102 protein-coding genes, 1 tRNA gene, 5 pseudogenes and 1 riboswitch (2 of these 109 running past the window's edge) are annotated in these 115,343 nt (G+C 53.5%); of the genes and pseudogenes, 78 read left to right on the forward strand and 30 right to left on the reverse strand.

The window, feature by feature from the left end; translation table 11 throughout:
• The 10 genes and pseudogenes from D3H35_RS24055 to D3H35_RS24100 all read left to right on the forward strand — a co-directional run.
• On the forward strand, positions 1-391 hold the final stretch of the coding sequence (locus D3H35_RS24055) for a YidC/Oxa1 family membrane protein insertase (protein ID WP_119151690.1). The gene continues 407 nt to the left of window position 1, outside the view; 391 of the gene's 798 nt are visible here — the last part of the coding sequence; the start codon falls outside the window, past its left edge; the stop codon is at positions 389-391.
• Positions 388-1,011: an RNA-binding cell elongation regulator Jag/EloR gene (jag, locus tag D3H35_RS24060; protein ID WP_119151691.1), complete on the forward strand. Its 624-nt coding sequence runs from the start codon at positions 388-390 to the stop codon at positions 1,009-1,011. Before D3H35_RS24055 ends, jag begins: the two co-directional genes overlap by 4 nt.
• A gap of 84 nt (positions 1,012-1,095) precedes the next feature.
• The gene (gene mnmE / locus D3H35_RS24065; RefSeq protein ID WP_119151692.1) at positions 1,096-2,472 is read left to right on the forward strand and encodes a tRNA uridine-5-carboxymethylaminomethyl(34) synthesis GTPase MnmE; all 1,377 of its coding nucleotides are present in this window, start codon (positions 1,096-1,098) and stop codon (positions 2,470-2,472) included.
• 29 nt (positions 2,473-2,501) lie between these two features.
• The gene (gene mnmG, locus D3H35_RS24070) at positions 2,502-4,400 is read left to right on the forward strand and encodes a tRNA uridine-5-carboxymethylaminomethyl(34) synthesis enzyme MnmG (protein ID WP_119151693.1); all 1,899 of its coding nucleotides are present in this window, start codon (positions 2,502-2,504) and stop codon (positions 4,398-4,400) included.
• A gap of 4 nt (positions 4,401-4,404) precedes the next feature.
• A pseudogene (gene rsmG / locus D3H35_RS24075) lies at positions 4,405-5,144 on the forward strand (16S rRNA (guanine(527)-N(7))-methyltransferase RsmG).
• A 355-nt stretch (positions 5,145-5,499) separates the two neighbouring features.
• Positions 5,500-6,312 carry a nucleoid occlusion protein gene (gene noc / locus D3H35_RS24080; RefSeq protein ID WP_119151694.1) on the forward strand — a complete coding sequence of 271 codons (813 nt, stop codon included), beginning with the start codon at positions 5,500-5,502 and terminating at the stop codon, positions 6,310-6,312.
• 70 nt (positions 6,313-6,382) lie between these two features.
• Positions 6,383-7,156: a ParA family protein gene (locus D3H35_RS24085; protein WP_119151695.1), complete on the forward strand. Its 774-nt coding sequence runs from the start codon at positions 6,383-6,385 to the stop codon at positions 7,154-7,156.
• Positions 7,137-7,984, forward strand: a pseudogene (locus D3H35_RS24090) (ParB/RepB/Spo0J family partition protein). Before D3H35_RS24085 ends, D3H35_RS24090 begins: the two are co-directional and overlap by 20 nt.
• Positions 7,985-8,184: 200 nt before the next feature.
• Positions 8,185-9,350: pseudogene (locus D3H35_RS24095) on the forward strand (aminotransferase class V-fold PLP-dependent enzyme).
• Between the two features lie 48 nt (positions 9,351-9,398).
• Entirely contained in the window at positions 9,399-9,890 is a 492-nt protein-coding gene (locus tag D3H35_RS24100) for a DUF4446 family protein (protein ID WP_119151696.1), read from the forward strand.
• Here the strand turns inward: D3H35_RS24100 and yyaC are convergent.
• Entirely contained in the window at positions 9,865-10,488 is a 624-nt protein-coding gene (yyaC, locus tag D3H35_RS24105) for a spore protease YyaC (protein WP_119151697.1), read from the reverse strand. The genes D3H35_RS24100 and yyaC overlap by 26 nt on opposite strands.
• 86 nt (positions 10,489-10,574) lie before the next feature.
• Between yyaC and D3H35_RS24110 the strand changes: the two genes are divergently transcribed.
• The 5 genes from D3H35_RS24110 to D3H35_RS24125 all read left to right on the forward strand — a co-directional run bounded on the left by D3H35_RS24110 (position 10,575) and on the right by D3H35_RS24125 (position 12,129).
• On the forward strand, positions 10,575-10,820 hold the full coding sequence (locus tag D3H35_RS24110) for a DUF3343 domain-containing protein (protein ID WP_119151698.1): 246 nt from the start codon (positions 10,575-10,577) through the stop codon (positions 10,818-10,820).
• 25 nt (positions 10,821-10,845) lie between these two features.
• Positions 10,846-11,196, forward strand: coding sequence for a hypothetical protein (locus tag D3H35_RS32865; RefSeq protein WP_233568120.1), 351 nt, complete (start codon positions 10,846-10,848; stop codon positions 11,194-11,196).
• Positions 11,178-11,750: a mechanosensitive ion channel family protein gene (locus D3H35_RS32870; protein ID WP_325050153.1), complete on the forward strand. Its 573-nt coding sequence runs from the start codon at positions 11,178-11,180 to the stop codon at positions 11,748-11,750. The genes D3H35_RS32865 and D3H35_RS32870 overlap by 19 nt, the downstream gene beginning before the upstream one ends.
• Positions 11,751-11,969, forward strand: coding sequence for a DUF951 domain-containing protein (locus D3H35_RS24120; RefSeq protein ID WP_119151699.1), 219 nt, complete (start codon positions 11,751-11,753; stop codon positions 11,967-11,969).
• Between the two features lie 69 nt (positions 11,970-12,038).
• Positions 12,039-12,129, forward strand: a tRNA-Ser gene (locus D3H35_RS24125).
• A 135-nt stretch (positions 12,130-12,264) separates the two neighbouring features.
• On the opposite strand, the gene D3H35_RS24130 is transcribed toward D3H35_RS24125, so the two are convergent.
• Complete coding sequence (locus tag D3H35_RS24130; RefSeq protein WP_119151700.1) at positions 12,265-13,479, reverse strand: MFS transporter; 1,215 nt, start codon at positions 13,477-13,479, stop codon at positions 12,265-12,267.
• A gap of 130 nt (positions 13,480-13,609) precedes the next feature.
• Positions 13,610-14,206 (reverse strand): TetR/AcrR family transcriptional regulator, encoded by a 597-nt coding sequence (locus D3H35_RS24135; protein ID WP_119151936.1) that lies wholly within the window; start codon positions 14,204-14,206, stop codon positions 13,610-13,612.
• A 270-nt stretch (positions 14,207-14,476) separates the two neighbouring features.
• Between D3H35_RS24135 and biuH the strand changes: the two genes are divergently transcribed.
• The 9 genes from biuH (at position 14,477) to D3H35_RS24180 (ending at position 25,685) form a co-directional block, all read left to right on the forward strand.
• Complete coding sequence (gene biuH, locus D3H35_RS24140; protein ID WP_119151701.1) at positions 14,477-15,163, forward strand: biuret amidohydrolase; 687 nt, start codon at positions 14,477-14,479, stop codon at positions 15,161-15,163.
• A gap of 25 nt (positions 15,164-15,188) precedes the next feature.
• Positions 15,189-16,943, forward strand: coding sequence for an allophanate hydrolase (atzF, locus tag D3H35_RS24145; protein ID WP_119151702.1), 1,755 nt, complete (start codon positions 15,189-15,191; stop codon positions 16,941-16,943).
• A 1,107-nt stretch (positions 16,944-18,050) separates the two neighbouring features.
• A complete protein-coding gene (locus D3H35_RS24150; RefSeq protein WP_119151703.1) occupies positions 18,051-19,583 on the forward strand; it encodes an ABC transporter ATP-binding protein in 1,533 nt (510 codons plus the stop codon).
• The gene (locus D3H35_RS24155) at positions 19,580-20,641 is read left to right on the forward strand and encodes an ABC transporter permease (RefSeq protein WP_233568122.1); all 1,062 of its coding nucleotides are present in this window, start codon (positions 19,580-19,582) and stop codon (positions 20,639-20,641) included. The genes D3H35_RS24150 and D3H35_RS24155 overlap by 4 nt, the downstream gene beginning before the upstream one ends.
• A complete protein-coding gene (locus tag D3H35_RS24160; RefSeq protein WP_119151704.1) occupies positions 20,638-21,549 on the forward strand; it encodes an ABC transporter permease in 912 nt (303 codons plus the stop codon). Before D3H35_RS24155 ends, D3H35_RS24160 begins: the two co-directional genes overlap by 4 nt.
• A gap of 68 nt (positions 21,550-21,617) precedes the next feature.
• Positions 21,618-22,790: a BMP family ABC transporter substrate-binding protein gene (locus D3H35_RS24165; protein WP_233568123.1), complete on the forward strand. Its 1,173-nt coding sequence runs from the start codon at positions 21,618-21,620 to the stop codon at positions 22,788-22,790.
• A gap of 110 nt (positions 22,791-22,900) precedes the next feature.
• Positions 22,901-23,338, forward strand: coding sequence for a cupin domain-containing protein (locus D3H35_RS24170; RefSeq protein ID WP_119151705.1), 438 nt, complete (start codon positions 22,901-22,903; stop codon positions 23,336-23,338).
• 21 nt (positions 23,339-23,359) lie between these two features.
• Positions 23,360-24,031 (forward strand): cysteine hydrolase family protein, encoded by a 672-nt coding sequence (locus tag D3H35_RS24175; protein WP_119151939.1) that lies wholly within the window; start codon positions 23,360-23,362, stop codon positions 24,029-24,031.
• 34 nt (positions 24,032-24,065) lie between these two features.
• A complete protein-coding gene (locus tag D3H35_RS24180; protein ID WP_119151706.1) occupies positions 24,066-25,685 on the forward strand; it encodes a PucR family transcriptional regulator in 1,620 nt (539 codons plus the stop codon).
• A 336-nt stretch (positions 25,686-26,021) separates the two neighbouring features.
• Here the strand turns inward: D3H35_RS24180 and D3H35_RS24185 are convergent, their stop codons facing one another.
• Complete coding sequence (locus D3H35_RS24185) at positions 26,022-26,204, reverse strand: YjzC family protein (protein ID WP_119151707.1); 183 nt, start codon at positions 26,202-26,204, stop codon at positions 26,022-26,024.
• Positions 26,205-26,346: 142 nt separating this feature from the next.
• Between D3H35_RS24185 and D3H35_RS24190 the strand changes: the two genes are divergently transcribed.
• The 11 genes and pseudogenes from D3H35_RS24190 to pflA all read left to right on the forward strand — a co-directional run bounded on the left by D3H35_RS24190 (position 26,347) and on the right by pflA (position 37,813).
• Entirely contained in the window at positions 26,347-28,818 is a 2,472-nt protein-coding gene (locus tag D3H35_RS24190; RefSeq protein WP_119151708.1) for a DsrE/DsrF/DrsH-like family protein, read from the forward strand.
• Positions 28,819-28,838: 20 nt separating this feature from the next.
• Entirely contained in the window at positions 28,839-29,099 is a 261-nt protein-coding gene (locus tag D3H35_RS24195) for a metal-sensitive transcriptional regulator (protein WP_119151709.1), read from the forward strand.
• 240 nt (positions 29,100-29,339) lie between these two features.
• Positions 29,340-29,630, forward strand: coding sequence for a 30S ribosomal protein S6 (gene rpsF, locus D3H35_RS24200; protein WP_119151710.1), 291 nt, complete (start codon positions 29,340-29,342; stop codon positions 29,628-29,630).
• A 63-nt stretch (positions 29,631-29,693) separates the two neighbouring features.
• Entirely contained in the window at positions 29,694-30,200 is a 507-nt protein-coding gene (gene ssb / locus D3H35_RS24205; RefSeq protein ID WP_119151711.1) for a single-stranded DNA-binding protein, read from the forward strand.
• A gap of 21 nt (positions 30,201-30,221) precedes the next feature.
• Positions 30,222-30,560 (forward strand): 30S ribosomal protein S18, encoded by a 339-nt coding sequence (rpsR, locus tag D3H35_RS24210; RefSeq protein WP_119151712.1) that lies wholly within the window; start codon positions 30,222-30,224, stop codon positions 30,558-30,560.
• A 146-nt stretch (positions 30,561-30,706) separates the two neighbouring features.
• The gene (locus D3H35_RS24215; RefSeq protein WP_119151940.1) at positions 30,707-30,895 is read left to right on the forward strand and encodes a hypothetical protein; all 189 of its coding nucleotides are present in this window, start codon (positions 30,707-30,709) and stop codon (positions 30,893-30,895) included.
• 188 nt (positions 30,896-31,083) lie between these two features.
• Positions 31,084-31,629, forward strand: coding sequence for a ribosome hibernation-promoting factor, HPF/YfiA family (gene hpf / locus D3H35_RS24220; RefSeq protein ID WP_119151713.1), 546 nt, complete (start codon positions 31,084-31,086; stop codon positions 31,627-31,629).
• A 58-nt stretch (positions 31,630-31,687) separates the two neighbouring features.
• Entirely contained in the window at positions 31,688-32,113 is a 426-nt protein-coding gene (locus tag D3H35_RS24225; protein WP_119151714.1) for a universal stress protein, read from the forward strand.
• Between the two features lie 25 nt (positions 32,114-32,138).
• The gene (gene adhE / locus D3H35_RS24230; protein WP_119151715.1) at positions 32,139-34,748 is read left to right on the forward strand and encodes a bifunctional acetaldehyde-CoA/alcohol dehydrogenase; all 2,610 of its coding nucleotides are present in this window, start codon (positions 32,139-32,141) and stop codon (positions 34,746-34,748) included.
• 124 nt (positions 34,749-34,872) lie between these two features.
• Positions 34,873-37,050, forward strand: coding sequence for a formate C-acetyltransferase (pflB, locus tag D3H35_RS24235; protein ID WP_325050146.1), 2,178 nt, complete (start codon positions 34,873-34,875; stop codon positions 37,048-37,050).
• 47 nt (positions 37,051-37,097) lie between these two features.
• Positions 37,098-37,813, forward strand: a pseudogene (gene pflA, locus D3H35_RS24240) (pyruvate formate-lyase-activating protein).
• A 1,035-nt stretch (positions 37,814-38,848) separates the two neighbouring features.
• Here pflA and D3H35_RS24245 read toward each other — a convergent pair.
• Complete coding sequence (locus D3H35_RS24245) at positions 38,849-40,129, reverse strand: ArsB/NhaD family transporter (RefSeq protein ID WP_119151717.1); 1,281 nt, start codon at positions 40,127-40,129, stop codon at positions 38,849-38,851.
• A gap of 417 nt (positions 40,130-40,546) precedes the next feature.
• Here D3H35_RS24245 and D3H35_RS24250 point away from each other — a divergent pair, with 417 nt between their 5' ends.
• The 18 genes from D3H35_RS24250 (at position 40,547) to D3H35_RS24335 (ending at position 64,900) form a co-directional block, all read left to right on the forward strand.
• Positions 40,547-41,464: an LCP family protein gene (locus tag D3H35_RS24250; protein ID WP_119151718.1), complete on the forward strand. Its 918-nt coding sequence runs from the start codon at positions 40,547-40,549 to the stop codon at positions 41,462-41,464.
• A gap of 110 nt (positions 41,465-41,574) precedes the next feature.
• The gene (locus D3H35_RS24255; RefSeq protein WP_119151941.1) at positions 41,575-42,024 is read left to right on the forward strand and encodes a CBS domain-containing protein; all 450 of its coding nucleotides are present in this window, start codon (positions 41,575-41,577) and stop codon (positions 42,022-42,024) included.
• 63 nt (positions 42,025-42,087) lie between these two features.
• Positions 42,088-44,100, forward strand: a complete 2,013-nt coding sequence (locus D3H35_RS24260) for an amidohydrolase family protein (protein ID WP_119151719.1) — start codon at positions 42,088-42,090, stop codon at positions 44,098-44,100.
• Positions 44,101-44,397: 297 nt separating this feature from the next.
• Positions 44,398-44,700 (forward strand): MazG-like family protein, encoded by a 303-nt coding sequence (locus D3H35_RS24265; protein WP_119151720.1) that lies wholly within the window; start codon positions 44,398-44,400, stop codon positions 44,698-44,700.
• Positions 44,701-44,705: 5 nt separating this feature from the next.
• The gene (locus tag D3H35_RS24270; protein WP_158594246.1) at positions 44,706-45,602 is read left to right on the forward strand and encodes a DUF2232 domain-containing protein; all 897 of its coding nucleotides are present in this window, start codon (positions 44,706-44,708) and stop codon (positions 45,600-45,602) included.
• Positions 45,603-45,650: 48 nt separating this feature from the next.
• Positions 45,651-47,633, forward strand: a complete 1,983-nt coding sequence (locus D3H35_RS24275) for a DHH family phosphoesterase (RefSeq protein WP_119151722.1) — start codon at positions 45,651-45,653, stop codon at positions 47,631-47,633.
• Positions 47,630-48,073: a 50S ribosomal protein L9 gene (gene rplI / locus D3H35_RS24280; RefSeq protein WP_119151723.1), complete on the forward strand. Its 444-nt coding sequence runs from the start codon at positions 47,630-47,632 to the stop codon at positions 48,071-48,073. The genes D3H35_RS24275 and rplI overlap by 4 nt, the downstream gene beginning before the upstream one ends.
• 4 nt (positions 48,074-48,077) lie before the next feature.
• Positions 48,078-49,439, forward strand: coding sequence for a replicative DNA helicase (dnaB, locus tag D3H35_RS24285; protein ID WP_119151724.1), 1,362 nt, complete (start codon positions 48,078-48,080; stop codon positions 49,437-49,439).
• A gap of 241 nt (positions 49,440-49,680) precedes the next feature.
• Positions 49,681-50,967: an adenylosuccinate synthase gene (locus tag D3H35_RS24290; protein WP_119151725.1), complete on the forward strand. Its 1,287-nt coding sequence runs from the start codon at positions 49,681-49,683 to the stop codon at positions 50,965-50,967.
• A 1,099-nt stretch (positions 50,968-52,066) separates the two neighbouring features.
• Complete coding sequence (locus D3H35_RS24295) at positions 52,067-55,105, forward strand: efflux RND transporter permease subunit (protein ID WP_119151942.1); 3,039 nt, start codon at positions 52,067-52,069, stop codon at positions 55,103-55,105.
• Between the two features lie 249 nt (positions 55,106-55,354).
• Complete coding sequence (locus D3H35_RS24300) at positions 55,355-56,188, forward strand: stalk domain-containing protein (RefSeq protein WP_119151726.1); 834 nt, start codon at positions 55,355-55,357, stop codon at positions 56,186-56,188.
• Between the two features lie 84 nt (positions 56,189-56,272).
• A complete protein-coding gene (locus D3H35_RS24305; RefSeq protein WP_119151727.1) occupies positions 56,273-56,947 on the forward strand; it encodes a hypothetical protein in 675 nt (224 codons plus the stop codon).
• Positions 56,948-57,150: 203 nt separating this feature from the next.
• Positions 57,151-58,635, forward strand: coding sequence for a M23 family metallopeptidase (locus D3H35_RS24310; protein WP_158594247.1), 1,485 nt, complete (start codon positions 57,151-57,153; stop codon positions 58,633-58,635).
• A gap of 660 nt (positions 58,636-59,295) precedes the next feature.
• On the forward strand, positions 59,296-60,036 hold the full coding sequence (gene yycF / locus D3H35_RS24315) for a response regulator YycF (RefSeq protein WP_119151729.1): 741 nt from the start codon (positions 59,296-59,298) through the stop codon (positions 60,034-60,036).
• Complete coding sequence (gene walK, locus D3H35_RS24320) at positions 60,033-61,862, forward strand: cell wall metabolism sensor histidine kinase WalK (RefSeq protein ID WP_119151730.1); 1,830 nt, start codon at positions 60,033-60,035, stop codon at positions 61,860-61,862. Before yycF ends, walK begins: the two co-directional genes overlap by 4 nt.
• Positions 61,859-63,199 (forward strand): YycH family regulatory protein, encoded by a 1,341-nt coding sequence (locus D3H35_RS24325; protein WP_119151731.1) that lies wholly within the window; start codon positions 61,859-61,861, stop codon positions 63,197-63,199. The genes walK and D3H35_RS24325 overlap by 4 nt, the downstream gene beginning before the upstream one ends.
• Positions 63,200-63,217: 18 nt before the next feature.
• On the forward strand, positions 63,218-63,985 hold the full coding sequence (gene yycI, locus D3H35_RS24330) for a two-component system regulatory protein YycI (RefSeq protein WP_119151732.1): 768 nt from the start codon (positions 63,218-63,220) through the stop codon (positions 63,983-63,985).
• 105 nt (positions 63,986-64,090) lie between these two features.
• On the forward strand, positions 64,091-64,900 hold the full coding sequence (locus tag D3H35_RS24335) for an MBL fold metallo-hydrolase (RefSeq protein WP_119151733.1): 810 nt from the start codon (positions 64,091-64,093) through the stop codon (positions 64,898-64,900).
• 42 nt (positions 64,901-64,942) lie between these two features.
• Here D3H35_RS24335 and D3H35_RS24340 read toward each other — a convergent pair whose 3' ends face one another.
• On the reverse strand, positions 64,943-65,143 hold the full coding sequence (locus D3H35_RS24340) for a hypothetical protein (RefSeq protein ID WP_119151734.1): 201 nt from the start codon (positions 65,141-65,143) through the stop codon (positions 64,943-64,945).
• 147 nt (positions 65,144-65,290) lie between these two features.
• Here D3H35_RS24340 and D3H35_RS24345 point away from each other — a divergent pair, with 147 nt between their 5' ends.
• The 9 genes from D3H35_RS24345 (at position 65,291) to D3H35_RS24390 (ending at position 77,298) form a co-directional block, all read left to right on the forward strand.
• Positions 65,291-66,559, forward strand: a complete 1,269-nt coding sequence (locus D3H35_RS24345) for a S1C family serine protease (protein ID WP_325050149.1) — start codon at positions 65,291-65,293, stop codon at positions 66,557-66,559.
• A gap of 133 nt (positions 66,560-66,692) precedes the next feature.
• On the forward strand, positions 66,693-66,860 hold the full coding sequence (locus D3H35_RS24350) for a CxxH/CxxC protein (protein WP_119151735.1): 168 nt from the start codon (positions 66,693-66,695) through the stop codon (positions 66,858-66,860).
• A gap of 464 nt (positions 66,861-67,324) precedes the next feature.
• On the forward strand, positions 67,325-69,076 hold the full coding sequence (locus D3H35_RS24355) for an ABC transporter ATP-binding protein (RefSeq protein WP_119151736.1): 1,752 nt from the start codon (positions 67,325-67,327) through the stop codon (positions 69,074-69,076).
• Positions 69,077-69,119: 43 nt separating this feature from the next.
• The gene (locus D3H35_RS24360) at positions 69,120-71,144 is read left to right on the forward strand and encodes an ABC transporter ATP-binding protein (RefSeq protein WP_119151737.1); all 2,025 of its coding nucleotides are present in this window, start codon (positions 69,120-69,122) and stop codon (positions 71,142-71,144) included.
• 819 nt (positions 71,145-71,963) lie between these two features.
• A complete protein-coding gene (locus tag D3H35_RS24370) occupies positions 71,964-73,070 on the forward strand; it encodes a GerAB/ArcD/ProY family transporter (protein WP_158594249.1) in 1,107 nt (368 codons plus the stop codon).
• Positions 73,067-74,698 carry a spore germination protein gene (locus D3H35_RS24375; RefSeq protein ID WP_119151740.1) on the forward strand — a complete coding sequence of 544 codons (1,632 nt, stop codon included), beginning with the start codon at positions 73,067-73,069 and terminating at the stop codon, positions 74,696-74,698. Before D3H35_RS24370 ends, D3H35_RS24375 begins: the two co-directional genes overlap by 4 nt.
• Before the next feature lie 26 nt (positions 74,699-74,724).
• Entirely contained in the window at positions 74,725-75,843 is a 1,119-nt protein-coding gene (locus D3H35_RS24380) for a GerAB/ArcD/ProY family transporter (RefSeq protein WP_119151741.1), read from the forward strand.
• Positions 75,824-77,050, forward strand: a complete 1,227-nt coding sequence (locus D3H35_RS24385; RefSeq protein WP_147355928.1) for a Ger(x)C family spore germination protein — start codon at positions 75,824-75,826, stop codon at positions 77,048-77,050. Before D3H35_RS24380 ends, D3H35_RS24385 begins: the two co-directional genes overlap by 20 nt.
• Positions 77,050-77,298 (forward strand): hypothetical protein, encoded by a 249-nt coding sequence (locus D3H35_RS24390; protein ID WP_119151743.1) that lies wholly within the window; start codon positions 77,050-77,052, stop codon positions 77,296-77,298. Before D3H35_RS24385 ends, D3H35_RS24390 begins: the two co-directional genes overlap by 1 nt.
• 58 nt (positions 77,299-77,356) lie before the next feature.
• Here the strand turns inward: D3H35_RS24390 and D3H35_RS24395 are convergent, their stop codons facing one another.
• Genes D3H35_RS24395 through D3H35_RS24405 form a run of 3 tightly spaced genes read right to left on the reverse strand, consistent with a single transcriptional unit; the run spans position 77,357 to position 80,171 of the window.
• Entirely contained in the window at positions 77,357-78,013 is a 657-nt protein-coding gene (locus D3H35_RS24395) for a response regulator transcription factor (RefSeq protein ID WP_119151744.1), read from the reverse strand.
• On the reverse strand, positions 78,010-79,068 hold the full coding sequence (locus tag D3H35_RS24400; protein ID WP_147355929.1) for a GAF domain-containing sensor histidine kinase: 1,059 nt from the start codon (positions 79,066-79,068) through the stop codon (positions 78,010-78,012). The genes D3H35_RS24395 and D3H35_RS24400 overlap by 4 nt, the downstream gene beginning before the upstream one ends.
• Positions 79,026-80,171 carry a hypothetical protein gene (locus D3H35_RS24405; RefSeq protein WP_119151746.1) on the reverse strand — a complete coding sequence of 382 codons (1,146 nt, stop codon included), beginning with the start codon at positions 80,169-80,171 and terminating at the stop codon, positions 79,026-79,028. The genes D3H35_RS24400 and D3H35_RS24405 overlap by 43 nt, the downstream gene beginning before the upstream one ends.
• Before the next feature lie 207 nt (positions 80,172-80,378).
• Between D3H35_RS24405 and D3H35_RS24410 the strand changes: the two genes are divergently transcribed.
• Positions 80,379-81,074 (forward strand): hypothetical protein, encoded by a 696-nt coding sequence (locus D3H35_RS24410; RefSeq protein WP_119151747.1) that lies wholly within the window; start codon positions 80,379-80,381, stop codon positions 81,072-81,074.
• A 138-nt stretch (positions 81,075-81,212) separates the two neighbouring features.
• Here D3H35_RS24410 and D3H35_RS24415 read toward each other — a convergent pair whose 3' ends face one another.
• Positions 81,213-81,368: a DUF1540 domain-containing protein gene (locus D3H35_RS24415; protein WP_119151748.1), complete on the reverse strand. Its 156-nt coding sequence runs from the start codon at positions 81,366-81,368 to the stop codon at positions 81,213-81,215.
• Between the two features lie 216 nt (positions 81,369-81,584).
• Here D3H35_RS24415 and D3H35_RS24420 point away from each other — a divergent pair, with 216 nt between their 5' ends.
• Genes D3H35_RS24420 through D3H35_RS24435 form a run of 4 tightly spaced genes read left to right on the forward strand, consistent with a single transcriptional unit; the run spans position 81,585 to position 84,580 of the window.
• A complete protein-coding gene (locus D3H35_RS24420) occupies positions 81,585-83,222 on the forward strand; it encodes a DEAD/DEAH box helicase (RefSeq protein WP_119151749.1) in 1,638 nt (545 codons plus the stop codon).
• 53 nt (positions 83,223-83,275) lie between these two features.
• Positions 83,276-83,986 carry a pirin family protein gene (locus D3H35_RS24425; RefSeq protein WP_119151750.1) on the forward strand — a complete coding sequence of 237 codons (711 nt, stop codon included), beginning with the start codon at positions 83,276-83,278 and terminating at the stop codon, positions 83,984-83,986.
• A 13-nt stretch (positions 83,987-83,999) separates the two neighbouring features.
• Positions 84,000-84,326 carry a hypothetical protein gene (locus D3H35_RS24430; RefSeq protein WP_119151751.1) on the forward strand — a complete coding sequence of 109 codons (327 nt, stop codon included), beginning with the start codon at positions 84,000-84,002 and terminating at the stop codon, positions 84,324-84,326.
• A gap of 32 nt (positions 84,327-84,358) precedes the next feature.
• Entirely contained in the window at positions 84,359-84,580 is a 222-nt protein-coding gene (locus D3H35_RS24435) for a YwbE family protein (protein ID WP_119151752.1), read from the forward strand.
• A 1,249-nt stretch (positions 84,581-85,829) separates the two neighbouring features.
• On the opposite strand, the gene thrC is transcribed toward D3H35_RS24435, so the two are convergent.
• The gene (thrC, locus tag D3H35_RS24440; RefSeq protein WP_119151753.1) at positions 85,830-87,218 is read right to left on the reverse strand and encodes a threonine synthase; all 1,389 of its coding nucleotides are present in this window, start codon (positions 87,216-87,218) and stop codon (positions 85,830-85,832) included.
• An 82-nt stretch (positions 87,219-87,300) separates the two neighbouring features.
• The gene (locus D3H35_RS24445; RefSeq protein WP_119151754.1) at positions 87,301-87,909 is read right to left on the reverse strand and encodes a TetR/AcrR family transcriptional regulator; all 609 of its coding nucleotides are present in this window, start codon (positions 87,907-87,909) and stop codon (positions 87,301-87,303) included.
• Between the two features lie 188 nt (positions 87,910-88,097).
• Here D3H35_RS24445 and D3H35_RS24450 point away from each other — a divergent pair, with 188 nt between their 5' ends.
• From D3H35_RS24450 to D3H35_RS24475, 6 genes are all read left to right on the forward strand, one after another.
• Complete coding sequence (locus D3H35_RS24450) at positions 88,098-89,297, forward strand: YhgE/Pip domain-containing protein (protein WP_119151755.1); 1,200 nt, start codon at positions 88,098-88,100, stop codon at positions 89,295-89,297.
• Positions 89,298-89,448: 151 nt separating this feature from the next.
• A riboswitch (PreQ1 riboswitch) is annotated at positions 89,449-89,494 on the forward strand.
• 56 nt (positions 89,495-89,550) lie between these two features.
• Complete coding sequence (gene queC / locus D3H35_RS24455) at positions 89,551-90,222, forward strand: 7-cyano-7-deazaguanine synthase QueC (protein WP_119151756.1); 672 nt, start codon at positions 89,551-89,553, stop codon at positions 90,220-90,222.
• Positions 90,219-90,698, forward strand: coding sequence for a 6-pyruvoyl trahydropterin synthase family protein (locus D3H35_RS24460; protein WP_119151757.1), 480 nt, complete (start codon positions 90,219-90,221; stop codon positions 90,696-90,698). The genes queC and D3H35_RS24460 overlap by 4 nt, the downstream gene beginning before the upstream one ends.
• Positions 90,688-91,422: a 7-carboxy-7-deazaguanine synthase QueE gene (gene queE, locus D3H35_RS24465; RefSeq protein ID WP_199728592.1), complete on the forward strand. Its 735-nt coding sequence runs from the start codon at positions 90,688-90,690 to the stop codon at positions 91,420-91,422. Before D3H35_RS24460 ends, queE begins: the two co-directional genes overlap by 11 nt.
• 333 nt (positions 91,423-91,755) lie before the next feature.
• Entirely contained in the window at positions 91,756-92,235 is a 480-nt protein-coding gene (gene rlmH, locus D3H35_RS24470) for a 23S rRNA (pseudouridine(1915)-N(3))-methyltransferase RlmH (protein ID WP_119151759.1), read from the forward strand.
• Positions 92,236-92,408: 173 nt separating this feature from the next.
• The gene (locus tag D3H35_RS24475; protein ID WP_147355930.1) at positions 92,409-93,017 is read left to right on the forward strand and encodes an AbiU2 domain-containing protein; all 609 of its coding nucleotides are present in this window, start codon (positions 92,409-92,411) and stop codon (positions 93,015-93,017) included.
• Positions 93,018-93,050: 33 nt separating this feature from the next.
• Here the strand turns inward: D3H35_RS24475 and D3H35_RS24480 are convergent, their stop codons facing one another.
• From D3H35_RS24480 to D3H35_RS24545, 13 genes and pseudogenes are all read right to left on the reverse strand, one after another.
• Positions 93,051-94,727 (reverse strand): recombinase family protein, encoded by a 1,677-nt coding sequence (locus tag D3H35_RS24480; protein ID WP_119151761.1) that lies wholly within the window; start codon positions 94,725-94,727, stop codon positions 93,051-93,053.
• 2 nt (positions 94,728-94,729) lie between these two features.
• A complete protein-coding gene (locus D3H35_RS24485; protein WP_119151762.1) occupies positions 94,730-95,143 on the reverse strand; it encodes a recombinase family protein in 414 nt (137 codons plus the stop codon).
• On the reverse strand, positions 95,140-96,336 hold the full coding sequence (locus D3H35_RS24490; protein ID WP_411675171.1) for a recombinase family protein: 1,197 nt from the start codon (positions 96,334-96,336) through the stop codon (positions 95,140-95,142). The genes D3H35_RS24485 and D3H35_RS24490 overlap by 4 nt, the downstream gene beginning before the upstream one ends.
• Positions 96,310-96,716, reverse strand: a pseudogene (locus tag D3H35_RS35005) (recombinase family protein); the annotation flags it as partial. The gene D3H35_RS24490 and the pseudogene D3H35_RS35005, both read right to left, overlap by 27 nt.
• Positions 96,717-97,171: 455 nt before the next feature.
• Positions 97,172-97,486, reverse strand: coding sequence for a DUF960 family protein (locus D3H35_RS24505; RefSeq protein ID WP_119151766.1), 315 nt, complete (start codon positions 97,484-97,486; stop codon positions 97,172-97,174).
• Entirely contained in the window at positions 97,487-97,945 is a 459-nt protein-coding gene (radC, locus tag D3H35_RS24510; protein WP_233568124.1) for a RadC family protein, read from the reverse strand.
• Complete coding sequence (locus tag D3H35_RS24515) at positions 97,942-98,277, reverse strand: hypothetical protein (protein WP_147355932.1); 336 nt, start codon at positions 98,275-98,277, stop codon at positions 97,942-97,944. Before D3H35_RS24515 ends, radC begins: the two co-directional genes overlap by 4 nt.
• 360 nt (positions 98,278-98,637) lie before the next feature.
• Positions 98,638-101,577: a bifunctional DNA primase/polymerase gene (locus tag D3H35_RS24520; protein ID WP_119151768.1), complete on the reverse strand. Its 2,940-nt coding sequence runs from the start codon at positions 101,575-101,577 to the stop codon at positions 98,638-98,640.
• Between the two features lie 73 nt (positions 101,578-101,650).
• Entirely contained in the window at positions 101,651-102,130 is a 480-nt protein-coding gene (locus D3H35_RS24525) for a hypothetical protein (protein WP_119151769.1), read from the reverse strand.
• A gap of 141 nt (positions 102,131-102,271) precedes the next feature.
• Complete coding sequence (locus tag D3H35_RS24530) at positions 102,272-102,790, reverse strand: hypothetical protein (protein ID WP_119151770.1); 519 nt, start codon at positions 102,788-102,790, stop codon at positions 102,272-102,274.
• 521 nt (positions 102,791-103,311) lie between these two features.
• Entirely contained in the window at positions 103,312-104,070 is a 759-nt protein-coding gene (locus D3H35_RS24535; protein WP_119151771.1) for a hypothetical protein, read from the reverse strand.
• A 196-nt stretch (positions 104,071-104,266) separates the two neighbouring features.
• Complete coding sequence (locus tag D3H35_RS24540; RefSeq protein WP_119151772.1) at positions 104,267-105,562, reverse strand: copper amine oxidase N-terminal domain-containing protein; 1,296 nt, start codon at positions 105,560-105,562, stop codon at positions 104,267-104,269.
• Positions 105,563-105,655: 93 nt separating this feature from the next.
• Positions 105,656-106,219 (reverse strand): EcsC family protein, encoded by a 564-nt coding sequence (locus D3H35_RS24545; protein WP_233568125.1) that lies wholly within the window; start codon positions 106,217-106,219, stop codon positions 105,656-105,658.
• Positions 106,220-106,453: 234 nt separating this feature from the next.
• Here D3H35_RS24545 and D3H35_RS24550 point away from each other — a divergent pair, with 234 nt between their 5' ends.
• Positions 106,454-106,834, forward strand: coding sequence for a helix-turn-helix domain-containing protein (locus D3H35_RS24550; protein ID WP_119151773.1), 381 nt, complete (start codon positions 106,454-106,456; stop codon positions 106,832-106,834).
• Positions 106,835-106,870: 36 nt separating this feature from the next.
• On the opposite strand, the gene D3H35_RS24555 is transcribed toward D3H35_RS24550, so the two are convergent.
• Genes D3H35_RS24555 through D3H35_RS24570 form a run of 4 tightly spaced genes read right to left on the reverse strand, consistent with a single transcriptional unit; the run spans position 106,871 to position 109,248 of the window.
• A complete protein-coding gene (locus D3H35_RS24555) occupies positions 106,871-107,527 on the reverse strand; it encodes a hypothetical protein (RefSeq protein WP_119151774.1) in 657 nt (218 codons plus the stop codon).
• A 1-nt stretch (position 107,528) separates the two neighbouring features.
• Positions 107,529-107,804 (reverse strand): hypothetical protein, encoded by a 276-nt coding sequence (locus D3H35_RS24560; RefSeq protein WP_119151775.1) that lies wholly within the window; start codon positions 107,802-107,804, stop codon positions 107,529-107,531.
• 4 nt (positions 107,805-107,808) lie between these two features.
• On the reverse strand, positions 107,809-108,843 hold the full coding sequence (locus D3H35_RS24565; RefSeq protein ID WP_119151776.1) for a hypothetical protein: 1,035 nt from the start codon (positions 108,841-108,843) through the stop codon (positions 107,809-107,811).
• A gap of 30 nt (positions 108,844-108,873) precedes the next feature.
• Entirely contained in the window at positions 108,874-109,248 is a 375-nt protein-coding gene (locus D3H35_RS24570) for a hypothetical protein (RefSeq protein ID WP_119151777.1), read from the reverse strand.
• 339 nt (positions 109,249-109,587) lie between these two features.
• Between D3H35_RS24570 and D3H35_RS24575 the strand changes: the two genes are divergently transcribed.
• From D3H35_RS24575 to D3H35_RS24590, 4 genes are read left to right on the forward strand one after another with little or no spacing between them, the layout of a single operon-like run.
• Positions 109,588-110,229: a hypothetical protein gene (locus D3H35_RS24575; protein WP_119151778.1), complete on the forward strand. Its 642-nt coding sequence runs from the start codon at positions 109,588-109,590 to the stop codon at positions 110,227-110,229.
• 24 nt (positions 110,230-110,253) lie between these two features.
• Positions 110,254-111,486 carry a ParB/RepB/Spo0J family partition protein gene (locus tag D3H35_RS24580; RefSeq protein ID WP_119151779.1) on the forward strand — a complete coding sequence of 411 codons (1,233 nt, stop codon included), beginning with the start codon at positions 110,254-110,256 and terminating at the stop codon, positions 111,484-111,486.
• 33 nt (positions 111,487-111,519) lie between these two features.
• On the forward strand, positions 111,520-113,397 hold the full coding sequence (locus tag D3H35_RS24585; RefSeq protein ID WP_119151780.1) for a DEAD/DEAH box helicase: 1,878 nt from the start codon (positions 111,520-111,522) through the stop codon (positions 113,395-113,397).
• Positions 113,390-114,391: a protein NO VEIN domain-containing protein gene (locus tag D3H35_RS24590; protein WP_119151781.1), complete on the forward strand. Its 1,002-nt coding sequence runs from the start codon at positions 113,390-113,392 to the stop codon at positions 114,389-114,391. The genes D3H35_RS24585 and D3H35_RS24590 overlap by 8 nt, the downstream gene beginning before the upstream one ends.
• Positions 114,392-114,423: 32 nt before the next feature.
• On the opposite strand, the gene D3H35_RS24595 is transcribed toward D3H35_RS24590, so the two are convergent.
• Positions 114,424-115,343, reverse strand: partial view of a cysteine desulfurase family protein gene (locus D3H35_RS24595; protein ID WP_119151782.1) — the 3' portion only. 214 nt of this gene lie beyond the right edge of the window; only the last 920 of its 1,134 coding nucleotides appear in the window; the start codon falls outside the window, past its right edge — the gene reads right to left on this strand; the stop codon is at positions 114,424-114,426.

Genomic DNA, 115,343 nt, shown 5'->3' on the forward strand with positions numbered 1-115,343 from the left:
AAACTCCGAAATCAGGGACCATACGTTCCTCGGATTCCAATTGGGCTTGTCGCCGAACGAAGCGGGTCACTGGTACTATTACATCATTCCGGTAGTCGCGGCTTTGACGACCTTCATCCAATCGAAGATGATGTCGGCGCAGCAGACTCAGCAGATGGGCGCAATGAAGGGGCTTCTGTATATTTTCCCCGTGCTTATCTTCGTCATGGCGCTGTCGTTCCCGGTTGCACTGCCGTTGTACTGGATTTTCAGCAACACTTACACGATCGTTCAAAACTATTTCATGTATGTGCGTCGCCAGCCCGAGCCTGTGAAAGAGCCTGAACAGAAGCCTAAGGGCGGCAAAGGCAAACCGCAGGGCAAAGGCAAGAAGGGGGCCCATGCCAAATGACAAAGCTCGTCGCATCCGGGAAATCGGTTGAAGACGCGGTACGTAACGGCCTCGCCCAGCTGGGAGTTCTAGAGGACCGGGTGAAAGTTGCGGTGTTGGAGCAGCCAAGCAAAGGGCTGTTCGGACTTATAGGAGCCAAGGAAGCGCGAGTGGAGCTGGAATTGCTCCCGGAGCCGGACGGCGTGATCGAAGCGATCGCGTTTCTGTCCGAAGTTTCGTCGGCGATGGGCTTGTCCGTTACTGTGGAACGGTTGGACGAGCTGGAATCGGTGCGCCTTAATGTAATGGGATCCGATCTGGGTCTTCTGATCGGCAGACGCGGTCAGACATTGGATTCGCTTCAATATCTCGTCAACATCGTAGCAAATCGCCATTCGAACCGTCATCTTCGTATCGTTCTGGATGCCGAGCAATTCCGCGAACGACGGCGGCATACGCTGGAGTCGCTCGCGGAACGGATGGCCAGTCGGGTCATCCGGTCAAGGAAGGAAATCGTCCTCGAGCCGATGACTTCGCAGGAGAGAAAGATCATTCACGCCCGATTGCAAGGTCACTCCGAGGTGAAGACTTACAGTCAAGGCGACGAACCGAACCGGCGAATCGTTATCGCGCCCAGGTAATCGGCGAGAGCACGCAATGGCAACCGCATTGTTTTTTGCGGGTCATTGCGTTTTTGCTTTTTCGCGTTGAAAAGAGGGAAGGTTATGGTTGAGGATACGATAGCGGCAATTGCAACGGCTCTCGGCGAGGGAAGCATTGCCGTTGTCCGGGTTAGCGGCCCGCAAGCGGTCGAATGCATAGCGCCGCTGTTTCGCTCGAAATCGGATTTGCGCGAGGTAGCGTCGCATACGGTACATTATGGCCGAATTGTCGATCCCGCTAACGATACCGTGCTCGATGAAGTGCTTGTAACGGTGATGAGAGGGCCGAGGTCGTTCACGGCGGAGGACGTCGTGGAGATCAGCACGCATGGCGGTATTGTCGCCGTTAAGTCGGTGCTGGAGCTTGTTCTGCGTCACGGAGTAAGGATGGCCGAGCCGGGAGAGTTCACGAAGCGCGCTTTTTTGAACGGTCGCATCGATCTGGCTCAGGCAGAGGCGGTTATCGACTTGATCCGCTCCAAGTCGGAGCGGGCGTTCCAGGTAGCGAGGAAGCAAGTCGAAGGGGATCTGTCGAAGCAAATCGTTCCCTTGCGAGCCCAGTTGATCGAGCTATTGGCGCATGTGGAAGTTAATATTGACTATCCGGAGCATGATGTAGCTGAAGTGACAGCCGGTGTCATTCGCGATACGTGCGGAGAAGCGCTTAAGAAGGTACGACAGCTTCTGGATCGTGCAAATGAAGGCAAGATATTGAGGGAGGGTATCGTGACCGCGATCATCGGACGCCCAAATGCTGGAAAATCATCCCTTTTAAATGCTCTTGCCAGAGACAATAAGGCGATTGTAACGGATATTCCGGGTACGACTCGGGACATTGTCGAAGAGTCGGTATCCGTCGGCGGCATACCGCTAAGGCTTCTTGATACGGCCGGCATTCGCGAGACGACGGATGTCGTGGAGCAAATCGGCGTAGAGAGATCGCTTGGAGCTCTTAACGACGCGGATCTAATCTTGCTTGTCCTGAATCATCACGAGCCGCTGCATGAAGACGAACGCAAGCTGCTGGAGCAGGTGAAGGATCGCTCTACTCTGGTTGTAGTCAATAAGATCGATTTGTCGGGCTCTCTCGACCTCGACGAGGTTATTGCGCTTGTCGGTCAAGACCGAATCGTCCGGCTGTCGGCCAAAGAGGGAACAGGCCTTGAGGAGCTGGAACAGGCGGTAGCTCGGCTGTTCTTCAGCGGAACGGTGGAGACCGGCGACCTGACGTATGTCAGTAACGCCCGGCATATCGCTCTGCTTCATCGAACGCAAATTTCGTTGACGGATGCGATCGATGCGGCTGATGAAGGCATTCCGATCGATCTCATTCAAATAGATATCGCAGCTTCATGGGAATCGCTCGGGGAAATTCTGGGGGATTCCGCAGGAGAATCGCTTTTGGATCAAATATTCTCCCAGTTCTGTCTGGGCAAATAATACGAAACAGAAGAAGGAGGGAATAACAGATGAGTTATCAAGCCGGAAATTACGACGTAATCGTAATCGGTGCCGGTCATGCGGGGTGCGAGGCAGCCTTGGCTGCTGCTCGTATGGGCTGCGAGACGCTGCTGCTCACCATTAATCTGGACATGGTAGCCTTCATGCCGTGCAATCCTTCCGTAGGCGGTCCGGCCAAAGGACACGTCGTGCGGGAAATAGATGCTCTTGGCGGCGAAATGGGTCGAAATATAGATAAAACATTTATCCAAATGAGGATGCTGAATACGGGCAAAGGCCCGGCTGTTCATGCTCTGCGGGCGCAGGCGGATAAGTTCTCGTATCAGCACGTGATGAAGGAAACGATCGAGAAGACGGATAAGCTGACGCTTCGCCAAGGAATGGCCGAGGATCTCATCGTCGAGGACGGCGCTTGCGTCGGAGTTGTTACGAAGACGGGGGCGGAATATCGGGCTAAGACGGTAGTATTGACGACAGGAACGTATTTGCGCGGTAAAGTCATTATGGGCGAGCTTATGTATGAAAGCGGCCCGAACAATCAACAGCCTTCCATTAAGCTGTCTGAATCGTTAAAGAATTTGGGCTTGCAGCTCGTTCGTTTCAAAACAGGAACGCCTCCGCGCGTTCATGGGGAAACGATCGATTTCAGCAAGACGGAAATTCAGCCGGGAGACGCGAATCCGAAGTATTTCTCTTACGAGACCGAATATATGCTTCATTCGCAAACACAGCTTCCTTGCTGGCTAACGTATACTTCCGAAGAGACGCACCGAATTATTAACGACAACTTGCATCGCGCGCCTATGTTCTCCGGAGCGATCGAAGGAACGGGTCCGCGTTACTGCCCGTCGATCGAGGACAAAATCGTTCGTTTCGCCGACAAGCCGAAGCATCAGATTTTCCTTGAGCCGGAGGGCCGGAATACGAAGGAATACTACGTCCAAGGGCTTTCTACGAGCATGCCTGAGGATGTGCAGTTGGACATCCTTCGTTCGATTCCGGGTCTTGAAAGAGTAGAAATGATGCGTACCGGCTATGCGATCGAGTATGATGCGGTCGTACCGACACAGCTGTGGCCTTCTTTGGAGACCAAAATCGTTCCCGGACTGTTCACAGCCGGACAAATCAATGGAACATCGGGTTATGAGGAAGCGGCAGGACAGGGCGTTATGGCGGGCATTAATGCGGCTCGTAAAGCGCAAGGGCTCGATCCTGTCGTCATTGACCGCTCCAAAGGATATATTGGCGTTATGATCGATGATCTGGTAACGAAGGGAACGAATGAGCCTTATCGTCTTTTAACATCGCGGGCCGAGTATCGGTTGTTGCTCCGTCACGACAATGCGGATCTTCGTTTGACTCCTCTCGGCTATGAAATCGGATTGATCACGGAAGAGCGCCACAAGAAGTTTTTGGACAAAAAGGATCGTGTGGAAAAAGAAATCGAGCGATTGAAGGAGACGAAGTTCCGCCCGGACGAAGCTGTTCAGGCTATGCTAGCCGAGTGCGGTTCGGCTCCTTTGCAGAATACGGTAGATGGGGTAACCTTGCTGCGTCGTCCGGAAGTATCTTACGCCAATTTGGAGAGCTTGTATCCTTCGTCAATTGATTTAACTGATGAAATGAAGGAGCAAGTCGAAATCCAGATCAAATACACCGGATATATCGAAAAGCAACTCTTGCAAGTTGAGCGGCTTGAAAAAATGGAAAAAAAGAAAATTCCGGAAACGATCGATTACGACATTGTTCACGGTCTTGCGACGGAAGCGAAGCAGAAGCTGAACAAAATCCGTCCGTTGTCGATCGGGCAAGCTTCGCGTATATCTGGCGTAACGCCAGCCGACTTATCGATTCTTCTCGTTCACTTGGAGCATTACAACCGGGTAACGGCGGCACGGGGGTCTTAATCGGATGGATGTCGTGCAGCAGCGTTTTGCGGAGTGGGTTTACAAGCTTGGAATCACGTTGACAGAACGGCAGGCGGAGCAATTTGAGACGTATTTCCGACTGTTGGTGGAATGGAACGAGAAAATGAATTTAACGGGCATTACCGAGCGTGAGCCTGTGTATGAGAAACATTTTTACGATTCGCTGACGATAGCGGAGGCAGTTGATTTCAATAAAACGTCTTCCATAGCGGATATCGGTTCGGGCGCTGGCTTTCCTTCTTTGCCGCTAAAAATTGCGTTTCCTCATCTGAAAGTAACGATTGTCGATGCTTTGGCTAAGCGCATTCGATTTTTGGATGAAGTTATTGCGGCGCTTGGTCTCGACAACGTTACTGCGCTTCATGGGAGGGCGGAGGAGGTTGCAAGAGACGCCATACACCGTGACCACTATGATGTTGTTACGGCCAGGGCGGTGGCTAGGCTCTCGGTACTCAATGAATTCTGCCTTCCTTTCACGAAGTCCGGCGGGTGTTCATCGCTATGAAAGGAACCGATGTGGAAGAGGAGTTGCGAGACAGCGGCTATTCGGCCCACGTATTGAAAGGCGAAGCCAGAGAAGTTTTGAAGCTCAAGTTGCCTCTTGAACAATCCGAACGTCATTTGGTCATCATCGACAAAAAAGGTTCTACACCGAAGGCCTATCCTCGTAAAGCAGGAACGCCTTTGAAATCGCCACTGGTCGACCCTGCAGCCTCTCAGTAAGACAAAAGGCGCAGTGAAAATTCTTCATGTTCCACGTGAAACATTTGAACCGCGACCTTTGTCGGTTTATGTTCCACGTGGAACTTTTTTATGGTGGTAATCGTCGTTGCGAAATGCTATCCTTATAAGGTAGAAGTAAGATGCTCGGCAGGAAATTAGGCTTTGATGGCGAATTATATAGAGTATGAATGACGTGTGCCGCATTTGCGCCCGACGGCGTGAACTGGCGGCGCTTTTTCGTCGCTGTCGGAGTTTGCCATTCTAGCGATGGGTGGCAATATGGTTTGAATTGTCGTATGTTCGTGAGCTGTTTCCGTTCTATCCTATCATACATAACCGTGGTGATTTGAGAGACATGAAAGAACCGTTTTCGCGATTACTCGGTCTGTCGGATCGTAGCAATCACGAGGAAGTCAAGCAACTTCCCGTGCGCGACATCGTACCGAGCCCTTATCAGCCTCGTACCGTATTTGATGATGATCGTATTGACGAGCTTTGCCAGACGATTAAGACACATGGCATTATTCAGCCGATCGTTGTCCGGCTTCGCGGCGGGAAGCACGAGATTATTGCCGGGGAAAGACGTTTTCGTGCCGTTTCGAAGCTTGGAATGGATACGATTCCCGCTATCGTTCGTGAAATTAATGATTCCCAGGCTGCATCGATGGCATTGATTGAAAATCTTCAACGCGAAAATTTGACGGCTCTCGAAGAAGCGATTGCGTATCAGAAGCTAATGGATTTGCATCAATTGACCCAGGAAAGTCTTGCTCAGAGGCTGGGCAAGAGTCAATCGACCATCGCGAATAAGATTCGTCTTCTGCAGTTAGGGGAGCAAGCCAAGAGTGCTCTGCTAGAGCGTAAAATCACCGAAAGACATGGCCGTGCCCTTCTAGGATTGCCTACTGAGGAGCTTCAAAACAAGCTGTTGACGGAAATCATCGAGAAAGAGCTGAACGTAAAGCAGACGGAGATGCGGGTCGCTTTTTATTTGGAAGTGGCCAAGCCTGTTAAAAAGCGTGTTTCTTTTACTAAGGATGTCCGTCTTGCCTTAAACACGATCCGCCAATCCGTTGATATGGTGAACGGATCAGGGATTCCGATCAAGGCTAGCGAACGCGACTGCGAAGATCATATTGAAATTGTGATTCGAATTCCAAAGCGATAACGAATGTTGAACGAACCGAAACCGAGTAACCAGAGGTACTTGAGGCAATTAACATTAGAGGTGAACCAGGTTGTCTAAAATTATTGCGATTTCCAACCAAAAAGGTGGTGTCGGGAAGACAACGACCGCAGTCAATTTGGGTGCTTGTCTTGCAACGTTGGGCCGCCGGGTGCTCATTGTTGACATCGATCCGCAGGGCAACACGACGAGTGGAATCGGAATCAATAAAGCGGACGTCGAATATTGCATCTACGATGTTCTTATTAATGAAGTTCATCCGAAACAAGCAATAGCGGATACAGGCATCGAGAATTTGAAAATCATTCCCGCAACGATTCAACTCGCCGGCGCGGAAATCGAGCTTGTACCAACGATGTCGAGAGAAATTCGACTTAAAAAATCATTGGCATTAGTTCGTCATATGTTTGATTATATTCTAATCGATTGCCCTCCGTCGCTCGGAATATTGACGATCAACTCGCTTACGGCTGCAGACTCCGTCATCATTCCGATTCAATGCGAATATTACGCGCTAGAAGGTTTAAGCCAGCTTCTCAATTCGATTCGCCTCGTTCAGAAACATCTGAACACTTCGCTCCAAATCGAAGGAGTGTTGCTTACGATGTTCGATGCGCGGACCAATTTAGGTATTCAAGTTATCGAAGAGGTTAAAAAGTACTTTCAACAAAAGGTGTATCAAACGGTCATTCCGCGTAACGTTCGGTTGAGCGAAGCGCCTTCTCACGGTCAATCCATCATCACGTACGATCCGAAGTCGAAAGGTGCCGAGGTGTACCTCGAACTGGCGAAGGAAGTGATCACGTATGAGCAAGCGGCTCGGTAAAGGATTAGATGCACTAATCACGTCATTGTCTATCAAGGAAGACGATAAGATCGTCGAGATTCCATTGTCGCAGCTGCGTGCGAATCCGTACCAGCCTCGCAAAACGTTTGATGAAGCTGCCATCAAGGAATTGGCCGAATCGATACGCGAGCATGGAATTATCCAACCGATTGTCGTACGGCAAGCTCTTCGAGGCTATGAGATTATAGCGGGGGAAAGAAGGTTCAGAGCTTCCCAATTGCTTGGGAATGCAACGATTCCGGCAGTTGTTCGGCAATATAACGATCAACAGGTCATGGAAATCGCCCTGATCGAGAATGTTCAGAGGGAAGACTTGAATGCGATTGAGGTGGCTATTGCTTATCAAGCCATCATGAATCAGTTCACGCTTACTCAAGAAGAGCTTTCTCTCAAGGTTGGAAAATCGCGTTCTCATATTGCGAATTTTCTCCGTCTTCTGTCGTTGCCGGATGAAATCAAGGATCATGTTTCACGTGGAACATTGTCGATGGGGCACGCAAGGGCGCTTGCCGGAATTAAAGAGGATTCAAAAAGACGGGAGCTCGCGAAGCAAACCGTCACGAACGAATGGAGCGTCCGAGAGCTGGAAGAAGCGGTTCAGCAGTTGGACGTGAAAGGGAAAGAAAAGACGAAAGCAAAGACTAAAAAAAGAGATCCTTTTTGGAGGAAATCGAAGAGTCTTTGCGAGAGAAGTTTCAAACGACCGTTCGCATTAAACCAAATAAAGACAAAGGTCGGATCGAGCTGTCTTATTTCGGAAAAAACGATCTGGAACGGTTGTTAGAGTTGTTAAAGGCGCTCGCTTAAAAACGAAGGTGATAGATAGCATGCCGAAGTTGCAATTTTCCTCGACGGTTCAGATCGGGCGGGATTCGTTCCCTGCTAAGAATCGTCTCCGACGCTCCTGCATTTTCCGTCCTGCAAGGATGAGGAAATGAGTTGCGGACGATCGGGGAAGATTAAGCCGAGGTGTGCTATCCTTGCGTTAGGACGGTGACGAAGGAACGATGGACTCTCGCAACTTGATTTACTTGGACAATGCGGCAACGTCCTGGCCAAAGCCGGCGGCTGTCATGGAAGCGATGGAAATCTGCATGAGGGAGGCCGCAGCCAATCCCGGAAGAGGCAGCCATGCAATGGCTGTTAAAGCTAGCCGCGTTCTATTCGAAACGCGTAAACGTCTAGCCCGATTGTTCCGGATTTCGAATCCGAATGACATCGCTTTTACTTTGAACACGACACATGCTCTTAATTTGGCGATTCTAGGATATCTACAGCCTGGGGATCATGTCGTGTCTACATCGACCGAGCACAATTCGGTGCGTAGACCGCTGGAGGCTTTGAAACGCAGATTAGGTATTGAAGTTACTTACGTAGCGACGGACGAGCAGGGGCGATTGGATTCGAATCAAGTCGAGGCGGCCCTCATCCCAGGGAAGACCAAGCTTATAGCGGCCACGCATAGCTCAAATCTGTTGGGTACGATTACTCCGATCGCGGAGCTCGGGGCAATCGCGAAAAAGAATCAAGTGAAACTGCTTGTAGATGCCGCTCAAAGTGCAGGAACACTTCCAATTGACGTTGAGAAGATGGGGATCGATCTTCTTGCTTTTCCCGGCCACAAAGGGTTGTTGGGGCCGCAAGGCACAGGAGGGCTGTACATCCATCCCGAGCTTCATCTGGAGCCGCTTATGTACGGGGGAACCGGAAGCCGATCCGACGACCCTGAGCAACCTGCCGTTCGACCGGATCGTTACGAAGCGGGCACGCCGAATACGGTAGGCATTGCCGGGCTCGGCGAAGGAGTATCGTTCGTACTAAAGGAGACGGTGGAAGCTATTCATGCCAAAGAGCGGGAGCTTACCACCCAGCTAATGAAGGGTCTTCTCGATGTTCCTGGAGTACATCTGTTAGGGCCGGAAATCGAGGAGGAACGAACCGCTATTGTTGCTTTCGTGATGGAAGGCGTCGATCCGTCGGAACTGTCGTTTTTGCTGGACCAACAGTTCGGTATCGCGGTTCGTTCAGGCTTTCATTGCACACCGCTCGGACATGAGAGTGCGGGGACGACGCAGACAGGCGCGGTTCGGGCAAGCCCGGATATTTTACGCAGCAATCGGAAATCGTAAGCTTGATAGAGGCGGTTAGGGAGATCGGCCGCGTCGTTCGTTGAAAAAAGAAAGCTACTTGCTATGCGCGTATAACGGGGGAGACAGAAAAGATGAACGGTTGGAGCGATCAGATCGCCATTGCGGTAGCGGCTGGCGAAGGCGTTGTACTTGTCGTGTTGTTGGTATGGATTATGGCATTGACATCGAAGCTAGGAAAGTTAAATAGGGCTCATCAAAAGCTGATGGGCGAGACCGGCGTTGCCAATCTCGAAGACGCGATGGGAGCGCTGCACGACCGGATGTCTCAGGTTGGCGCCAGGCAGTCGGAGCAGCAAGAGCGGCTGGATCATCAAGAAAGACGCCTCACGACCATGAAAGGTCGAATCGGCGTCCATCGGTTCAACGCATTTTCGGATTCGGGCAGCGATTTAAGCTTCTCTGTCGCTTTCGTTAACGATGAGCAGGACGGAGTCGTGATTACAGGAATACACGGCAGAGAACAAACGTTCCTGTACGCCAAGCCGATCGATAAAGGCCAGTCCGCTTACATGCTAACCCCGGAAGAGAAAATCGCTATCAGTCAGGCATCGCATAAGGGATGACGGACTCGGCGTTTCGAACGTTCTGAATGGCCCGCATCAAGCTCTGAGCGATGATGTCGGCCATTTTCATCACAAGATTGAGCCGTGTGTTCTGAAGAACGAAATATTCCATGAAGCCGCCTACGTTAACGATGCCGGTCATATGGATATCGCCGACGGGCGGGAGCTCCTTGTTGACGCCGGCACCCGGACGTACCGGACCGGAGCCCAATTGGATGCAGCCGACGCTGGATACTTGTCCAAGACACGCATCGATGGCAATGACATAGGGATGCTTGGACGTCCGCATGATTTTGAGCAGCGTATCGCCCAGATTCATTGCGTGAACGGGTTCATCCAACGTTCCGTACAAATCAAAGAGAGTGCTGTTCTCCCGATGCAAAAACGTACCGACGATCGGCCCGAGCGAATCTCCGGTAGATCGGTCGGTGCCGACGCAGACGACGACTATCCGGCGATCTTGCGGCAAAGGTTCCAAATAATGCTCGATTCTCTGAGATAGCCGATGCAAGACGGTAGGTTCGTTAAAAGGAATTTTCAAAGAAAGCGCCGCAGCTTCGGCTGCGGAGCCCTGCCGTTTATCCCAAGCGCCGTTCATGCGTCCGCTTCGCCTCCTCCCAATACCTGTTACTAGTATATGGACACAAGGGCGCATTTATACTTGCACGACCGGAGGAATGACGTATAGAACCGTTATTAATCGCTTTTGATTCCACTCAACAGGCGCTTCGAGCGGAAATGCTGTTGGAGTATGCCGATATCGAGATCGATATTCGGCCGACGCCTAAGGAAATTACGGCAGGCTGCGCGCTATCGATCGAATTTCCCGGAGAGAGCTTGAATAGCGTGCAAGAAATAATCGCAAACGAGCAGGTGGAGATAAGAGGACTGTTCCGCAAGTCCGATCAGGGCTACGAACAGATCATCTGAAAAATTGAAGGAGAGGGGACCGGTTATGCGAGGACTCTCTAGGCTAGCGGAAAAACCGTTATGGGAAACTTATTTGGACGATATGTGGGCAAAAGTAAGCGATACGCAGATGTGGATAGACGCATCTATCGTGGCCGGTCGAATCATCCTTATTATCGTGCTTAGCAGGCTCGGCCTGTGGCTTCTGGGACGGGTTATAGACCATGTGATGGTAGAAAGGGACACCGTTCGCCTGAAGCTCCGTACGCGCCGCGTACAGACCGTAGGACGCCTGCTGAAGAACGCTGCGTCTTACACGGTTCATTTTATCGCGCTTCTCCTTATTCTGGGGAATTCCATATTGATCTGGGACCGCTTATCGCCGGGGCGGGAGTGATCGGGCTGGCTATCGGCTTCGGCGCTCAGAGCCTCGTGAAGGATGTCATAACCGGCTTCTTCATTATTCTGGAGGACCAGTTCGCGGTCGGCGACGTTATCCAGACCGGCAATTTCCGGGGCACCGTCGAAATGATCGGGCTAAGAGCAACCCGGATCCGCAGTTGGACGGGGGAGGTTCATATTATTCCGAACGGCTCGATCAACGAAGTGACCAACTATTCGATTAACAACGCCATTGCGGTTATCGATATCCCGATTGCCCATGAGGAGCGACTCGAGCAGGCGACGGAGGTCATTCGGGCAGTTCTGAGCAAGCTGGATGATCCGAATATGACCGCACCAGCCGAGTTTCTCGGCGTACAAGCGGTAGGCACGACGGAAGTGACGCTGCGAGTGACCGTGGAATGCAAGCCGAATTCGCAAGCGGCAGTCGCAAGGAAGGTCAATGCCGATTTGAAAAAGGCGTTCGAGGAGCAAGGGATCGAAGCGCCGTACCCTCGCATGGTGACAGTTCACCGGGGCGAAGGGCGGGAACGGACGGGGGGGACGTAGATGGAGCCGAAGGTGTTTAATTTGCATGATGTCGTGCAGATGAAGAAGCAGCATCCTTGCGGTGCGAACGAGATGGAGATTATTCGGATGGGAATGGACATCCGGATCAAATGCGTGAAGTGCAAGCACAGCATCTTGCTGCCGAGAGCCAAGTTCGAGAAAAGCATGAAAAAGGTGCTTAGAGCGGGCGAAGGAACGGCAGTGGAAGAGGCGGAATAACCGGACCGAAATTGGGTAAAAAATCCAGTTGCATTGCTTGTCCAAATGTGATAAAGTTTATTTTGCTGCGGAGAGGTACCCAAGTGGCCCAAGGGGGTTGACTCGAAATCAACTAGGCGTCGCGAGGCGTGCGTGGGTTCGAATCCCACCCTCTCCGCCATCCATACGAAATCAGCAGGCGACTCCGAAGGGAGCGCTTTTTTTATTTTTTCGGCAAGGAAGATATTTCTCCAAGATCTCTAACAAGAAGGCTGTCTCTTAGGTCGTGACAAGACCGTCGGAGACAGCCTTCTTGTTAGGCGCGGACGGATTTTCGAACGCCGCGATTGGCACCAATCGATAGCAAGAAGCTGACCAGCAAGATGAATGACGCAAGTAAATACGGATAATTAATGTTCGCGTCCAGCAATGCCCCCGCAATGACAGGTCCGACGATGTTTCCAAGACTCATGAACGCTGAATTCAACCCGGCGACGTACCCCTGTTGATTTTCGGCCAGCAACGACATTTGCGTGCCGACGGCCGGACGCAGAATGTCGACGGACAAGAACACGATAAAGGAGACGGCGAATATCATCCAAAAGCTACTCACGAAAAGCGTCAAAAAGACGAACAGGCTGGCCGAGAGCAGACAGGCGGCGATCACTCTGCGCTCGCCGAATCGGCCTATGATCCGTCCGAATAGCGTAACTTGAACGACGGCGCCCGAGATGGAGCCGAATGTAATAATAAATGCGATATCCTTCGGCGTAAAGCCGAATTTATGATCCACGAACAAGCTGAAGATGGTCTCGTAACTGGCTAGGCCGAACGACATGACGAATACGATAACCAAGCTTAAGAAGTAAGGCTCTCGATAAGATCGTGCCAACTGGCGGAGCAGATTAGGATGTTCATCTCGCTTCTTCGTTCGTTCGCCGCTCATTCCCGAGCGATCGCTCGACGACACCACGGATTCGGGCAAAAAAAGAGCGGTCATAACCGCCGCGACGACTCCGGCCACCGCCGCCGCATAGAAAGGAACGCGAATGCCGAACTCGGCGATATATCCGCCGATGCCGGGACCGATAATAAACCCCGTCGTAATGGCCGCATTCATGAATCCCATTCCTTTGGCCCGCTCTTCATTGGACGTCACGTCCGCCGCATAAGCCATGACCGCCGGCATAATGAGCGCGGCGCCGATCCCTCCCGCCAGCCTGGACGCAAACAGAACGAACGGCGAATCGGCAACGCCGAAGAGCCATTCGGAGAAAGCGAAGACGATCATGCCGAGCAGAATAATTCTTTTCCGTCCTAACGAATCCGACAGTCTTCCGGCCAAAGGCGAGAATAGCAGCTGGGTCAACGAGAACGCGGCAACGAGCAATCCCACGACGCTTCCGCTAATCTCAAGCTCCGTCATGAATTTAGGCATAACCGGAATGACCAAGCCGATCCCCGTAAAGGCTAGAAACAGGTTAAACATAAGGAGCAGCAAGGCTGCCCGGTTTTTCAACAACAATGACATGATGAATCCTCCAAGCTTCTAAGTTGAAAATCTGCGATGATAGTTTGAATATTTATACTGAACATTCATTCTATATTAATGCATGAAAAACGTCTTGCTCCCGGACGTAAAACAATGGATCAGAAGCAATCTATCGATTCCGGCCGATTCCGAGGATGAACACGTCAATCGCCGATTTATACAAAGCGAGCGCATCTTCCCGTTTCAATTTGCGAGAATGCTGGCTCAGACCGATGAGCAGGCTGTCCAGTATAATGGCCAAGCTCTCCACGTTATTTTCCGCGAATTCCCCGTTCTCGATCCCTTGCCGCAGCAATTTTTGATTGAACCTCAAGTATCCGGCCATCATCTCGGATATCTTTTCTTCCGCGTCGCTTGCTTTTTCCGCGTTATTGAAAAATTCGTCGGCCGCTTTCGTAAGCGGATGATTGAGATTTTCAAGCACCAGATGCTCGGCCAGCCCGTAGAGCTTGTCTACGGACGTACTGTACAGCGGCTCTTTGACCTGCCATTTCTCTTCCCATTCCCGATCCCACTCGCCGATCAAATAAAGAAACAAGCCTTCCTTGCTCTTAAAATGATAGTAAATGTTTCCTGCGCTGCTGCCCGTTGCGTTCACAATATCCTCGATGGAAGTCGCCTTGTATCCCTTCTGGACGAAGAGCGATTTGGCCGCTTCCGCTACTCGTTTCTTGGTCTGCTCGCTTTGGATTTTCTTTTTGTTCAACTTCTCCACTCCCGATTCGAAGAATGAAACCTGACTCGCGAAAGCGATGCCGAAAATTACTGAACATTTATTCAGTATCTTATCGGAAACCGCCGATTTGCGCAAGTGCAGCGCAGATAGTTCTTCTTCCAGCGAATATGTGAGCCTCGAATAACAAAAGCGCAACCAGTATGTATATCGATTACAATGACTCATGAATATTGATGTTATATAATATAACAAGAAATGATGAACGCTTAACAATAACATGACACAAAGGGAGTGGGGCTAATGTATATTGAAGCGAATCCTTACATGTACCCTTACAATGGCGAGTTAAGAGCCGACAATACCGCCCTGATCGTTATCGATATGCAAATCGACTTTTGTGGTAAGGGAGGTTATGTCGATCGGATGGGCTACGATCTCTCGTTGACTCGCCGCGCGATCGAACCGATCGGACGCCTTCTGGAAATTACGCGTGCGATACCGGGTTTTACGATTATCCATACAAGAGAAGGACATCGTCCGGATCTATCCGACTTGCCTGCGAACAAGAGATGGCGGAGCAAGCAGATCGGAGCCGAGATCGGATCGGCCGGTCCCACGGGTCGAATTCTCGTTCGCGGTGAGCCGGGCTGGCATATTATCGAGGAGCTGGCTCCGCTTCCGGGCGAGATCGTCATCGATAAGCCGGGCAAGGGCAGCTTTTATGCGACGGATTTGGATCTCATTCTTCGAACAAAGGGCATCCAGAACATCATTCTGACGGGCATTACGACCGACGTGTGCGTGCATACGACGATGCGGGAAGCGAACGACCGCGGATACGAATGCTTGATTCTGGAAGATTGCACGGGCGCGACGGACCACGGCAACCATGAAGCTGCTTTGAAAATGGTGACGATGCAAGGAGGCGTATTCGGCAGCGTATCCGACTCGATCAAAGCGTCCGAGACGCTCGGACGGCTGGCCTGAAGCGGGAGAGAAAGGCGGATGATGAATGTTGAGGCGGAAGCAACAAGAGAATAAGCTGTCTATCGAGCAATTGCGTCAAGCCTACGCGAACGGCGAGACGATGCCTGAAGAAGTCGTAAGAAACATTATCCAGCGAGCGGAAGAAGATGCCGGAATGAACATATGGATTACGCCCCCGCGGATGGAGCGGATACGGCCTTACTTGGATCGGCTGTCTGCGTTGGATTCGTCGGCGATGCCGTTATGGGGTATTCCATTCGCGATCAAAGACAATATCGATTGGGCGGGCGTGCCGACGACGGCCGCTTGTCCGGATTATCAATACGTCCCGAACGAGCATGCGACGGTCGTCGCCAGGCTGCTTGCAGCAGGGGCCGTTCCTGTAGGCAAAACGAATCTGGATCAATTCGCAACGGGGTTAGTCGGCGTTAGAAGTCCTTATGGCGAGACGCATAACGCGCTTAATCCGGAGCTGATCAGCGGGGGCTCCAGTTCCGGCTCGGCCGTCGCCGTTGCACGCGGTCATGCCGCATTCTCGCTGGGGACGGATACGGCAGGCTCCGGTCGCGTTCCTGCCGCCTTGAACGGAATCGTAGGCTTCAAGCCAAGTCTTGGCGCATGGCCGACTACGGGGGTCGTGCCCGCGTGCGCGAGCCTTGATTGCGTAACGGTATTCGCGACGTGTCTGGAAGACGCGTTTGACGTCGATAAGGTTGTGCGCGGCTTTGACGAAGCGGATCCTTGGTCGCGGAGTGTACCGTCGCCTTCGCCGGCGCTTCCAAGCCGATTGCTGCTGCCGAAGGAAACGCTTCGGTTCTACGGTCCCTATGCGAAGGAATACGAGCGTGCCTGGCAGACAACGGTCGAGCGGCTTGGAGAGCTAGGCATTCCGATTCAATATGTGGAGACGAATCTATTCGAGCAAGCAGCCGACTTGTTATATGGGGGGCCGTTCGTAGAAGAAAGATGGGCCGGTCTCGGCGCCTTCATCGAGGCTCACCCGGGAAGCGTTCTACCCGTAACGAAGCATGTGCTGAGGCCGGAAGAGAAGTCGCCGTACGACGGGGTGTCGGTGTTTAAGGCGATCCACTCGCTTCAGGCGATCAAGCGAGAGACGGGCAAGCTATTGAAGGATGCGGTTCTCATCATGCCAACAAGTGGAGGAACGTGGACGCGAGAGCAAGTTCGCAACGACCCCGTTCGGACGAATACGGAGATGGGACGGTATACGAATCATTGCAACCTGCTGGATTTGAGCGGAGTCGCCGTTCCGTCAATGGAAGCTGCCGGGAACGTGCCGTTCGGCATTACGATGTTCGCTCTTGCGCGCAACGAAGGCTATGCCATCGGTGCGGCCGAGCGGTTCGGAGGCTCGCCGCCCGGGAGGCTGCAGACGCCGTCTCCTAACCATACGCTTGTGGCGGTATGCGGCTTGCATATGAGAGGGCTGCCGTTGGAGAAGCAAATGCTGGAGTGCAAAGCGAGGTTCTTGCGAGAGGATAAGACCGCGTCGAAGTATGCGCTGTATAAGCTCTCTACCGTTCCATCCAAGCCGGGATTGGTTAAACAGGAGCAAGGCGGCAGCTCGATCGACCTGGAGGTGTGGGAGATGCCGTTGGAATCGTTCGGAGCGTTCGCAGCCTCCATTCCTGCGCCTCTGGGCATTGGCAGGGTCGAGCTGCAGGACGGAACGGAAGTGCCGGGATTCGTGTGCGAAGCGTATGCGGCAGCCGATGCTGTGGATGTCACCTCTCTTGGAGGGTGGAGAGCTCTCCATTAATCGAATGGATGAACAAAGACCGTCCGCGAGGGCGGTCTTTGTTTCGCGACGTCAGAAAGTCACCACCCTATTTCAGCGTCCACACCCCAGCTCACCAATCGCCGAAAGTATGGTACCTCGTCCCACTGATGAGCGTCCTAGCTCACTAATCGCCGAAAGTATGGTACGTCGTCCCACTGATGAACGTCCTAGCCCACCAATCGCTGAAAGTATGGTATGTCGTCCCACTGATGAGCGTCCCAGCTCGCCAATCGCCGAAAGTATGGTACCTCGTCCCACTGATGAACGTCCCAGCTCACCAATCGCCGAAAGTATGGTACCTCGTCACACTGATGAGCGTCCGAACACACCAATCGCCGAAAGTATGGTACCTCGTCCCACTGATGAACGTCCCAGCTCACCAATCGCTGAAAGTATGGTATGTCGTCCCACTGATGAGAGTCCCAGCTCACCAATCGCCGAAAGTATGGTACGTCGTCCTACTGATGAGCGTCCCAACTCACCAATCGCCGAAAGTGTGGTACGTCGTCCCACTGATGAGCGTCCCAGCTCACCAATCGCCGAAAGTGTGGTACGTCGTCCCACTGATGAGCGTCCGAACACTTCAATCGCCGAAAGTATGGTACGTCGCCCCACTGATGAGAGTCGCAGCTCACCAATCGCCGAAAGTATGGTACGTCGTCCCACTGATGAGCTTTCCAGCTCACCAATCGCCGAAAGTATGGTACGTCGTCCCACTGATGAGCGCACTAGCTCACCAATCGCCGAAAGTATGGTACGTCGTCCCACTGATGAGAGTCCCAGCTCACCAATCGCCGAAAGTATGGTACCTCGTCCCACTGACGAGCGTCCACACCCCAAATTCTCGAAAAGAGAGGTAGCGCGTCCCAATGCTGTGCGACCCTAAAGGGCAGCCTGTCTACTTTATATATCAAATGAATATAACGTTATATATATGTAATGTTTATTAACGAACAATAAAAATATGTCCATTATTTTATATGCATCGTATAAAGATAAACGGATTTTCGTGTTATATAATCTAATTAACAAGAGGAAACGAACATATGCGTAATAATACCTAACATAAAAAGGAGATGGTATACGATGGCAAAGGACAACGGTCCAATTCCCTATCTCCTACGAACCAATGGACTAACGAAGCGCTTCGGATCTCTGATCGCCAACCGAAGCATCGACCTGGAGGTGAGCCCTGGCAGCATTCATGCGATTCTAGGCGAAAACGGAGCGGGCAAAAGCACCCTCATGAAAATGCTGTACGGCGTATATGAGCCGGATGAGGGCGACATTTTCATGGATGGCGAACGGGTAGCTCTTCATCCGCCGACAAAGGCGCGGGCTCGGGGCATCGGAATGGTGTTTCAGGATTTTCGGGTCGTTCCCGCCCTGACGGTGCTGGACAACATCGCGCTGGCAGTCGAGTCCGGTTGGCGCTTCAACCGGAAGAAGCTGCGGCAACGAATCGTCGACACCTCGACCAAGTACGGACTGGCGGTCGATCCCGACGCCTACGTCTGGCAGCTCGATCTCGGGCAGCGGCAACGGCTCGAAATCGTGAAAGTGCTGCTGGCGCCGGGGACGCGGATTATCATTTTCGACGAACCGACCAGCGTACTCGTTCCTCAGGAAGTAGAGTCGTTCCTGAAGATGCTAGATCTGCTCCGCAAAGACGGATACGGCATCCTGCTCATCACGCACAAAATCAACGAAGTTCTCGCTTGCGCAGATCAGGTGAGCGTCTTGCGCAGCGGTCAAATCACGTATACGGCGGCTCGGGAGGACGGACTGGAAGGCGACACGCTAATCTCCGCCATGATGGGAGACAAGTCGCTGAAGCCGGTTATGAAGCCGGGAGCAGACACAGCGCGCGATACGGAAGCGGCTTTGCAAATCTCGGGAGGCAAGATCGTCGGGGACCATGGGGAGTCGGTGCTGACCGACCTTCAACTGACGTTGCCGAAAGGCCAAATCGTCGGCGTAGCAGGCATATCGGGGAGCGGGCAGCGGGAGCTTGCCGAGGTGCTGTTCGGATTAAGAAAGCTTACGGCAGGCACGTTGACGATCGGCGGAACGGAGATGAAAGAAGGGACGAAAGCGTTCATGGAGGCGGGGGTCAGCTTCGTCTCGGAGGACCCGATTAAGGAATCGGTCATTCCAGGGTTCAGCATCATGGAGCATATGGTGCTTGACGGCATCCCGCTGAAGCCTAAAGGAGCGGGTATCGACTGGAAGCATATCCGGAGCGAGCTCGACAGCAGCGTTGAGGCAGAGGCACTAGCTCTTGCGGACGGCAGCCGGAGAGCGGATACGTTATCCGGGGGGAACGTGCAGCGGATGGTTCTTACCCGGGCTCTCATCCGAAAACCGGAAATATTGATCATCAGCTACCCGAGCCGGGGGCTTGATATCGGCACGACGCGAACGATTCAGCAGCATTTGATCGAGCTGGCCGAGCAGGGAACCGCCATACTGTTATTTTCCGAAGATTTGGATGAATTGTTCAAGCTGTCCGACCAACTGGTCGTTCTGTCCGGGAAGCGGCTCATCGGCCCGTATCTCCCCTCCGAAACCGATGCGGCTCAAATCGGTTATCGCATGCTGAAAGGAGAATCTGCGTGAAACAACAAGCGAGCACGATCGCGTTGTCCGCCGGAAATCTATCCTTTCTCTCCCGCATTAAGCCATGGAGCATACAAGCTTTGATCATGCTTTCTCCGTTCGTCGTGTACGGCTTGTTCCTGCTCTGTTACGGAGTAAATCCGGTCGACCTCTACGTATCGATGGTGAAGTCCACGTTCGGCGATTTGTACGGCTTGGGAGAAGTGCTGTTAAAAGCGACTCCGTTCGTGCTGACGGGGCTGGCCGCGGCGCTTCCCGCCAAAGCGGGTCTCGTGAACGTCGGAGGCGAAGGGCAGCTGGCTATCGGCGCTTTGTTCGCCACCTGGTTCGGCGTGTTCTACTTGGGCGAATTTCCGGCATGGCTCGGCATTCCGCTCATGATGATTGCCGGAGCGTTGGGAGGAGCGGTATGGGCCGGGCTTGTAGCCGTATTGAAGGTCAAAGGCCGGCTGAACGAGACGATTACGAGCGTGCTTCTCAACTACGTCGCTACGTTCACGGTCGGTTTTTTCGTACATGGCTTGCTGAAGGACCCGGAATCGTTCAACTGGCCGTTTTCGCCGGAAATATCGTCATCGCTCCGGCTGCCTATCGTTGACGGTACGCGGCTGCATATCGGATTTGTCGTTGCGCTGGCGCTGGCGGCAATCGTCTGGTTCGTTCTATCGAAAACCCGGCTCGGCTTTCGCATTAGAGTGCTGGGAAGCAATCGGTTAGCGGCGCAGCGCGCAGGCTTCAACATTAACAAAATGTACTTCTGGGTTCTCATAGCCGCAGGGATGTTGGCAGGCATCGCGGGGATGATCGAAATTGCCGGCATCGAGGGACGTCTTCGGGCATCGACCGGGGTCAACTTCGGCTATCTCGGATTTCTGGCGGCGATGATGGCATGGAACAATCCGCTCAGGCTGATTGTCACGGCATTTTTGCTGGGGATGATCAGCGTTGCGGGCAATACGCTCGAAATCGGCTCGGGCTTGCCGTCTTCGTCGGTTAACATTCTGATGGCGCTCGTTCTGTTCTTCATTCTTGGCAGCGGAAGGTGGGCGAAGCGATGATTGCGGATATATTGACCGGAGCGATCCGGTCCGGAACGTCGGTTATGCTGGCCAGTCAAGGGGAGCTCGTGTCGGAGCGGGCGGGGGTTATTAACCTTGGAACGGAAGGGTCGATGCTGGGAGGAGCGTTGGGAGGCTTCGCGGTGACGGTCTGGACCGGCAGTCCGTGGCTCGGCGCATTGGCGGGAGGCTTGTGCGGCGTATTGATCGCTTTGATCCATGCCTTTCTCGTCTTAAGCTGCGGCGCCAATCAACTGGCGACCGGTCTGACGATTATGTTCTTCGGAATGGGAGTGACGGCTTTCTTCGGCCGGGATTTCGTCAGCGAGCAAATTGTCGGCTTCAATCCCGTCGCTATTCCGCTTCTCTCGGATATTCCTTTTCTAGGGCCGATCTTGTTCGATCACGATCCGCTCACCTACTTGTCCATTCTGCTCGTCCCCCTCTTATGGTTCATCATCTTCCGGACGAGGGTCGGCATTATGCTTCGGACGGCCGGGGAGAGGGAGGAAGTGCTGTTCGCCAGCGGCATCAATCCGAAGCTTGTCCGTTACTTGGCCGTGTTGGTTGGAGGTTTTCTGGCGGGGCTGGGCGGCGCGCAATTGTCGGTGGCTTATACGCACAGCTGGGTCGAGAACATGACCGCAGGACGCGGCGTCGTCGCTGTCGCCCTCGTCATCTTCGCCTCGTGGAAGCCGGCAAGAGCGATGCTTGGAGCGTACTTGTTCGGAGCGGCGCAGGCGCTTCAACTGACCGTTCAGCAGCAAGGGCTCGCGATTTCTCCGTTCTTCCTGTTCATGGTGCCGTATCTGTTGACGCTGCTGGCTCTGCTCATTGTCGAGCGCAGACAGAAGAGCCAGACGCCGGAGGCGCTGGGCAAGGTGTTCGCGGGAGAAGCCGGCGGATAGCGGCCGTCTGCCTTAACGAAGGTTTGACGCAACAAGCGATAGATATAAAAAAAGTGGAGGGAACCATCATGAAAAAAAGAATCAAGAGAACGACAAGCAGTCTTGTATTCGGATTTTTGGCGCTCGTTCTGCTCATCACCGGCTGCAGCCAGCCCGGCAACGATTCGAAAGACGCAAGCGGCATGGCCTCGCCGTCGGCAAGCGCGGAGCAAAGCGCGATGGGTACCGGAGGAAGCGCGGTCGGCTTTATCTTCGTCGGTACAAAGGACGATTACGGTTACAACCAAGCCGCTTACCTGGGAAGCGTGGCGGTGGAGAAGGCTTACCCGGATTTGAAGGTGCTTCGCGCGGAGAACGTGCCGGAGACGGCCGAAGCGGAACGCGTCATGGAGCAAATGATCAAGGACGGCGCGAAAATCATTTTCCCGACCTCTTACGGTCACTTGGAGCCCGCGCTTAACGTGGCGAAGCGTCATCCCGACGTCGTGTTCTTCCACCAAGGCGGATTGAAAACGTCAAGCAACCTCGGAACGTACTTCGGCACCATCTGGGAGCCGGTATACCTCGCCGGAATCGCGGCAGGCAAAATGTCCAAAACCGGCAAGCTCGGCTACATCGTATCCGTTCCGATTCCGCAAGTGCTGCTCAACGTTAACGCTTTTACCCTCGGCGCTCAATCGGTCAATCCGGATGCGAAGACGTCCGTCGTATTCACGGGAAGCTGGTGCGATCCGGGCCAGCAAGCGAATGCGACGAACTCGCTCATCGACAGCGGCGTTGACGTTCTCAGCTTGCATCAGGATTGCATGAAGACCGTTATTGAAACGGCGGAACGCAGAGGAGTCATGACGGTAGGCTACCATGCCGACGCATCGTCCCTCGCTCCGAAAGGCTGGATCACCGGCTCGGCGTGGAACTGGTCCGACTTGTTCGTCGACATGGTCAAAACCGCTCAAGAAGGCAAATTCAAGGGCAGCAAATACGATGGCAAATACCGAGGAACCCTTGCCGACAACGTCGTGCAGCTCGGCTCGTTCGGAGCGAACGTCCCCGCCGATGTCGTGCAATTCGTCGAAGGCAAGAAAGACGAGCTATTGAAAGGAACGCTGAAGCCGTTCGTCGGCCCTGTGAAGGATCAGTCGGGAGCCGTCCGCATTAAAGAAGGCGAGACGCCGACCGTGGAGCAGCTTGAAGGCTCGGACTACTTTGTCGAGGGCGTGATCGGCAGCATTCCTAAGTGAGAATGAAGCGCAGCATCTAGTGAACGGACGGTATCGATTGCCGTGAAGGACGGAGCTTCGGAAGGCTATGCCAAGCCGGTGCGAAAAAAGACAGGGAGGGTAACCGAATCATGACCGTTTCGCAAACAACAGTGAAAACAGCGGAAGCAATGGAATGGTCGCTCATGCCGGACCATGTCGCCCTCTATCATCGCGAAATCGTGTCGGCGGCCGAGGCCGACGCTATGGGCGTCAGGGCAAGCTCGGTACTGTGGGAGAAGATCGGCGTCGGCGGCGCCGTTCTTCCGCACTACCATAACGTGGCGGAAATCATTCATATTACGGTTGGCAAAGTTCGTCTGCTCTGCAACGGCGAATGGAAGTCCTACCAAGCCGGGGATACGTTCCATGTGCCGGCGGGAGTCGTTCATTCGGTCGTCAACGACGATACGGCTCCGACGGAGCAGATCAGCATCTTCCTACCGGTGGAAGAGCAAGTGCCGCCGAATCGGTTCTTCGAAACGACGCAGGTGGCGATTCCGACCGAACGGCCGCTTCAAGGGCAATAGAAGGAGGGGGGCGCGTTGGCGATGAACGAAGTGAAGGACGCTCTGCCTTACGAGTTTGCATTCGATCCGAACCGGACGGCGCTCGTCGTTATCGATATGCAGAACGACTTTTGCTCGCCCGGCGGCTTCGGCGAAAAGCTCGGCAACGACATTGCGCCAGCGCGAGCAATCATACCGGTCATTCGGAAGCTGCTTCAGTCGGCGCGAGAGGCCGGATTGCTGATCGTTCATACGCGGGAAGGCCATCTGCCGGACTTGTCCGACTGTCCGCTCGCCAAGCTGGAACGAAGCCGGAGGCAAGGAGCGGGCATCGGCGACGAAGGTCCGATGGGGCGCATTCTCGTTCGCGGCGAGCCGGGACATGCGATCGTTCCCGAGCTTGCCCCGCTGGAGGGAGAGCTCGTCATCGACAAGCCGGGCAAAGGCGCGTTCTACAAGACGAATCTGGAGCCGCTGCTGGAGCGGAACGATATTCAATCGCTTCTGCTATGCGGAGTTACGACTCATGTGTGCGTGCATACGACGCTGCGCGAGGCGAACGATCGCGGATACCGGTGTCTCGTGCTCGAAGACGCGACGGCGGCGTTCGATCCGGCGGACCAGCAAGCGGCTCTTCATATGGTGCGGCAGCAGGGCGGCATTTTCGGGTGGACGTCCTTTGCACAGCCGCTTATGGAAGCTTTGGAGCGATAGCGGCAATGGCCGTTGCAGGAAAGGAAGAGCAGCTATGGACGACGCGATAAGAGAAGGGTTTTCGGTTAAAGCCTTGTTCGATGTTCCCCACTTCAAGGACGCCGTTCTGCTCGGCGGCAGCGCGGGCTTGGATAGCCTCATTAGCCGAATTAACGTGATGGAGGTGCCCGACGTCATCGATTGGGTTCGGCCCGGCGAGCTGCTGATGACGACGGGGTATCCGTTCAAGCACGATCCCGGTTTGCTGGTGCCGCTCATCGAGCAATTGGCGCAAAAAGGCGTCGCCGCTCTCGGCGTGAAAACCAAACGGTTTTTCGACCAAATACCGGAGGCGGCTATCGAGGCGGCCAACCGTCACGGGATGCCTCTCATCGAGCTGCCGCCGGGAACGACGTTCTCCGATGTCGTCCGCGAAGTGATGGAGCGGGTGCTCATCTCGGAATCGAAAGACTTATCGATCCTGCAAGGGCGGGTACAAGGCCTGTCTCACGTGCTGTTGCACGGAGACGGGCTGCCCGCTTTTCTTACCCATTTGCAGGCGATGATTCGCAATCCGGTCATCCTGCTCGATCCGCACAACCAGCGAACAGCCTCTCCCGATGCGGAGCCGCTATGCCGGCTCGTCGAAGAGTCGGAATGGAACAAGTTCCGCACCGATCAGATGCTTGAGACGAACGTACTGCAGATCGGCGAGCGTAGTGTCCGCGTCCACGTGGCGGCGGTTCCGGACGGGCAGTTTCGCTCTTACCTGCTGCTGATTCTGGAAGACACGACCGATTATGGCACCGTCGATTCGCTCACCGTCAATTGGGCGGGACGGCTGCTCGGGTTTGAAATAAGCAACATGCAGGCCAGAAAAAACATCGAGGTCAAATATTTCGATCAGTTTCTTCAGGATTGGCTGGCCGGACGAATCGTGTCGGTCGTCGATTTGCGGCTGCGGGCCGAGGCTTGCGGGTGGCCTCTTGCCGACGATGCGTCCTACATGGCGGGCATCGTATCATTCCGGGAGCGAAAGCCGGACGTCAAAGCGCTTCAGGAGCTGGCGAAGCGGCTCAATTGGGAGAGCGTCACTCGCCGGTGCGAAGTGAAGTGGACCGTTCTGGAAGGCGAGCTCGTCGCGTTGTTTACCCTGCGGGGTGAGGATAGCGGCGACGAAGCGCGTCGTCAGCTGACGGGCAGCGTTTGGAATTTCATGAGGCCGATGCTTCAGGAGAAGCGGGCATCGCTATGCTTGGGCAGAGAAGCGAAAAGTCAAGGCGAAGTGGCCGGAAGCTACCGGGACGCGAAGCGAACCACGGATATTAGGCGCGTCTGCCAGTTGAAGGAGGAGACGGTACGCTACGGCGAGCTGGGCATCTACATGCTGCTGTACCGGCTGCAAGGAACCGAGGAATTGGAGGAATTTAAGAGGCTTTACCTGCACCCTCTGCTTGAGTTGGACCGCAAGCAGCAAGGAGCGCTATTAAACACGCTGCGGACGTACTTCGAGTGCAACTGCAACGCGAAGGAGACGGCGGAGCAGATGTTTCTTCACTACAATACGATCAATTACCGATTGGATCGGATCAAGAACGAGCTTGGCCTTCGGCTGGACGATCCGGAGACGAAGCTTTTGCTTCAGCTCGCGATTCGATCGAACGATATTCAGTAGCCGCTGCACAGGACGTTAGAATTTTAGAATCATGGGCGAAATGGCGAAAATAGCGAAAATGACGAAGAACCCTTCGCAGGGTCCTCCGGGCGACGATTGTTGAGTTCGTGAGACGTTACCAACGTTGCTGATGCAACTCAGCGCTTCGGTTTGTGGAGCACTTTCGTGCGTGTGTTACAGACAAGTGTCTTTGGCACAACCCCTCCAGTTTCCTACTACGTGTGGAAAACTATACTCCGTTGTTGCTCCAACTTGTTCAATGGAACCACACCTCTCGTTCCGTCGCCGATAATTAGAATGCCCATATCGGTCCGTCTTATACTTCCCGATTTTGAATCAGGTTTTGAATCTTTTCCATTTCCGATTATGATTCGATGTTTCCGGGAACCGCTCGCCCGCCCGAAGCCGCACGTGCTTCGGGTTATTAACGTTCGTGTGAAAGGCGGCTTCGCCTATTTCGGCATATTCGCCGTCGTTAGGTACGCGGTCGCCGGGATTGAATTCGGACTGTTCGCCCATTCTGATCACCTCCGACCTATAGTGTTACGGAAATGACATGGGCCTATTCCGTCAGCGAAAGATCATGTTGACTATATACCCCTAAGGTATACAATACCCCATAGGTATAAAGAAAGTAAGACATCCTAGGGGGAATGATTTCATGACAAGCAGAACAATCGTGATCGTGGGCGGAGTAGCGGGAGGAGCCTCGGCAGCGGCGCGCTTGCGTCGTTTGAACGAGAATGACAGGATCATTATGTACGAGAGAGGCGAGCATATTTCCTTCGCAAATTGCGGGCTGCCTTATTATATCGGGGAGACGATTACGTCGCGGGAGAAGCTGCTTATCCAATCTCCCGCCGCTATGAAGAATCGGTTCGAGATCGATGTGCGCACAAGAACGGAGGTCATTCGAATCGACCGCGAGCGGAAGCAAGTTCACGTCCGCAGCGCGGAGACGGGAATGGAAGCCGCCCAGCCTTACGACTTGCTGCTGCTGTCGCCGGGAGCGAGACCGATTATGCCTGATATTGAAGGCTTGCGGGAGGCGAACAACGTTTTCACTCTTCGCAACATACCGGATACCGATCGCATTAAGCGGTATGTGGACGAGCGAAAACCAGGCCATGCCACAATCGTCGGCGGCGGCTTTATCGGAATCGAGATGGCGGAAAGCTTAAGGGAACGAGGAATGGACGTTGCCTTGCTGGAGAGGAACGCTCAGGTGCTTGGCCCGCTTGACTTCGAAATGGCCAAAGCAGTCGAGCGGCATGTGGCGCAGAAAGGCGTAAAAGTCGTTCTTAATACCGCAATTGCCGCTGTCGAGCGCGCAGGAACTCGAATTCGGCTCGATTCCGGAAAGATAATGGATACGGATATGATCATTATGGCGATCGGCGTTGAGCCGGAAAATATTCTTGCGAAGGAAGCGGGACTGGAGCTCGGCGTTCGCGGAGCCATTAAGGTGAACGAGCATTTGCAGACGAGCGATCCTGCGATTTATGCGGTAGGCGATGCTATTGAGGTAAAGGATCGGATAAACGGCTTTGACACGGTCGTTCCTCTGGCATGGGGAGCCAACCGGCAAGGGCGATTGGCGGCCGATCATATGAACGGCAGAGAAGCGGTCTATCGCGGCGCTTACGGCACGGCTATCGTCAAAGTATTCGATTTGACGGCGGCGGTGACCGGCAGCAATGAGAAGACGTTGCGTAAGCTCGGCATCCCGTTCGAGACGATTCATATTCATCCGAATTCCCACGCCGGTTATTATCCGGGAGCCGCTTCGATAGCGCTCAAGCTTCTTTTTGACCCGTCGACCGGCGCTATCCTCGGAGCTCAAGCTGTCGGGTCGGAGGGTGTGGACAAGCGGCTCGATGTAATCGCGACGGCTATAAGGGCGGGGTTGCGCGCCCAGGACTTGGCTGATCTGGAGCTGTCCTATGCGCCTCCATATTCGTCGGCCAAGGATCCGGTGAACATGGCCGGTTATGTCGCTTCCAATGTTATGGAGGGGCTCGTTCGGACGATGCAATGGCACGAGGTCGACGGTTTCGTCGCCGAAGGCGGTCTGTTGATCGACGTGAGGGACGCGGTAGAAAGGGATTTCGGTTACATTCCCGGCTCCGTCAATATCCCGGTCAACGATTTGCGGGAACGATTAGGCGAGCTGCCCAAAGACAAGGAGCTCGTCGTATCCTGTCAGGTAGGACTTCGCGGATACATCGCCGCCCGGATGCTTGCGCAGCACGGGTTCCGCGTACGGAACGTCGACGGAGGCTACAAAACGTATTCGGCGGCGATGTGGAAGGACGAGGAATCGGCCTCGTTTCCGTCGAATGATTCCAAGAGGGAATCGGCGCCAGTGCAGGTGCAGCCGGAGACGCAACGGCCGACGAAGTCGGTTCTCGTGGATGCTTGCGGCATGCAATGCCCGGGTCCGATCATGAAAGTATACGAGGCGATGGCGGAGCTCGGCGAAGGGGATTTGCTTGAGGTGAAGGCAACCGACTTCGGCTTTTCCAGCGACATTAAGAAGTGGGCGGAAAAATCGGGGCATTCGCTGGAATCGCTGGATACGTCCTCCGGAGTCGTCCATGCGACGATTCGAAAAGCGAAAGCGGCAGAACGACGGATGACGACGGGACGGCAGTCGGAAACCCGCGACGGGACGACCATGGTCGTCTTCAGCGGAGATTTGGACAAGGCGATCGCTTCGTTCATTATAGCCTCCGGCGCGGCTGCGATGGGGAAGAGCGTGACGATGTTTTTTACCTTCTGGGGATTGAACGTTCTGCGCAAGCCGGACGCGCCGTCCGTGCGCAAATCCGGTCTGGAGAGGATGCTCGGCTTCATGATGCCGAACAGCAGCAAGAGCTTGCCGATGTCCAAGATGAATATGGCCGGAATGGGGCCCCGCATGATCCGTCACGTCATGAAGAAGAAGAACGTCGATTCTCTTGAGCAATTAATGGACGGGGCGATCCGTGCGGGCGTGAAGCTGGTCGCTTGTACGATGAGCATGGACATTATGGGGATCAAACGGGAAGAGCTGATGGACGGCATTGAGTACGGCGGGGTGGCGACTTTTCTCGGCGATGCGGAAGATGCCGGGGTGAACTTGTTTATCTGACGAAAAGGGGCGATGGGAAAATGGAGTATAACAGCCAGATCCAGAACAGGCTTAAGAGGATAGAAGGGCAGATTCGCGGCGTTCTCGGCATGATGGAGGAAGGCAAGGACTGCCGAGACATCGTTACGCAGCTGACGGCGATCCGGACGGCTGTCGACCGGTCGATCGGCCTGGTCATCGGTTCGAACCTGGAGCATTGCATCCAAGACGAGCTGAAGAACGGGAACTCCCCGGATAAGGTTATCCAAGAAGCGGTGGAGCTGCTGGTCAAAAGCCGTTGATGCATGGTTGGAATCGGTTGATCGGACAGAGGAACTATCGGCAAAGCATTGATTTTATCGGGCAGCGACGGCGAGGATAGGCAAAGTGCTGCCAAAGATGTTGTCATTGACCGGGACCGTCTGACTGTGTTAAATTATTTAAGTATGCGATTAGACGCATATCCTTGCTCTCCCGCCGAATGGCCTGTCCATGCGGTATCAGAAGGGGAGGGCCAAAGACCAAAAGGAGGTATACGGAAGATGCGCAACTACGAGTTGATGTACATTATCCGTCCAGACGTGGAATCCGAATCCGTTCAAGCTGTCGTGGAAAAATTCCAGGGCATCATCGCGAACGGCGGAGAGATCGTAAAGCATGATCTGCTTGGCAAAAAGCGGCTTGCTTACGAAATCAACAAACACCGCGAAGGGACTTATGTACTGGTTCATTTCAAGGGAACGTCCGCAATCGTGACGGAACTTGAACGCGTATTGAAGATTACGGATGAAGTTATCCGTCATATGGTCGTTCGCGACGTCGTCAGCGCGTAAGAACAGTACGGAAGCCCGGCGGGTTACCGCCGCATCCGTCATGAACGGGGAGGGAAATGTTCCATGTTGAACCGGGTCATTCTGATCGGACGCTTAACCAAAGATCCTGAGCTTCGCTACACGCCGGCCGGAGTAGCTGTCGCCCAATTTACGCTGGCGGTGGATCGCCCATTCTCGCGCGAGCAATCGTCCGAGAGGGAAGCGGATTTCATCCCTATCGTCGTATGGCGTCAACTGGCCGAGACGTGCGCCAACTACCTTCGCAAAGGCCGCTTGGCCGCCGTGGAAGGCCGCATGCAAGTGCGGAACTACGAGAACAACGAAGGCCGTCGCGTTTACGTGACGGAAGTGGTAGCCGACAATGTGCGCTTCCTGGAGTCGCCGAACCGCGAGGGCGGGGCTTCGCAAGGAAGAGACGAGTTCGCCGGCAATAGCGGGAACTCGGGCGGAGGCGGATACGGAGGAAGCAGCCGCAGCAGCGGACCTCGGAATAGCGGGAACAACAATCAAGATCCCTTCGCCGATGACGGCAAACCGATAGATATTTCGGACGATGATTTGCCATTTTAACTGGAAAGGACGACTGAACTCATGAGCGAACAACAAGCAGCAGCTCCAGCAGCCCGTGAAGAGCGCACTTATACGCCACGCGAAAATCGTGGTCCGGGAGGCGGCGGCGATCGCGAGCAACGCGAGCCCCGCAAATTCCGTCGCGGACGCAACAAGCGCCGCAAAGTGTGCTATTTCACGGTTAATAAAATCAAGCACGTCGATTACAAAGACCTGGACCTTCTTCGCAAGTTCATCAGCGAGCGCGGCAAAATCTTGCCACGCCGCGTAACGGGAACGAAAGCGAAGTATCAGCGCATGCTGACGGTAGCGGTCAAACGCTCCCGCCAAATGGCTTTGCTTCCTTACACGACCGAGTAGTCGGCGAATAAAAATCCTCCTAGCTTACAGGAAACTGTCGGCTAGGGGGATTTTTTTATTTTTGTTCACATTGTGATTTTTATCACAAACACCGCCGACAGAACATGTTACGCTGAAATCAACAAAAGACGGGAGTGATGATCGCCATGAAAACGATGGAGACGCGGATTACCGAAAATTTATTGAGGTTTTGCTATCCTTGTCCGCACGCCGACGAATGCACGACGGAGGAGGATTGCCGGGCATGCTGGGCGGAGAGAGCGGCTATCGAGGACGAGGAAGAAGAAGGCCCCGCGCTCACAAGACGCCTGTTAAGAGAGTGCGAGGAGATATAGTCGGCGGGGCTCGATCGGCTCCGGCAGTGTCACGAGATCGACTTAGATCTTGTGACAAAGATCACATCCAAAGCCATACAAAAGTTGGATACTGAAGGTGCGCGGAAGACGAGAGTTCATGGAGTCTCCTGCACGACTACGAACTAACCGATCTCTAATCTCATTGACTAGTTGGGAGCGTGAGCGGAATGAAAACGATAGTTCACGGCACGAATTTGCAGCCGACGGAGGCTCTTCGCTATTACACGGAGCAAAGAATGGCCCGGCTGGAATCTTACCGGCTGGAAGGGGCGGAGGCGCACGTCCAGATGACGGTCGTCGGTCACAAGGGTCTTCATAAAGCGGAAATTACGCTTCATGGACACGAGGCCACTTTTCGGGCGGAGGAAGTAACGGAGGATATGTACGCTTCCGTAGACGGATCCGTCTCCAAGCTGGAGCGGGCCGTCCTGAAGTTCCGCCAGAGGAGAAAGGATCTTCATCGCCGGCCCGCAGAGCATGCGATCAGCGCGCCGCAGCCGCCGGAAGGGTGGGAGGATGCTCCCGATGGAGAGCCGTTCCCGGTTATCCGCGTCAAGCATGTGGAAGCCAAGCCGGAGAGCGTTCAGGAAGCTCTGCTGCAAATGAACATCCTCGATCATTCCTTCCGCCTGTACACGAATGACGAGACGAATCGGGTGGAGGTCGTGTATCGCCGCAAAGACGGGGGATACGGGCTCATCACAACAACTTAACCGCAACTATTAAACGAAATTTTTCAAGAGTCGCGCCTATACAAGGGAGGTCATTTTCATGTTCAATCGCATTCTCGTTGCTTATGACGGTTCAGAGTTATCCCGCAAGGCGCTTGATAAAGCCATTTCGCTTGCTACGGAGCAAGGAGCTTCCATCGTCGCCGCGCATGTGTACCAGCTGCCCGTGTTCGTAATCGGTCAAGGCTACGCTTTGCCGAACGATTTTTTGGTTCAAATGCGGGAGCGGGCTCGGCAAAACGTAGCGGAGGCGGAGAAGCTGCTGGATCGGCTGCCGAACTCCAAAGCAGTGCTGCTCGAAGGCGTTCCGGACAAAGAGATCGTGGAATACGCGGAAGCGAACGGGATCGACCTGATCGTTATGGGCAGCAGGGGACTGGGAGCGATTCGCGAGATGGTGCTTGGGAGCGTCAGTCACAGAGTCGTTCAGCATGCCAAAGCTTCGGTGCTTGTCGTAAAAGAATAGATCGTTATTAGGGGAGGAATTCAATATGGCCGTAAAAGAAAACGTTGGCGCAAAAGAGGTTTCGTCGCAGACGGAGGTTCATCGCTTGGCGGAACGCGCCAGAAGGGCGTTCGAAGCTTATATGGAGCTCGATCAGGAGCAGGTAGACAAGATCGTGCAGCAGATGGCGCTGGCCGGACTGGATAAGCATATGCTGCTGGCGAAAATGGCGGTAGAGGAAACCGGCCGGGGAGTGTACGAGGACAAGATTACGAAGAACCTGTTCGCTACGGAATATATCTATCACAGCATCAAGAACGAGAAAACCGTCGGTGTCATCGAAGACAATCCTTACGAGAGCTATCGGAAGGTTGCCGAGCCGGTCGGCGTTATAGCGGGCATTACGCCGGTGACGAACCCGACGTCGACGACGATGTTCAAGGCGCTCATCGCAGCCAAGACGCGGAATCCGATCATCTTCGCCTTCCATCCGTCGGCGCAACAGTCCAGCGCGGAAGCGGCGAAGACGCTGCTTGACGCCGCTGTTGCAGCGGGGGCTCCCGAGCATTGCATCCAATGGATCGAGCATCCGTCGGTGGAAGCGACCGGGCTGCTCATGAACCATCCCGACGTCGCTCTTGTCCTCGCTACAGGCGGCTCCGCCATGGTAAAGGCCGCATACAGCACAGGCAAGCCGGCGCTCGGCGTCGGACCGGGCAACGTTCCTTGCTTCATCGAGCGGACGGCGGATCTGGAGCAAGCGGTGACCGACCTGATTTTGTCCAAGACGTTCGACAACGGCATGATCTGCGCTTCGGAGCAGGCGGTCATCCTCGATGAGCCGATCTACGACAAGGCGAAAAAGCTGATGATCGACAACGGCTGTTATTTCCTGAACAAGGAAGAGACGGAAGCCGTATCGAAGCTCGTCATCAATCCCGAAAAATGCGCCGTCAACGCCGTCATCGTCGGCCAGCCGGCCGTGAAAATCGCGGAAATGGCGGGTCTGACCGTACCGGCAGGCACGAAGGCTCTTGTTGCGGAGCTGACGGGCGTCGGCGAGAAGTACCCGCTGTCCGCGGAGAAGCTGAGCCCGGTGCTCGCTTGCTATAAGGTCAAAACAGCTGAGCAAGGCATCGAGCGAGCCGCGCAAGTCGTCGCCTACGGCGGCATGGGTCACTCGTCGGTCATCCATTCGAACGACCAAGCGGTGATCGCAGCCTTTTCCGCCCGCTTGCAGACCGGACGCATTATCGTGAACGCGCCTTCGACGCATGGAGCGATCGGCGATATTTACAATACGAACCTTCCATCGCTTACGCTGGGCTGCGGCTCTTACGGTCACAACTCGACGACGTCCAACGTCACGGCGGTCAACCTGATCAACGTGAAACGCGTCGCTTACCGCACGACCAACATGCAATGGTTCAAGGTACCGCCCAAAATCTATTTCGAGAAGGGCTCCACGCAGTACCTGGAGAAAATGCCCGATATTACCCGGGTGATGATCGTGACCGACGGCTCCATGGTGCAGCTGGGCTATGCCGAAAAGGTTGAGTATTACCTTCGCAAGCGGAGAACGCCGGTCGCTATCGAAATCTTCTCCGACGTTGAGCCCGATCCTTCGGTCGATACGGTCGAACGCGGCACGCGCGTCATGGCGCAGTTCAAGCCGGACTGCATCATCGCTCTCGGCGGCGGCTCCCCGATGGATGCGGCCAAGGCGATGTGGCTGTTCTACGAGTATCCGGATACGAGCTTCGATTCGTTGAAAATGAAGTTTCTGGACATTCGCAAACGGATATACAAATACCCGCGCCTCGGACGCAAAGCGAAGTTCGTTGCGATTCCGACGACGTCGGGAACCGGCTCTGAGGTAACGTCGTTCGCCGTCATTACCGACAAGAACAAAGGCAACACGAAGTATCCGCTGGCCGATTACGAGCTCACTCCTGACGTTGCAATCATTGACCCGGACTACGTGTACAGCTTGCCTAAGACGGCAGTCGCGGACACCGGTATGGACGTGCTGACTCACGCTATAGAAGCTTATGTATCGGTTATGGCGAATGATTACACGAACGGACTCGCTCTTCAGGCGATCAAGCTCGTATTCGAGAATTTGGAAGCTTCTTACCATAAGGCCGACCCGAAAGCGCGGGAGAAAATGCACAATGCGTCGACGATCGCAGGCATGGCGTTCGCCAATGCGTTCCTCGGCATCAACCACAGCTTGGCGCATAAGTGGGGAGGCCAATATCATACGGCTCACGGACGTACGAACGCGATTCTAATGCCGCACGTCATTCGCTACAACGCGCAGAAGCCGACGAAGTTCGCTTCGTTCCCGAAATACGATCATTTTGTTGCCGACCAGCGCTATGCAGACATCGCCCGCTTGCTCGGGCTGCCGGCCCGCACGACGGAAGAGGGCGTGAACAGCTTGATCGAAGCGATCCGCAAGCTGAACCGTTCGCTCGGCATACCGGAATCGTTCCAGGCAATCGGCTTCGAAGCTAACGATTTCGAGAGCCGGGTTGACTACCTCGCCGACCGCGCCTTCGAGGATCAATGCACGACTGCCAATCCGAGAATGCCGCTCGTGACCGAGCTGGCTGATGTCTATCGCAACGCTTTCTACGGCAAATTCGAGTAACGGAATTCAGTAGGGAGGAACGGAAAATGGCGACAACGGAAAAGGGACTGAGAGCGGCGTTGGAGGGGGAGGTTCGGAAGCCTGGAGAGGCTTTCGAGCCGGACGTTGGCAGCGGCATATCGATGTGAACGACTTTTTGGGGCTTAACCTGACGCCGTATGAGGGCGACGAGTCGTTCCTCGCTTCTCCGACCGAAGGAACGCAGCGTCTGTGGGAAGCCGTTCTGGAGCTTATGAAGCGGGAACGGGACAACGGCGGCGTGCTTGACGTCGACACGGAGACAGTATCTACGATTACGTCCCATGGACCGGGATATATCGATCCCGCGCTTGAGAAGGTCGTCGGCTTGCAGACGGACGCTCCGCTTAAGCGCTCGGTTCAGCCGTTCGGCGGCATCCGCATGGTGGTGGACGCTTGCGAGGCTTACGGGTATAAGATCAAAGACGAGCTCGTAAGCCTGTTCACCGACATTCGCAAGACGCACAACCAAGGCGTGTTCGATGCCTACACGACAGAGATGAAGCTTGCGCGCAAGGCGGGCATCATTACCGGGCTGCCCGACGCTTACGGGCGCGGCCGCATTATCGGCGATTATCGCCGGGTTGCGCTGTACGGCATCGATCGGCTGGTCGAAGCGAAGAAAGAGGATTTGCTTCAGCTGGAAACCGACGCGATGACGGAAGAGGTCATTCGGGCGAGAGAAGAGCTATCCGAGCAAGTCCGTGCGCTTGGCGAGCTGAAGCGAATGGCGGCCTCTTACGGTTATGATATCGGGAAGCCTGCCGCAACGGCTTCAGAGGCGATCCAATGGTTGTATTTTGGGTATCTCGCAGCGATTAAGGAGCAAAATGGCGCCGCCATGAGTCTGGGGCGGGTATCGAGCTTCCTGGATATTTATACGGAACGGGATTTGCGGGAGGGACGCTTGACGGAAGCGCAGGCGCAGGAGCTTGTCGATCATTTCGTCATGAAGCTTCGTATCGTCAAATTTTTGCGGACACCCGATTACAATGAGCTGTTCAGCGGCGATCCGACCTGGGTGACGGAGTCGATCGGCGGCATGGGCAACGACGGCAAGACGCGGGTGACGCGCAACTCGTTCCGGTTTTTGCACACCTTGTACAACCTTGGGCCTGCTCCCGAGCCGAACTTGACGGTGCTATGGTCGACGCGGCTGCCCGAACCGTTCAAGGAATATTGCGCCAAGGTGTCCGTCGATACGAGCTCCATTCAATACGAGAGCGATGATCTGATGAGGCCGGTCTATGGCGACGACTACGGAATCGCATGCTGTGTGTCCGCGATGAGAATCGGCAAACAGATGCAGTTTTTCGGAGCGCGGGCGAATGCGGCGAAGGCGCTGCTATATGCGATTAACGGCGGCGTGGACGAGAAGCTTGGCATTCAGGTCGGTCCGGCGCTCGCTCCGCTTGCCGGAGATACGCTGGATTACGATACGGTGACGAAGCGGTACGACGAGATGCTCGAATGGCTGGCGCGTCTATATATGAACACGCTGAACGTCATTCATTACATGCACGACAAGTACAGCTACGAGCGCATCGAGATGGCTCTTCACGATGCGAATATCGTTCGCACGATGGCTTGCGGCATCGCCGGCTTGTCGGTTGTGGCCGACTCGCTTAGCGCGATTAAGTATGCCAAGGTTCGTCCGATCCGCAACGAGAAGGGGTTGGCCGTCGATTTCGAGATCGAGGGCGATTATCCGCAATACGGCAACAACGATGCCCGAGTGGACGACATCGCCGTCGGCCTGACGGAAGCGTTCATGAGCAAGCTGCGCAAGCATCGGACTTATCGGGAAGCGGTGCCGACGATGTCGGTGCTGACGATTACGTCCAACGTGGTGTACGGGAAGAAAACCGGCAGCACGCCGGACGGGCGCAAAGCGGGAGAACCGTTCGCGCCGGGGGCGAACCCGATGCACGGACGGGATCGCAAGGGCGCGCTGGCGTCGCTGAATTCCGTCGCCAAGCTTCCTTACGAGAGCTGCCTCGACGGCATATCGAACACGTTCTCGATCGTGCCGAAAGCTCTTGGCAAAGAAGCAGACACGCGAGTTCGCAACCTCGTATCGTTGCTGGACGGCTACGCGGTCAAGGGCGGCCACCATCTGAACATCAACGTCTTCAACCGGGAGCAGCTTCTCGATGCGATGGAGCATCCGGAGCAATATCCGCAGCTGACGATTCGGGTGTCCGGCTACGCGGTTCATTTTATCAAGCTGACCCGCGAGCAGCAGATGGACGTCATTAACCGGACGTTCCACGGAAGCATATAGCCAGCGGGGGAGCCGGAAGCCAGGCCATAGAGAGAAGGTGTTATGCCGTGCATAAAGGAAGAATTCACTCGCTCGATACGTTCGGGACGGTGGACGGACCGGGTATCCGGTTCGTCCTTTTTCTTCAAGGGTGCGCTTTGAGATGCGCATACTGCCACAATCCCGATTCCTGGGACGCTCAAGCCGGGACGGAGATGACCGTGGAGCAGGTGCTGTCGGAGATCGAGCCTTACGTCGACTATTACCGCAGCTCGGGCGGGGCATTACCGTTACCGGCGGCGAGCCGACGCTGCAAGCTCCTTTCTTAGCGGAGCTGTTCCGGGAATGCAAGGCCCGGTTCGGACTTCATACCGCTCTGGATTCCTCCGGCTTCTGCGAGCCGTCTCATGCGGAAGATTTGCTCGCGGTGACGGACCTTGTGCTGCTGGATCTAAAAATGATGGATCGGACCGCTCATATTGCGCTGACGAGTCAGCCCAACGACCGGATTCTCGCCTTCGCCAATCATTTGTCCGCCAGAGGCGTTCGGATGTGGATTCGCAGAGTTATCGTCCCCGGCGTAACCGACGGCGAAGCGGAGCTGCGAGAGCTACGCGGCTTTATTGATGGTTTGGCAGGCGTTGACAAGGTGGAAGTCCTTCCCTACCACCGGATGGGCGTGTACAAGTGGCAGCAGCTCGGTCTCGCCTATCCGCTCGACGGTATCGTCGAGCCGAGCGAAGGAGAAGTGCAGAGGGCGAGACGCATACTGATTGACGGCTAGTCGAATTTGTTCTGATTCGCTGTACGGATTCCCGTCTCACAGTCGGATGAAGCTGGGACGGGAAAGGTACATAGGAACGAAGAAACGGCAACGTGTTAGTGGAACAGCGTGAAAGAAAGTTAGTTGAAATGCACGAGGGCAGATGCACTAGACGTAGCAGATGAACTAGTTGCACTAGGCGTGTCCGATGCAACAAACACACCAAACGCACCAGACGCACCAAACGCACTAGACGTATCAGACGCATCAGACGCACCAAGCGCACCAGACGCACCAAACGCACTAGACGCACCAAGCGCACCAAACACACCAGACGCATCAGACGTACCAGACGTACCAGACACACCAGACGCATCAGACACACCAGACGCATCAGACATACCAGATACACCAGACGCATCAGACGCATCAGACGTACCAGGCACACCAAACGCATCAGACACACCAGATACACCAGATGCATCAGACGCACCAGACGCACCAGACGCATCAGACGTACCAGGCACACCAAACAAACATTTACATGTAAAAGGTACAGTTAATATCGTGAGAATCCTCTGATCCAAGATAGTTACCTGCATTCCGTACAGCTACTTGGACTTGAAATAACTAGAAACGGTAAAATCGTTCGAAATACCTGCACATTGTGCAGTTGAGAAACGAACGAACTCCATAAGCAATCGAATACCTGTAGGATATACAGCTAAACCCACAAGCAGCCGAATAGCTTCGCTATGCAGCTCAAACAAACATTTACATGCAGAAGATACCGTTAATATCGTGAGATTCCTCTGATCCAAGATAGTTACCTGCATTCCGTACAGCTACTTGGACTTGAAGTAACTAGGAACGGCAAAATCGTTTGAAATACCTGCACATTGTGCAGTTGAGAAACGAACGAACTCCATAAGCAGCCGAATATCTGTAGGATATGCAGTTAAACTCACAAGCAATCGAATACCTGTAGGAGATGCAGCTAAACCCACAAGCAGTCGAACGCCTGTGCGCTATGCAGCTGAAGCACAGAGAGCCGCCCTACATCAAGTACCGCAAGTAAATGTACACGCTAGCCATGAGGACTGACAGCAGCATAAGCGGGAAGCCGATTTTCATATAAGCTACAAATTTAATCGGGTGGCCTTCCTTGCCGGATAGCCCCGCTGCGATCAGGTTCGCGCTGGCGCCGATCAGAGTGCCGTTGCCCCCAAGGCAAGCCCCCAGCGCGAGACTCCACCATAGCGGCTCCAGATTCGTTACCCCCATGTTGCCCATCTCCTGAATGAGCGGGATCATCGTCGCGACGAAAGGAATGTTGTCCAGGAATGCGGAGGCGATCGCGCTCATCCAGAGAATGAGCATGGACGTCGCGAGAGGATCGCCGTTCGTCAATTCTACGGCTTTGACCGCCAATTCCGAGATGACCTTCGTCTCCACCAACCCGGATACAAGAACGAACAAGCCGACGAAGAAGAAGATTGTCGTCCATTCCACCTTGGTCAGCGCGTTCTCCATCGCATGCTCTCCGGTCAGCAATAGCAGCAGAAACGCGCCGGCCAGAGCGACGGTGGCAGATTCGAGGTGCAGCGACTGGTGCAGGAAAAACCCGATGATAGTTAGACCGAGAACGGACAAGCTCTTCGTTAATAGTTTGCGATCGGTAATGAGCCGGCTGGAGTCCATGCTCATAATGCTCTGAGTCAGCTCGGGCGTCGTCTGAATCTTTTTGCGGAAGATGAGAACGAATAGCGGGACGTAGCTGGCCATGATAAGGATGACGATAGGTGTCAAATTGTTAATGAACGCCGCAAACGTAAGCTCCTTGACCGCACTGCCGATCATGATGTTCGGAGGATCGCCGATGAGCGTCGCGGTGCCGCCGACATTGGAGGAGATGATCTGCGAGATCAGGAACGGAATCGGCGATACTTGCAGCTGGCGCGTAATGCTGAAGGTGACCGGTACCATCAGTAGAATGGTCGTGACGTTGTCGAGAAAAGCGGAACCGAACGCCGTGATCAGCGACAAAGCGACCAAGATTCGAACCGGATTTCCTTTCGCCTTCTTGGCAGCCCATACGGCAACGAATTTGAACAATCCCGTCTCCGCCGTAATGGACACGATGATCATCATGCCAATCAGCAAGCCAAGCGTATTGAAATCGATGTGGTGAATGGCCGTTTCCTGGTCTACAATGCCGAAGGCCACCACTAACAGCCCGCCGATCATGGCGACGATGGTTCGATGAATCTTTTCCGAAATAATGAGTGCATAGATGACGAGAAAAATTCCGATGGCAATTTGAGCTTGATGATCCATAATGACCTCCTGAACAGGGGATAAAGGCTAAAAAAGACAAAAAGAAGCCTGTCGATGACAGGCTCCTCCGGTAACGCGCAAAATATTCATTTGCATTCCATTCTACAGACAGATGAAGGAAAAGTAAACGAAAAACGAGCGAAAATGCCGCTTAAGCCGCTCCGGCGAAATTCGTCGATCATCCGCCTTGTAGATTAAAAAGCTTTAATCCCACATTTTGTAACCGTTCATGCTGCAACCCGACCCTCGCTCTTATCGTATTTTTGTCGGTATGGCGAAGAGAAGGGAAGCGAAAGAAATGAACAAATTAAGTCGATGGAAAAAAACGATGCTAGGCTTGATCATAGTAGTCGTCATTGCGGGCGCTGTCGGATATACGAATAGGGGGCGCTGGCTGCGCTCGGATATGAGTGGTTTTTGGCCGACAAAGTCGAAAAGCAGCTGGCAGACTCGTACCATCCGCTCGATAATCGTCCGTCGGATGCGGAGCCGCCTCAAGCTCAAGCGACGGAGCCATTCAGCATGCTCATCATGGGCGTAGATGCCCGCAAAAACGAGCGGGGACGCTCGGATACGCTCATCTATACCGTCGTTCGGCCGAAGGACGGCAACGTGCTCATGATTTCGATCCCGCGAGATACGTATGCGGACATCGTCGGCAAGGACAAGAAGGACAAAATCACGCACTCTTACGTATACGGCGGACCGGAGATGGCCGTCGCCACCGTCGAAAAGCTGCTGGACGCAAAGGTCGAGCATTACGCTTCGATTAATTTTCAAGGGTTTGTTGAGGTCGTCAATACGTTGGGAGGCATCTCGCTTCCCATAACGAAGGATCTCGTGAACGATGATCCGGGTCACGAGAAGTTCGTGGTCAAAGCCAATCAAAGCTCCTACGACGGCAAAGACGCTCTTAACTACGTCCGCTACCGCGAGGATGCGGGCGGCGACGTGTCCCGAACGGAACGAAATCGCGAATTTATCGAGTCGATCATCCGCAAGACAGCCTCGCTGAAGCAATGGAGCAAAATCCCCGAGGTGCTCGGAATCGTAGGCGACAATTTCCGCACCGATCTTGCGCCGGAGTCGATGTCCGATTTGACCAAGCAATTTTTGCAGGTGGACCATCGCATTCAGAGCTATACGCTCAAGGGCGTGGGCAAGCGGATGGGACCGTCGAACTTGTGGTATTTTGTCGCGGACGAGGACGATTTGACGGATATTCGCCAGACGATCGCAGCGTGGATGAACGCCGATACGCCTGTGGAACAGCTGAAAGCGCCTGGGCAAAAAAAGGCGGATTCCGCCGACAAGAGCGCGAAGGTGCCTGCGTAGTCGGTCCGGTCCGGTCATCCGGTCATGGTGAGATCGGGGGAGCGCATGCTATAATGAGAGAGGCCATGGCTATCGAGCCGCGGCCTTTCTTTTGCGGAGGAGAGGAAACGATGAACATTGCTTTTTTCCTTTTGCCCAAGCAGGATGTCGTCTGTCTCGTGCACCAGGCGACTTTGCGCCAGACGCTTGAACGGATGGAGCACCACCGGTACACCGCCGTTCCCGTGCTTGATGAAAAAGGACACTATATGTCGACTGTAACGGAAGGCGATTTGTTATGGTATATGAAGAATCATCCCGAGCTTTCGTTCGATCAGCTGCATAAGGTGACGCTGTCCGAAGTGCCGATGAGAATGAAAAATTTGTCCGTTCGTATCGATGCGAATATGGAGGATTTGATCTCGCTGGCGAAGACGCAAAACTTCGTTCCCGTCGTGGATGATATGAACAAATTCATAGGCATTGTCCGCCGCAGCGAGATTATCGATTATTGCGAGAAGCTGCTCATTCCGGGCAATGGAGCGGGCAGAGGTGAAACGAAAGCGGCAAAGGAAGCTTAGATTTCGGTTCATTCGTGTAAAATGAATAAGATAAACCATCATGGTCGTGACGTGGAGGAGCTCATGAGTATCAACTCAAGAAATTCGCGCAAGCGCAAGAGGAGAAGTCCTGTACTGCTTGTTTTTCTAGCGTTCATTGTAGTAGTAGGATTCTGGGCCGCCAAGACGCTGTTCAGCGATAAGGACGCATCTCCCGGCCAGGGAGTCGGGGAGTCGGGCCCGCCCTCAGCCGCTTCCTCGCCATCCGGACAGGGTTCTTCCCCGGCCAGTCCTTCGGCTTCCGGAAAGGATGGCGATGCCGGATCGCCAGACGGACAAGCCGCGTTGGACAAGCCTACGGCGGCTGAGCTGGCGGCGACCTACGATATCGTCATCCGCAACGGCCGGGTCATCAACCCGGAGACGAAGCTGGACAAGGAAGGGCTCAACGTCGCCATTCAAGGCGGCAAGATCGCTCTCGTTACGGAAGAAGAGCTGCAAGGCAAACGGATCATCGATGCTACGGGGCTCGTCGTATCCCCCGGCTTCATCGACAATTTGTCTTACGACCCGAATCCGCTCGGAGTATGGAACAAGATCGCGGACGGCGTTACGACGAATATCGCTATGCACGGAGGAACGTCCACTCCGGAAAAATGGTATCCCTATTACATACGCAACAATACGCCGGTCAACTTCGGAGCTTCGTTCTTCTACACGCAAGCGCGCAATCAGTTCAAGATAAGCCGCTACGATACGCTGAAGCCGGAGCAAATTCAGAAGATGGTGGATCAGGCGGAGAAGGCGCTTAACAACGGAGTGCTCGGCTTATCGTTCAGCCTCGAGTACGTGCCGGGAGTGAACGACAAGGAAATTATGCCGTTCATGCGTCTGGCCTACAAATATAACGTGCCTGTCTATTTTCATGCCCGCTATTCCGACATGGAAGAGCCGGGAACGAACATCGACGCATTGAACGAGCTTATCGGCTACGCTCGCGCCAGCGACGCGGCGGTGCACATCGATCACATCAACAGCACCGGCGGCACGTTCTCCATGACCCAGTCCTTGGGCATGGTATCGGAAGCCCGCGCGGAAGGTCTCGACATTACGTCATGTATTTATCCCTACGATTACTGGGGAACGTACTTGAACTCCGCCCGTTTCGATACCGGCTGGCAGAACCGGTTCCGGATTACTTACAAGGATTTGCAAATCGCCGGAACGAACGAACGGCTGACCGAAGAGTCGTTCAAGAAGTACCAGAAGGAAGGCAAGCTGGCAGTCGCTTATGCTATTCCGAAGGAAGATGTCATCGACTCGCTGAAGGCGGAATACGTCATGCTCGGAAGCGACGCCATTCTGGAGCCGGGCTTCAACAATCACCCGCGCGCATCGGGAACGTTCGCACGGACGGTCGGATTGTACGTGCGCGAGCAGCAAGTCATCACGTTGTCCGACGCGATTGCGAAGATGTCGCTCATGCCGGCCCAAAGGCTTGAGAAGCAAGCGCCCGCTCTGAAGAAAAAGGGACGGATCGCCAAAGGGATGGACGCGGACATCGTAGTGTTCGACTACGATACGATCAGCGATCAATCGACGGTCGAGAAGCCGAACTTGTACAGCAAAGGTATCTCGTACGTTCTCGTGAACGGGCAAGTGGCGCTTGACGAGAAGGGACTGCACAAGGATATTCACCAAGGACAGCCGATCAAGAGCGAGTTTTTGCGAGTAAAGGCGGAGAATGCAGCCGAGTCGCTGGCATGGGATGGCTCCAGCGCGCCTTTGCTGGAGTATCGCGGAGAGCGGTACGTTGATTTGGAGACGCTGAAATCGCACGGTTACGTCTACGAGTGGAACAAGGTCAATAAAACGTTCGCCTTGACGAAAGGCGATTCCGGCGCCGACAGCGCCGCAATCCCGAAGCCGAAGGTGGGCGAGCTGATGCTGGAGCGGGGCTACAAGCTTAGCTGGGAAGGCGGCCGGACGGAGCTGCTGTCGGTCGGCGACCGCAGCTATGTGCCGCTGTCGGCGCTCTCCTCCCTCGGTTGGAAAGCAACGAAAAGCGCGAACGGCTACAGCGTAGACAAAGCATAAGGAAGCAAAGCCGCAGGAGACCGAGGTTCTCTTGCGGCTTTTGATTTCCTATGTGGGAGAGTCGATCATTTCCGGGGAAATGGACGCGGCTGGCTCTGCCGAAGACTGGGAACGCCCCCATTCCGTTCAATCCGAAGGACCCTTCATGCCTTCTGTTCATACTCTCCGTATGCACCACTTTATTCGGCAGCGGAAGCTCCGAATAAGTTTCTGACGCGAAACTTGTTGTGCTATAATGGAGGTTGCAGCTTTCTGGGCTACTTGGGAGAAGTGACGCTTGGAAAGGACGGATAAACGATGGATCGAGAAATGGATGTGGCTACGCGCGCCCGCTTAATCGAATGGCTCAAGACCGAATTGGTCGACCAGCAATCCCGTTTGTTCAAAGCGATGTGGGACGGCAGCTCCGCCCGTGTGACGGACAGCCTGTCCGGCCTGATCGCAAGCAGCTATATTCTTGGCAGAAGGCTCGGCATCTCTTATCGCGAGCTGGATGCCGCCATTGCCGGCAAGCTTGAGAAGCTGCGCCAAGAAGGACACCAGCTGGAGGATACGTACCAAGATTTGTCCTCGCTGTCCGAACATATCCGCAAGAGGTGACCTCATTGAAAGCAGGCTGGAAATCGCTGGCCTGGAGCGCGGCCGCACTCGTGCTGCTGCTATCCCTAGCGACACCGTTTAGCGTTATCACTTTATTTTTGTTAATGGTTCCTTTCGTCGTTCTGTTCACCGCGCTTAAGCCCGGCGCGTTCGTCCTGCATTTGATTCCCGTCTTCGTGCTTGCCTTTTTGCTGCTCGGGGGCTACGGGGCGATTGCGGCGACGCTCGGCTTCTTTTTTCTAATTCCGTCGATCGCGATGGGTTACCGGTACAAAAAAGGAGCTTCGGCCCGAAGCGCGCTCGTGCTTGGTTCTATCGTTATATTGGCGCAGCTTCTGATCGAATTCACTATTTTCTCGATCCAATTCAAGCTCGACCTGGCAGCCGAGCTGGCGTCGGCTATGGACACTATGCTCCAGCGACTGCAAACCGGAACGCTGCTGCCGTCGAATTGGACGTCGGATATGGCCGATTCAATCGTCAAAGGGCTGCCGATGCTGCTGCTGCTTTCTTCGTTCTTGTTTGCGTTGATCGCGCACGGGCTGTCCCGATGGGCGCTTCGATCGTTCGGCATTCAAGCGAACGCATTGCCGGAGGCAAGGACCTGGCGGCTGCCGAGGAGCCTCGTTTTCTACTACTTGATCGCGCTGGTAGCTTCTTTCTTCATCTCTGCGGACGCAACCGGCTTCTGGCCCGTCGTCGTCAGCAATTTGGTGCCGCTTCTGCAGTATGCTTTCATCGCCCAGGCGATTGGATTTTTCTTTTTCCTCGCCCATGAGAAGCAGTGGCCGAAGGCGGTGCCGATTTTAATCGCAATTCCGCTTATCCTGTTTCCTCCCCTTTACCTCATCGGACTGATCGACGCGGTGTTCCCACTGCGCCGATATTTCGTTAAGGAATGACCTCAAGAGGACTGGCGACAGCCGCAAAGCAAAGGAGAGTAACGTTACATGCCTAAGTTTCTCGTTCAGCGATGGCACGGCATGCATATTGTATGGGCGCTTCTGCTCATCTTCATGCTGACGGTGGCCTTGGCATGGTACCACTGGGTTCTCGGATTAATCGGCCTCATTCTCGGAGGGGCGGTCGCCGCCTTCGGCATTCTCGCGGAGCGGGCGTTCCGCAAGGATTTGAACGATTACGTGCTGACATTGTCGCATCGAATCAAGAGCGTCGGCAGCGACGTCATCGGCCATCTGCCTTTCGGAATCGTCATCTATAACGAGGACAAGGATATTCAGTGGCATAACGCTTATATTTCCACCGTTGTCGGTCGTCCGTCTGTCGTCGGGGAGACGTTGACGCATATTTTTCCGGCACTGCAGCAAGCCAGTAAGGAAAAAGAGAAGGACAAAGACAAAGAGACTGTGGTCGAGACGACGATCGGCGGCCGGGTGTTCGAGCTGATGTTCCGGCCTGCGGAACGAATGGTCTACGTCAGCGACATTACCGAGCGTTGGACTCTCAAGAAGCGTTACGAGGAAGAGAAGCTCGCTCTCGGAATCGTCATCATGGACAATCTGGAGGAGATTGCCCAAGGGATGGACGAGCAGCAGCGCGCCATTATGCTGTCCCGGGTGACGGGCGAAATCAACGAATGGGCGCTGCGCTACGGCTTGTACCTGAGGAGATTGTCGTCCGACCGCTATATGATTATTACGAATTTGGGCACGTTGAAGCATTTGGAGCAGACCCGATTCGACCTGCTGGACGAGGTGCGGGAATTGACCCAGGATCAGAAGCTGCCTATGACGCTCAGCATCGGATTGGCGTCCGGGGTCGATAACGTCGTCGAGCTCGGCCATCTGGCGCAAAGCTCGCTCGATATCGCGCTCGGACGGGGCGGCGATCAAGCGGTCGTGAAGGTCGGTCAGCGGCAAAATTTCTACGGCGGAAAGAGCAATGCGGTAGAGAAGCGAACGCGCGTGCGAGCCAGGGTTATCTCCCATGCGCTGCGCGATTTGATCAAGGAGAGCGATCACGTCATCGTCATGGGCCACAAGATGCCCGACATGGATGCGATCGGGGCGGCAATCGGGGTCGTCAAGGCGGCTCAGATTTGCGGCAAGGAAGCGTACATCGTTCTGGAGGGCATTAATCCCGCGATCCAGAAGATGATGGAGATGCTTAAGGAAGACGAGAAGCTCATCAGGAGGTTCATCTCCCCTGAGCAAGCGCTGGCCCTCATGCACAAAAGATCGCTGGCAATCGTCGTGGATACGCACAAGGCGACGATGGTTGCGGAGCCTCGGTTGTTGCAGGCGACCGACAGAATCGTTATCGTCGATCACCACAGGCGAAGCGAAGAGTTCATCGACGATGCGGTGCTCGTCTATATGGAGCCGTATGCATCCTCCACCTGCGAGCTGGTCACGGAGCTGCTGCAGTACATCCATGAACGCGTGGCGTTGGACGTAAGAGAGGCCACGGCGCTGCTCGCCGGCATTACCGTCGATACGAAGAGCTTCGCGCTACGCACGGGATCGCGAACGTTCGAGGCGGCATCGTTCCTGCGCCGCAACGGAGCCGATTCCATGCTCATTCAGCGGATGCTGAAGGAAGATCTCGAAGAGTACGTGAAGAAAGCGGAAATTATCCGCCATGCCAACGTATACCGCGAGCATATTGCCATCGCGGCTTACGATTCGGGCAAGCAGGTGCCGCAGCTGCTAATCGCGCAATCGGCGGACACGCTTCTTAATATGACCGGAATCAAGGCATCGTTCGTCGTCGCGCAACGGCCGGATGGGCTAATCGGCATCAGCGCCCGATCGCTCGGCCAGATCAACGTGCAGATCGTTATGGAACGAATGGGCGGGGGCGGCCATTTTACGAACGCCGCTTCGCAATTGCAAGGAACCGTGCAGGAAGTAGCCGATAAATTAAAACAAACGCTAATCGAACTCGAGGATAAGGAGAGGTTGTTCGAATGAAAGTCATCTTCTTGCAAGACGTGAAAGGTCAAGGCAAACGCGGGGAAGTCAAGGATTTGTCCGAAGGGTACGTACGCAATTTCCTGCTGCCTAAGGGGCTGGTGCAGGTCGCTACCGAAGGAGCGCAGAAGTCGATCGACCAGATCAACGCCGCTGCTCAGAAGCGCAAGGACAAGGAGAAGGAAGACGCCAAGGCGCTTGCCGCTAAGCTTTCCGAGCTGACGGTCGTCATCAAAGCGAAAGCAGGGGAAGGCGGCAGACTGTTCGGCGCGATTACGAGCAAGCAAATCGCGGAAGCGCTGGAGAAGCTGAAGATCGTCGTCGACAAGCGCAAGATCGAGATGGATGAGCCCATCCGCACTTTGGGCGTGACGAAGGTTCCCGTGAAGCTCTATCCGGACGTGAAAGGTACTCTAAACGTGCAAGTCGCGGAGGAATAGGACAATGAACGGAAGCGGGGAGCAACTGCAGTTCGACCGGGTGCCGCCGCAGAACCTCGAGGCGGAGCAGGCGGTGCTGGGCGCCATTCTGCTGGAGTCGGAAGCGCTTATTACCTCGATGGAGCGGATTCGCGCGGAAGATTTCTACAGCGTGGGGCATCAACGAATTTACGATGCGATCGTGGCGCTCAATGACGACAACGAGCCGTTCGACCTGATTACGCTGACTGCCCGTCTCCAAGACAAGGGAGAGCTCGAAGAGGTCGGCGGCGTCGGATATTTGGCGAAGCTGGCCAGTTCGGTTCCGACGGCGGCTAACGTGGAATACTATGCGCAAATCGTCGAAGAGAAGTCGATGCTCCGGCGGCTCATCCGCGCGGCGACGCAAATCGTCTCGAACGGCTATGCGTCCGAGGACGACGTGGGCGCTCTGCTTAACGACGCGGAGCAGCGTATTCTGGAGCTGTCGAATCGCAGGGCTTCAACCGGCTTCATCAGCATTCGGGACGTTCTGATGGACGTGTTTGAACGTGTCGAATTTTTGTTCAACCACAAGGGCGGAGTGACGGGAATACCTTCCGGCTTCCCGGATTTGGACAAGATGACCGCGGGCTTCCAGCGCAACGATCTTATCATCGTGGCGGCTCGTCCATCCGTGGGAAAGACGGCGTTCGCTCTTAACGTTGCGCAGAATGTAGCTGTGCGCGCGAACGAGACCGTCGCTATTTTCAGTCTGGAGATGTCCGCGCCCCAGCTCGTGCAGCGTATGATTTGCGCCGAGTCGAACGTGGATGCGAGCCGTATGCGGACCGGGTATTTGGAAGGCGACGATTGGGAGAAGCTATCCATGGCGATCGGTTCGTTGTCCGAGGCTCAGGTCTACATCGACGATACGCCGGGAATTACGGTAGCGGACATCCGCGCGAAGTGCCGCAGGCTCAAGAAGGAGAAGGGTCTGGGAATGATTCTGATCGACTACCTTCAGCTTATCCAAGGGCGCGGCAAAGCGGGAGAAAACCGGCAGCAGGAAGTATCGGAAATATCCCGTACTCTCAAGCAGATCGCGAGGGAGCTCGAAGTGCCGGTTATCGCGCTGTCGCAGCTTTCGCGGGGCGTCGAGCAGCGGCAGGATAAGCGTCCGATGATGTCCGACCTTCGGGAATCGGGCTCGATCGAGCAAGATGCCGACATCGTCGCTTTCTTATATCGGGACGATTATTACGACAAAGAGTCGGAGAAAAAGGACATTATCGAGATTATCATCGCCAAGCAGAGGAACGGTCCGGTCGGCACCGTCGAGCTCGTGTTCCTGAAGAAATACAACAAGTTCGTCAGTCTGGACCGTGCGCATAGCGAAAGCGCATGATACACGGTCCTTTCGTCTAAATTCCGAACAATCATTTCGAGGCTCAAAAGATCGTTCGTTTTTACGTTGACTTCACAGGGAGCAATTGATACACTAATTGATGCACCGAAGCGATCGTCAGCCGGTATGGCTGCGTACGCGCAAGGTTTGCCGCCCGGGTACGAATGTGCCATCGGGAGGCATTATCATGCCGGAATAGGCGAATGTACGCTGGATTTGCCGCCGGATGGAGGGATGGCTTGTGTCAACAGTCGTCGTCGTAGGGACGCAGTGGGGAGACGAAGGAAAAGGGAAAATTACCGATTTCCTCGCGGAAAAGGCCGATGTCGTGGCTCGTTACCAAGGCGGTAACAACGCCGGACATACGATCCTGATCCAAAACAAAAAGTACAAATTGACGATGATTCCTTCCGGGATTTTTAACGAGAACAAGACTTGCGTCATCGGCAACGGAATGGTCATCAATCCGGCTGCGCTGGTGGAGGAAATTCAATATATTATCGACAACGGATTTTCGGCCGACAATCTGAAAATCAGCGACCGCGCCCATGTCATTATGCCGTACCACTTGGTATTGGACGCGCTCGAGGAAGATCGCAAAGCCGACAACAAAATCGGCACGACGCGCAAAGGGATCGGTCCTTGCTACATGGACAAAGCCGCGCGCAACGGGATTCGCATCGCGGACCTGATGGTGGCGGAAGAGTTCACGGAGAAAGCGCGCCGTCTTATTGTCGACAAGAACCAGGTCATTACGCAAATGTACGACGGAGAGGCGCTTGATGCCGAGTCGATCATTAGCGATTACTTGGCGCTGGCGGAGAAGCTTCGTCCGTTCGTTACCGATACGTCGGTCGTCTTGAACGATGCTATCGACGAAGGTCAGAAGGTTCTTTTCGAGGGCGCTCAAGGCGTCATGCTCGACATCGACCAAGGCACTTATCCGTTCGTGACAAGCTCCAATCCATCGGCTGGCGGCGTCTGCATCGGTTCCGGCGTCGGTCCGTCCAAAATTCAGCAAGTCATCGGAGTCGCGAAAGCGTATACGACCCGCGTAGGAGACGGTCCGTTCCCGACCGAGCTCTTGAACGAGCTGGGACAATGGATTCGCGACAAAGGCCACGAGTACGGCACCGTTACGGGCCGTCCGCGCCGCGTCGGCTGGTTCGACACGGTCGTCGTGCGTCACGCGCGCCGCGTCAGCGGCATTACGGGGCTGTCCTTGAACTCCCTCGACGTGCTGACGGGCTTGGAGACGGTCAAGATTTGCACCGCTTACCGTCTGAACGGCGAGTTGGTCACTACCTATCCGGCTAACTTGAAGCTTCTTGGAGAATGCGAAGCGGTGTACGAGGAGCTGCCGGGCTGGAGCGAGGATATTTCGAACGCGAAGACGCTGGAGGATTTGCCGGCAACGACGCGAGCGTTCGTGAACCGCGTAGCTGAGCTGACCGGCATTCCGATCGCCATCTTCTCCGTCGGCCGCAATCGCGAGCAGACGAACCAAGTGGCTCCGATTTACGTTTAGTTTAGCGCCCTTTTATTGAAAAGGCCTTGTCGCAATTTTATTGCGTGCAGGGCCTTTTTTTTGCGCTTGCAGAGCCGTGTGAGCTCCGCATGGGGCGAATTAGCCAAACCAAAGTGGGTTACATAGTCGCTCGAGCGACGCATGGAGCGAATACCCCAATATAATGGGGTTACAGAGCCGCTCGAGCGCCGTATGGAGCGACTAGCCCAACATAATGGGGTTACAGAGTCGACTGAACGCCGCATGGAGCGAGTAGCCCAACATAATGGGGTTACAGAGTCGACTGAACGCCGCACGAAGCGACTAGCCCAACATAATGGGGTTACATAGTCGCTCGAGCGCCGCATGGAGCGACTAGCCCAACATAATGGGGTTACAGAGTCGACTGAACGCCGCATGGAGCGAGTAGCCCAACATAATGGGGTTACAGAGCCGCTCGAGCGCCGCATGGAGCGAATACCCCAACATAATGGGGTTACAGAGTCGCTCGAACGCCGCATGGAGCGAATAGCCCAACATAATGGGGTTACATAGTCGCTCGAACGCCGCATGGAGCGAATACCCCAACAAACCAGATTGCATAGCCGCTCGAGCGCCAATCGAACGCCCAATGCAGACGTGTTGATGTGTCCGATAGGACGATTTCTCGCATTATAGCGGGCCGGGGACCGATTTTACCGGATACTGCACAATAAGTCGATTCTTTCGTCTTATAGCGTGACTTAGGTGCATCAACGTAGGTGATAGGACGACTTTCTCGCGTTACAACGGACCGAGGAGCCGATTTTTTGCTGGAGACTGCGTAATAAGTCGATTCTTTCGTCTTATGGCGTTACTGCGGTGCATCAACGTATGCAATAGGACGATTTTTTCGCGCTACCGGTAAATCCAGCGGTATCGTCTAAGACGCGGCCGTGCTGTTGTCCTCGCTTTCCGCACTCTGCGGGCTGTCGAGCCATTCCCCCGACCAAGGTCTAGCGACAAACACATGCTTGCGGCGGTGTATCGCGTCGTGGGAATTCTTTACAATGGCGTCATAGGACTGTCGGAGGGGAGTAAGCCGGCCGGTCGAAGACTAAGAAACGGAGTTGGGAATACAATGAAATTTTTCACACAGTTCTCGTTACGCAATCCGGTGGCGATTGTGCTGCTAGTTATACTGGTGGCTGTAGGCGGGGTGTATGCGGCATCGCGCTTCCAGCAGGAGCAGCAGCCGGAGGTCATGTTTCCGGGCATAATGGTATCGGCCGTATATCCCGGAGCCGCGCCTAACGAAGTGCTGACCCAGGTGACGCAGCCGATCGAAAAAGCGCTCAAAAATGTAGAGGGCGTCAAAAACGTATCTTCTTACTCCGCTAACAGCGTGGCTCAGCTGGAGATAGAGTTCAGCTACAACGACGATATGAAGGAAAAGAAGAACGTCGTTCAAGAGGCTTTGAACGGACTGCCTCTGCCGGAAGGAGCGGAAAAACCGGAAGTTATCTTCCTCTCCACAACCAATCAGCCTATCATGTACACGACGATCAACGCAAAGGAAGGCGTCTCCGAGGAACAACTGACGGAGCTGGTGAAGAGCTCGGTCATCCCGGACATTCAAGCCATCGAAGGCGTAAGCAACGTACAGGCGGTCGGATTGAAGGACGACGGGGTGTACATCCGTCTGGATGCCAAGAAGATGTCCCAGTACGGAATTACTTACGAGCAAGTAACGGGGATTCTGCAAGCGAATAACTTAAGCGTCCCTCTGGGCGAAGCGACCTTGAACCAGAACAAGCTGCCGGTGTTCGTGCAAGGCGACCTGCGCTCGGTCGAGCAATTAAAAAAGTGGAGTCTGACGCCGGACGGCAAGGTGAAGCTGACGGACATCGCGACCATAGAGCAGGGCACGGACAACAGCGTTCTCAGCTATACGAACGGTCAGCCTAGCATTTTGCTGAACATTACGAAAGCTGGCAATGCGAATACGGTTGAGGTTGCGGACGAAGTCGAGAAAGTATACGAGAAAGCGGAGAAGGACGGAAAGCTTCAATCGCTGATCATGTACAACCGGGCGACGGACGTGAAGGATTCGGTGAACACGCTTGCCCGCGAGGGCGGCTTGGGAGCGATCTTCGCATCGATCCTGATTCTGTTCTTCCTGCGCAACTTCCGGGCAACGCTGATAGCGATCGTGTCGATTCCGCTGTCCATGCTGATCGCGCTGATCTGCTTGAAATATTTTACGGACGTTACGTTGAATATCATGACGCTGGGAGGGCTGGCCGTTGCGACCGGTCGGGTCGTGGACGACAGCATCGTTGTCATCGAGAACCTCGTGCGGCGGATGCGAGGCGAAAAGCTGACGAAGGAGCTCATCTTGAGCGGCACCGCCGAAGTCGGAAGAGCGATTACGTCTTCGACGATCACGACGGTAGCCGTGTTCGCTCCGCTCGGTATGCTTCAAGGAATGATCGGCGGCTTCTTCCAACCGTTCGCTTTGACCGTTGCATTCGCGCTTCTATCCTCGCTGCTCGTCGCGCTGACGGTCGTTCCGCTCATGGCGTGGGCGTTGCTTAAAAATCAAAAGCCGAAAGAGCAGAAGGAGTCGGCGCTCAGCCGCGGTTACAAAAAAGCGCTTCGTTGGTCGTTGGGCCACAAGTTCATCGTGCTCGCCTTGGCTTGCTTGCTGTTCCTCGGCAGTCTCGTTCCGATCTTTGCCGGAGCGATCGGGGTTACCTTGCTTCCTCAAGGGGACAGTAAATTTGTTTTCGCCAATCTGGTTATGCCGAAGGGTACCGAGCTAAAGGTTGTCAAAGAGGAAGCCGATCGGTTAAGCCTCATCATTCGCGAGCATCCGGACGTTAAGAACACGAACGTGACAGTCGGCGGCACTATAGAGGGCGGCCTCGATTCCAACATAGCCAGCTGGTTCATCGGCCTTGATCCCGAAGCGGACATCGATCAATTTATTGATGAAGTCCGTCCTAAGGCGAAAGTTCCCGAAGGAAGCGAGTTCAGCTTTGACAAGGAAGACGGGGTTAGCGGAGGCGGCGTCGCCATAACGGTAACGGGCAGCTCCACGGGAGACATCCGCACGGCGACGGAGCAAATTACCGAAGCGGTCAAAGGCGTGAAGGGAACGGACAACGTCGGCAACAACTTGCGGGACGGAACGAAAGGAATCGCAATCGAAGTCCGTCAGAACGATGCGTCGAAATACGGGCTGTCCGCTTATCAGGCATCGGCGCTGCTAAGGCCGTTCTTATCGCAGACGAACGCAGGCCTCATCGACGACGGCAGCAAATCCAGCGAGCTTTACTTGGCGCTGAACGGGGCTTCGATCACTTCTGTATCGGATATAGGGAATTTGCCGATTCATGCGCCGACCGGTGAAACCATTCGCGTCAATCAGATTGGCGATGTTAAAGAAGTGCAGCTTCCTAGCACGCTGCAGTTCAAGAATGGCGCAGGATTCGCGACGGTTACGGCGAAGATCACGGACAAAAACACGAATAAGGTCAACGCAGAGATCGATAAAGCGCTGACCAAGCTGAAATTGCCGGCCGGTTCAAGCTACTCGCTCGGAGGCAGCGACGCCGAAATTCAACAGATGATGAGCGACATGATGATGGCAATGCTGATCGCAGTCGGTATGGTATACATCGTCATGGTTATCGCGTTCCGCGAAGGACGCACGCCGTTGGCCGTGCTATTCTCCTTGCCGTTCGCGCTAATCGGCGGCTTGGTCGGAACGCTCGTCGGAGGGGAACCGCTGTCGGTATCCAGCATGATCGGCTTCCTGATGCTGATCGGTATCGTCGTCACGAACGCCATCGTATTGCTTGAGCGGGTACATCAGCAAATCGAGGATGGAACCACTATCCGCGAGGCGCTGATCGAAGCCGGAGGAACGCGCCTCCGTCCGATTCTGATGACGGCCATTGCGACCATTTGCGCGTTGACTCCTCTGGCCATCGGACTTGGCGGAAGCGGGACCATAATTTCCAGCGGCTTGGCGGTCGTCGTTATCGGCGGCTTGGCGAGCTCGACGCTGCTCACGCTGGTCGTCGTTCCGGTCATCTACGAGCTGCTCTATTACAAGCGCTCGCGCAAGCAGCGCATGGCGAGCTCTCAGGCACAATCGGGTGCCGCTGCCTAGTATCGCTGCTCTATGAGAACTAACTAGAAGGGGCTTTCTATCGGTCATGTTCGGGCCGTAGAAAGCCTCTTTTTTTTGCGGCCGCTTATAATAGCGCTCTGACGTTCTTCAACCTAAAGAATTGGTAAAATTCATGCAAAATGGTCATAAAACCCTGTAATTGCAATTGACAGTTTATGCCGTTAACAAATATATTCTATTTTGTAAAAAGCATAATACACTGTTTCATCATTGGGAGGATACTCATTCATGCAGATCAAAAAGTCCGTATTCGCAGCTTCGCTAGTGGCATGCAGCCTGGTTTTTGGCGCTATCGGAGTGGGAGCTTCGACGGGAATCGAACAAATCAAAGCGGCGCTCAATCACAACATTAAGTTCAAGCTTGACGGCGCCAGCTGGACGCCTAAGGATTCGAAGGGCAAAGCCTTGTCCGCGCTCGTATACAACGGTTCGAACTATGTGCCTCTGCGTGCCGTAGCCGAAGCTCTCGGAGCAGACGTAGGGTATGACAGCAAAACCCAGATCGTAACGATCAACAGCGCCGATAACAGCGGAGTTCCATACGATGATGTCAAAGAGAATACGTCTTCCAACACTGACGAAACGAAAGCTCCTTCCGATAACGGGCTGATCTACCTGAGCGGGACGACGGCAACGATGACGACGAAAATGAAAGAGCAAGCCGTCACGGTCATTAAGCTGTACGCCGATGCCCTTGCAACGGGAAGCATGGCCAAGTTCAATGCCTATTACGACTCCTACGTATCCGATAAGCGCGCCAATTCGCCGATTTCCCTTGGACACGATTACTACAAGGAAAAGTTCAAGAAAGACGTAGAAGCGACAATAAAAGGGAACGATGCAAGCGACATAGCCGACTATGCCAAGACGCTTAAAAACGTAACCTTGGCGGACATCGAAGTTAGTTATGTCGGCGAAAAATCCGAATATTCTCAAAGCTTTCAATATAGTTATTACCCGAAAGGCTGGAGCGCCTTCAGCGGCGTATTCGTGTACTTCTCCTTCAATGCAATCGAATATGATAGCGATACGTTTGTACTGGCCGACGTTCACATCGGCTAATAAGCCCGATGCAAGAGTATTTACCTCCTCCGAATTGCCCATACTGAATTCTATGAAAAGGAGTTCGGCAGGAGGGCACTTGGGATGTGGAAATGGTTCGAATGGGCGGCGCGGATAATCGTAACGGCGCTGCTGCTTAGCTTTTTGTGCGTCTGGACGACGGGATATATCGTGAATAGCTATATGCAAACGCTGCTGAAGCAGCTTAATCTACCTATCGAGACACAGCCGTTCGCCTTGTCCGGAGTGTGGGGCAAGCTTTGGGGAGCGGAGGAGCCGAGCAAAGCGGCCGAATCGACTCCGAAGGCGTCGCCTGAGTCATCTGCTTCTCCCAGGGCGGTGGAGCCTTCCTCTTCTCCGACGGCAAGCCCGTCCGACGCCAAGACGGACGAGACTTCCGGCACGCAGCGGGAGCCGGAATCAAGTCCGGAACCGGGACCCGATCCCGCCGCGGAAGGGGTCGACGGCACGGTGCAAGAGGAGGACGGCTCGGTTCCCGTCACGGGAGAGCAGCTGGAAGAGATCGAGAATCGGCTGACCGACGACCAGAAGCAGCAGCTCTATCGGACGATTATGCCCAAGCTGAACGCGGATCAGCTGCAGACGATGTCGGATTATCTCCAGGACGGGCTGACGACGGACGAATTGGAGAAGGTCAAAAGTCTTATTCAACCGCTCCTTTCGAACGAGGAGTACGCACAAATGATGGAACTGCTCCAAGGAAGCGCGAAAACGGAACCAATAGCCATGCAGCATTAGTTGAATAGAGGTATTCGAATAAACCGCCGATCCCTGCGAATCGGCGGTTTATTCCATTTTGCGAGACTATCGATCGATGAGAAGTTGCTCATTTTTTAGATGCTGTGCTAAAGTAGGAACAAGCTTTTCCAAGAATCGGGAAACAATGACGTATAGGTTGCGAAAAGGAGAAGATTATGGCCGTTTTCAGGGGAACGGGCCGAATGAAGAACGGATGGAATGCGTTGCAGCAGAAAATTCGGAACAATCGGTCATTAAGCTTGAATCTCAGAATCTATTCGGTACCGATAGCCGTTACCGCTATCGCCTTCGCGGCGATCGGCGGAGTAGCCGCTCTCGGCCATCAATACGTACAAGCCAACAGCGTGGATTACTACCGGGTCATGCTGGAAGGGAAACCCATCGGAGCGATTAGCAGCAAGGACAAGGTCGAACAATTGTTAAGCGCCAAAGAAGCCGAGCTCCGGAAGGCGGACACCCCCGTCCTGGCGGCCCTCGATGAGGATCAGGTCAGTTACGAGCCTGAAAGGGCTTACAAGATAGAAACCGACGACGAGGCGACTCTCGTTCGTCTCGAAGGCATGCTCAAAGTGCACGCCGTAGGCGTCAAGATCGTCGTGGACGGCAAGGACGTCGGCACCGTTCGCGACCAGAAGACCGCCGATGCGCTGCTTCAGCGAATCAAGAACAAGTTCGCGCCGCAGCAGACCGCCAAGAAATCGGTGCCGGAGGTGCAGAGTCTCTCGGTGAAGACGACCGCGACTGCGAAAGCGGCGGCAACGCCGCAGCGAACGATTACTTCCGTGAAGTTCGTGGAGGATATCGACACGAAGGAGGTCGCGATCGGAGGCACCCCGCCATCGGATCCGGACAAGCTGTTCGAGAAGCTGCTCACCGGCAATCCGGCTCCGATCACCTACACGGTCAAGGAAGGCGACTGCGTCGGTTGCATCGCCGAGAAGTTGGGCGTGTCGACGGATTTGATCTACGAGAAGAACCCTTGGATCAAAGACGACGAGATCGATGTCGGCGACGAGCTGGACTTGACCGCTCTCACTCCGTTGATCAATGTGGAGACGGTCGAGCAGATCACCCAAGTCGAACCGATCGAAGCGACGGTGGAATATCAGAAGAGCGACGACATGCGGGCGGGTCAGACGAAGGTGCTTCGCCAAGGAACGGACGGCCAGCGCCAAGTGACTTACCGGCTCGTGAAGCAGAACGGCTCCACTCTCGAAGAGGAGATCGTCTCCCAGCAGGTGCTGAAGCCGGCGGTGTCCACGATCATTTTGAAAGGAACGAAGGTCATTCTCGGCGAAGGTACGGGCAAGTTCTCTTGGCCGGTGATTGGGCACCGGATCACTAGCTACCAGGGGACGCGGTGGGGCCGGATGCACAAAGGAATCGATATTATCGGCAAGAGCAGCATACTGGCCGCCGACAACGGCGTTATCGAATTTGCCGGCTACAAATCCGGAGGGCTCGGCAACGCGGTCATCATCAATCATAAGAACGGCTATCGCACCGTATACGGACATATGAAGAGCGTCAATGTCAAGAAAGGCCAAGTCGTTCAAAAAGGCGATACGATTGGAATTATGGGCAGCACCGGGCATTCCACAGGCACTCATCTTCATTTCGAAATTTATTTGAACGGCAAGCTGAAGAACCCGACTAGCTATTTGTAACCGGGAGAGGCTGATTTCGCAAATTCCGAAAGGACTTGCGGGATCGGCCTTTTTTCAGAAGTCGAACCCAACGCCGAATGGCCGACGATACGCGACGCCTAGCCTGACGCTACGCACCTAGTCCAACGTACGCACCTACGCATCTAGCCTGACGATACGCACCTAGTCCGACGATACGCACCTACGCATCTAGCCTGACGATACGCACCTAGTCCGACGATACGCACCTACGCATCTAGCCTGACGATACGCACCTCGCCCGACGCTCAACTGCAAAACATACATTTTCTTTGATGATAGATCGGTATCCTAACGATATTATCTGCAAAAGGCACATTTATTTAGGGCATTTTCATCGTCAAGCTCCAAAATGACAAAAATTAACTGCTCTTTTTGCAGTTCAATCCCATCGGCGCGAATCTATAAGTTGGATAGATGTATCTATTACCGTTAAACAACGGCCCGTCAGACAGCAGAGGCAAAAAGCAGAGAGCGAAAGTTTGTATAATGCGGATTTCTTGTGGTCGGGCACATAGGGCGGAGGCGCGGGGAGAACATTTTGCCATGGGATTGTCCTCATCTCGCAATGCTTTCGTAATGCCCGGTATGGTAAAATAGAAAAGATAAACAGGCTTCCGACAACAGGGAGGCGTTACGATTATGCCAGGTAAAATTTTGGTCGTCGACGATGAACGGCCGATTGCGGATATTCTGAAATTCAATTTGGAAAAAGAGGGCTACGAGGTCGTCTGCGCCTTCGACGGCGAAGAGGCGGTCCGGCTGGCGTTCGCGGAGGAGCCGGATTTGATCCTGCTCGATTTGATGCTGCCCGAGAAGGATGGCATGGACGTGTGCCGGGAAGTAAGGGCTCGCTTGTCGACGCCGATCATTATGCTCACCGCCAAGGATGCGGAAATCGACAAGGTGCTAGGGCTGGAGCTTGGGGCCGACGACTATGTCACCAAGCCTTTCGGCACGCGCGAGCTGCTTGCCAGAGTGAAGGCGCACTTGCGCCGTACGAGGAAGCTGGATGCGGCGAAGGAAGAAGATGCGGTATCTCCGGAGTCGGAGCGGCAGGGGCTTAGGCTGTTCAATCTCTTCATCGATACCGACATGTACGTCGTATACAAGAACGGACAGCCTCTCGACCTGACGCACCGGGAGTTCGAATTGGTGCATTATATGGCGCGCAACAGCGGCAAGGTGATGACCCGCGAGCACTTGCTGCAAGCGGTATGGGGCTTCGAATATTTCGGAGACGTGCGGACGGTGGACGTGACGATCCGCCGGCTTCGGGAGAAGATCGAGGATGACCCGAGCCGGCCGGAAATTATTATGACCCGCCGCGGTCTCGGCTATTTGATGCGCAATCCGAAGATGAACGGCGGGCTCTCGGGATGAACCTGCTTCGCATGTTTCGGAGCATTCAGATCAAGCTTATTTTCATCATGCTGCTGCTCATCCTGATCGCGGTTCAACTGATCGGCGTGTACTTCATCAGCACGATGAAGAACTCGCTGATCGATTCCTTCACGAACAATCTCGATTCCCAGGCCAGTCTTCTGACGAGCTATTCGGCACAGGTGCTCACGCAAGAGGACAAGAACGAAGACCCCAAGTCGGGCGTAAGCGAAAAGCTGAACGGTATGGTCAGCAGCTTGAACAGCTTGAACGGGGCCGAAATCCAAGTGCTCGACGCGGGCGGTCGGGTACTCTCGACATCGAAGACTTCGGAGCAGACAGTCGTCGGACGCAAGAACACATCGCTGCTCGTGACCCGTGCGCTGCAAGGGATTCGCGACAACGAAGAGGAAATCATCGACGAAGACAACGTACGCAAGAAAGTCATAGCGATGCCCGTCAGCAGCAACAACAAGATCGTCGGAGCCGTCTACATCGTCGCTTCGATGAGGGATTTGTACGAGACGGTGGAAGGAATCAACCGGATTTTCTATACGGCGATTCTGATCGCCCTCGGGCTGACGGCCATCCTCGGCGTCCTGCTGGCAGGCACGATAACGGCGCCGATCAAGGCGCTCACGCGCCAAGCGGCGGCCGTCGCGGAGGGCCGCTTCGACCAGCGCGTTCCCGTCTTCGGCAACGACGAGATCGGCCATCTTAGCGTGGCGTTCAACGACATGACCGACCGGCTCAGCGAAGCTCTGCGAATCAACGAGGAGGAGACCGAGAAGCTGGCCTCCATTCTGTCCAATATGAGCGACGGAGTACTCGCGACCGACGAGCTTGGGCGGGTTATCGTCATGAACCGGAGGGCTCGCATTCTGCTAGGCAAGCAGGAGATGGAAGGCCGGACGCTGTCCGAAGCGCTCGGTACCGGCAAAGAGCCGATAGCCGATACGCTCAAGGGACAGGAATCGTCGCTGATGCTTCGTCAAGAAGCGGGCGAGGACGGGGAAGAGCCGTTGTTCCGCGTAACCTTGACGCCGATTCGCCGCCGGGACAAAGGAGTGGCGGGAGCGATCGCCGTTATTCAAGACGTGACCGAATTCGAGAAGCTGGAGCAATCCAGGCGCGAGTTCGTCGCCAACGTCTCGCATGAGCTTCGCACTCCTCTTACGACGATCAAGAGCTACGCCGAGGCGCTCGACGACGGCGCGATGGACGAGCGCTCCCTTGCGGAACGATTCGTCGGCGTCATCCGCAGCGAGACCGAGCGGATGATCCGGCTCGTGAACGATTTGCTCCATCTGTCGCGGTTCGATTCCGGCCGGGTTCTTCTTCGCCGTCAGCAGACGGTAATTTCCGACATGCTGGAGGAGGTTGTCGACCGGTTCTCGTTTCAGCTCAGGCAGAAAGCGATCACCGCGACGGTGCGAGTGGAGCCGAACGTGGAATCCGTATGGCTGGACAGGGACGGCATCGACCAAGTGCTGGACAACCTCGTCTCCAATGCTATCAAATATACGCTTGACGGAGGGACGATTAGTCTCACCGCGGCGCGGAACGATTCCGGCCAACTGGAGCTATGCGTTCAGGATACCGGGATTGGAATTCCGAAGAAGGATTTGGCGCGAATATTCGATCGGTTCTACCGGGTCGACAAGGCTCGTTCCCGCAATATGGGCGGCACCGGCCTCGGGCTGTCGATTGCCCAGGAAATTGTAAGGGCGCACGGAGGAACCGTCGCCCTCGATTCCGAGATGGGAGCGGGAACCTCGGTAACCGTCCTGCTGCCGATCGTGCAGGAAGGAAGTGAGCCGGCATGATGGATAAGCTGAAGTCGGTCCTGCTCGCGGCTCTGGTCATGGTCAGCATGATTCAATCGTACTTTTTGGCGTACAACATGCCGAATATGAAGGCGAAGGTCAATACCGAACAGGATTACGTGAAGACCGAGCCGCTTGGCGCGGAGGAGGATGCCAAAAACCTGATCTTCCCGGAAATGCTCGTGCTTCATATGGGAGGCGACAAGCATACCGTCTTCTATCCGAACAAGACGTTCTACAAGGAAATTCTAGGGAAGCTGCAAGGCCGCGAGTTCAAAGGTTTTCAGAGGGACAGCGTAGGAGTGGTCGATTGGAACGAGGTGCGGCGGGAAGACAACGGCATCGAGCTTCGTTTCGGTAGGCCCGTACCGTTTGATCTGCTGCGCAAAGTGTTCAAAATAGACGGGGATTTTTTGTTCTCCCGCGACTCGGTCGATCGGATCTGGATTTTTTCCCGGGCCGACCGGGAAGAGGTGAGGACGTTCTTCTTCAGCGCGGACGGACGAAGCGTGTACGAATCGCTGCGTGCCGATCTGACGGTCGGGGACGTGACGCAGGTCGTCGGATTCGGCCAATACGGACTGTCTTACAGCACGGGGGACGGGGAGGTATACATTCCGGACAAGCCATATGACGGTGTGCCGCAAATGCAGGTGCCGATTACCCGGTTCACGCCCGAGCAGATGCAGCGGAATTTGTTTTTCGATGCGGCAATTACGCGGACCGCGCAAGGCAATCAGGAAGACACGCAAATTTACACCGACGGCAAAAAGCTTCTTCTGGTCGGCCAGAACGGTGGCTGGATGGGCTATTCCGACCCCGCGGCTCCAGCCGATGCCGTGAACGATCTGGTTGACAACTTCATGGCGGCTGTACAGTTCGTGAACCAGCACGGGGGCTGGAACGGAACGTATCGCTTGACGCAAGCGCCCGTGCCGGATACGTTAAACGGCGCAACAAGCGAGGATAACGTGATCCGGTTCCAGCAGTATTACGGCAAAGTGCCGCTCGTATCTAGCGGATCGATGACTTTCGGCTATATGCAGCTAACGATGCAGCAAGGCGCGGTGTCCTCGTACGAGCGTTCTCTCTTGCAGCTGGATATGAACACGCAGACGAATAAGAAAGTCCGGCTGCTGCCGGGAGGGAACGATCTAAGACAGCTGATCAATCGAGCAGCCGGGGGCGAACGCATCGAAGCTCTCTACCCGGCCTACCGGCCGAGCGAAGCCAAAGACGTCATTACGCTGTATCCGGTATGGGTCATAAGGCTTGCGAGCGGCGAGGAACGAATCGTCACGGAGTCCGGACCGGTACAGACGAAAACCAATCCGTAACGGAAGGAGGGGAAGAGGATGGACTGGGGACGGGCGAAAAACGTGCTTATTTTGGCGTTCCTGATGCTTAATGTCCTGCTTGGGTACCAGCTCTGGTCGGAATGGCGGGATCAGGGGAGCTCGTCGGTCGATTGGACGTCCCTTCCCCCCGATACCCAACAGATCATGCAGGAAAAGAACATCCGGGTCGAAGGCAAAATTCCGACGGAAACGCCGGAAATGCGAATATTGACCTTCACGCTGAAGAAGCAGCCCTCCAAATCCGATAAAGCGGCGGAGAAGACGGCCATTGAGCCACAGCCGGAAAGCCGCATCGTCTTTTATCGGAAAGAGCTTGAGAGCGCGCTGGGCGGCACCATACCGGATCTTAAGCATTACGAATACGATCAGGGCTGGGGCAACCGCGAAGGCGTGTTCGTCCTGAACCGGATGGTCGACGGCTACCCGATGTTCGATATTCGCCTGGAGCTGTACAACAGCGATCAACGAATAATGGCCTATCGCCAGGATACGATCCAGACGTTGTCGTCGGAAGGCTCGAAGGATCAGCAGGTGCTTCCCGCCGCGCAGGCGGTCGCGAGGCTGATCGATTATAACTTGCAGGCGGGCTCCGTCATCAAGGACATAAGGCTGGGCTATCACGGTCAGCTGTTCGATACGATCTCCGCTCCGTCTTGGAGGGTTTTGCTGGAGAGCGGCGAAGTTTACTATGTGCACGCTATCAGCGGCGACGTCTCGACCGACAAGGGGACGACCTTGACCTCGGCAAACTCGAATACCGAATAAGGATATAACGACAGGATCGTCGTTTCATAGAATCGAATGGCAAGACAGCTATTCTCAGAGGCGGCAGCAAGGCTCAGACATAGGGAGAGAGAAAGGAACACCATCATGGGGCTTCGTTTTACGGTATTGGGCAGCGGATCTACCGGCAATGCGACCGTCGTGAAGACGGACGAGACGACGGTGCTCGTCGATGCAGGCTTAAGCTGCAGAAGATTGGAAGAGTTGATGAAGGAGCGGGACGTATCGGGCGCGCAAGTAGACGCGCTCTTCGTCACGCACGAGCATTCCGACCATATCAAGGGACTTGGCGCGTTCGCCCGGAAGTACAAGCTTCCCGTCTACGCCAACGAGAAGACATGGTACGCGATGCGCAAGCTGATCGGGGACGTTCCGGACGTCCAGCGGAAGGTGCTTCCGGCAGGAGGCGTCTTGGAAATCGCCGATCTGCGCATCGAATCGTACCCGATCTCGCATGACGCGGCGGAGCCGGTCGGCTACTGCTTCCATCAGGACGGAGTCAAGCTGAGTCTGGCGACCGATCTTGGCTACGTCAGCGACAAAGTCATGCAGCAGCTGCAGCAATCGAACGTGCTCGTGCTGGAATCCAATCACGATGTCGAGATGCTCCGCGTCGGACGTTACCCTTGGAATATTAAGCGGCGCATTCTAGGCGATACCGGCCACTTGTCCAACGAAGCGGCGGGAGCGGCGCTGTGCGATCTGCTGACGGGAACGACCCGGCGGGTCTATCTCGCCCATCTGAGCCAAGAGCACAATCTTATGGATTTAGCCAAACTGACGGTGAATAGAGTATTAGAAGACAACGGAATTTTCTTTCAAAAGCATGAATTCGCCCTATGCGATACGTACGCAGACCGTCCTACGGAGTGGGATGTCGTGAAGGCTACTTCCTGACGCCGACTTGTGAGCTGGAATGAGAGGACCGATTACAACATGCTAGAGCAGCAGCTGGCGGTCGAGCTCGGCCTCCATGAGGGACGCTTTGGAGCGGATTTCTTCCGCTGTCAGAATGCCTTTGTCGACGAGAAGCTCGATGAGCGTGCTTAGCGCGAGCAGCTGCCGGTATTGATCCTCCTTCGTCTCCGACAAGCGGGAGGCTAGCTCGAGAAACTGCCATCCGTTCGAATTGGCGCGCATATGGGATCGCTTCCTTTCTTTTCATGGGAGGAAAGAGCGTAATTAGCTTGCTTCGTCTCTCCGATTCTATTACTATTTTAGTCAAAACAAACGTAAACATTCCGATTTTCGTAGATTTTCCTCCTACTACAGGAAGGGTGCATAACCATGAGCTTGTTCGATGACGATTTTTTCTCCACCCGGGTTTCGCGGCGAACGCGGAACGACCGGACTTCCGATAAAAGGCCTTTCGGCGGCTCGCGTTCGAGCTCTACTCTTCGCGTGACGGTCGTGTCCTCCGCCGCTAGCGCTCTGCTGGTTGCGTTGTTGTTCGCGACGTTAAGCGGAGGCAAGGACCCCGGTTCCGCCAGCAAGCCGGTGCTTGCGTCCGGCCAGTCGCTCGTCGAGACGTCCGAACGGATTATTTCCGCTTCGGAGAGGGTACGCCCCGTTGTCGTGAGCATTATCAATCATATGAAAACGTCCGAAGACGGGCAGCAAGCCCAGAGCGATTCCGGAGATTTGGATGACGGGGAACTGCCGGAGAACGCGAGTCTGGGGTCGGGCGTCATTTTCGAGAAGAAGAATGGCAATGTCTATATCATCACCAACGCGCACGTCATTGACAACGCGGAGAAAGTGGAAGCGGTCATGGTCGACGGAACCCGCCGGTCGGCGAAGATCGTCGGCATGGATACGATCAGCGACCTTGCCGTGCTGAGCATGGACGACAAAGGAATCGACAAAGTCGCGGAAATCGGCAATTCCGACAAGCTTCGCGTAGGCGAGATGGTTATCGCGATCGGCAATCCGCTCGGCTTCGGCGATTCGCTGTCCCAGGGGATTGTCTCCTCCACGCATCGGGTTATTCCCGTGTCGTTAAGCCAAGACGGCATTTACGACTGGGAACAGGAAGTCATTCAGACCGATGCGGCCATCAATCAGGGCAACAGCGGAGGAGCGCTTGTCGATCTGAATGGCCGCGTCGTCGGCATCAACAGCATGAAGGTCGCCGATATGGGCGTCGAGGGCATCGGCTTTGCTATCCCGATCAGCGACGCGATGACGATCATCGATCAGCTCATGGAGCACGGCAAGGTGCTTCGTCCTTATATGGGCGTGTACTCGATGGATTTGTCCGCCTATCTGGACAATAACGCGTTCGACGACTCGGACGGACAAGATAGCGGAGAACCCGATTCGAGCGACAGTGCCGACGGCGATCCGAAGGTTGACGGCGAAGAAGAAGCGGCGCCCGAGTTGATCGTGCCCGATGAAGTGAAGCAAGGCATCATCGTGCTCGAAGCGGTCGGTCCGGGGAAAGATGCCGGGCTTCGGTTCAACGACATCATTACCGAATTGGACGGCAATCCGATCGGCAGCACGCTGGAGCTTCGCAAATATTTGTATACGAACAAAAAATCGGGGATTCTCTGACGGTGACCTATTACCGCGACGGCAAGAAGGCTACCCTGAATGTGAAGCTGAAGGAAAAGGAAGACGAGAAGTAGCAGCGAGAACATCGGAAGCAACCCGGCCGAAAGACGGCCGGACGGAAAGGGACGACTACATGTATTGTGTGTGCCGGGAGCATGTGGAACAAGCGATCGATAAATTCGTAGACGAATACGAAGACGCGCCGGACTTGGTCAACTTGCAGACGACCGTTTTCTCCGCCTGGAAGCCTCCGGAGCATTGCGAATGGTGCGGGAAGCCCGTCGAAGTACTGGTCGTGTAATGTAAAATATTCATAAAGTTTTCAATGTTCCCGTTGACAGCCCGCGGAAGCGGATGATAAAGTGTCAACTATATTGAAGAACGGAAAGGGGGGTTAAGTCCTATGCGTAACGCAGTTGATGGTGTGCACATGGCAATTCATGGCGGAGCAGTCGCTCCGGTCGGACGTAACCTCCCGCGGAACATTCGTTAACGAAGCCCTGATTGCGGATATCAAGGGCTAAGATAGCGGAAGGCGCATGGTTACGTAAACCGTAATCGTGCGCTTTTTCATGTTCGGAGGATGAATGGGACGGCTTGTCGAGCCGTTTTGCCCCCGTACAGGACCGGGTTCGGACGCGAACTTGGCAACAAAAGGCGTATCGCTTGCGGCGATAAGCCTTTTTTTTGTCCTTCAATACGACGAGACGGGCGCGATCCGCGCGTCGGTCGGTTTTGTTTTCCAGGAGAGGTGTGGGATTACTTATGTTTATCGTGCTTCGCAAATTGGCTTGGTTTTTCAAAATGCAATGGAAAAGGTACACGGTTGCCATATCGCTGCTGATCGTGGTCGGCATTCTCGAGATCATACCGCCGAAGCTGATCGGAGTCGCTATCGACGGCATATTCGACGGGACATTGACCGGAGGAGGACTGACGAAGCTGGTCGCCCTCTGGATCGGCTTGATCCTCGTGGGCTACGGGCTGTCGTACATATGGTTCTCGAAGCTGTTCGGCGGCGCCTTCGTGTTGGAGCGGTTCATGCGCAAGCGGATGATGAAGCACTTCATGCGAATGCTGCCAACGTTCTACGAACGGAATCGGACGGGAGACCTGATGGCGAGGGCGACGAACGATCTCGGAGCGGTGTCGGTAACGGCGGGCTTCGGAATATTGACTCTCATCGATTCGACGCTGTTCATGACGACGATTCTGATTGTGATGGCCGGCCTTATCAGCTGGAAGCTTACGATTGCAGCCATGCTGCCGCTGCCCCTACTGGCGCTGGCTCTCAAACATTTTGGCAAAAAGATTCACGAGCGGTTCATGAAGTCGCAGGACGCGTTCGGAGAAATGAACGACGAGGTGCTGGAGTCGGTGTCGGGCGTGCGCGTCATTCGGGCGTTCGTGCAGGAGGAAGCCGATCAATCACGGTTCCGCGAGAAGACGGAGGACGTCTACCGCAAGAACGTAGCCGTCGCCAAGGTGGAGGCGCTGTTCGAGCCGACGGTCAAAATACTGGTAGGCTTGAGCTATTTGATCGGGCTATGCTACGGAGCCGTTCTCGTCTTCCGCAGCGAAATTACGCTGGGCGAGCTCATTTCGTTCAACGTATTCCTCGGGATGCTCATCTGGCCGATGTTCGCTATCGGCGAGCTGATCAACATTATGCAGCGCGGCAGCGCATCGCTGGATCGAATTAACGAGACGCTCGGCGTTCACCCGGACGTCGTCGATTCGGAGCAGCCGATTGCGGTCGAAGTGCCGGAATCGATCGCCTTCGAAAGAGTGACGTTCCAATACCCTTCGTCGTCGATCGAAAATCTGATCGATATCAGCTTGACGCTTAAGCGCGGTCAGACGCTCGGCATCGTCGGGCGGACGGGAAGCGGCAAGACGACGCTGCTACGCCAGCTTCTGCGGGAATACCCGCCGGGCGGCGGGCAGCTCTCGATTGGCGGAGCTCCGATCGAGGCTATCGAGATGAACCGGACGAGAAGCTGGATCGGGTATGTCCCGCAGCAGCCGATCTTGTTCAGCAAGACGATTCGCGAGAACATCGAGTTCGGCGGCGCGGACAAAGCCGTCACCGAAGAGAAGCTGAATCGCGCTCTGGAGCTTGCTTCATTCCGCAAAGACGTCGCGTTCTTGCCGGATGGCTTGGAGACGCTGGTCGGAGAGAAGGGCGTTGCGCTGTCCGGCGGTCAGAAGCAGCGGGTCAGCATTGCGCGAGCCGTCGTCGCGGATCCGGAAATCTTGATGCTGGACGACTCGTTGTCGGCGGTCGACGCCAAGACCGAGGCGGAAATTCTGGAAGGAATCCGCCGCGAGCGCGCGGGCAAGACGACGATCATTACGACGCATAGGCTGTCGTCGGTTCAGCATGCCGACTGGATTATCGTGCTCGACGAAGGACGGATAACCGAAGAAGGCACGCACGAGCAGTTGCTCCAGCAAGGCGGCTGGTACAAAGAGCAGTACGATCGCCAGCAGCTTGCGACGATAGTGGAGCAATAAGAGATTCGAATAGGAAACATAGGAAACGAAGGTGACAACGATTATGGGTACGACCGGAAAAAGGTTGTTTCAATATGCTTTGCTGTACAAAAAACCGATTATTATGGCGCTCGTGCTGCTTGCTTTTGCCGTCGCCGTTGAGCTGGTGGGACCGTTCCTGGCCAAAAGAATGATCGACCAGAACATTCTCGCCATCGAGAAGCCATGGTACCAGACGGAAAAGGACGACCGATTCGCCGTCTCTTACGGGGGCGCCCTTTACAAGCGGGAAGACCACTTCGGGAAGGACGAGGAGCGCGGCAGCGAAGTCCGGATCTTGCAGGCGGGCCGATCCTACTATTTTGCGCCTGAGGCAAGAAGCTTGCCGGAGAAAGCGCAGCGAACCGTCGAAGGCAGCGTTATGACGCTGAAGAGCGCGGACGGTACTGAGGTCGAATATGCCGTCTCCAAGCTTTCTCTGGCGCAAACGTACAGCTTCTTCAAGCCCGAATTCCGGGCGATCGCCGTAATGGCGGGCAGCTATTTCAGCTGTCTTATTGTGGGAGCGGCGCTGGCTTATGGGCAAAGGTACTTGCTTCAAACTTCCGCGAATCGAATCATTCGAAAAATGCGCGGCGACGTATTCGCTCATATTCAGAGACTCCCTGTCAACTATTTCGACAACTTGCCCGCAGGCAAAGTCGTCGCCCGCGTCACGAACGATACCGAAGCGATTCGGGAGCTTTACGTCGCGGTAATCGCGAACTTCTTCTCTGGCATTATTTACATGACGGCGATCGAGGGCGCGCTGTTCCTGCTCGATTGGCGGCTGGCGCTCATTTCGTTGCCGCTCCTGCCGATTCTATATTACTGGATCGTTATTTACCGCAAGTTCGCGGGCAAATATAACCACGTCATCCGTTCCCGGCTGTCCGATATTAACGGGATGATCAACGAGTCGATTCAAGGCATGCCGATGATCCAAGCGTTCCGCAGGGAGAAAGAGACGATGGCGGAATTCGAGGTCATGAACGACGAATATTACAAGTATCAGAACAAGCTGCTCAGCCTCAATTCCATTACCTCTCACAATCTGGTCAACGTCTTGCGGAACATCATTTTCCTCATCGTCATCTGCTTGTTCGCCAAAGGCTCGTTCGGGATGGCGGTCTCGGTAGGCGTACTGTACGCTTTCATCGACTACATGAACCGGATGATGAATCCGATCGTCGGGATCGTGAACCAGCTGTCCAATCTCGAAGTGGCCCGGGTGTCGGCCGAGCGGGTGTTCGAGCTGCTCGACGAGCCGGGCATCGAGGTGGATAACGGGAAGCTGGCTCGGTACAAAGGAGAGGTTCGGTTCGACGACGTTACGTTCGCCTACAAAGCGGGCGAGGATGTACTCAAGAACATTTCGTTCCACGCGCTGCAAGGACAGACGGTCGCTCTCGTCGGCCATACGGGCTCGGGCAAAAGCTCGATTCTGAACCTGCTGTTCCGATTCTACGACGTGGAACGCGGAACGATCACGGTGGACGGAACCGACATCCACGACATTCCGAAGCAGCAGCTTCGCCAGCATATGGGCATCGTTCTGCAGGATCCGTTCCTGTTCACCGGAACGATCGCTTCCAACGTCAGCCTCAACGATCCGTCGATCTCTCGGGAGAAGGTGGAGAAGGCGCTGAAGGATGTCGGCGCGTACGATATGTTCATGCAGCTGCCGGGCGGGATCGACGAACCGGTCATCGAGAAGGGCAGCACGCTGTCCGCCGGTCAGCGGCAGTTGATTTCGTTCGCGCGGGCGCTCGCCTTCGATCCGGCGATTCTCATCCTGGACGAAGCGACGGCCAGCATCGATACCGAGACGGAAGCGATCATCCAGCAAGCGCTGGACGTTCTGAAGCGGGGCCGCACGACGTTCGTCATTGCGCACCGCTTGTCAACGATCCGCGCGGCGGAGCAGATTCTCGTGCTTGACCGCGGCCGCGTCGTGGAGCGGGGCGACCATGACCGATTGATGGCGAAGGGCGGAAAGTACTACGCCATGTACCAGCTCCAGCAAGGCTCCGTCGAAGTCGGAGCTTAATCGGCAAGGGCGTGAGCAGAAGGGCAGAGCGAAATAAGCCAGCCTCAAATATTAACGCGTTAATTTAAAATCCGATACACTCAGAGTCCTTGGGTCTCCTTTGTAGATGGGTATGGTTCGCAACCTCGCAGCCTGCACATCTACAATAGGGGACTTTTTATTTCTCCTCCTTGTCCCACTGATGCGCTCGGGATCACACTACCCGCCGAAAGCAAGGTACCTCGTCCCACTGATGCGCTCGGGATCACACTACCCGCCGAAAGAATGGTACCTCGTCCCACTGGTTGCGCTCTCGACCGCACTTCCCGCCGAAAGAATGGTACCTCGTCCCACTGATGCGCTCGGGATCACACTACCCGCCGAAAGAATGGTACCTCGTCCCACTGATGCGCTCGGGATCACACTACCTGCCGAAAGAATGGTACCTCGTCCCACTGATGCGCTCGGGATCACACTACCCGCCGAAAGAATGGTACCTCGTCCCACTGATGCGCGCTCGATCACACTACCCGCCGAAAGAATGGTACCACATCCCACTGATGCGCTCGGGATCACACTACCCGCCGAAAGAATGGTACCTCGTCCCACTGGTTGCGCTCTCGACCGCACTACCCGCCGAAAGAATGGTACCTCGTCCCACTGATGCGCTCGGGATCACACTACCCGCCGAAAGAATGGTACCTCGTCCCACTGATGCGCGCTCGACTACACCTGATCTGCACTTCCATGAATGATTTTCCATGCGGGAGACATACTACGCCAGATACTTCCATCAGCCCGACAGGGGGACCATCGCTTGGAGAGAATAAGCTGGCCCAGTTGCTGTGCCTCGTGGTACTGTTCCAAATAGGCAGCACTCCTCTGGATCTTCTGGCCAAAGGCGCTGGACACGACGCCTGGATTTCGGTTCTGGTCGGCATGGCCTGCGGGTTATTGCTGCTGCTTCTCGTCTTCTTGCCGCTGCATCGGCTTCAGCCGGACGGTACGTTAGTCGATATGCTGCTGCGTCATTTCGGGAAGGCGATAGGGGGATTGGTTGCGGCGGCTTACGTCGTCTTCTTCGCTTATCGCGCTCTTCGAAACGTTCGGGATTTCGGGGAATTGTTAAATATGAATTTGTATTCCGAAACGCCGTTGGCGGTCACGATGCTAGTGCTAACGGCCACCGCAGCCTTTACGGTATATAAAGGAATCGAGGTGCTGGGGCGCATGGTCGAAGTACTCGTTCCGTGGACGATCGTCGGGTATCTTTTTTTGTTCGCATTGATCATAGGCACCGGGCTTCTTGACTTTAACCGTCTTCTGCCGCTGCTGGAGGAAGGCTGGAAGCCGGTATGGAGCGCCGTTCCCGGTGTGATCTCGCTTCCGTTCAGCGAGATGGTTCTGTTCCTAATGTTCTGGAATCATGCAGGGCGGTCTTATTCCGCTATCGTCAAGTGGTCGACCCTCGGGTTTGTAGTTAACGGGCTGTTCATTACGATTACGAACTCGGTTATTCTCGCCGGTCTCGGTCCGATGGCAGAAACGGCGGAGCTTCCCTTCTTGCAGTTGACGAACAGGATCATGATCGGGGGCTTGTTCGAGAGAATGGACCCCGTTATCTCGCTGCTGCTGTTCACGGGGGTGTTCGTTAAAATTACGGCCTACTACTTGGGAGCGGTATGCGCCTTGTCCCGGCTGTTCAACAAAAAAGAGAGACTGTTCCTCCTCCCTGTAGGTTTGGCCATCTATGCCGGATCGTTCCTATTCCACAGTTACATGGAAGAGGTGCGGGTGGGGGCCGGGATCAATGCAATGCTTCATTTTCCGATCTTCCAAATCGTTATTCCGGTTGTTCTGCTCGCATGGATAGGAATCAAGCTGTCGTTGCGCCGATTAGGCTCTCGCCCCTCCGGGCCGGAGCGTCAAATGGGGGGAAGCCAATGAGATTTCCATTCTTTCGCAGACGGAAGAAACGTCATTCGGGAAGCCGCGACGGAGGGAAGGCTACCGGATCGTTCGCCAGTAACGAGGAGTCGGGCGGCGGCGGGGATAAAAAAATAGCCAATCCCGTTGGAATGGACGTCAACGCCAATGTACGCTGGATCAGGGAAAAGCTGGGAGACAGCCGGGATCTGGTCGTTCGCACGCTCTCCGAGGCCGGTACGAAAAAAGCGCATACCGCGTTCGTATTCCTCGGAACGATGGTCGACGAGCAAATCGTAAATCAGGTCGTCCTTCAGCCGTTGCTCGATTTATTGTACGGTCAACATAAGCAGCCGTCCCCGTCGGAGAGATTCCATCTGGTGCGCAATCACGCCTTGCCCGTCGGACAAGTGCTCGAGCAACGCTCGCTGGACGAAATCCTTAAGCAAATCCTGCTCGGCAATTCCATTCTCTTCATCGCAGGCCATCCGGCGGCTTTGATAGCGGGCACGACGGGGGGAGAGTCCCGGTCGGTGGAGGAGCCGAGCTCCCAGACAGTCATTCGCGGACCGAAGGAAAGCTTCACCGAAAATTTCAAGACGAATCTGTCGCTCATCCGAAGAAGACTTAAGAGCCAGAAGCTGCGAATCGAATACCGGGAGATCGGCACCGAGACGATGACTAATGTGGCCATGATCTACATGGAAGGGATCGCGCAGGACGGCATTGTCCGCGAAGTCCGAAGCCGGCTCGACCGCATCGACACGGACGCCATCCTGGAAAGCGGGTACATCGAGGAGTTCATACAGGACGAGACGTTCACGTTCTTCCCGACTATGCAGAATACCGAGCGTCCGGATGCGATCGCGGCCGGTCTGCTGGAAGGACAAGTCGCCCTTGTCGTGGACGGGACCCCGTTCGTTCTAATCATGCCGGCTACGTTCACAAAATTTTTTCAATCCAGCGAAGATTACTACCAGCGCTTCGATGTGGCGACGTTCCTGAGGCTGATTAGGTACGGCGCTTTCTTCGTATCCATGCTGCTGCCCTCTCTTTATATCGCCGTCACTACCTTCCATCAGGAGATGCTGCCTACGTCGCTTCTGATCAGCTTGGCCGCCCAGAGGGAAGGCGTTCCTTTCCCGGCATTGTTCGAGGCGTTCCTCATGGAGATTACGTTCGAGGTGCTGAGGGAGGCTGGGGTTCGCATGCCCCGGGTCATCGGTCCCGCGATTTCCATCGTAGGGGCGTTGGTGCTCGGTCAAGCGGCGGTTCAAGCCGGGCTTGTGTCGGCGGCGATGGTCATTGTCGTCTCCTTCACGGCTATCGCCAATTTCGTCATTCCCTCCTTAAACATGTCGATCGCCGCCCGTCTTATCCGCTTCGTTATGATGCTGCTCGGGGGGACGCTCGGGCTGTTCGGAATTATGTCCGGCTTGATGGTGCTGCTTACCCACCTTGTTGCCATGCGGTCGTTCGGTGTTCCGTATTTTTCGCCGTTTGCGCCGTTCATCTGGTCGAATTGGAAGGACGTATTCATACGGGTGCCGCAGTGGGCGATGAATAAGCGACCCCGCGGCATCGCTGCCCGATCTAACCTGACGAGGCAAGCAAAGGGGCAGAAGCCCTCGCCTAGCAATAAAGGTTAACTAAGGAACTCAAGGAGAAACCACAGATGCAGAAGATATCGACTTTCCAGGCGGTGTCGTTGCTGATCAATACAGTCATGCCGACGGCCATTCTCATCGTTCCCGCCGCGGCCATAGCGATCGCCTCCCAGGATGCATGGATGTCGGTGCTGTTGGCTGTCGTGTACGGAGTGCTCCTCGTTCTGCTCTACGGCGCGATCAGCAAGAGCAACCGAAGGGCGCGCCCTTTCCTCGAATTTGTGAGGGAACGTCTGGGCTGGCCGACTGCCATAGCAGTCGGGTTCATCCTGTTCATCAACTACTTGACCATGACGGCCGGAGTGCTGCGGGAGTACATTAACTTCTTGTCCGACGAGGTGCTGCCAAAGACTCCAGGGTATATCCTGTGCGTCTTGACGCTAATCGTCGTGCTTTATTCCGTCAGCCACGGGCTGGAGGTGATCGCGAGAACGAGCGCTGTCGTGTTCGCGGTTTCCTACTTGTCCATGGGAGTTACCTTCGGACTTCTGCTCAGCATGGCCCATTGGTCCAACCTGCTTCCGCCAAGCGGCATCGACGCCAATAAAATTATCCTCGGAAGTCTTCCGAGCAGCAACTGGTTGTCGGAAGCGTCTTTCTTGCTGCTGCTCGCTCCTTATCTGTCCAAGGCGGGAGATGCGCGCAAGACGGGGTTGTGGGCGATCCTCTCGTCCGGAGCGCTGCTTCTCAGTATTATCGTGCTTACGATAACCGTCCTGGGTCCGGACTTGCCCCGTATGCTGACTTATCCGACGTTCATGATTATTGGGATGCTTCAATACGGAACTTTCTTGCAGCGGATCGAGAGCATCTTTATAGCGGTTTGGATTTTTACCGTCTACGTCAAGCTCGCCGTGCTCATGTTCGGTACGGTTCATACGTTCGTCCATACGTTCCGGATTCGCTCTGTCCGGCCTTTCCTGATCGTTCTCGGACTAATCGTCATGTTCATCGCTTTATTCGAGTGGCCGGATACGCTAAGCAGCTACGAATTCAATCAATCGACGATGACGACATCCTTTTTCTTCTACAATGCGATAATCCCGATGTTGCTGTGGATAGCGCTCTTGTTCACGAAAGATCGTACCGGGAAGGGCGGCGAAGAGATTGCGAAAAAGATGGGGTAGGACAATACTGGCGATGGCGCTCTGCTTCGCGCTGACGGGCTGCTGGGATCGGACGGAGCTGAACGAGCTAGCGATTACGGCAGGGACGGCGATCGACTGGAAAGAAGGCAGATGGGTTGTCACGTACCAGGTCGTCATTCCGTCGGCTATCTCCGCGGTGCTCACCGCTGTAGGAGGCGGGGCGGGAAAAGTTCCCGTCATCGTCTATTCGACCGAAGGAGAAACGATCCGCGAAGCCGTCGCGAAGAGCGCGCTGGAGAGCCCCCGCAAGCTCTTTTTTTCCCATAATAGGGTCGTCGTCATAAGCTCGGCTGCGGCTCTCCACGGGCTGGAGAATCTTCTCGACATTTATTTGCGCAACCCCGATACGAGAGAAACGGTCAGCACGCTCATCTCGGATAAGGACGCCCGAACGATATTGGAGCAGCTTATGCAAGTTCAAATCATACCGAGCGACGGAATCGAAGAGACGGTAAAAGGGGAGGCCGAGCAATTATCGACGCTGCCGCACGTTAGAATGTACAATCTGGCGATGAGTCTGGCGGGGCCGGCACACAGCGCGGCGTTGCCCGAAATTCTCGTGTCCGGAGATCAAGGCGTCACTTCGGCGGACGATCTGTCCCAAACGTCGCTCAAGTCCAAGCTTCGTCTGGGCCGCCTCGGGCTGCTGCGCGATAACCGAATGGTCGGTTGGCTGTCGCGCAGCGAAGCGCTCGGCGTAGCGTTCATCTCCAACAAGGTGAGTGAAACGTCGATCATCTTCTCTTGCGAAGGGGATGGGGCGAAGCCGAACTCGACTTTTCAGATCGAGCATTCGAAGACCAAGCTGCGTCCGGAATGGAAGAACGGCGAGCTGGTGATGCATATCAACATCAATAGCAGCGGAACGCTGGTGGAGACGGGCTGTTCGGTCGAGGATTTGAACAATCCCGCGACGATCAAGCAGATGGAGAAGCAGCTGCGGCTTCAAGTTCTCGAACAGGTGGAAACATCCTGGGAAGCGACGAAAAAGCTGAAGACCGACGTGCTCGGGTTCGCGGACATCATTCGCCGCAAATATCCGAAGAGGTGGAAGGAAGTCAAAACGGACTGGCCCAATCAGTTTAGCAAAATTCGCATTGATCCCATCGTATCCGTCCGTATCGCGCGAATGGGACTCAGCAGCAAGCCTTATAAGACATTGCTCGAAAAGGATGGAAATCGCTGATGACAGGCGTCTGGCTAGCCATTGCGGCCTTCGGTCTTCTGCTTGCGATCGGGTTCCGCAGCATATGGCGCAACGGGAGGAAGCGGGAAGCGCTCTTGTACGCGGCAGTGGTCGTCTGGTGCGCCTTCATCGCCGTTCCGGGCATCGCGGGCCACAAGCCGCTCATGTCGCCGGTTGCTGCGTCCATTGCCATCTTCTCTCCCATCGGCAAGCTTATGTACCAGTTATTGGGTAGCAGCCGAGGGTAATAGCTGCGGAGGGCTTCGTTATCGGGCGATGGACGGGCGATGGAGACGGCGCTCAACCTCAGTAATTCAATCGCGATTCCTTGGCGAGCCTTACCGCTTCTTGCCGATCCGCAACCTGAAGCTTGTTCAGAATGTTCGTGATGTAGTTGGCGACAGTCTTGCCGCTGATTTCGAGCTTGCCGGCGATATCGGCGTTGGAGATTCCGTCCGTCATCAGGTATAGAACTTCGCGTTCCCGCGAGCTGAGCTCGGGGAACGCTTCTTCGCTCGCGGCCGGACGAGTCATCGCGAAATATTCGATCATCCGCGAGGCGATGCCGGGGCTGAAGATCGCTTCGCCGTTGGCGACGGCGCGGATTGCACGCAGCAGCTCGTCCTTGTCGGCCTCTTTGAGGACGTATCCTTTGGCTCCGCTTCTCATCGCGGTGAAGACGGAGGCGTCGTCCTCGAACATGGTGAGGATGAGCACCTTAACGGACGGGCTCGCCGTCGTAATGCGACGAGTCGTCTCGATGCCGCTAATTCCCGGCATGCGAATATCCATGAGCATAACGTCGGGCTTGAGAGCTTCGGCGAGCGCGACGGCTTCTTCGCCGTTGGCGGCTTCTCCAACGACTTCAAGATCCGGCATGGTGGAGAATAACGTTGTTACGCCGTGTCGGAACAACGGATGATCGTCGACGATGACGATTCGCAGAGGCTGCTCCGGATTCATGCGGGCTCACTTCCTTCCTGATGCAGGGCGATGGGCAAATAGGCTTTGACGCGAGTTCCGTTCGGCCCCGCCCGCTCCAGACGGACGAAGCCGCCGAGCTCTTCGGCCCGCTCTCGCATGGACGGCAGCCCGATTCCTCCCGGTTCTGCGGAAGGATAGGAGCGTTCGCCGATGCCTCGGCCGTCGTCGATCACTTCGAGCGCCAAGCCGTCGCCCTGCGGCGCGGGGTAGAGGATGCGCACTTCGCAGGAGGAGGCTGCGGCGTGGCGGACAACGTTGACGATAGCCTCCGTCACGATGCGGAACGCGGCGACCTCCACGGCAGCCGGCAGCGCGGGAAGCGCATTGGGCGCGTGCAGGCGGAATTGCAGCGCAGAGGGCTTCCTTGCGGCGTCGACGCTGGAGCCTGTCGGCAAGGGTCGGCTTAAATCGCCGATCCTCTCTTCGATCGCGCCGATCAGTCCAAGCTCATCCAATGCCGGCGGACGAAGGTCGTGCACGAGACGGCGAATGTCGGTGACGGTCGAGCGAATGACCGATTGCAGCTCGACGAGAATGGTCTTCGACTTGCCCGGGTCCGAATCGAGCAGCGATTCCGCCGCCGATGCGGTATAGGCGAGCGCTGCCAGCCTTGGAGCCAAGTCGTCGTGCAGGTTGCTCCGCAATCGGCGGCGCTCCTCTTCCCGCGCGACGACAAGCCGCTCGCGGGACTCGCGCAGATCGGCCGCCGCTCTCTTCAAATCTAGCGAAGCCTTAGCGCTTTGAACGACAGCGCTGGCATGGCGGACCATCATGTCGAGAAGCCGTCGGTCGGACGTCGAGAACGGCTCGCCCGGCGAACGGGGCGCGACCACGAGATGGCCGATCGGCTCCCCACGGTGGACGAGCGCGAATCGGACGGTTTCCGCTTGTCTCGCCCCGTCTTCGGCGACGGCGAACGATTCGCCGTTATCGTCCTGCTGCAGCTCGATACTGGCGTATGGCAGCTTCAACGCTTCCCGGACGGTACGCGTCACAACGTTAAGCGCATCGGAGGGGGACAGTGGATTTTCCAAGCTGGCCCCAATCTGCCCAGAACGGTGAGCGGGTCGTCGTTCTCCCCGTACATCAGCCGGTTGATCCAGCGTTGCAGCTTATCCTTGAGAGGAGCGAAAAGCACGGCCACAAGGCCGGTGGCGATGAGCGAATTCAGCCATTGCCACTGTCCCGCAGAATGGAAGACGACTCCGATATACCATACGACGAAGACGTAGACGGCGACGGCGAACAAGCTGAGCGCACTATAGACGAGCGTCCGGTTGACGATCGGATCGATGTCCCACAGCCTCCGCCGCAGCAGGGCGAATAGCAGCGTGACGGGGATGAGGAGCATTCCGAGCGACAGCAGCGTCTCCATGGCGAACAGCAGGAGCGGATCGTTCTGCAGCTTATCTTCTTGCGCGATATAGAAGACGGTAACGGCCATCAGAATGGCGATGGCGGATGCCATGCCGAATACGGCCCATTTGGTCTGCTGCTTCTCGATTGCGCCAAGCGCGCTGCGGTAACGGTGGATCTGAATCGCTATAATGCTCGACATCCAGATCATGACCCAGCCGATGTACAGCGGTTGCGACCAGCTCGACATGTCGACCGGAGAGTCGGGGAACGCGGTCTTCAGCAATCCCGGTACGAGGATGCCGACGAGAAGCCAACGGCTCCAGCGCGGTTCGAAGCGGCCGTTCGGAAAGATGAAGAAGAGGAGAATGAGCGCGACAAAAGCGATGGCGTTAACGAAGCGAAGCAGAAAATCCAGCGCCGGATGGATGCCCTCCAAGGCGAGGGAGAGAGAATCGAACGTCAGCCCTTGCAGCACAAGCGCCACGGAGGCCACTTGCCCGGCGAAGCCGGAGGATCTCTTACTGAAGATGACAAGGCCCGCTGCGATATAGCACAATCCGAACAGGCTGTAGAGCGAGGTGTAGGCGGCAGCGAAGAAGGAAGGAGTAAGTCCCCGTTCGGTCAGCCATTCCATAGTTGGAGGCTCGTCGTAGTAAGCGGCGCATTCTTGCCCGATACAATGGTCCCGAAGCTCCAGATAGAAGGTCGGGACGGCATAGCAAAACAACGCGAGCCCAATCAAGATGAGCAGTCCGGTTAAAGTCCGGGATAGTGTCATTGTCCGATTTTCCTCCGGTTCGCGTCGCATGCGCGCTTCTATTGGAAAAGTATAGCAGGAGCCGAATTGGGGAGTAAATGGGGCGGGGGCATCCGCTTGAATTTTCCTAACGCATTTCCCGGCCTTCGGGAACGGTCCGCTCTCCACTTGGGAAAGGCGCGAGGGTAGGATAAGAGCCAGGAATCATTCAAGGAGGCTGCGAAAAGGATGACATTGTCCATTCCAAAAGGTTTTTTGAAATTCAGCGGTTGGGCGCTGCTGATCGGAGGGCTGCTGGGGGTTATCGGTCAGCTTATTCACAGCGGGTCGGATACGCCGGAATCGCTGGAGGTTATTCCCGCGTTTCTCGATAAGGCTGTCAACATTCACGTGCTGCTCGCCTGGTCGTCGATATTCATTCTGATGGGGATGCCGGCCATGTACCTGCGGCAAGCCGGAAAGCTGAAATGGTGGGGATGGATCGGGTTCCCGCTGTTGTTCGTAGGCATGATCCTCGAAATTTTTCATGGGCCGGTACAAATCATGGCGTATCCGATCATTTATTCGGATTTGGCGACGAATGCGGAGACGTTGGCGATCGTCAACAAGCACGTCAACGAGCTTATGACGGATCAATATCCGCTGTCCTTGCTCGTGCTTATTCCTCTTATGCCAGGCTTGTTTCTAGGGCTGCTGCTGACCGGGATCGGGACGCTTAGGGCGGGGGCGATGCCGAAGGCAGCGGGCTGGTTCACGATCGGAATCTTCGCTCTCCTCGTAGCGGGAATGTTCTTGCCGGCAAGCATTCCGTTCTTCGCGGCGATTCACCTCGTGTTCGTCCTGTTCGGCGCGCTGCTCGCGTTCGGCGGAAATTTCGCTTCTCTCGACGCAGATTCTTCCGCCTCCACCTCTTCGGCGGCTTAATGCGAGCAACCTTTTTTCGAAATGGTGATAATAATTCTCAACATTGGCTACAATGATGGAAGGAAAAGAAAAAAGGCGGCCCTGAGGAGGCCGCCCCGCCAAACGCTTTGATTGCGTTTAGCTTTTTTCGATGGTTGCTTACATTTTCGGTTCGAAGGTTTTGCAGTCGGTTTCTTCCGAGTTCGAAGCTTGCTTGCCGCGGTTGCTGACCACGTAGATGGACGATGCCGCGCAATTGTTGCCGGGCGCCCAATGCTTGCAGGAATTGACCTCGCACAATACGTCTTTAGCCATAGGGATTCACCTCCCTTCCGCTTTAGCATGGACGAGAGCGGCGCCGCTTTATACGTCCTCGACGGAATACCCGCCTTTTTCGGTGCTTATGGGCCGGATTTGGGCGGGTTTTGTCCATTTTGGCGGATAAAGTCGCCGATCGGTGCGTTAGCGTCGCCGGAATATGGTACGATATAAGCAACAGGGTTCGAATCATTAGGCGAGGTGCATATAGAAGTGACGGATTTCAAGAAGTTAGGCATATCGGAGAAGAGGGTCGCGGCGCTGAAAAATATCGGGATCGCGGTTCCGACGCCGATTCAGGAAAGAGCCATTCCGGCTTTGCTGGAGGGCAAGGATATTATCGGCCAGGCGCAGACGGGGACGGGCAAGACGCTTGCGTTCGCTTTGCCTTTGCTGCAGCGGCTGAAGCCGGGCGCAGACGGCGTGCAGGCTCTTATCGTCAGCCCGACCCGGGAGCTGGCGCTCCAGATTACGACCGAAATCAAGAAGCTGATCGTCGCGGGCGAGGAAGTGCGCGTTCTGGCGGTATACGGCGGTCAAGACGTCGAAGCGCAGATGCACAAGCTCAAAGGAAACGTGCAAGTTATCGTTTGTACGCCGGGACGGATGCTCGATCATATGCGCCGGGGAACGGTGGAGCTGGGCTCCGTATCCACGCTCGTGCTGGACGAAGCCGATCAGATGCTGCACATGGGGTTCCTGACCGAAGTGGAGGAAATTATTAAGGCGGTGCCTTATAAGCGCCAGACGATGCTGTTCTCGGCTACGATGCCTGCGGGAGTTCGGAACCTGGCGTCGCGCTTCATGCGCGATCCGCTGGACGTGACCGTGAAGGCGACGCAGGTGACGGTGAAGGATATCCGCCAATGGGCGGTGGAGACGAGCGATCGGGCGAAGCAGTCGACGCTGCGGAAGATTATCGATGAGCAGCGTCCTTATCTGGCGGTCATATTCTGCCGGACGAAGCGGCGGGCGAGCACGCTTAATCAGGCGCTGCAGGAGATGGGCTACGACAGCGACGAGCTTCACGGCGATTTGTCGCAGGCGAAGCGGGAGCAGGTCATGAAGAAGTTTCGCGAGGCGAAGCTGCAGCTGCTTATCGCGACCGACGTAGCGGCGCGCGGGCTTGACGTTGAAGGCGTTACGCACGTATTCAACTATGACATTCCGATCGACGTGGAGAGCTATATCCACCGGATCGGCCGGACCGGCCGCGCAGGCGGCAAGGGGCTGGCGATTACGATGGTGGCGCCAAGGGATAAGCCGGAGCTTGTGCGGATCGAGCAAGGGATCAAGCAGACGCTTGAGAAGAAGCGGTATGGCAGCGACCAGGGCGATGGGCTGGAAGAGGAGCTTATTGCGCAGCTGAAGGCGGAGAAGCACGGACGCGGGTTTTCGGGCGGTGGCCGGGGCGCTGGCGGCTCCGGTTCGCGGAGCGGCGGTTCGGGAGCGGGAGCGCGCGGTGGTTCAGGCGCTCGCGGCGGCAGGTCCGGGGCGTCCGGCTCGCGCGGGGGCTCAGGCGGCGGTTCGCGCGGCGGCGCGGCGGGTGCGGGAGCAGCGCGTGGCGGTTCGGGCTCTAGAGGCGCGTCCGGCTCCCGGGGTTCTTCCGGGTCGGAAGCGACTTTTGGGTCGGGCAGCGGAGGCGGCTTCGGGGCGACCGGCGGTCGTCGCAGCGGAGGCGGTGCGGGTTCTTCGGCTGGCAAAGGCGGAGCACCGGGCGGGCGGCCGGGTTCGCGAGGTCCGGGAGGCGGTTTCGGCTCACGGTCGGGCTCGGGCGGCGGAGGCGGCGGTAAGCCGGCGGATTTCCGCAAATCGCCGATTCGCTCGCAGCGCAACGCTAAGAAGAAGTAAGCCATTTTGAATAATGATGGGCTGGAATTTTTGTAGGAGCGGGGGAAAGTGTCATGATCAAGATCTATCCGGCGGAGTCGACCTTCTCGGCCGATCTCGGTTGGCTGAAGAGCCGTCCGAGCTTCTCTTTCGGAGCTTATCAGGATCCGGACAACTCGGAGTTCGGGGTCATGCGCGTCTGCAACGACGACGAGGTCGCTCCGGGCAAGGGGTTCGGCGCGCATCCGCACAGCGATATGGAGATCGTATCCATCGTGCTGTCGGGGCAAATCCGCCATGAAGACAATCTCGGCAACGTTGCCGTATCGGAGCCGGGAGAAGTTCAGCGAATGTCCGCGGGAACAGGCGTAATTCATACCGAGTTCAACCCTTCGCCGGATGAGTGGCTTCGTCTCTTGCAGCTATGGTTCATGCCTGTGAAGCGGGGACTTCCTCCTTCTTACGAGACGGCCGCATACGATATATCAGGTACGGTTAATGCTCTGCTGCCGGTCGTCTCGGGTCAAGGCTTCGAGAAGCCGGGCTCGGTCGCGTCGCTCCAGCAGGACTTGACGGTCTATCTGGGCAGGCTGGAGACGGGGAGAGAGCTTTCTTTTGCCCAAGCTGAGGGTCGGCGGATCTATGTCTATGTCATCGAGGGCGTATTGGACGTCGCGGGCGGAACGGAATTGAAGGTGCTGGACAGCGCGCGGATCGACGAGACGCCGGAGCTGGCTATTGCCGCCAAGGCTGACGCGTTCTTCATGCTGATCGATTTGCCGTGAGGAGGGGTGCCGAGTGAAAGAGACGTTCATCGTTAAGCATGCGGTAGGCGGGGAAATCTACATCGACACCGCCAAACGGGCGGTCGATTACCGGGTGGAGCCAGCCGGAGCGGGGTGGACGTTCACCGTTCATTCCCCGCTCGTACCGGAGCTCGAGGAGATTTTGCGGATGAAGGATGAGCTGAATGTGTTCATCTTCCGCGAGTACGACGACCGTCCGACGGTCAAGACGTGGTATTACGTGGGCGACGGTCCTGTGAAGTATGACCCGGAGCGCGGAGAACTGACGATTGCGGCATCCTCGCACATCGAGTATGTGCCGGATTCGTACCAGAGCTGACCGCGCAAGGAGCAAGGAGTGAGCACATCATCATGGCAGGCAACGGAAAAAATCGCAGCGACGTCCGCCCGGGGCTAACGGTCGACATCGTGCTGAAGCAGGATCAGAGAACCGGCGCTTTGACGCGGGGCGTTGTGAAGGATCTATTGACCAACTCGGCTTTTCACCCGCACGGCATCAAGGTGCGGCTGCAGGACGGTCAAGTCGGCCGGGTGCAGGCGATTGTGAGCGACGCTGATTCCGGGACGCAATAGGGGATCGCTTGGGATATAGTGAGTGGAAGACTCTTCTCCATGGATAGTGGAGAGGAGTCTTTTTGTGTTTTTTGTCGCACGTGGTGGAGGGTATCAGCGGGTGGCGGGTTACGGGGGTTGGCATACGTTTGATGGGCTTGCGTAACCGGCTCAAGTAAGGTTACCGGGGTTTGCATACGTTCGATGGGCGCGCGTAACCGGCTCAAGTAAGGCTACTGGGGTTCGCATACGTTCGAAGGACTCGCGTAACCGGCACAAGTAAGGCTACCGGGGTTCGCATACGTTCGATGGGCGCGCGTAACCGGCTGAAGTAAGGTTACTGGGGTTTGCACACGCTCAATGGCTCGTATAGCCGGCTCAAGTAAGGCTACGGAGTTCGCGTACGTCCGATGGGTACGCGTAACCGGCTCAAGTAAGATTTACGTGGTTCGCACGCGTTCGATGGGCTCGCGTAACCGGCTCAGGTAAGGCTACTGGGGTTCGCATACGTTCGAAGGACTCGCGTAACCGGCACAAGTAAGGTTACTGGGGTTTGCACACGCTCGAAGGGCACGCGTACCGGCTGAAGTAAGGTTACTGGGGTTCGCACACGCTTGATGGGCTCCACGTAACCTTCTCAAGTAAGGCTACGGGGTTTGCATACGCTCGATGGGTACGCGTAACCGGCTCAAGTAAGGTTACCGGGGTTCGCATACGTTCGATGGGTACGCGTAACCGGCTCGGGTAAGGTTACCGGGGTTCGCACACGCTCGATTGGCGCGCGTAACCGGCTCAAGTGAGGCTACCGGGGTTCGCATACGTTCGATGGGCACGCGTAACCGGCTCAAGTGAGGCTACTGGGGCTTGCACACGCTGAATGACTCGTGTAGCCGGCTCAAGTAAGGCTACCGGGGTTCGCATACGTTCGATGGGCTCGTGTAGCCGGCTCAAGTAAGGCTACGGGGTTCGCATACGCTCGATGGGTTCGCGTAACCGGCTCAAGTAAGGTTACTGGGGTTTGCATATGCTCAATGGCTCATGTAGCCAGCTCAAGTAAGGTTACCGGGGTTCGCATACGTTCGATGAGCACGCGTAACTGGTTTAAGTAAAGCTACAGGGTTTTGCATACGTTCGAAGGGGTCGCGTAACCGGCTCAAGTAAGGTTACCGGGGTTCGCACACGCTCGATGGGCACGCATAACCAGCTGCCGGAAACAAAAAAAGGCTTCCCAACCTTACTAAGAAGGTGGGAAGCCTTTCGCCTGCTGGGCTTAGAAGAAGCTTAGCAGCTGCTCCGTGATTTCTTCGTTGGAGCCGCCGACGACTTTCTGGATTTGCGGCTTGTTGAACAGCGCTTGGATCGGCGCCGGGTAGGTTTGCTCGATGTCGATGAGGCGGATGGCCTCGTCGAATTTGGCCGGGTGGGCGGTCGACAGCGCCACCGTCACTTCGCCTGCTTCCGCGAGCTTGTCGGCTGCGGCGACGCCGCAAGCCGTATGCGGGTCGAGCAGGTAGCCGTTTTCCTTATGATACGAGCCGATCGTGGCGAGACATTCGTCGTTCTTGACGCCGTACGCGCCGAAGTCCGCTTGAACGGTGCGCAGCTTGTCCTCGGGAATGACGATTCGTCCGTCTTTTTTGAAGCCGTCCATCAGCGCCGAGATCGCTTGCGAGTCTTCGCCGTACAGGTAGTACAAGTAACGCTCGAAGTTGCTCGCTACCTGGATGTCCATGGACGGGCTGTAAGTCATGTGAAACTCGCCCGGCTCGTATACGCCTTCGCGCACGAAGCGCTCCAGAATGTTGTTCTCGTTCGTCGCGAGAATGAGCTTGTTGACCGGCAATCCCATCCGCTTGGCCAAATACCCCGCGAAAATATCGCCAAAATTGCCCGTCGGTACGCTGAAATTAACCTTCGCCGCCGGGTCGCCTTTGGCCGCTTGGAAGTAAGCGTAGAAGTAGTACACTGTCTGTGCCAAAATCCGGGCGATATTGATGGAGTTAATAGCGCGCAGATGGTAACGGTGCTTGAAGTCGACGTCCGCGAACAGCTCCTTGATGATGCGCTGGCAGTCGTCAAAGTTGCCTTCTACCGACAGGTTCAGCACGTTGGCATCGTTAACGGTCGTCATTTGCAGCTCCTGTACCTTGCTCACCTTGCCGTGCGGATGCAGGATGCAGATGCGGATGCCTTCCTTGCCGCGCACTCCCTCGATCGCCGAAGCTCCCGTATCACCTGAAGTGGCGCCGAGAATATGGATGATGGAATTATTTTTGCGAGAGATGTACGAATACAGGTTGCCCAAAAACTGCAACGCGATGTCCTTGAACGCGAAGGTCGGGCCGTGGAACAGCTCAAGTACGCTGAGGCTGTCGTTCAGTCGGCGAACCGGCGTTACTTCCGGGTCGCGAAACGTGGCGTAGCTGTCGTCGACGAGCTTCTTCAAGTCTTCGCGCGGGATGTCGCCATCCACGAACAGAGTGAAAATCTCCAGAGCAAGCTCCGAATAGCTAAGCTTCTCCCATTGGTTGAGCGTGTCCGCCGAGACGGACGGTATAAGGCTGGGAACGAGCAGGCCGCCGTCGTTGGCCAGTCCCATCAGGACGGCGTCGACAAAACCGATGGCCTCTACTTTTCCGCGTGTGCTGATGTAGTCCATAGCGATCCCCTTGTGCGAGTTCATTTTCAGTATATTGTAACAGAATTCGGCGGAAAACCTAACCCATTTTCAACGAATTCCGTTATTTAGTCCGCAGTCCCGTGGACGTGAGCGGACCGTGGTTAACGAGCCGAGTTAAAATAAGCGCAACCTCTTCCGGAGACTGCTGCGCGCCGTTCTCGATCCAATACTGGATGACGCCGAGATTGGCCGAAGTCGTGTACGCGACCAAGTAGTCGAGAGGCACGAGCATTTTCTCTTTGGCCGGCTGCCGGGTGTCGAACATTTTGGAAAAATGCTCTTTCATAACGCTTTTGATCCGCAGCGGGAATGAAGGGTCGCCCTTTGGGCCGAAAATCACTTTGAAAAAATCGCGGTTCCGGTAAATCTCCTCCATAGCTCGCTGCGCCCTCGGGTAAACGGCGTCTTTGGAGGCATACTCCATGAGCTCGAAAACGTCGATTTGTTTAAGCAGCCGGATGAGATCCCCGAACACTTCCTCTTTGATCTGCTCCAGCATGTCGCCCGCATCGCGGTAGTGCAAATAGAACGTGCCGCGGTTAACGCCCGCACGGTTCGAAATATTCGTGACGGTGAGGCTCTCCGTGCCATGCTCCTCGATTAGCTCCATCAACGCGTGGCGAAGAAGCTGCTTTGTTCGCACTTGCCTGCGGTCTATTTGTTCGGCCATCTTTTTTGCCCCTCATTTTTTCATTTGAGTGTTGATTAATCAACATAACGTTCATTAAATGCCCATTACTCAACGTTTCGCAACGACATTGCTTATTGAACGGCTTACTCCTCTCATTATAATTAACACTGTGGCCTTTAATCAACGTGATGTTGAATATTATAGACAAGAGATAGGAGCTGGGAAAAATGGCGTTAGCGAAGCAAAAGGTGTTGTGGATCGGGGTTGTCGGGGTTTTTGTCGCTTTGATGATTTTTGGGGCGGCGATGATGGGGTCGGTGCTCGGAGCGAAGCCGAAGGATTTGCCCGTCGCGCTTGTTGTCCTCGACCAATCCGCCGCTCTTCCGGACGGAAGCGCGTTGAATGTCGGAGAGATGGTGAAGGGCAAGCTGCTTGGGAATACGCAGCTGCCGATAGAGTGGAAGCTCGTCGGGTCGGAGGAAGAGGCGCGCGAGGGGCTGGACAATCAGAAGTATTATGGAGCGCTCGTTCTTCCGGCCGATCTGAGCTCGGGCGTGCTGTCGTTGTCGACGCCGCAGCCCGCGCCTGCGACGGTGAAGATCCTTGTTAACGAAGGGATGAATACCCAGGCTGCGACCGCGGTTAAGCAAGTACTCGGACAGGCGTCTCGGGCGCTCGGCTCGGAGCTGTCGAATCAGTTGCTCGGTCAGATCGGTCAGCGAACGGAGCAGCTGCCGATCAGCACAGCGAAGGCGCTGATGACGCCGTTCACGACGCAGGAGGAAATCGTGCATCCGAACGGGACGAACAATGCGAGCGGCAATGCGCCCGGTCTGCTGACGCAAGTGATGTGGATCGGCAGCTTGGTTGTAAGCATAGTCCTGTTCCTCGCTTTGCAAAAAGCGGTCGCCGGAGGAGCGCGAAGAGGGCAAGCCGTACTTGGCCAGACGGCTATCGGGCTGGTGCTGATTGCAGCCGCTTCGGGATTCGTCGTCTGGATGGCTTCGTCGTGGTACGGGATGCAGATGGCCGATGCCGCGCACGTCTGGCTTGTACTGTGGCTCGGGGGTTCCGCCTTCTTCTTGCTGCAATCGGCTTTGCTCGGCTGGATCGGCATGCCGGCGATGGGCTTGCTCGTCCTGCTCATGTTCTTCTCTATGCCGGTATTGAACATGGCTCCCGAATTTCTGCCGCAAGCGACGCAGGATTGGCTCTATTCGTGGACGCCGCTGCGGTTCGTCGCATCGGCGATTCGGAACGCGATGTATTTCGACGGCGTATCGGTCGGAGGTTCAAACATCGCCGTATTATGGAGCGTGGCCGGGGCGTTCCTCGTTGTGTTGCTCGCTTCGGCGGCTCGGAAGACGAAATCGGTCGGCGGTGCGGCGGCTGAGGCTGAGGGAAATAAGGTAGCTGCCCGCGCTTAAGACGTTATCCCTTTTGCTCAGGCTCGCGTTGTTGCGCCCCGGAAGAGACCGGATACCAGAAATGAACCGTTGCGCTGCCGGGCCGCCGGTTGCTACAATAGGAACAAATCGCATACAAATCCGCGAATGGCCGGGTAAGGCTCGGTCCGTCGCGGGAGAGGTTCTAGCGAAAACCCTCTATAAAAAACTAAGGAAACGGCATCTCCTTGGTGCCGTTTTTTTGCGCTTGGTTGCGCAAGGAGGAATTGACCGAATGGATTCGGGAAAAAAGAAAGCGATCGTCGTGTTCAGCGGCGGTCAGGACAGCACGACTTGTTTGTTCTGGGCGATGGAGAGGTTTGGCGAGGTGGAGGCGGTGACGTTCGACTACGGTCAGCGTCACAAGCTGGAGGTGGAAGTCGCAGCGGGGATTGCGAAGGAGCTTGGAGTCCGGCATCATGTGCTGGATATGTCTTTGCTCGGGCAGCTGGCCCCGAATGCGCTGACACGTTCCACTATCCCTATCGCTCAGGAAGAAGGGGAGCTGCCGACGACGTTCGTGGACGGGCGCAATCTGTTGTTCCTGACTTTCGCTGCCATACTGGGCAAACAAGCGGGGGCGCGGAACGTTGTGACGGGCGTCTGTCAGACGGATTTCAGCGGGTACCCCGACTGCCGCGACGTGTTCGTCAAATCGCTCAACGTGACGCTGAATTTGGCGATGGACTACGAATTCGTCCTCGATACGCCGCTGATGTGGCTGAATAAGGCGCAAACGTGGCAGCTTGCCGACGATTTGGGCGCTTTTGATTTTGTGAAGGATCGAACGTTGACCTGCTACGAGGGGGTCATGGGCGAAGGCTGCGGACAATGTCCGGCTTGCGAGCTGCGGGCGAGAGGGCTTCGCGAATACGAGAAGGCCATAGGGGAGGGGCGGCGTTTATGATGCAGCAGATTTATCCGACTGTTCCTCACCCGTACCAATATGAGCTGAATAAGGATTTGCATTTTGCCGCGGCGCATTACATTCCGACGGAAAAGGCGGGAGTTTGCAGCCAGGTGCATGGACACACGTATTTTGCCAATGTGACGATTGCGGGGAACGAGCTGGATGATAGCGGGTTTTTGGTTAATTTTGCCGATATTAAGCGGCTTATTCATGACCGATTCGACCATTCCGTACTGAACGACCATGCGCCATGGTTCGGGGACGACACCCCATACCGCTACCCGACGACGGAAAACGCCGCCCGCGTCCTAAGCGAAATCGTGCAGGAGCATCTGGACAGGCTTCCGAACCGGCCGCTGTGCGTGCAAGTTTATTTGCGGGAGACGCCGACGAGCTATGTGGTGTATCGGCCGAGGTTTGAGGCGAGCGCATCGTCTGCTAGAGATGGGGCGGGGGAAGCGCATGTCGAGTGAACTGCGGTTTCCCGTTATTGAAGTGTTCGGCCCTACCGTTCAGGGGGAAGGCATGGTCATCGGGCGGAAAACGATGTTCGTCCGCACGGCCGGCTGCGATTACAGCTGCGCTTGGTGCGATTCCGCTTTTACGTGGGACGGATCGGGCAAGGAGCAAATTCGCATGCTGACGGCGGAGGAAGTGGCGGCCGAGCTTCGCGCCTCCGCCGGGGAAGCGGCGTTCTCGCATGTAACGATTTCCGGGGGCAATCCCGCGCTGCTGGGCAGACTGGAAGCGCTGATCGAGCGGCTGCATGCGGACGGGATGCAAGTGGCGTTGGAGACGCAAGGCAGCCGGTGGCAGGAATGGTTCGCGCAGATCGACGATCTGACGCTGTCCCCGAAGCCGCCCAGCTCGGGCATGTCCACCGATTGGGACGTGTTGGACGAGATCGTGGGGAAGCTGCAAGCGTGCGGGAGCAGCTTCAGCCTGAAGGTGGTCGTATTCGACGAGACGGATTTGCGATATGCGGCGAAGGTGCATGGCCGCTACCCCGGCGTGCCGTTCTTTCTGCAATCAGGCAACGACGACGTGCGCGAGCCGGATACGGCTCGGCTGCTGGAGCGATTGGTTCAGCGCTATGAATGGTTGGTTGGAGAGGTTACGATGTCGAAGGAGTGGACGGATGTAAGGGTGCTGCCGCAGCTTCATGCTTGGTTGTGGGGCAATAAGCGCGGGGTTTAGCGGGCGGGTGATGGATGCCGTACGTAAAACCTTGGACAAGCTGCGTTCGCTTGGCGCTGGGGAAGCTGGAGCCAGGAAGGCTGGTACTAGGTGAATGTGTGTGGTTGCTGGTGCTTGGAAAGCTGGGCCGGAGAGGCTGGAACTAGGGATGCCGGAGCAGGCGGTGGAAGATTTCAACTGAGTTCGTATGCGCGCTGATGCTGGAGCGTTCCGTTGTCTTGTCTTGCGGTTGGCTGTCTCGGTCGCCTATAATCATTTTTAATGATGCGTTTTAGTTGATGAAGCTCTCCCTATCCGGGGGAGCTTTCTTAGGATATCGGAGGGAATTCATACGTGCAAATCCAATTGGTCTGCGTCGGCAAGCTGAAAGAAAAATACTGGGTCGGAGCCGTCGAAGAATATGCAAAAAGGCTCGGCGCCTACGCCCGTCTCGACATCCGCGAGCTGCCTGACGAGAAGACACCCGACTCGATGAGCCCGGCGGAAGAAGATCAAGTGCGCTCCCGCGAAGGCGAGCGCATTCTCGCGGCTCTGAAGCCGGACGCCCATGTCGTGGCGCTAGCCATCGAAGGCGACACCTGGACGAGCGAGCAGCTCGCCGCGCATCTAGACAAGCAAGCCGTCTACGGCGGCGGCTCGGTATCGTTCATCATCGGCGGCTCGTTGGGACTGTCGCCAGCCGTGCTGGCCCGCGCCGACAAGAAGCTAAGCTTCGGGCGGATGACCTATCCTCATCAGTTGATGCGGGTGCTGCTTCTTGAGCAGGTTTATCGAGGGTTTAAGATTAATCGGGGGGAACCGTACCACAAATGAGGCGAAGTTTTTCACATTAATCGCTTGCTGGGCGTGGAAAGTCGCCCCTGAGGTGCAGGGTGGGGGATGGGCCACCCTGGGAAAGGTTCGTTATGCAGGCGGGCTTGTGCGGTTTGTTTGGGGACAATCAAAGGGAGTGTCTGAAGGAATTCAGAGAAGGGGGAATGAACAAGGTGACAAAAGAAACAAGTCAGTTAACTCAGTATGTTATTCTCATGCAAGTTGAAGTAATTCAGTTGCTGGAGGACTTTGCTGTTTGGTTAGGATTTAAAGATGATAAATTTAAGAAAGTTTCCGAACAGACAATACCAACGATATCGAAAGCAATACGACAATCCTTATTGACGAACATACTTATTTCTACCTGCAAGCTTTACGAATACCCCGGAAGGAACACTGCAAACGTTTCCTTGCGTCGTTTCTTGGATTATTTCAAACAAAACTTTGACAAAATTGTTCAATCACCCGTTCACAAGAACCTGACTATTGCTGACATCGAAGATGATCTTGAGAAAATAGATGAATTAAATAAAGCGATTACATCGACCTTTAATCTTCGCAATAAAATTCTTGGACACATTGATATTAATTATATAGGAGATGCTGGTAAACATTTAGCTGACTCTGTTCGCTCAAGAGATAGCCTGCTTAAACTGATAAACACAGCAGCAGTCATAATTCAAAAACATATGAAACCATTAATGTGTGGTGATTTGATATATCCTGCCACTGTGGCTTCTGAAATAAAGGTTCTGAAAAAATCCTTGAAGGATTACATGTAAGAGCAATTGGAGAGGCTACTGTCCGGGTCCAGTTCAGATTGTAATGGTCAGTCGGTTCGTGAGATCCGGTACTTTCCGCTCAAATAGAAAGGCCCCTTCCTCCGCGATCGCGGAAGAAGGGGCTGCACTTAAAAAATGTTGTTCCGTCATCTCATCGAAGATCATTTCTATTTTGTCGACTTTCTTGTCGCTCGTAAGTGTGATCTTGCTGATGATGAGATGAAGCAATGTCTTTCGCTGATCGCGATTGGAGTACCTGAGCAAATGCTCGAATCGCCCCAAGAGCGAACGGACGGTTTCGTACGACACGGGTTCGGTGTAGTCGCCGGTCAGCATGTTTGCGATATCGGCTCTCCTGGCGTGCAGTTGGTAAAGATCGGAGTCGAGGTTCTTGATCCTCTCCGTTACGAATAATCGGTCAAAGTCGTCCAGTTCGCAAAGCTCGACGAGCCGATTCTTCTTCGCATTGATCTCCTCGATCCCTGAGCATACTGCTGCTAATTCCTCCTGAAGCGGCCTGACGCTATTTACTTTCCGGTCGTTGATCCCCCTCACGATGCCTCTCAAAATGTGCGGCTTTGCCAGCACCTCCTTGAGTCTCGCGAACAAGTAATCTTCTGCGTCCTGCTTGCGAATGCTGTTCGCCTTACAGACGACAGCGCCGGAACTGCGCATTTTCGAGCAAGAGTAGTAGAAGCGCGTGATAAGGTTGCCGTGCTTGTCCTTGTTGTTGGTCCGGCTGCCGGTCATGGCCGAGCCGCAAACCGGACATCGGAGTAAACCTGTCAAGAGCAGATCTCCGTGAAAACGCTTTTCGGAGACGACAGACTTTTGCTGCCGCAAAAAACGCACCTTATCCCATAATTCCTCGGAGATAATCGGATCGTGCTGACCGTCAGCGATGATTGGATTGGTATTTTTGCCCTTTCGTCGCTTCTTGTTCCAGTCAAGATATTTAAGATAAATGATTTTCCCGACGTAAAAGGCGTTGTCCAGAATGTCACCGACAGCACAAATGGTGAAAGCATTGCCTTTCTTAGTTCTGTGCCCATCGCGGTTCAGAGAATTTGCGATGGAACGGAGCCCACGACCCGAAGCAAACTGCTCAAAGATTCGGCGAACGATTGCCGCCTCTTCTGGGACGACCTCGATTCGTGTATTTCTCTTCCTGCCGCTTAGCGAAAGTATTGCTACTTGGTAGCCGAGTGGCGCTCTCGTATTGTGCTTTCCAGTGCGTGCTCGCTGTTTTAATCCCATTTGAGCGTTTTCCAGGATCGTGTTGCGGTCGAGCTCGCTAAATGCGCCCATCATATGAAGATTGAACACCCCATGTTTCGTTGTTGTATCAACATGGCTTTCCGTTATAGATCGAAAACCGACATCGTGACGGGATAGTTCATCAACAATTTTGAGTAGATCGAGATTGACTCGAGCCATTCGATTGACTTTCCACACAAGTACTTCTTGGAAGAGCCCTTTCTTCGCATCGTTCAGCAGACGTTTAAGTGCAAACCGCTTTTCAATGCTGGTTCCAGTGATTCCACGATCGCAATACACTTCATAGACGACCTTGTTCGTTGCCTCGCAGTATTGGCGAAGGGCTTGTTCCTGTGCGACTATGGAATACCCGAGCTCTGCTTGCTCAGTAGTCGACACGCGGATATATAGTGCTGCGGCAACAGGGCTGTTTGATTCATTTGCGGACAGCATGATTACTCTGATCCTTCTTGGAGGTACAGCTCCAATTCGACAGTGGCTTCCATCATTTGAAAGGCGAATCTGCCGCTAGCAGAGTTTAGATCGAGACGGCTATCGGGGACAGTCAGATCGACGGATGCAGCCCGGAGTTTTTTGGTGATCGTGAGGACGTCAATGGATCGGCGGCTTAAGCGCGACAAGTTATGAACCATGACCTCTTCAAACAAGCCGTTTTCGGCGTCTTCCAGCATCCGCAGAAGGGAAGGGGGATTGAGGCAAAGACCACTGATCCCACGATCCATGTAGATTTGCACCAGGCATTTTCCTTGGTCTACACAAGCTTGTGCTAACGGATTAACTTGATCGGCAATGTTCTTGTTACTTTGGTTGGATCGGATATATAAGGCGACACGTTTCGGATTATTCATGGGCTATTGGCCTCCGTTAAAGTTGGAATTTGTAAATTCAATAATGCGTTAGTGCTATGAATCGTTGCCTGTCGGAAATCACGGTCCTTCGGCAGAGTGATCTTGTCGACCAGAAGACGGAGCAAGCGCTTTTGCTGTTCACCGGGGCTTGTTTCAAGTAATTGACGTAATCGGGAAAGGGCTAGTCGAATTTGATCGGGATTGATTTCGTCTTTTTCGGATGCGACTAGTACGGCTTCCAACCGCTCTTTGGATGCCTGAGCTTCATTGATTTGAAGCTTTACCTCCATTATGGTGGCAGCGAACTCATCTTTCGACAACGCGCCCGATTCGAACGAGCGATACAGTACTTCCTTCTGGCTAGCAAGCTCTTTCAGCAGTACTTCAATTTGTCGAACTTCCTCCAGTGTTGGGCGTGTGTCGCTCTGATGCTTTGCGTTTGTCGCCGCGACAATTGTTTCGAGAGCTTCAGGTGCGGTGAGCAGCATCCGAAGTTGTTCGAAAAACCATTGTTCCACGTTGTCAGCCCGAACGAGGTTGGAGCGACAGACAGCGGAACCCTTGGAGTTATTTGTGCTGCATTGATAATAGTGATTCGTCTTCCGGGTTCCGTCTTTACGCATTTGATTCACGTGCCAGGGAATCATGCTGTATCCGCAGAGTGGACACTTAAGTAGGCCAGCGAGCGGATAGCTTCGTTCAATTTTTCGCAATGGCGGCGCGAAACGTTCGACGAGAAGAGTCTGGACGCGGTTCCAAAGATCGAGATTGATGATCGCCCTATGAGTTCCTTGCGCCCAGCCGATCGCAACATCTCCACCCGTTCGGATGTGCTCGGTCTTGTTGTAACGGACAAGTCCGATATAGTTGTGGTTATTCAATATATTTCTAATCAGTTGCACGCTAAAGGGTTTACCCAGCTTCGTCAGTCGACTGGCGTGGTTCAGTCGGTTAGAGATTGCCTTATACCCTAATTCGCCGGACGCGTACCACTCAAAAATATGGTTAACCAGTTCGGCTTCCTCGGGAACGACTTGAACTTGACCAAGAGTTGTCTCTGGGTCGCGGGTCCATCTGTAGCCAAGAACGGAATTTCCTGCGTTCCAGATGCCACTCTTGCTTCTTTGGTTCATAGCAGCACGAACATTATCCGCAATGTTTGATCGCTCTAACTCTGCCCTAGCCCCATGCATTTGGAGAACGAACTGGCCGATCGGGGTGCCGTCGAAAGGCTCTTTTAAACTGTACAGCATCACCTTGTGGCGGTTAAGGTGTTCCACGATGCCGAGAAGGTCCGTCAAGTTCCGAGCAAGTCGACTGATCCGCCAAATCAAAACCAGATCAAACTTTCCTCGTTCGGCATCAGCCAGCATCCTCTTTAGCTCGGGACGTCCGGCTGCTTTGCTGCCGGAAGCCCCCTGTCGATGTAAGTATCATGAATACCGAGTTTGTTTAATTTGCAGTATTGCTTTAGTTCGTTCAATTGCCCGTCAATGCTAAATCCGTACTTCGCTTGCTCCTCAAGGCTTACCCGAATATAGATTGCAGTGCAGGAGCTTTTGGCTGGAATCATGCGACGGAACGAACCCGGAAGTCGGTCGTGACCAACAGCTCGCTCGTCATTTCAAAGTCGAGTTGCTCTTCCGTCTCCTTCTCCATTATTGCGAGTGTGGCTTCACGAAGTTCGGGGCTGGCTTGTTTGGCCAAGTGCTTCGAGATCATGTCGCTCAAAATGTCGAGAGCGAGTTTACAACGAGCCTCAGCGTCTGGACCTGTCAACATAGGTCTTCACCTTCTGTTTGCGTTCTTGTTTTCTCCGGGCCAACAATTCGCGTTGTTCTTGGACCAAACATTCTTGTGCGGTCACTTCAGTTGAGATTCGCATGTAAATAGCGCCTCGGGAATTTAGAATGTTCTTCATTTACATTACCTCGCTTTATTTTTTCTTCTTTCGATGCTCGATGATTTCAAGGACAAGCTGAGTAGCGGCCATAACAAGAGCGACGATTGCCTTTTTCATTGGCCAACTCAATAATCGTCCGGCAAAAGCATCGTACAGTAGTCACCGCTGTCAATAATCCAGACGGTGACGCCTGAAACGGGCTCTATGATGCCGGAGATTTCGTGTAGCTTTTTGCGTTTCGGTTGCTCCTGCTTCTGTCGAATGCGCTGGTATATCCGGTCACTATCATGGACAATTGACAACGTGAAGACTTGCAGGTAATCAAGCTCCTGCCCCTCGTCCAAGTCCCGATCGATAAGAGACCACAGAATTACTTGAAGTTCAGGTCCGATCATATCGTTGGCACGGCTCGTGACGTATCTTGCGTGTTTAGGGAACAATTACATCAGCCCCCGTTCTTTCAGGGACACGAAGTTTCCGTTTCCGAGTACGATATGGTCCAAGAGCTCAATTCCGATCAACGTGCCGGTATCGCGAAGTCGCTCTGTAAGTTGAATGTCCTCCTGGCTAGGCGTCGGCTCGCCCGAAGGATGGTTATGACAAGCTATAATGGAGGCCGAGTTTGCCAGAATGGCGAGCTTGAACGTCTCTCTTGGATGAACAAGCGATGCGTTCAAAGTACCGAACGAAACCTGATGTAGGGCGGTTGGCTCATTCTTTGTATTTAGACAAAGGATGCAAAACGATTCCCGATCAAATTCGCCGATGAACTGACGAAAGATTTCAGCAGCGTCTTGAGGGGAAGAGATTTTCCTTTGCGGATAAAGAAGAGAAGTTTTTTCCCGAACCATTCGCAGAGAAACGATTTCGATGCGCTTGGCAGTATCCTTTTTGCTCAACGGTAATCACCTCCGACGCTAGCGTTCTCGGCCAGCCAGCATTCCGTTTCCCCATCTAGCGTTCCGGCGAGAATCAAATACTGGACGAAAGCGTCGTTGTCCAGCAAAACGCCAACTCGGTACAGCGTCAAACCGGGAAGCACGATACGTTCAACGTACTCAGGGCCGAAAGGAGATTGCGCTAGCCAGCTGAGAAGAGGATCGTTAGTCTCGCAAAGGTGGATCGGATTCTCGTGTAGGAACTCTTCGTCCCCGCCAAGCTCTTCGCTGTGATCGGATAATAAGTCTGTTACGAACTGTACTAGCAGCTCGGGGAAAACTCTGCTATTCAATGCCCGTAAGTCAGTTTCGCTTTGGATGGTTATCAATGATCTTGACCCCTTTCATGATTGCAGTAGGTGCAAGATCATAATATATTTACAAAAAATACCACAATTCGATTTTAGTCACTTCTCGGCCACCGGGATTATGCGTCGAAGAAGGTATCAAAGTCAGGGCCCCAAACCCCCGTCCCCACCTCCAAAACGGAACATCTTGGTCGGAAGCGTCACGCAATCGCGACCCGCACACTCACACGGATCTATCAACCCTAGACAGGGGGGGGGGGTGAGATTTCTTTTTTCTTTGTGTTCCTTGTTCTGACGCGTTCCCTCGTGGTGTTGGACCAGGGGCTTCAAGGGGGCTGGCCCCCTTCAGGTTTCGTCAAAGAGGTTCCCTGGTTCGGACTTTTGGGTCACGGCGCGGGTTCTTTTGTCGCGCTTTCGGGCTTCGGTCTCGTCCGGAACGGCTACGCTTTCCTTCTTGATCCAAAGCACGGGAACCCTCACGCCTCTGACGGTTTTTCGCCGGATTCTTTTGACCTTCTCAACACCGTTCTCCATGTACGTTTCCGTGGAGAGTGCCCCCTCCACTTCAAGCTGCTTCCAGAGTGCCGCCATCTTGAGCGGGATGTGCTCGTGCTGATTGGCGAGGAAGGAGCTTACTTCGTTGTAAAGGACTGTCGGGAGGAAGTAGTAGTAATCCTTGTCGTGCCAGCCGACATGCTTTCCTGGGAAATCTTTCTCCGATTCGTAAGGGCTATTCAGGCTTCGGACGTAAATCGTCCTGTTTTGCAGCAACTCCGAAACGGTGTCCATAAATTGCGTGGTCGGCATCGACTCCCGGACGCTTTCGCTCTGGCTGTCCGCCAGCGAGAGCAAGATTCTCCAGCCATTCACGAGGCGGTATTTTCTCTCGTCCTCCGTCACGGCACCGATGTAGACGGCGTAGTTCAAGAAGCTTTGCAGGCCCAGAAAGAGCCACGCGATCGTTTCGGCGATCCTCCCATGAGAGCTAGAGGATTCGGCTTCGCTGCGCTTTGCCGCAAAAGTTTCCTTTAATTGTCGTGAGAGGTCATTGTTGGTCATCTGGCGTCCGAGCCAACGAGTGTACCCTAGCATGGCTTCTGCGAGATGAGGAGCGTGCAGCTGAGCTTTTGTAAGCTTCTCTTTGTTCACGTCCTTGGGCAACAGTTCGAGTCCGAGAAGCCGCGCGTTACTGGAATGACCGTAGGGAAGCTGTTCGCCGGTGTCGAGCGCGAGGCCTTTGGGCGCGAAGTCCTGCCGCAGAGTCGCGTCTGCCCTCATCCGGCCCCTTGCGACCCGGTCGCCGTAAGCCCGGATGTGCGACTGGGCCGTCTGCTCCATCTTACGAGCTTCGAGCGGATTCTGCGTTGGATGGAAGTCGTCGATCCAAAGCACGCTGTCCTTGCAGGCGAACGCTCTTCTTTCTAATGAATTAGCTGTATCTCTGTAGCTGGCTGGCGGACTCTTCGCCGTAAAGCGACCGAACAGGCAAAGGAAAAGTGCCGAAATCGTGGACTTCATTGCCCCAGTCTGCCCGTAAAGCCAAACAACGAAAGCAGGTTCGATTTCAATCTTTCTCAGGATCTCGCAGAGAGGTGCCAAGAACATTGTTGCGATTAAAGGATGCGTTACGCGCTCATTCGCGACTTCGAGCAGATCAAAGCATCGTTCGACGGCTGCAATGGGGTCTGGCTCTTCGGACGGAAGAATGTAACGGCTTAGTCGTGAATCCACCTCGACCTGCACGTTGTTGTCATCCGAGCATCCTCCGGCATGGAGGTATTTCCATTCCCCGTCGATGTTGCGAAAGCCTAAGTGAGTGTAGACTACAGTGTTTTTGACGCGGTGCGACAGCAACTGCACGGTGTGGCGCACTCGATCCTTATTGTAGTTGCCCGGAAAAATCGTCGGCCTGAGTCCCCAGCGTATGACCCACTTTGTCGGATCGTGAAAGTCTTGGTGATCTACCCGTAGCGGCGGCAACATGGTATCGTCGTCAAGCAGCACACCGGTGACTACGAAGCAGCGCTCTTGCGTCGCTCCATCGTCGAGGCATACTTCCTCCTCAGGAACAGCCACGAAATTGGCGAAAGGCTTAAACACTTCATCGCCACTCTTGTTAACGTCGACTTGGCCGATCGCTCCGTGCTGTACGCGATAGCGGGTAAACGTCTTAACCAGTTCAGCGATGTCGCCCGTATTCGAAGATTTCTCGGCCTTGAGGAAGGCAACGGGGCTGTTCGTAATCTCGTTTTTCTCGTTTTTTCTGAGTTTTCCGAAGCACCGCTTGATCTGGTCCGCATCGCAGCCAAGCGTGGTGCAGCGGGTCGGACCGAAGTCTTTCTTGGTCATGTTCTCGATCTCGGTACGGCTGTTTTCGTTATGCTTCTTGCTGGAGGCTTCGGAAAAGGCAAGCGCATCCTCGACCGACCCGGCTTTGACGAGCAGGGAGGCAGTATGGAACCACTTGTGCCAGTCACAGCCATCACCATTCTGCAACTCCCAAGCTTCCGAAACTTTGGCGCACTGGTTCCTCAAAATCTCATCTTTTTCGTTTCTATTGCTGCTTGGGCTATTCGAGGTTCGACCAGCACTTGTTTTGCTTTGAGTGGGCTTGTTGTCTAGTTGCTGTTTTATGGATTGGCCCGAACCGTTATTTGATGAAGTATCTGAGTCGTCGAAAAGAACATCCAAAGCCAGAGCGAGCGACATTTTTTGGACCATCCAGTCTGGTGCGGCTGCAAGTTCGATTTCGTCGGGACTATGACCATCAACCCACAAGTAAGTACCGCCATTCTTGTGCCGCGACGGAGGCATGACAGTTTGTTGTCCGTCAATGAGGAAGTTAAGCTCTTGGTGAACTGCACCGGGAAGGGAGTCAGAATACTTCCTCAAAGGCACTCCTTCAGGCGCTAGAAACAGGTAACGATGTCCGCCGCCCGGAGTGGTAAACTCCCAGGTTGCGGGTATTTTACCGCCAGAAATAATCTCAAGCTGCTCACGACCGTAATCGCCGTCAACGTCGATGGCGACAATGCCGCCTCTCACACCCGTCAGAACTCCGACGTTGGCCGCCATGTACTTGTCGAACCATTCAGCAACGATTTTAGGGTCGTTGCTCGCTCGGGCTGTCCAATTGCCGATTAGCGGTGCTTTACCAGACTTGGTACAGTCATGGCGATGTTTCTCGCTCATTCCATGATGATTATATGAGCATAGCGGAATGACGCGAAGTCCCAGCTCAGCGTATCGTTGAGCAGCCTGGTGAATTGTTTTGTATGGGGTCATTAGAAGAATCGCCTCCTAGTTTTAGGTGATTTGGACGGTTCCGCCGGTTAGTCAAGCGGAACCGTTCGGCAGATTATTCTTCTGACTCGACTGTTTCGCTTCCGTCAGCCTCTTCGGTGACGGCTTCTTCGTCCGGTACAGCTTCGACGTTGTCGATGTTGGTGTATACGTTCCCGTTTTTGGTCACGGTTTTAAGCGAGAGAATTACCTCTTGACCGACAAGAGAATCGACGTCAAGCGACTCGCCGCGACCGGGCATACAACCCGTGACTTCCAGCAACTTAAAGTAGGAAGAAGACGGATGACGGTAATCGGGCTTAAGCAGGAAGGTTTCGGTTTGCTCGTAGTCATCCTTATCCGTGACGGTGACAACCAGTTTGAGCAATAGCTTGCCGTTGATTTCAACGACGGTCGCTTCATTGATTTCCGACACGTACTTGTCGTCCTTCAGGAAATCCTGAAGCGGACGTACAAGGGAGAGGGACGAACCAGCATTTACAAGCGGCTGCTCAGCATTTACTTTTGCGGAATTAATTTTTTTAAAAGGCACCATGTATAAAAACCTCCATGAAAATTAGTTTTTAATGATCGATTTGGTTGTAGTAAGATGAAGGAGGATGGTGTTCGTCTAATACCGAAACAATCCCATTCGCATGATTGCCGGGCTTTGTGCCTGGTCTTTTTCTTTTTAGCGCTACTCCCCGAGAGATTCTCTCGTCCGGCCTAGCTCTTCGTCCTCGCTATCCTCAACTTCAGGCGCGCTTGCTTCGGTGAAGTCGGGTTCCTGTTCCTCCGAAGCCGTGTCCGAGCTCTGAGTGATCGGAATAAAAGCCACAGGGACTTTACCATCATTCAGGTAAGTTACCTCGTAAAACGATATGCTGGTCTTCCCATCGAAATTGAGATTGAAGAGGGCCGCAATCGTGTCGACCAACTGGCTGGAGTACACGCACGGCTTTTTGCCAGCTTTTCGCAAAACAAAGGAGGTCCCACCGTCGGGAAGCCCTTGACTGATGGCAATCCCATTTTCATTGACTGACACTTGAATCTCGGTCGGCGACCCGATGTACTCCAAGATGCTCTGCGAAAAGGGCATGCGTTTGCCAAACTTCGAGGTTTTGACGAGCGTAAGCTCACTCGGATCGGCTGCATCCTTGCTTTTATACGCGATATGAAGCGGAGCAAGGTTGTGTAAAATATTTTCTGTTTGCATAAGTGCCCCTTTCTTGGCAAAGGTTATTTGCCATTCCGTTGAAATGTTGTAACTCGTATCCCTGGTTAATATTCGACAACCATGGAGTGAAGCCACTTTGGCTCAGAAATCAATATCACTGTTGTTTTATGCGAATAGTCGGATTTAATCGAACGACCATTCCCACCAGACAGAATCCTGATGCCGGGTACAATCAGCAACTTGGACGCGAGATGGCGAGCCGATTTTTCTCGATCGCATGTCGCAAGTGAACCCCCGATTGAAACAGTACACGAATTTGGTTGCCGGCAACAACTCGGGAATTAGCTGAGCGAAATTTCTCCAACTAGGTAACCTCCCTTCATTTTAGGAATCTAAGATATTCAATTTTCAAGTTACGAAAGCCGCCTGCAAGTAAGGCAATCAGGAAGCTTGTAAGCGACTGCTTTATTAAAATACCAAATGAGAAAAGCACAGAATATAACTGCTGTTTTAAAAACGGATTATTGCAGCTTAAAACGCAAAAAAAATTCAGAGATCCATTATTGGACCTCTGAATTGAAGAATTGGTTAGTGTATTCATCATTTGCTTTTTTTAAATGATCGCCGATTAGGTTGTCCAAAAGATGGACCTCAGGGTCGATCCCGGTTCTAATCTTCTCCAATTTTTCATCGGTGTTGCGCTTGATTTGCTCCCTAACAGCTTCTTCCGAAACTTCTGCACCCTCTTTTTCAAGAATTTCGAGGGCATCAGATTTTTCGTATTCCCCGAGCGCTTCAAATGCCCCTTCCACGAACTCGTCAACTCTTTCTTCGACGATGCGCAAAATCTCAACCCCAACTTTGGCTGGTGAAAGGTAAAAAAGAAACTCAAGTTTTTCTACAAGAATGTGTATACGCTGAACGTGTTGTTGAATTTGTTCAGCTTGCTCAAAGCGTTCGTCCGCTGTGATTTCTTGTTGGAACTCTGAAGGCATCTTGTTGATTTCTTCGATTAGTTTGGTGTGATAATCAAATATCTCGCTGATTCTAACGTTCTCCCATTTCCTGTTTTTGTGCCATAAAGGGCGATGCTTAGATACCGCTAGCAAAGCGGCTAGCAGATGCATCTCCTTTTCGGAGAACGCATATTCAATTGTCTTCTTAGAATTTAGTACCGCTCGGTTTTCATAATCAATATCGAATGACTTGCCAATTTTGAAAACAGCTTCATTAGCTCTTCCCCTGAAAGTTGAACTTTCATTATTCTTAACGTGTCGCGCAATGTCAGTGATTGTTTTGTGTTTCTGTTGTTGCTTCATGAGCTCCTCCTGGTAAAAGATTGGTTCGTTAGGAGATATTATACGCTTATGAAGTTCAACAGCAAAGAACGAGGTAGAGGTGCTATATAATCATTTACATAAAAACCATCACCCGGTAAGGGTGATGGTTCAACTTTTTGAAATAAATCTTCAGAAAAATTCGGGTCAAGCGGATGAATGTGAAACTTGCTTGCAATTATTCAAAATCAACATATTTGAAAAACTCGCCTTTATTGGTTGTAATCATGACAAAGAACGAACCGGACTGTGCGGTCAGAGGATTTCCTTTACTGTCTTTAAAAGAGCTTATAGGAATAGTCAGACTGCCGTCCGGTAATTCAGTCTTGCTTGTCGGCACATATTCGTAATCATTAATCTGTACTTTGGTAATCTCTAAACCGTAGGTGTAGGTACGATCGTTGATTAGCAATCCCTCGTCGCTTAATGTGACGAGTAACAGTTTATTAATGCGCTCTTGGGTTTTTTTGTCCAAAGCCGACCAGTCGATTGAGCCACCTTGCGATTGCTCCTTTTCGATGTCGTACTCTTCGGAGACGCTAAGGAAATTCCCGGCAGCAACAGCATACAACGGCTCCTGCCACGTTGCTCCAAGAGCGTTTGTTAGTTCAATCTGCGTTTTGCCGACCGGGATGCCGTTTACAGTCGCTTTATCGCCCTTTTTCAGATCATTAGATCCTAAATAAAAAATGACGAAGTACGTGCTGTCTTTCCACGACTCAGTGATCTGGCTATACGTTCCGCCAGTGTGACCGATCGCTCCGGTTACGACCTGTCCATTGCTCAACTTAAATTCTTGAACGCTATCGAGTTCAACGGGCGAAAGGCGAACGATTGCACTGTAATAGCTAGAAACTTTCTTCGCGATGTCTTTTGCCGAGACGGTTTTGGCTACTTTCTTAAGCGAAAGCGGAGACCGGTCCTTGGCAAAAAACTCCTTCTGGTATTTAGTGAGGGCCGAAACGCTTTCCGAGTTCAAGTTCAGATCTGCCGAGAAGGATTTCAGTGCATTCTGTAGGTTTTCGATCTCTGGAATACTTTTTGTCGTCAGACTGGCAGTCGTAATGGTGACTGTTTTCGTCTTGTCGTTCCAGCTTGCCTTGACTCCGAGAGCTTGCGCCACTTTCAGAAGCGGAATATGCGTGCTGCTGCTAATGGTCGGATTCGTAACACCAGTGATGACCTTACCGTTAACAATCAGGCGGGCGGCTGAAGTTCGTTTCATTTTCTTGGCCTGCTCGATACCTTTGCCGACAATAACACTGTTGCTTTCCTTATGGAACGTAGACGTGACTCCAAACAATTTGGACGTGTCCTTGAACGGAATGTATAACGTTCCCTTTTGCGTTTTTACATTGACTCCGGTCACGGCTTTTCCATTGACTGTCAGCTTGATTGGTTGGGCTGCGAGAGTCGGTACAGCGAATGTAAGTAACAGTATAACTGCCATTAAAGGTGCGAGTAATTTCCTCATTGAGAATCGTCTCCTTTTGCATGTGTGGATTATCGTTTCTATTCCATAAACAGTTTTTTGGCGATCTTGCCTACTCCGCTGGTTGAAGCTCCGTCAATAACGGCTCCGGTGATGCCCCAACGACCGGGATGGCTTTAGACAGATTGACGACGCCTTTGGTGCCGTACTTGGTAAGCAGCCTGAAACCGACTTTTGGTTGATCTTCTTGATAACTTCGTAAGACAATTGCTTCAGTCCCTGCTCCGCGAACTTTTTGCCGACTTCTATTCCGACATCTTTAAGAATGCTGGTGGCTGCGTTTCCGCATAGACAGGCATAAGCCATGGCGCGTACCTTATCATCCGTTACGTCGTGCCCAGACAGAATCGCGATCGCGGCGATCATCCGAAGCTGGATGTAGAGAACTGACGCAAGGTTTGCCGGAATCGTGACCGGCATGGTCACAATACCACCTAGCCCGGTAATGAACCCGGAAATGGCACTTTTTCCGCTCTGCCATCTTATGAGCGCGTCAATCTGCGCTCCGACATTGTCTCCCTTTTTTCCGTACTCTTCCGCCATCTCATAAGCATCGTTTGTTCCAGGCACCCCACCGGTGATTGCTTTCTCGTACGCCCAATCCAGTGCTTTGCTAATTGCCCCTTGCGTAATCGCCATTAACCTTTTCCTCCCCGAGAGTTCACTATTTCGTTCGGCATTCTTGCACCGTTCGTCAAAAAGTGATTCGCAGCCAAGTTCCCAAATCCTACTTTTAACTTCCAAATGGTTCCTCTGACCTACCATGATTATACAAGACTAATAAGTTCATAAACAACAAAAACTGAACTTATAATAGCCTTCTAGCGAACATTCGCCTTCTCTACCATTAGAGGTAGGAAGAAGGGTGATCGAATGGATGGTCAAGATATAGATTTGAAGGTTTTAGTAGGAAAAAGAGTCCGGCAGTTGAGGAAGATCCAGGGCTGGTCGCAGAGTGAGTTGGCTTTTCGCGCAGACATGCAGGAGAGCTACCTTGCAGGCATGGAAAGAGCTGACCGAAACGTAACCCTCGACTCGCTGGCCCGAGTTCTGACAGCTTTGGGGGTAGAGCCGATTGAGGTTTTTCGGTTCGGAGAATTAGAGATCGGAAAGGGGCTTGAAGGAAAGCAAGCCGCTATAAGGCTGCACGCTGCATTCCTAGACGAACGCAGTCTGGAGGAAGTCGAGCTAATTCGAAGGCTGGCTAAGGATGTCATGGCAACGATTGATTCGCAAAAGAAAAAGCAAGAATGAGAGTGCCCGATTCCCGGAGGAATCGGGACATTTGTTTTATATCGGGTAATACCGATCAAGATATTCCCTGACGGCGGCGTTGAACAGGTTGGCAATCTTGGCGAACTCGCCGCGCTGGTGCAAGTTGTGAACGCGCCGGTACAGCGGCTTCTCAAGGTATGTCGTGATCCGCTCATACCGATCCCCGAAAGGCAGCGACTTTCGCTTGAGCGGGCTGGATGCTGATTTGGGCCCTCCGATTTTGCCAGGATGGCTTGTGGCGGGCCTTTCGACTTCCAGAGCTTCTTGCCAGGTTGCTTGCTGGACTGGTTGCGGGGCGATCTTTTTTGGTCGAAGCTTGGGTCCTGGGGCTACACTTGGCTTGTTGACCGGCTTCGCCTGCCTGGGCTTCGAAGATTCGACAAGGACGTCGATATGATCTTCGTCGCTTGGAAGATTCGTATCCGACGCTAAAGTATCGCTTGAAAAATCTTCTTGTTCGATCGGAAACACTACATTTGTCTCACCCGGGACGTCAGCGGCGATGGAATTGATTGTCTTAAAATCCCTAAATCCTTTTGCGCGTGATAGATCGGATAGTTTAAATGACCTCTCCCTCATGTTTTCCATCTCCCTCGAAAATTTGGGGGATGTACCTGCGTCTACATCAATATCAACTTTTATGTCGACCTCGACGTAGACGTCTACGTCCACCCTAATGTTTTGTTCCCTCGGGAGGGGCGTGTTTTCTGGAAAATGTAAACGACAGAAGTGCTAGTCTAATGTCCAGCATTTCTTCCTCGATGCTGCGTTCGACATTGTTAAGGGCGATCATCAAGCGCCGGGCCGTGGGCAGATGAACCTCTTCATCTAAAGAAAGAAGAAACCGCCAAAAAGCAGCGATTAACTGCTGACAGGTGTCGATCTGACTTAACAGGTCATCCTCTCGTTCGATCAGGGCTGTATGCTTAGCGGTTCGTTCATTATCCATGTGGCTACATACCTGCTTTTACGTATTTAGGATTGACGGATAGCTTTTCCGAGGCGTGGGTATGGTAGAATCGCATGTTGCGCGTGGATTGGTTGGCCTGCTCGGTAAAAGCGTGACGCAGCTCCGGACTATGAAAGCTCCAATAATCACGATGCTTTTGTCCGCCAAAAAGAGCGACCATCGCGTAATTGTAGCTTGCCGGATTGCACAGCCCGCCGGTACCGAGCGGCAGCATGTCGATGACTTCGCCGATCGTCAAGTCTTCATGCGAACGGTTCTCCGCTTCAAGAGCAAGTAAGAAGCAGGCGAATAGCAGGTCAGCGTTCGAGCGATGGGCGATCTGATCGAGGAGGTAACGGCTTGAAGAAGAGGTGTTCCAGGAGAAAGTGCGAACAAGTGGCTCGCGTGTAACGAAATCAGGGGAGATACGCTTGTAGGCGTGGCGGTTTCCGTAGATTTTTATAAAGCGGTCGAGCTTGATATGCGATTCCTTGCCGTAAGGCAGCTTGGGGACAAGGGAGCGAAGGAAGGCGGTGTAGTCCTGGAGATCGGTAAGTGAAAGTGCGACCGTACGATCCTTTTCCATGTGGTCGATCACCTTGAGCAACTCAACCATCGTGTCGAGCCTGTGGCGATCCGCAATCTCGAAAGTGTCCGGCCACAGAAGGTGGAGGAGGAAAGCAGCCACACCGAAGCCGTGTTGCCAGTCGGATAGCTTGTCCTGCCAAAAATCGAGCGCTTGCTCCGGGTCGTGCGCGGCGACTTGCAGAAAGTCGGGCCAAGCCTTGATGGCCTCGGAGATGGTCTTTCGGTGGGCGTACGGGAGGTCCTTGCGCTGCCATCCTCCGAGCTGCCATCCGAGGGCTTGTTTGAGCGTCTCAGTCGGCACGGTTTTCGGATTGCGAAAAACGTGACGCCACTCGTCAAGCGGCTCGATCGGGTAACGGGCAAAGGGAAAACGACCAAGGTACTCATCGATCCGCTCGGTCACGGCTGCTGCGATGGCTTTCTTTTCTTTTTCGTTTATTGTCAGGGTCATACAAATAATCTCCTCTCAAAATACAGCCTTTTAAAGGTCCCGATTAGCTGCTTCTCGGGCTTCTAAGGAAATCCAAAACGGTGGCGCTAGCTCGGAAACCCATCCTGCTGCTAAAGCAATAGGGCTACCTTCCATGATTGGCGGTCCTTCGGACCATTCGTCCTCATTTGTGAACTGAATACTGTTCGAACAGATAGTGACGTACAGATCCGTTCCGTCAAAGTAAGGGGTAACGGACTCGCCTTCCCTGAAGGCAAGGGCTACTCTTACTTTTAAAGTGATCTCTTGTTTGCTGCCATCCTGTCCGACTTGTGAAGCCGAAACCGCTAAGAAGCACATGGTTCCTTCGTGATCAAAAGACGATTCCAAGAACTCCAAAAGTCTTTTGTGTTGGTCGTTTTCCACAGAAAGCCTCCTCCATTTTTCTGGTTCCAAGTCATGATATATGTCACAATATTCCGGATTTACGGAATGAAAAAATAGCCCGATCCTGTTTGGACGGAAAAGGGCTGGCTTGCTGTCTATACGGATTTACGAATTGAATAGGGGAATCCGACTAGATAGTGCTCCATCTCATCCTCATCACCGAACGGGTCTCCTTCGTCGTTCTTAAGTTCATCTGGCTCAGTATCATGTTTTCGTAAAATGTTAAATAAGAATATCAAGAATGACTAAGAGTATTCTTATTGACTCTTAATATTCTATTTGATATTCTAAGCTCAGTGGTAATTAATGGGGGAGCGTATGGCACAATTTAATGCAAGATACCTTTTTAAGTTAAAATTTAAATCCCCTAGCAGTGAGGCCTTGAATACAGATTTTAATACATTAATATCCGATGTAAACGAGGCTATTGATGCTTTTAATGCTCGATTCAGGGGGATAAAAGAAATTGTATTACCGTCAATAGAATATTCAGTTATAAGCCTTGTTTTAATCGTTTACGATGAAATACGCGAGCAGATCACTGCTAAGGAGCTAACTTATTTCAGTCGATACCTGCACAATGAAAGAGATTGGGTTAGATTTACGAAGGAAAGAACAAAGCTGTTTGTTCCAATAAAAATCAATGAAATCACGGATGCAGAACTGTTTCGCCATATACACGAGAATAGCTTAAACCCACTCGATTACGAAGAATATTTTAAAAATTTAGAATTGGAAGAAGAGTATTTTGATGAGGAGCTCGATCGTGGGAATAAGGGGATGGAGAAAGGAGAATCTTTCGAAAGTGATTTAATCAGTTCAGTCTCGGATGAGCAGATAATTGCTACACTACAAAGTCTGCTCTTAAACAAGGACATGGGACTAGCTGTAAATGTATTTAAAAAAAATGCAGCTGTTGAGAAAATTAAGAGAATACTGATGCCTTGGATTATTTCATAAATTTTATTAAAAGGGGTGTTGTAAATGAAAACACAAGAACCGTTCCTAGAAAACGAACAGGCAAGATTACTCTACAGAATAACAAAAACCGAAAGCCAAAAAGGTAGTTACAACGTTTTTATCCAAGATCGATTGAAGAATAAACCGGTATATAAAGTTCCGATAGATTTACTTCGATACAATGATAATAACTTTCGAATCCGACATCAAGTTGATTATAAAGTTGAATCCGAAGGCATCACCTTAATTGATGAGGATATTGAAGATCAAACTTGGATCGAAGATATTTTAAATGCTGATGATCCAGATGTTAAAAGAGTAAACACTTTTCTTTCCCAAAGCATAAAGAAGTATGGGCAAAAAGATCCTGTAATTGTTCGTTTGGCTGATGCTGTAGTGGTTGATGGTAACCGCAGATTAATGACGCTAAACAAACTTGTACTAGAGGGGAATGCTGAATTTAAAGTTGTTGACGCCGTAATTATTGATGAAGAGCTTACTGATATAGAATGGCTAGAATTAGAGGCGCGATATCAGTATGAGAAGGATGCAAAATCTGAATACGACAACATTAATGAAGCGAAAATGTTGAAGAAGCTATACGATATTTATAATGACTACGATGCTGTGGCCAAAAGAGTTCAATCTAGGAAGTCGCATGTAGAAATGCGGATTGCCACTTTATCGCTAATAGATTCTTATTTAGAAAAATTAGGCTCAAAAAATAACTACAGCAGAATTTCTTCATTTACACTATTTGAAGAATTAGCGAAAGAACAAGAAAAAAGAACTGAGTTAACACCTACGGAGTTGCATGAGCTCGAAGTAACTGGTCTTAATGTAATAACATTAAAATCAGTTATTGAAGAATCAAACAAAAAATCTCGATTAGTAAATGGAGTAAAGGAAGATGACACAATTGATGATCGTATTTTCCGTAAAATGCTTAAGACCTTTACATTGGAACCAGCAAAATCTGTACTGACACAAACAGTTAAAGGTGACTCATTACTAAGTTATGAAGAAATAAAAGCTGTAAAAAACGATTTTAAAAATGATGTGTCCACTGCAATTCTAATTCAAGAAGCTCATAAACAAGCTAAGGAACCTTTAAGGATGATAAATCTTGCAATATCCCACCTGAAAAGTATTCAAAATTTGAAGGGAAATGCGCGGAATCCAATTGTTACAGCAATTGGGGACGTAACAAGGGAGCTTAATAGAATTAGACAAATGTTAATGAATGAACAGAGTTAAGAATTTCTGTTAAGAGACTAAGGAGGTGTTCAAATGGTAGAAATAACTTTTTATGAAAATGAACTGACTTTAATCAGCAATAATGAAACTGAGCTTACTCGAGTCCATATAATTAAACAAATACAAAGACTGGGATTTGAGAGTAAAGATGTAGGCAAATTTGTTTGTTTGGGAAGTAATCATTTAGCTCTTGCTAATTTACTAAGTTTATTAGAGGTCCGAGGAATCAATTATCAAATGGATCATAATGCTTCCTCGCTCTATCAACAATACCAAGAAGAGCTAGAATTAATTGAGTTGCTTAGGGTACAAGGACTCGAAGCACAAAATGTAGAGATAATACCTCCTATAGAGATAAAGGGCCTTAAACGAAAGTTATTTCCCTATCAAGAAAAGGCCTTTAACCACATGGTTACTGTACAAAATCCAGCCAACTTTTCAGTTCCGGGTAGTGGAAAAACAACTATGGCATATGCGTATTTTCAATATTTAAAAAATAACAATATTGTTGATAAGATGCTAGTAATTGGACCTCTTAGTTCGTTCAGGGTATGGGAAGAAGAGTACATTGAGTGCATACAAGGAGCCTCGCCATCCCAAATCAAAAGAGTTCATGGACAAAACAGACATTCAGTTTACGGAGATAGAAGATTCTCAATTTTTTTGACTAATTATCAGCTTGCTTATCGTGATAAAGATTTAATAATATCCCATATTAGTGAAACAGGTCGATATTTAATCGTTATTGATGAGGCACATTACATCAAAAACCCCGAAGAAGGAGCAATTAAGAATGCACTTTTAAGCATTGCTCCTTACGGGGTTAGGCGAATGATTGCGACTGGAACTCCATGTCCCAACAGTTTGCTGGACTTACATTCTCAATTGACCTTTCTTTGGCCTTCTGAAGCTGTGACAGGAAGTAAATTTGAGTTTCAAAAGCTGATTGAAGATGTTGAAGTGGTAAGAGCACGCATCAAACCATTTTTTTATAGAATTCAAAAACAGGTGCTTGAACTTGAGGAACCACATACTAATGTGATCTCTGTAACTATGTCTGACATACAAAAAAAGATTTATGATTCCATTGTAGATAAAGCTTTAAATTTCATAACCCAATATAGCGTTAATGATGCACAATTATTAAGATGGAGACGCGCATGGGCGATTCGAATTAATCAAGTCATGTCTAATCCATCTTTACTAATAGATGATTCTAATGAAGAGTTTGAACAAGGCTATGTACCAGCGTTAGATAAACATGTTGTTGAGTTAGTTAAGGATTACTCTAAACTAGAGATTCCTGCTAAATTTACGGCAACATTTATAAAATTATTAGAACTTAGATCAAAAGGTGTTAACAAAGTAGTTGTATGGACTAACTTTAAAAAAAATGTACAGATGCTGAAAAAGTTGTTGATTCCCGAAGGTTGGGAAGTAAAAGTGGTTACTGGAGATATTTCAAATAACGAAAATGTTTTAGAAAATCGGGATCAAGTAATAGAAGAATTTCGCAATACAACTAGACCAGCCATTTTACTTGCTACACCGGCCTCGTGTGCAGAAGCAATCTCACTTCATAAACATTGCCATGATATGATCTTTATGGATCTAACGTTCAACGCAGCTCACTGGATGCAGGCAAAAGACAGGATTCATCGTATAGGTATGAAAAAGGGAGTTGATACAAATTACTACGTGTTCCAAACTGAAAACTCATATGATCAAACTATCTATGAAAGAGTGATTCGGAAAGAAAATAAAATGATTGCTGTTTGTAATAGTGACATACCTATTCCAACAGAAAATGATGATGAAATATCTTTTGAAGGATTTATTACAAATGAGGACGAAGTATTTTCCGCATTAGAAGCCGAGTTGGCTGCATGGGAGAGTATGAAATATGAGTAAATCATATTTGGTTGAAGTTTCAAAATGGTTGTATTTGTTCAATAATTGGTCAAGGGATAGCGAGATACCTTTGTCATATTCCGAAGCCATTTATCTTCGGCGAAAAATCAAAACAGACGAAAGACTGGCTCCAGAAAAAGTTCTAGATGAGCTTATTGAAATGGACATCATCGAAAGAAGAATTGATGGTAGATTTGAAATTCTTACGCTAAGTATACTGGCCCATAAATGGATTGAGGAAATAAGTGGGGAAGGTAATTTCCAACTACAAAAGTCTCACAAACATCATATCGCAAAGCATTACATTAAAAAGTGGATCATCAGACCTGAAATCGCAGGTATTTTCTCATTGTTTGTCAATGAGAAAAATGGTCAATTTTTTCTTGAAGAGCACCTATTCTCAGACAGTTTGACTTTCTTCAAGATAAAGCTTTTGTCGTTCGAAGTTATTTATTTAAAGGAGGGTGCCTATTTTTTAGATAGTGATTTTAATTTTTTAATTGATGGAAGCCGAGTGAATAACGTAACTACCGAAAAAATATTGTTGGAACAACTGGAGCTTCAACACGAAATCGGGCTAGAGGGTGAGCTTTGGGTTGTTGAGTATGAGAAGGCAAGAATAAAAAAAGATCATCTTGGAAAAGGTAGCCAAGTTGAGAGAGTTTCAGAACAAAATGTATCTCTTGGATATGATGTGTATAGCCTAGTTGAACCCTTTGAAGATGAGCGTTGTATTGAAGTGAAAACCTCACGTTCGCCGGATATTAGCTTTTACTTGACACCCAATGAACTGACGGTTGCAAAAATGTATGGCGAAAGATATTGGATATATCTGTTAGTCGGAAAGAAGAAAAACATGGATCCATCCAAAGTGTATAGAATCAAAAATCCAGCTCGATTCTTTGAAGATTATGATATAAAGCTTCATCCGTCCCTTTATAAAGTTCAATTAGATGTTCACCAGGTGAGCGATTATCTTGATGATTTGAACTAGGCAAGCATCTTTTATAATGCTTGCCTAGTTTATTAGTTAGTAAAATCCTTCACAAAAGCGATTAATGGTTCCAAATTAACCTCATTAGTTGCATATCCCCAGGAGAGCCTAATAGCACTATGCGCAGTGTGCTCATCAAATCCCATAGAAAGTAGAACATGACTTGGTTTGTATTCTTTGGAGGTACATGCTGATCCATTAGATAGAGCTAAATCTTGTTCAAGAGTTAACATCAAAGCCTCTGAATCGATTCCAGGAAAGCTGACATTTAACGTACTGGATAAACCGAATTGCATATCCCCATTAATTAAATGAGGGATTTCACTCAATTGAGAGATGATGCTTTCGCGTATTTGTTGTGTGGAGATCTTGCGAGCATTATATTCTTGATGAGCCAAAATAGAGGCTTTTCCAAAGCCGGCAACCAATGCAACAGGAACTGTACCTGGTCTTAGTCCAAATTCTTGCCCTCCACCCAACATGAGAGGTTGAATAGGCGGAAATTGAAATCTTTTTCTTCGTGCGACCAATGCACCAATTCCTTGAGGTCCAAATATTTTATGAGCACTGACACTTAGAAAATCGTAATGAATTAATTGAAGCTCTTCGACTAATTTCCCAAAAGTTTGGGCAGCATCAATATGAAAATAAGTAGGGGTTTCTCTTAAAAAATCCCCTACCTCGGCCACGGGTTGAATTATTCCGGTTTCATTATTTGCGTGCATCATGCTGACAAGCAAAGTGTCTGATCGTACGCGCCTGATAATTTCATTACTATCAATACGTCCGGATTTATTACCAGGCACTAGTTCTATTTCAAATCCTTTTTTAGACAAAAGTTCAAGTGGCTCTAGTATAGATTTGTGTTCAATTTGGCTTGAGATTATATGAGTTCTGCCGTTCTCAAGTCCCCATTCTGCTAAACCTAATAAAGTTAGGTTGTTACTTTCCG

Source organism: Cohnella faecalis, assembly GCF_003570905.1.
Classification (GTDB): domain Bacteria; phylum Bacillota; class Bacilli; order Paenibacillales; family Paenibacillaceae; genus Cohnella; species Cohnella faecalis.

Excerpts from the sequence above, each read along its gene's own strand:
- jag (WP_119151691.1), top strand. The coding sequence starts at position 388 with ATGACAAAGCTCGTCGCATCCGGGAAATCGGTTGAAGACGCGGTACGT.
- mnmE (WP_119151692.1), top strand. The coding sequence starts at position 1,096 with ATGGTTGAGGATACGATAGCGGCAATTGCAACGGCTCTCGGCGAGGGA.
- mnmG (WP_119151693.1), top strand. The coding sequence starts at position 2,502 with ATGAGTTATCAAGCCGGAAATTACGACGTAATCGTAATCGGTGCCGGT.
- noc (WP_119151694.1), top strand. The coding sequence starts at position 5,500 with ATGAAAGAACCGTTTTCGCGATTACTCGGTCTGTCGGATCGTAGCAAT.
- D3H35_RS24100 (WP_119151696.1), top strand. The coding sequence starts at position 9,399 with ATGAACGGTTGGAGCGATCAGATCGCCATTGCGGTAGCGGCTGGCGAA.
- yyaC (WP_119151697.1), bottom strand. The coding sequence starts at position 10,488 with ATGAACGGCGCTTGGGATAAACGGCAGGGCTCCGCAGCCGAAGCTGCG.
- D3H35_RS32865 (WP_233568120.1), top strand. The coding sequence starts at position 10,846 with ATGCGAGGACTCTCTAGGCTAGCGGAAAAACCGTTATGGGAAACTTAT.
- D3H35_RS24120 (WP_119151699.1), top strand. The coding sequence starts at position 11,751 with ATGGAGCCGAAGGTGTTTAATTTGCATGATGTCGTGCAGATGAAGAAG.
- D3H35_RS24130 (WP_119151700.1), bottom strand. The coding sequence starts at position 13,479 with ATGTCATTGTTGTTGAAAAACCGGGCAGCCTTGCTGCTCCTTATGTTT.
- biuH (WP_119151701.1), top strand. The coding sequence starts at position 14,477 with ATGTATATTGAAGCGAATCCTTACATGTACCCTTACAATGGCGAGTTA.
- atzF (WP_119151702.1), top strand. The coding sequence starts at position 15,189 with ATGTTGAGGCGGAAGCAACAAGAGAATAAGCTGTCTATCGAGCAATTG.
- D3H35_RS24150 (WP_119151703.1), top strand. The coding sequence starts at position 18,051 with ATGGCAAAGGACAACGGTCCAATTCCCTATCTCCTACGAACCAATGGA.
- D3H35_RS24160 (WP_119151704.1), top strand. The coding sequence starts at position 20,638 with ATGATTGCGGATATATTGACCGGAGCGATCCGGTCCGGAACGTCGGTT.
- D3H35_RS24165 (WP_233568123.1), top strand. The coding sequence starts at position 21,618 with ATGAAAAAAAGAATCAAGAGAACGACAAGCAGTCTTGTATTCGGATTT.
- D3H35_RS24170 (WP_119151705.1), top strand. The coding sequence starts at position 22,901 with ATGACCGTTTCGCAAACAACAGTGAAAACAGCGGAAGCAATGGAATGG.
- D3H35_RS24175 (WP_119151939.1), top strand. The coding sequence starts at position 23,360 with ATGAACGAAGTGAAGGACGCTCTGCCTTACGAGTTTGCATTCGATCCG.
- D3H35_RS24180 (WP_119151706.1), top strand. The coding sequence starts at position 24,066 with ATGGACGACGCGATAAGAGAAGGGTTTTCGGTTAAAGCCTTGTTCGAT.
- D3H35_RS24185 (WP_119151707.1), bottom strand. The coding sequence starts at position 26,204 with ATGGGCGAACAGTCCGAATTCAATCCCGGCGACCGCGTACCTAACGAC.
- D3H35_RS24190 (WP_119151708.1), top strand. The coding sequence starts at position 26,347 with ATGACAAGCAGAACAATCGTGATCGTGGGCGGAGTAGCGGGAGGAGCC.
- D3H35_RS24195 (WP_119151709.1), top strand. The coding sequence starts at position 28,839 with ATGGAGTATAACAGCCAGATCCAGAACAGGCTTAAGAGGATAGAAGGG.
- rpsF (WP_119151710.1), top strand. The coding sequence starts at position 29,340 with ATGCGCAACTACGAGTTGATGTACATTATCCGTCCAGACGTGGAATCC.
- ssb (WP_119151711.1), top strand. The coding sequence starts at position 29,694 with ATGTTGAACCGGGTCATTCTGATCGGACGCTTAACCAAAGATCCTGAG.
- rpsR (WP_119151712.1), top strand. The coding sequence starts at position 30,222 with ATGAGCGAACAACAAGCAGCAGCTCCAGCAGCCCGTGAAGAGCGCACT.
- D3H35_RS24215 (WP_119151940.1), top strand. The coding sequence starts at position 30,707 with ATGAAAACGATGGAGACGCGGATTACCGAAAATTTATTGAGGTTTTGC.
- hpf (WP_119151713.1), top strand. The coding sequence starts at position 31,084 with ATGAAAACGATAGTTCACGGCACGAATTTGCAGCCGACGGAGGCTCTT.
- D3H35_RS24225 (WP_119151714.1), top strand. The coding sequence starts at position 31,688 with ATGTTCAATCGCATTCTCGTTGCTTATGACGGTTCAGAGTTATCCCGC.
- adhE (WP_119151715.1), top strand. The coding sequence starts at position 32,139 with ATGGCCGTAAAAGAAAACGTTGGCGCAAAAGAGGTTTCGTCGCAGACG.
- D3H35_RS24245 (WP_119151717.1), bottom strand. The coding sequence starts at position 40,129 with ATGGATCATCAAGCTCAAATTGCCATCGGAATTTTTCTCGTCATCTAT.
- D3H35_RS24255 (WP_119151941.1), top strand. The coding sequence starts at position 41,575 with ATGAACATTGCTTTTTTCCTTTTGCCCAAGCAGGATGTCGTCTGTCTC.
- D3H35_RS24260 (WP_119151719.1), top strand. The coding sequence starts at position 42,088 with ATGAGTATCAACTCAAGAAATTCGCGCAAGCGCAAGAGGAGAAGTCCT.
- D3H35_RS24265 (WP_119151720.1), top strand. The coding sequence starts at position 44,398 with ATGGATCGAGAAATGGATGTGGCTACGCGCGCCCGCTTAATCGAATGG.
- D3H35_RS24275 (WP_119151722.1), top strand. The coding sequence starts at position 45,651 with ATGCCTAAGTTTCTCGTTCAGCGATGGCACGGCATGCATATTGTATGG.
- rplI (WP_119151723.1), top strand. The coding sequence starts at position 47,630 with ATGAAAGTCATCTTCTTGCAAGACGTGAAAGGTCAAGGCAAACGCGGG.
- dnaB (WP_119151724.1), top strand. The coding sequence starts at position 48,078 with ATGAACGGAAGCGGGGAGCAACTGCAGTTCGACCGGGTGCCGCCGCAG.
- D3H35_RS24295 (WP_119151942.1), top strand. The coding sequence starts at position 52,067 with ATGAAATTTTTCACACAGTTCTCGTTACGCAATCCGGTGGCGATTGTG.
- D3H35_RS24300 (WP_119151726.1), top strand. The coding sequence starts at position 55,355 with ATGCAGATCAAAAAGTCCGTATTCGCAGCTTCGCTAGTGGCATGCAGC.
- D3H35_RS24305 (WP_119151727.1), top strand. The coding sequence starts at position 56,273 with ATGTGGAAATGGTTCGAATGGGCGGCGCGGATAATCGTAACGGCGCTG.
- D3H35_RS24310 (WP_158594247.1), top strand. The coding sequence starts at position 57,151 with ATGAAGAACGGATGGAATGCGTTGCAGCAGAAAATTCGGAACAATCGG.
- yycF (WP_119151729.1), top strand. The coding sequence starts at position 59,296 with ATGCCAGGTAAAATTTTGGTCGTCGACGATGAACGGCCGATTGCGGAT.
- walK (WP_119151730.1), top strand. The coding sequence starts at position 60,033 with ATGAACCTGCTTCGCATGTTTCGGAGCATTCAGATCAAGCTTATTTTC.
- D3H35_RS24325 (WP_119151731.1), top strand. The coding sequence starts at position 61,859 with ATGATGGATAAGCTGAAGTCGGTCCTGCTCGCGGCTCTGGTCATGGTC.
- yycI (WP_119151732.1), top strand. The coding sequence starts at position 63,218 with ATGGACTGGGGACGGGCGAAAAACGTGCTTATTTTGGCGTTCCTGATG.
- D3H35_RS24335 (WP_119151733.1), top strand. The coding sequence starts at position 64,091 with ATGGGGCTTCGTTTTACGGTATTGGGCAGCGGATCTACCGGCAATGCG.
- D3H35_RS24340 (WP_119151734.1), bottom strand. The coding sequence starts at position 65,143 with ATGCGCGCCAATTCGAACGGATGGCAGTTTCTCGAGCTAGCCTCCCGC.
- D3H35_RS24345 (WP_325050149.1), top strand. The coding sequence starts at position 65,291 with ATGAGCTTGTTCGATGACGATTTTTTCTCCACCCGGGTTTCGCGGCGA.
- D3H35_RS24350 (WP_119151735.1), top strand. The coding sequence starts at position 66,693 with ATGTATTGTGTGTGCCGGGAGCATGTGGAACAAGCGATCGATAAATTC.
- D3H35_RS24355 (WP_119151736.1), top strand. The coding sequence starts at position 67,325 with ATGTTTATCGTGCTTCGCAAATTGGCTTGGTTTTTCAAAATGCAATGG.
- D3H35_RS24360 (WP_119151737.1), top strand. The coding sequence starts at position 69,120 with ATGGGTACGACCGGAAAAAGGTTGTTTCAATATGCTTTGCTGTACAAA.
- D3H35_RS24375 (WP_119151740.1), top strand. The coding sequence starts at position 73,067 with ATGAGATTTCCATTCTTTCGCAGACGGAAGAAACGTCATTCGGGAAGC.
- D3H35_RS24380 (WP_119151741.1), top strand. The coding sequence starts at position 74,725 with ATGCAGAAGATATCGACTTTCCAGGCGGTGTCGTTGCTGATCAATACA.
- D3H35_RS24390 (WP_119151743.1), top strand. The coding sequence starts at position 77,050 with ATGACAGGCGTCTGGCTAGCCATTGCGGCCTTCGGTCTTCTGCTTGCG.
- D3H35_RS24395 (WP_119151744.1), bottom strand. The coding sequence starts at position 78,013 with ATGAATCCGGAGCAGCCTCTGCGAATCGTCATCGTCGACGATCATCCG.
- D3H35_RS24405 (WP_119151746.1), bottom strand. The coding sequence starts at position 80,171 with ATGACACTATCCCGGACTTTAACCGGACTGCTCATCTTGATTGGGCTC.
- D3H35_RS24410 (WP_119151747.1), top strand. The coding sequence starts at position 80,379 with ATGACATTGTCCATTCCAAAAGGTTTTTTGAAATTCAGCGGTTGGGCG.
- D3H35_RS24415 (WP_119151748.1), bottom strand. The coding sequence starts at position 81,368 with ATGGCTAAAGACGTATTGTGCGAGGTCAATTCCTGCAAGCATTGGGCG.
- D3H35_RS24425 (WP_119151750.1), top strand. The coding sequence starts at position 83,276 with ATGATCAAGATCTATCCGGCGGAGTCGACCTTCTCGGCCGATCTCGGT.
- D3H35_RS24435 (WP_119151752.1), top strand. The coding sequence starts at position 84,359 with ATGGCAGGCAACGGAAAAAATCGCAGCGACGTCCGCCCGGGGCTAACG.
- thrC (WP_119151753.1), bottom strand. The coding sequence starts at position 87,218 with ATGGACTACATCAGCACACGCGGAAAAGTAGAGGCCATCGGTTTTGTC.
- D3H35_RS24445 (WP_119151754.1), bottom strand. The coding sequence starts at position 87,909 with ATGGCCGAACAAATAGACCGCAGGCAAGTGCGAACAAAGCAGCTTCTT.
- D3H35_RS24450 (WP_119151755.1), top strand. The coding sequence starts at position 88,098 with ATGGCGTTAGCGAAGCAAAAGGTGTTGTGGATCGGGGTTGTCGGGGTT.
- queC (WP_119151756.1), top strand. The coding sequence starts at position 89,551 with ATGGATTCGGGAAAAAAGAAAGCGATCGTCGTGTTCAGCGGCGGTCAG.
- D3H35_RS24460 (WP_119151757.1), top strand. The coding sequence starts at position 90,219 with ATGATGCAGCAGATTTATCCGACTGTTCCTCACCCGTACCAATATGAG.
- queE (WP_199728592.1), top strand. The coding sequence starts at position 90,688 with ATGTCGAGTGAACTGCGGTTTCCCGTTATTGAAGTGTTCGGCCCTACC.
- D3H35_RS24480 (WP_119151761.1), bottom strand. The coding sequence starts at position 94,727 with ATGCTGTCCGCAAATGAATCAAACAGCCCTGTTGCCGCAGCACTATAT.
- D3H35_RS24485 (WP_119151762.1), bottom strand. The coding sequence starts at position 95,143 with ATGAATAATCCGAAACGTGTCGCCTTATATATCCGATCCAACCAAAGT.
- D3H35_RS24490 (WP_411675171.1), bottom strand. The coding sequence starts at position 96,336 with ATGCATGGGGCTAGGGCAGAGTTAGAGCGATCAAACATTGCGGATAAT.
- D3H35_RS24520 (WP_119151768.1), bottom strand. The coding sequence starts at position 101,577 with ATGACCCCATACAAAACAATTCACCAGGCTGCTCAACGATACGCTGAG.
- D3H35_RS24525 (WP_119151769.1), bottom strand. The coding sequence starts at position 102,130 with ATGGTGCCTTTTAAAAAAATTAATTCCGCAAAAGTAAATGCTGAGCAG.
- D3H35_RS24530 (WP_119151770.1), bottom strand. The coding sequence starts at position 102,790 with ATGCAAACAGAAAATATTTTACACAACCTTGCTCCGCTTCATATCGCG.
- D3H35_RS24535 (WP_119151771.1), bottom strand. The coding sequence starts at position 104,070 with ATGAAGCAACAACAGAAACACAAAACAATCACTGACATTGCGCGACAC.
- D3H35_RS24540 (WP_119151772.1), bottom strand. The coding sequence starts at position 105,562 with ATGAGGAAATTACTCGCACCTTTAATGGCAGTTATACTGTTACTTACA.
- D3H35_RS24545 (WP_233568125.1), bottom strand. The coding sequence starts at position 106,219 with ATGGCGATTACGCAAGGGGCAATTAGCAAAGCACTGGATTGGGCGTAC.
- D3H35_RS24550 (WP_119151773.1), top strand. The coding sequence starts at position 106,454 with ATGGATGGTCAAGATATAGATTTGAAGGTTTTAGTAGGAAAAAGAGTC.
- D3H35_RS24560 (WP_119151775.1), bottom strand. The coding sequence starts at position 107,804 with ATGGATAATGAACGAACCGCTAAGCATACAGCCCTGATCGAACGAGAG.
- D3H35_RS24565 (WP_119151776.1), bottom strand. The coding sequence starts at position 108,843 with ATGACCCTGACAATAAACGAAAAAGAAAAGAAAGCCATCGCAGCAGCC.
- D3H35_RS24575 (WP_119151778.1), top strand. The coding sequence starts at position 109,588 with ATGGCACAATTTAATGCAAGATACCTTTTTAAGTTAAAATTTAAATCC.
- D3H35_RS24580 (WP_119151779.1), top strand. The coding sequence starts at position 110,254 with ATGAAAACACAAGAACCGTTCCTAGAAAACGAACAGGCAAGATTACTC.
- D3H35_RS24585 (WP_119151780.1), top strand. The coding sequence starts at position 111,520 with ATGGTAGAAATAACTTTTTATGAAAATGAACTGACTTTAATCAGCAAT.
- D3H35_RS24590 (WP_119151781.1), top strand. The coding sequence starts at position 113,390 with ATGAGTAAATCATATTTGGTTGAAGTTTCAAAATGGTTGTATTTGTTC.